The 113,792-nt window shown below is 71.1% G+C and carries 112 protein-coding genes, 1 pseudogene and 1 riboswitch (2 of these 114 cut by a window edge); of the genes and pseudogenes, 47 read left to right on the top strand and 66 right to left on the bottom strand.

Annotation, left to right across the window (positions count from 1 at the left end):
- Positions 1-924: the 3' portion of a DNA polymerase IV gene (dinB, locus tag O7621_RS14305; RefSeq protein ID WP_282234405.1), read on the top strand. It extends 303 nt beyond the left edge of the window; 924 of the gene's 1,227 nt are visible here — the last part of the coding sequence; its start codon lies beyond the left edge, outside the window; its stop codon occupies positions 922-924.
- Positions 925-960: 36 nt separating this feature from the next.
- Here the strand turns inward: dinB and O7621_RS14300 are convergent, their stop codons facing one another.
- The 4 genes from O7621_RS14300 to O7621_RS14285 all read right to left on the bottom strand — a co-directional run bounded on the left by O7621_RS14300 (position 961) and on the right by O7621_RS14285 (position 4,768).
- On the bottom strand, positions 961-1,566 hold the full coding sequence (locus O7621_RS14300) for a hypothetical protein (RefSeq protein ID WP_282234404.1): 606 nt from the start codon (positions 1,564-1,566) through the stop codon (positions 961-963).
- 80 nt (positions 1,567-1,646) lie between these two features.
- On the bottom strand, positions 1,647-2,222 hold the full coding sequence (locus O7621_RS14295; RefSeq protein ID WP_282234403.1) for a GNAT family N-acetyltransferase: 576 nt from the start codon (positions 2,220-2,222) through the stop codon (positions 1,647-1,649).
- A 145-nt stretch (positions 2,223-2,367) separates the two neighbouring features.
- Entirely contained in the window at positions 2,368-3,909 is a 1,542-nt protein-coding gene (locus O7621_RS14290) for a sigma-70 family RNA polymerase sigma factor (protein ID WP_282234402.1), read from the bottom strand.
- 37 nt (positions 3,910-3,946) lie between these two features.
- Positions 3,947-4,768 carry a hypothetical protein gene (locus O7621_RS14285; RefSeq protein WP_282234401.1) on the bottom strand — a complete coding sequence of 274 codons (822 nt, stop codon included), beginning with the start codon at positions 4,766-4,768 and terminating at the stop codon, positions 3,947-3,949.
- Between the two features lie 312 nt (positions 4,769-5,080).
- Here O7621_RS14285 and O7621_RS14280 point away from each other — a divergent pair, with 312 nt between their 5' ends.
- Together O7621_RS14280 and O7621_RS14275 are read left to right on the top strand one after the other, a co-directional pair.
- Complete coding sequence (locus tag O7621_RS14280) at positions 5,081-6,001, top strand: helix-turn-helix transcriptional regulator (protein WP_282234400.1); 921 nt, start codon at positions 5,081-5,083, stop codon at positions 5,999-6,001.
- Positions 5,998-6,183, top strand: a complete 186-nt coding sequence (locus tag O7621_RS14275; protein WP_278167694.1) for a DUF397 domain-containing protein — start codon at positions 5,998-6,000, stop codon at positions 6,181-6,183. Before O7621_RS14280 ends, O7621_RS14275 begins: the two co-directional genes overlap by 4 nt.
- Before the next feature lie 92 nt (positions 6,184-6,275).
- Here O7621_RS14275 and O7621_RS14270 read toward each other — a convergent pair whose 3' ends face one another.
- From O7621_RS14270 to O7621_RS14245, 6 genes are read right to left on the bottom strand one after another with little or no spacing between them, the layout of a single operon-like run.
- Positions 6,276-8,297 (bottom strand): cellulase family glycosylhydrolase, encoded by a 2,022-nt coding sequence (locus O7621_RS14270; RefSeq protein ID WP_282234399.1) that lies wholly within the window; start codon positions 8,295-8,297, stop codon positions 6,276-6,278.
- 33 nt (positions 8,298-8,330) lie between these two features.
- Positions 8,331-9,290, bottom strand: a complete 960-nt coding sequence (locus O7621_RS14265) for an ROK family protein (protein WP_282234398.1) — start codon at positions 9,288-9,290, stop codon at positions 8,331-8,333.
- Positions 9,287-11,779, bottom strand: coding sequence for a glycoside hydrolase family 2 protein (locus tag O7621_RS14260; RefSeq protein WP_282234397.1), 2,493 nt, complete (start codon positions 11,777-11,779; stop codon positions 9,287-9,289). Before O7621_RS14260 ends, O7621_RS14265 begins: the two co-directional genes overlap by 4 nt.
- A gap of 56 nt (positions 11,780-11,835) precedes the next feature.
- Positions 11,836-12,693: a carbohydrate ABC transporter permease gene (locus O7621_RS14255; protein WP_282234396.1), complete on the bottom strand. Its 858-nt coding sequence runs from the start codon at positions 12,691-12,693 to the stop codon at positions 11,836-11,838.
- Positions 12,690-13,658: a sugar ABC transporter permease gene (locus O7621_RS14250; protein ID WP_282234395.1), complete on the bottom strand. Its 969-nt coding sequence runs from the start codon at positions 13,656-13,658 to the stop codon at positions 12,690-12,692. The genes O7621_RS14255 and O7621_RS14250 overlap by 4 nt, the downstream gene beginning before the upstream one ends.
- A 45-nt stretch (positions 13,659-13,703) precedes the next feature.
- On the bottom strand, positions 13,704-14,984 hold the full coding sequence (locus tag O7621_RS14245) for an extracellular solute-binding protein (protein ID WP_282234394.1): 1,281 nt from the start codon (positions 14,982-14,984) through the stop codon (positions 13,704-13,706).
- A 244-nt stretch (positions 14,985-15,228) separates the two neighbouring features.
- Here O7621_RS14245 and O7621_RS14240 point away from each other — a divergent pair, with 244 nt between their 5' ends.
- Complete coding sequence (locus O7621_RS14240) at positions 15,229-16,248, top strand: LacI family DNA-binding transcriptional regulator (RefSeq protein ID WP_282234393.1); 1,020 nt, start codon at positions 15,229-15,231, stop codon at positions 16,246-16,248.
- A 277-nt stretch (positions 16,249-16,525) separates the two neighbouring features.
- Entirely contained in the window at positions 16,526-17,791 is a 1,266-nt protein-coding gene (glyA, locus tag O7621_RS14235; RefSeq protein WP_282234392.1) for a serine hydroxymethyltransferase, read from the top strand.
- A gap of 51 nt (positions 17,792-17,842) precedes the next feature.
- On the opposite strand, the gene O7621_RS14230 is transcribed toward glyA, so the two are convergent.
- A complete protein-coding gene (locus O7621_RS14230; protein ID WP_282234391.1) occupies positions 17,843-20,515 on the bottom strand; it encodes a bifunctional diguanylate cyclase/phosphodiesterase in 2,673 nt (890 codons plus the stop codon).
- Between the two features lie 191 nt (positions 20,516-20,706).
- Between O7621_RS14230 and O7621_RS14225 the strand changes: the two genes are divergently transcribed.
- Positions 20,707-21,126: a PH domain-containing protein gene (locus tag O7621_RS14225; protein WP_282234390.1), complete on the top strand. Its 420-nt coding sequence runs from the start codon at positions 20,707-20,709 to the stop codon at positions 21,124-21,126.
- On the opposite strand, the gene O7621_RS14220 is transcribed toward O7621_RS14225, so the two are convergent.
- Both O7621_RS14220 and O7621_RS14215 read right to left on the bottom strand, forming a co-directional pair.
- Positions 21,120-22,046 (bottom strand): 2-hydroxyacid dehydrogenase, encoded by a 927-nt coding sequence (locus O7621_RS14220; RefSeq protein WP_282234389.1) that lies wholly within the window; start codon positions 22,044-22,046, stop codon positions 21,120-21,122. The two genes, O7621_RS14225 and O7621_RS14220, sit on opposite strands and share 7 nt — an antisense overlap.
- Positions 22,047-22,276: 230 nt before the next feature.
- A complete protein-coding gene (locus tag O7621_RS14215) occupies positions 22,277-22,576 on the bottom strand; it encodes a DUF1540 domain-containing protein (RefSeq protein WP_123600394.1) in 300 nt (99 codons plus the stop codon).
- 172 nt (positions 22,577-22,748) lie between these two features.
- Between O7621_RS14215 and O7621_RS14210 the strand changes: the two genes are divergently transcribed.
- Positions 22,749-23,981 carry a PQQ-dependent sugar dehydrogenase gene (locus O7621_RS14210; RefSeq protein WP_348775304.1) on the top strand — a complete coding sequence of 411 codons (1,233 nt, stop codon included), beginning with the start codon at positions 22,749-22,751 and terminating at the stop codon, positions 23,979-23,981.
- Positions 23,982-24,025: 44 nt separating this feature from the next.
- Positions 24,026-25,708: a metallophosphoesterase gene (locus tag O7621_RS14205; RefSeq protein WP_282234387.1), complete on the top strand. Its 1,683-nt coding sequence runs from the start codon at positions 24,026-24,028 to the stop codon at positions 25,706-25,708.
- Positions 25,709-25,776: 68 nt separating this feature from the next.
- On the opposite strand, the gene O7621_RS14200 is transcribed toward O7621_RS14205, so the two are convergent.
- Together O7621_RS14200 and O7621_RS14195 are read right to left on the bottom strand one after the other, a co-directional pair.
- The gene (locus O7621_RS14200) at positions 25,777-26,133 is read right to left on the bottom strand and encodes a hypothetical protein (RefSeq protein ID WP_282234386.1); all 357 of its coding nucleotides are present in this window, start codon (positions 26,131-26,133) and stop codon (positions 25,777-25,779) included.
- Positions 26,126-26,437, bottom strand: coding sequence for a hypothetical protein (locus tag O7621_RS14195; protein WP_281553786.1), 312 nt, complete (start codon positions 26,435-26,437; stop codon positions 26,126-26,128). Before O7621_RS14195 ends, O7621_RS14200 begins: the two co-directional genes overlap by 8 nt.
- A gap of 182 nt (positions 26,438-26,619) precedes the next feature.
- Between O7621_RS14195 and O7621_RS14190 the strand changes: the two genes are divergently transcribed.
- Both O7621_RS14190 and O7621_RS14185 read left to right on the top strand, forming a co-directional pair.
- Positions 26,620-27,411 carry a helix-turn-helix transcriptional regulator gene (locus O7621_RS14190; protein WP_282234385.1) on the top strand — a complete coding sequence of 264 codons (792 nt, stop codon included), beginning with the start codon at positions 26,620-26,622 and terminating at the stop codon, positions 27,409-27,411.
- Positions 27,402-27,596: a DUF397 domain-containing protein gene (locus O7621_RS14185; RefSeq protein WP_282234384.1), complete on the top strand. Its 195-nt coding sequence runs from the start codon at positions 27,402-27,404 to the stop codon at positions 27,594-27,596. Before O7621_RS14190 ends, O7621_RS14185 begins: the two co-directional genes overlap by 10 nt.
- A 66-nt stretch (positions 27,597-27,662) precedes the next feature.
- Here the strand turns inward: O7621_RS14185 and gatB are convergent, their stop codons facing one another.
- The 14 genes from gatB to O7621_RS14115 form a co-directional block, all read right to left on the bottom strand.
- Positions 27,663-29,168, bottom strand: a complete 1,506-nt coding sequence (gene gatB / locus O7621_RS14180; RefSeq protein ID WP_281553783.1) for an Asp-tRNA(Asn)/Glu-tRNA(Gln) amidotransferase subunit GatB — start codon at positions 29,166-29,168, stop codon at positions 27,663-27,665.
- 63 nt (positions 29,169-29,231) lie between these two features.
- Positions 29,232-29,864, bottom strand: coding sequence for a DUF4276 family protein (locus O7621_RS14175; RefSeq protein WP_282234383.1), 633 nt, complete (start codon positions 29,862-29,864; stop codon positions 29,232-29,234).
- Positions 29,864-31,252: an AAA family ATPase gene (locus O7621_RS14170; RefSeq protein WP_282234382.1), complete on the bottom strand. Its 1,389-nt coding sequence runs from the start codon at positions 31,250-31,252 to the stop codon at positions 29,864-29,866. Before O7621_RS14170 ends, O7621_RS14175 begins: the two co-directional genes overlap by 1 nt.
- Before the next feature lie 8 nt (positions 31,253-31,260).
- Positions 31,261-32,739 (bottom strand): Asp-tRNA(Asn)/Glu-tRNA(Gln) amidotransferase subunit GatA, encoded by a 1,479-nt coding sequence (gatA, locus tag O7621_RS14165; RefSeq protein WP_282234381.1) that lies wholly within the window; start codon positions 32,737-32,739, stop codon positions 31,261-31,263.
- Positions 32,740-32,742: 3 nt separating this feature from the next.
- Entirely contained in the window at positions 32,743-33,042 is a 300-nt protein-coding gene (gene gatC / locus O7621_RS14160) for an Asp-tRNA(Asn)/Glu-tRNA(Gln) amidotransferase subunit GatC (RefSeq protein ID WP_123600383.1), read from the bottom strand.
- Positions 33,043-33,123: 81 nt separating this feature from the next.
- Positions 33,124-35,307, bottom strand: a complete 2,184-nt coding sequence (locus O7621_RS14155) for an EAL domain-containing protein (RefSeq protein WP_282234380.1) — start codon at positions 35,305-35,307, stop codon at positions 33,124-33,126.
- Between the two features lie 238 nt (positions 35,308-35,545).
- Positions 35,546-37,732: an NAD-dependent DNA ligase LigA gene (ligA, locus tag O7621_RS14150; RefSeq protein ID WP_282234379.1), complete on the bottom strand. Its 2,187-nt coding sequence runs from the start codon at positions 37,730-37,732 to the stop codon at positions 35,546-35,548.
- A gap of 132 nt (positions 37,733-37,864) precedes the next feature.
- A complete protein-coding gene (locus O7621_RS14145) occupies positions 37,865-38,026 on the bottom strand; it encodes a hypothetical protein (RefSeq protein ID WP_282234378.1) in 162 nt (53 codons plus the stop codon).
- Between the two features lie 88 nt (positions 38,027-38,114).
- Positions 38,115-39,164: a methionine synthase gene (locus O7621_RS14140; RefSeq protein WP_282234377.1), complete on the bottom strand. Its 1,050-nt coding sequence runs from the start codon at positions 39,162-39,164 to the stop codon at positions 38,115-38,117.
- Between the two features lie 41 nt (positions 39,165-39,205).
- Positions 39,206-40,279, bottom strand: coding sequence for a tRNA 2-thiouridine(34) synthase MnmA (gene mnmA / locus O7621_RS14135; protein ID WP_282234376.1), 1,074 nt, complete (start codon positions 40,277-40,279; stop codon positions 39,206-39,208).
- A 62-nt stretch (positions 40,280-40,341) separates the two neighbouring features.
- Positions 40,342-41,538 carry a cysteine desulfurase family protein gene (locus O7621_RS14130; protein ID WP_282234375.1) on the bottom strand — a complete coding sequence of 399 codons (1,197 nt, stop codon included), beginning with the start codon at positions 41,536-41,538 and terminating at the stop codon, positions 40,342-40,344.
- 104 nt (positions 41,539-41,642) lie between these two features.
- Entirely contained in the window at positions 41,643-42,605 is a 963-nt protein-coding gene (locus O7621_RS14125) for an electron transfer flavoprotein subunit alpha/FixB family protein (RefSeq protein WP_282234374.1), read from the bottom strand.
- Between the two features lie 14 nt (positions 42,606-42,619).
- The gene (locus O7621_RS14120) at positions 42,620-43,399 is read right to left on the bottom strand and encodes an electron transfer flavoprotein subunit beta/FixA family protein (RefSeq protein ID WP_282234373.1); all 780 of its coding nucleotides are present in this window, start codon (positions 43,397-43,399) and stop codon (positions 42,620-42,622) included.
- A 221-nt stretch (positions 43,400-43,620) separates the two neighbouring features.
- Positions 43,621-44,025, bottom strand: coding sequence for a hypothetical protein (locus tag O7621_RS14115; protein ID WP_278167647.1), 405 nt, complete (start codon positions 44,023-44,025; stop codon positions 43,621-43,623).
- Positions 44,026-44,058: 33 nt separating this feature from the next.
- On the opposite strand from O7621_RS14115, the gene O7621_RS14110 reads away from it, so the two are divergent.
- Genes O7621_RS14110 through O7621_RS14100 form a run of 3 tightly spaced genes read left to right on the top strand, consistent with a single transcriptional unit; the run spans position 44,059 to position 45,238 of the window.
- Positions 44,059-44,448: a DUF202 domain-containing protein gene (locus O7621_RS14110; protein WP_282234594.1), complete on the top strand. Its 390-nt coding sequence runs from the start codon at positions 44,059-44,061 to the stop codon at positions 44,446-44,448.
- On the top strand, positions 44,441-44,776 hold the full coding sequence (locus tag O7621_RS14105; protein ID WP_282234372.1) for a DUF202 domain-containing protein: 336 nt from the start codon (positions 44,441-44,443) through the stop codon (positions 44,774-44,776). Before O7621_RS14110 ends, O7621_RS14105 begins: the two co-directional genes overlap by 8 nt.
- Positions 44,777-44,812: 36 nt before the next feature.
- Positions 44,813-45,238, top strand: coding sequence for a PLD nuclease N-terminal domain-containing protein (locus tag O7621_RS14100; RefSeq protein WP_123600376.1), 426 nt, complete (start codon positions 44,813-44,815; stop codon positions 45,236-45,238).
- A 39-nt stretch (positions 45,239-45,277) separates the two neighbouring features.
- On the opposite strand, the gene O7621_RS14095 is transcribed toward O7621_RS14100, so the two are convergent.
- From O7621_RS14095 to O7621_RS14080, 4 genes are all read right to left on the bottom strand, one after another.
- Positions 45,278-46,093, bottom strand: coding sequence for an ABC transporter permease (locus O7621_RS14095; protein ID WP_282234371.1), 816 nt, complete (start codon positions 46,091-46,093; stop codon positions 45,278-45,280).
- On the bottom strand, positions 46,090-47,130 hold the full coding sequence (locus O7621_RS14090; protein ID WP_282234370.1) for an ATP-binding cassette domain-containing protein: 1,041 nt from the start codon (positions 47,128-47,130) through the stop codon (positions 46,090-46,092). The genes O7621_RS14095 and O7621_RS14090 overlap by 4 nt, the downstream gene beginning before the upstream one ends.
- Positions 47,131-47,244: 114 nt before the next feature.
- Entirely contained in the window at positions 47,245-48,867 is a 1,623-nt protein-coding gene (locus tag O7621_RS14085) for an acetolactate synthase (protein ID WP_282234369.1), read from the bottom strand.
- A gap of 156 nt (positions 48,868-49,023) precedes the next feature.
- The gene (locus O7621_RS14080; RefSeq protein ID WP_282234368.1) at positions 49,024-49,797 is read right to left on the bottom strand and encodes an enoyl-CoA hydratase-related protein; all 774 of its coding nucleotides are present in this window, start codon (positions 49,795-49,797) and stop codon (positions 49,024-49,026) included.
- Between the two features lie 96 nt (positions 49,798-49,893).
- Here O7621_RS14080 and O7621_RS14075 point away from each other — a divergent pair, with 96 nt between their 5' ends.
- Both O7621_RS14075 and O7621_RS14070 read left to right on the top strand, forming a co-directional pair.
- On the top strand, positions 49,894-50,478 hold the full coding sequence (locus O7621_RS14075) for a DUF6232 family protein (protein ID WP_282234367.1): 585 nt from the start codon (positions 49,894-49,896) through the stop codon (positions 50,476-50,478).
- A gap of 4 nt (positions 50,479-50,482) precedes the next feature.
- Complete coding sequence (locus tag O7621_RS14070; protein ID WP_282234366.1) at positions 50,483-51,250, top strand: hypothetical protein; 768 nt, start codon at positions 50,483-50,485, stop codon at positions 51,248-51,250.
- A 3-nt stretch (positions 51,251-51,253) separates the two neighbouring features.
- Here O7621_RS14070 and O7621_RS14065 read toward each other — a convergent pair whose 3' ends face one another.
- Positions 51,254-51,520: a helix-turn-helix transcriptional regulator gene (locus tag O7621_RS14065; protein WP_282234365.1), complete on the bottom strand. Its 267-nt coding sequence runs from the start codon at positions 51,518-51,520 to the stop codon at positions 51,254-51,256.
- Positions 51,521-51,597: 77 nt separating this feature from the next.
- On the opposite strand from O7621_RS14065, the gene map reads away from it, so the two are divergent.
- Both map and O7621_RS14055 read left to right on the top strand, forming a co-directional pair.
- Entirely contained in the window at positions 51,598-52,371 is a 774-nt protein-coding gene (gene map, locus O7621_RS14060; protein WP_278167637.1) for a type I methionyl aminopeptidase, read from the top strand.
- A 100-nt stretch (positions 52,372-52,471) separates the two neighbouring features.
- Positions 52,472-53,107, top strand: coding sequence for an SRPBCC family protein (locus tag O7621_RS14055; RefSeq protein WP_278167635.1), 636 nt, complete (start codon positions 52,472-52,474; stop codon positions 53,105-53,107).
- A 104-nt stretch (positions 53,108-53,211) separates the two neighbouring features.
- Here the strand turns inward: O7621_RS14055 and O7621_RS14050 are convergent, their stop codons facing one another.
- From O7621_RS14050 to O7621_RS14035, 4 genes are all read right to left on the bottom strand, one after another.
- On the bottom strand, positions 53,212-53,619 hold the full coding sequence (locus O7621_RS14050) for a YccF domain-containing protein (protein ID WP_282234364.1): 408 nt from the start codon (positions 53,617-53,619) through the stop codon (positions 53,212-53,214).
- 71 nt (positions 53,620-53,690) lie between these two features.
- Positions 53,691-54,581: a ribokinase gene (locus tag O7621_RS14045; RefSeq protein WP_282234363.1), complete on the bottom strand. Its 891-nt coding sequence runs from the start codon at positions 54,579-54,581 to the stop codon at positions 53,691-53,693.
- 12 nt (positions 54,582-54,593) lie between these two features.
- The gene (locus O7621_RS14040) at positions 54,594-55,391 is read right to left on the bottom strand and encodes an ABC transporter ATP-binding protein (protein ID WP_282234362.1); all 798 of its coding nucleotides are present in this window, start codon (positions 55,389-55,391) and stop codon (positions 54,594-54,596) included.
- A gap of 129 nt (positions 55,392-55,520) precedes the next feature.
- Positions 55,521-56,696 (bottom strand): ROK family transcriptional regulator, encoded by a 1,176-nt coding sequence (locus O7621_RS14035; RefSeq protein ID WP_278167628.1) that lies wholly within the window; start codon positions 56,694-56,696, stop codon positions 55,521-55,523.
- A 179-nt stretch (positions 56,697-56,875) separates the two neighbouring features.
- Between O7621_RS14035 and O7621_RS14030 the strand changes: the two genes are divergently transcribed.
- A complete protein-coding gene (locus O7621_RS14030) occupies positions 56,876-58,327 on the top strand; it encodes a glycoside hydrolase family 3 N-terminal domain-containing protein (RefSeq protein WP_282234361.1) in 1,452 nt (483 codons plus the stop codon).
- 27 nt (positions 58,328-58,354) lie between these two features.
- Here the strand turns inward: O7621_RS14030 and ahcY are convergent, their stop codons facing one another.
- Positions 58,355-59,824: an adenosylhomocysteinase gene (gene ahcY / locus O7621_RS14025; protein ID WP_282234360.1), complete on the bottom strand. Its 1,470-nt coding sequence runs from the start codon at positions 59,822-59,824 to the stop codon at positions 58,355-58,357.
- A 112-nt stretch (positions 59,825-59,936) separates the two neighbouring features.
- Positions 59,937-60,656 carry an NADPH-dependent F420 reductase gene (locus O7621_RS14020; protein ID WP_282234359.1) on the bottom strand — a complete coding sequence of 240 codons (720 nt, stop codon included), beginning with the start codon at positions 60,654-60,656 and terminating at the stop codon, positions 59,937-59,939.
- A gap of 64 nt (positions 60,657-60,720) precedes the next feature.
- On the opposite strand from O7621_RS14020, the gene O7621_RS14015 reads away from it, so the two are divergent.
- From O7621_RS14015 to O7621_RS14005, 3 genes are read left to right on the top strand one after another with little or no spacing between them, the layout of a single operon-like run.
- Entirely contained in the window at positions 60,721-61,059 is a 339-nt protein-coding gene (locus tag O7621_RS14015; RefSeq protein ID WP_278167623.1) for a PadR family transcriptional regulator, read from the top strand.
- Complete coding sequence (locus tag O7621_RS14010) at positions 61,056-61,880, top strand: ATP-binding cassette domain-containing protein (RefSeq protein ID WP_282234358.1); 825 nt, start codon at positions 61,056-61,058, stop codon at positions 61,878-61,880. The genes O7621_RS14015 and O7621_RS14010 overlap by 4 nt, the downstream gene beginning before the upstream one ends.
- Positions 61,877-62,560, top strand: a complete 684-nt coding sequence (locus tag O7621_RS14005; RefSeq protein WP_282234357.1) for an ABC transporter permease — start codon at positions 61,877-61,879, stop codon at positions 62,558-62,560. Before O7621_RS14010 ends, O7621_RS14005 begins: the two co-directional genes overlap by 4 nt.
- A 15-nt stretch (positions 62,561-62,575) precedes the next feature.
- Here the strand turns inward: O7621_RS14005 and O7621_RS14000 are convergent, their stop codons facing one another.
- Together O7621_RS14000 and O7621_RS13995 are read right to left on the bottom strand one after the other, a co-directional pair.
- A complete protein-coding gene (locus tag O7621_RS14000; RefSeq protein ID WP_282234356.1) occupies positions 62,576-63,883 on the bottom strand; it encodes an NAD(P)/FAD-dependent oxidoreductase in 1,308 nt (435 codons plus the stop codon).
- Between the two features lie 157 nt (positions 63,884-64,040).
- Positions 64,041-64,457 (bottom strand): CBS domain-containing protein, encoded by a 417-nt coding sequence (locus O7621_RS13995; protein ID WP_278167615.1) that lies wholly within the window; start codon positions 64,455-64,457, stop codon positions 64,041-64,043.
- A 212-nt stretch (positions 64,458-64,669) separates the two neighbouring features.
- Between O7621_RS13995 and O7621_RS13990 the strand changes: the two genes are divergently transcribed.
- Entirely contained in the window at positions 64,670-65,755 is a 1,086-nt protein-coding gene (locus O7621_RS13990) for a PP2C family protein-serine/threonine phosphatase (protein WP_282234355.1), read from the top strand.
- 61 nt (positions 65,756-65,816) lie between these two features.
- On the opposite strand, the gene O7621_RS13985 is transcribed toward O7621_RS13990, so the two are convergent.
- Positions 65,817-66,842: an aspartate-semialdehyde dehydrogenase gene (locus tag O7621_RS13985; RefSeq protein WP_282234354.1), complete on the bottom strand. Its 1,026-nt coding sequence runs from the start codon at positions 66,840-66,842 to the stop codon at positions 65,817-65,819.
- Positions 66,843-66,987: 145 nt separating this feature from the next.
- Positions 66,988-67,614: a GNAT family N-acetyltransferase gene (locus O7621_RS13980; RefSeq protein WP_282234353.1), complete on the bottom strand. Its 627-nt coding sequence runs from the start codon at positions 67,612-67,614 to the stop codon at positions 66,988-66,990.
- Between the two features lie 150 nt (positions 67,615-67,764).
- On the opposite strand from O7621_RS13980, the gene O7621_RS13975 reads away from it, so the two are divergent.
- Complete coding sequence (locus tag O7621_RS13975) at positions 67,765-67,911, top strand: hypothetical protein (protein ID WP_282234352.1); 147 nt, start codon at positions 67,765-67,767, stop codon at positions 67,909-67,911.
- A gap of 195 nt (positions 67,912-68,106) precedes the next feature.
- Here O7621_RS13975 and O7621_RS13970 read toward each other — a convergent pair whose 3' ends face one another.
- The 4 genes from O7621_RS13970 to O7621_RS13955 form a co-directional block, all read right to left on the bottom strand.
- Entirely contained in the window at positions 68,107-69,450 is a 1,344-nt protein-coding gene (locus tag O7621_RS13970; RefSeq protein ID WP_282234351.1) for a pitrilysin family protein, read from the bottom strand.
- Positions 69,447-70,739 (bottom strand): pitrilysin family protein, encoded by a 1,293-nt coding sequence (locus O7621_RS13965; protein ID WP_282234350.1) that lies wholly within the window; start codon positions 70,737-70,739, stop codon positions 69,447-69,449. Before O7621_RS13965 ends, O7621_RS13970 begins: the two co-directional genes overlap by 4 nt.
- A gap of 126 nt (positions 70,740-70,865) precedes the next feature.
- A complete protein-coding gene (locus O7621_RS13960; protein WP_282234349.1) occupies positions 70,866-71,111 on the bottom strand; it encodes a hypothetical protein in 246 nt (81 codons plus the stop codon).
- Between the two features lie 56 nt (positions 71,112-71,167).
- Positions 71,168-72,322, bottom strand: coding sequence for an alkaline phosphatase PhoX (locus O7621_RS13955; protein ID WP_282234348.1), 1,155 nt, complete (start codon positions 72,320-72,322; stop codon positions 71,168-71,170).
- Positions 72,323-72,686: 364 nt separating this feature from the next.
- On the opposite strand from O7621_RS13955, the gene O7621_RS13950 reads away from it, so the two are divergent.
- Entirely contained in the window at positions 72,687-73,772 is a 1,086-nt protein-coding gene (locus O7621_RS13950) for a 3-deoxy-7-phosphoheptulonate synthase (RefSeq protein ID WP_282234347.1), read from the top strand.
- Between the two features lie 127 nt (positions 73,773-73,899).
- Here O7621_RS13950 and O7621_RS13945 read toward each other — a convergent pair whose 3' ends face one another.
- Positions 73,900-74,190, bottom strand: coding sequence for a GlsB/YeaQ/YmgE family stress response membrane protein (locus tag O7621_RS13945; protein ID WP_123600346.1), 291 nt, complete (start codon positions 74,188-74,190; stop codon positions 73,900-73,902).
- Between the two features lie 140 nt (positions 74,191-74,330).
- Between O7621_RS13945 and O7621_RS13940 the strand changes: the two genes are divergently transcribed.
- Entirely contained in the window at positions 74,331-74,543 is a 213-nt protein-coding gene (locus O7621_RS13940; protein WP_282234346.1) for a hypothetical protein, read from the top strand.
- 6 nt (positions 74,544-74,549) lie between these two features.
- Positions 74,550-74,753, top strand: a complete 204-nt coding sequence (locus O7621_RS13935; protein WP_282234345.1) for a hypothetical protein — start codon at positions 74,550-74,552, stop codon at positions 74,751-74,753.
- A 26-nt stretch (positions 74,754-74,779) separates the two neighbouring features.
- Here the strand turns inward: O7621_RS13935 and O7621_RS13930 are convergent, their stop codons facing one another.
- Both O7621_RS13930 and O7621_RS13925 read right to left on the bottom strand, forming a co-directional pair.
- The gene (locus O7621_RS13930; protein ID WP_282234344.1) at positions 74,780-75,109 is read right to left on the bottom strand and encodes a hypothetical protein; all 330 of its coding nucleotides are present in this window, start codon (positions 75,107-75,109) and stop codon (positions 74,780-74,782) included.
- Between the two features lie 3 nt (positions 75,110-75,112).
- Entirely contained in the window at positions 75,113-75,472 is a 360-nt protein-coding gene (locus O7621_RS13925; RefSeq protein WP_278167591.1) for a DUF6158 family protein, read from the bottom strand.
- A gap of 151 nt (positions 75,473-75,623) precedes the next feature.
- Between O7621_RS13925 and O7621_RS13920 the strand changes: the two genes are divergently transcribed.
- A complete protein-coding gene (locus O7621_RS13920; protein WP_282234343.1) occupies positions 75,624-76,058 on the top strand; it encodes a hypothetical protein in 435 nt (144 codons plus the stop codon).
- A gap of 26 nt (positions 76,059-76,084) precedes the next feature.
- Positions 76,085-76,414 carry a DUF3817 domain-containing protein gene (locus O7621_RS13915; RefSeq protein ID WP_282234342.1) on the top strand — a complete coding sequence of 110 codons (330 nt, stop codon included), beginning with the start codon at positions 76,085-76,087 and terminating at the stop codon, positions 76,412-76,414.
- 126 nt (positions 76,415-76,540) lie between these two features.
- Here O7621_RS13915 and O7621_RS13910 read toward each other — a convergent pair whose 3' ends face one another.
- Entirely contained in the window at positions 76,541-76,756 is a 216-nt protein-coding gene (locus O7621_RS13910; RefSeq protein WP_282234341.1) for a DUF397 domain-containing protein, read from the bottom strand.
- A gap of 246 nt (positions 76,757-77,002) precedes the next feature.
- Between O7621_RS13910 and O7621_RS13905 the strand changes: the two genes are divergently transcribed.
- A complete protein-coding gene (locus tag O7621_RS13905) occupies positions 77,003-77,884 on the top strand; it encodes a DUF5753 domain-containing protein (protein ID WP_282234340.1) in 882 nt (293 codons plus the stop codon).
- A gap of 47 nt (positions 77,885-77,931) precedes the next feature.
- Here the strand turns inward: O7621_RS13905 and O7621_RS13900 are convergent, their stop codons facing one another.
- Positions 77,932-78,468 (bottom strand): DUF6232 family protein, encoded by a 537-nt coding sequence (locus O7621_RS13900; protein ID WP_282234339.1) that lies wholly within the window; start codon positions 78,466-78,468, stop codon positions 77,932-77,934.
- A 471-nt stretch (positions 78,469-78,939) separates the two neighbouring features.
- A riboswitch (cyclic di-AMP (ydaO/yuaA leader) is annotated at positions 78,940-79,074 on the top strand.
- 43 nt (positions 79,075-79,117) lie between these two features.
- On the opposite strand from O7621_RS13900, the gene O7621_RS13895 reads away from it, so the two are divergent.
- Positions 79,118-80,044 carry an NlpC/P60 family protein gene (locus tag O7621_RS13895; protein ID WP_282234593.1) on the top strand — a complete coding sequence of 309 codons (927 nt, stop codon included), beginning with the start codon at positions 79,118-79,120 and terminating at the stop codon, positions 80,042-80,044.
- A 123-nt stretch (positions 80,045-80,167) separates the two neighbouring features.
- Here O7621_RS13895 and O7621_RS13890 read toward each other — a convergent pair whose 3' ends face one another.
- Positions 80,168-81,166 carry a sigma-70 family RNA polymerase sigma factor gene (locus O7621_RS13890; RefSeq protein WP_282234592.1) on the bottom strand — a complete coding sequence of 333 codons (999 nt, stop codon included), beginning with the start codon at positions 81,164-81,166 and terminating at the stop codon, positions 80,168-80,170.
- A 435-nt stretch (positions 81,167-81,601) separates the two neighbouring features.
- Positions 81,602-82,285: a dTMP kinase gene (locus O7621_RS13885; protein WP_282234338.1), complete on the bottom strand. Its 684-nt coding sequence runs from the start codon at positions 82,283-82,285 to the stop codon at positions 81,602-81,604.
- 261 nt (positions 82,286-82,546) lie between these two features.
- On the opposite strand from O7621_RS13885, the gene O7621_RS13880 reads away from it, so the two are divergent.
- From O7621_RS13880 to O7621_RS13840, 9 genes are all read left to right on the top strand, one after another.
- On the top strand, positions 82,547-82,837 hold the full coding sequence (locus O7621_RS13880; protein WP_282234337.1) for a hypothetical protein: 291 nt from the start codon (positions 82,547-82,549) through the stop codon (positions 82,835-82,837).
- Between the two features lie 29 nt (positions 82,838-82,866).
- Positions 82,867-83,556, top strand: a complete 690-nt coding sequence (locus O7621_RS13875) for a metallophosphoesterase (RefSeq protein ID WP_282234591.1) — start codon at positions 82,867-82,869, stop codon at positions 83,554-83,556.
- Positions 83,557-83,605: 49 nt separating this feature from the next.
- A complete protein-coding gene (locus tag O7621_RS13870) occupies positions 83,606-83,749 on the top strand; it encodes a GPGG-motif small membrane protein (RefSeq protein WP_199757467.1) in 144 nt (47 codons plus the stop codon).
- 169 nt (positions 83,750-83,918) lie between these two features.
- The gene (locus tag O7621_RS13865; RefSeq protein WP_282234336.1) at positions 83,919-84,377 is read left to right on the top strand and encodes a TspO/MBR family protein; all 459 of its coding nucleotides are present in this window, start codon (positions 83,919-83,921) and stop codon (positions 84,375-84,377) included.
- 163 nt (positions 84,378-84,540) lie between these two features.
- A complete protein-coding gene (locus O7621_RS13860) occupies positions 84,541-85,887 on the top strand; it encodes an ABC transporter substrate-binding protein (RefSeq protein ID WP_282234335.1) in 1,347 nt (448 codons plus the stop codon).
- 89 nt (positions 85,888-85,976) lie between these two features.
- Positions 85,977-87,041, top strand: coding sequence for a sugar ABC transporter permease (locus O7621_RS13855; RefSeq protein ID WP_282234334.1), 1,065 nt, complete (start codon positions 85,977-85,979; stop codon positions 87,039-87,041).
- 5 nt (positions 87,042-87,046) lie between these two features.
- Positions 87,047-88,015, top strand: coding sequence for a carbohydrate ABC transporter permease (locus O7621_RS13850; protein ID WP_281553732.1), 969 nt, complete (start codon positions 87,047-87,049; stop codon positions 88,013-88,015).
- Between the two features lie 49 nt (positions 88,016-88,064).
- Positions 88,065-89,129, top strand: a complete 1,065-nt coding sequence (locus O7621_RS13845) for a LacI family DNA-binding transcriptional regulator (protein WP_282234333.1) — start codon at positions 88,065-88,067, stop codon at positions 89,127-89,129.
- A 135-nt stretch (positions 89,130-89,264) separates the two neighbouring features.
- Positions 89,265-90,941, top strand: coding sequence for a glycoside hydrolase family 13 protein (locus tag O7621_RS13840; RefSeq protein ID WP_282234332.1), 1,677 nt, complete (start codon positions 89,265-89,267; stop codon positions 90,939-90,941).
- On the opposite strand, the gene O7621_RS13835 is transcribed toward O7621_RS13840, so the two are convergent.
- On the bottom strand, positions 90,910-92,313 hold the full coding sequence (locus O7621_RS13835; RefSeq protein ID WP_282234331.1) for an MFS transporter: 1,404 nt from the start codon (positions 92,311-92,313) through the stop codon (positions 90,910-90,912). The two genes, O7621_RS13840 and O7621_RS13835, sit on opposite strands and share 32 nt — an antisense overlap.
- A 100-nt stretch (positions 92,314-92,413) precedes the next feature.
- Here O7621_RS13835 and O7621_RS13830 point away from each other — a divergent pair, with 100 nt between their 5' ends.
- Entirely contained in the window at positions 92,414-92,980 is a 567-nt protein-coding gene (locus O7621_RS13830; protein WP_282234330.1) for a hypothetical protein, read from the top strand.
- 2 nt (positions 92,981-92,982) lie between these two features.
- Positions 92,983-93,636, top strand: coding sequence for a nucleotidyl transferase AbiEii/AbiGii toxin family protein (locus O7621_RS13825; protein ID WP_282234329.1), 654 nt, complete (start codon positions 92,983-92,985; stop codon positions 93,634-93,636).
- On the opposite strand, the gene O7621_RS13820 is transcribed toward O7621_RS13825, so the two are convergent.
- Positions 93,631-94,395, bottom strand: a complete 765-nt coding sequence (locus O7621_RS13820; RefSeq protein WP_282234328.1) for a DUF2306 domain-containing protein — start codon at positions 94,393-94,395, stop codon at positions 93,631-93,633. The genes O7621_RS13825 and O7621_RS13820 overlap by 6 nt on opposite strands.
- A gap of 80 nt (positions 94,396-94,475) precedes the next feature.
- Between O7621_RS13820 and O7621_RS13815 the strand changes: the two genes are divergently transcribed.
- Positions 94,476-95,069 (top strand): TetR/AcrR family transcriptional regulator, encoded by a 594-nt coding sequence (locus O7621_RS13815; protein ID WP_282234327.1) that lies wholly within the window; start codon positions 94,476-94,478, stop codon positions 95,067-95,069.
- A gap of 167 nt (positions 95,070-95,236) precedes the next feature.
- On the opposite strand, the gene O7621_RS13810 is transcribed toward O7621_RS13815, so the two are convergent.
- A complete protein-coding gene (locus O7621_RS13810) occupies positions 95,237-95,422 on the bottom strand; it encodes a DUF397 domain-containing protein (RefSeq protein ID WP_282234326.1) in 186 nt (61 codons plus the stop codon).
- Positions 95,413-95,970: a Scr1 family TA system antitoxin-like transcriptional regulator gene (locus O7621_RS13805; RefSeq protein WP_282234325.1), complete on the bottom strand. Its 558-nt coding sequence runs from the start codon at positions 95,968-95,970 to the stop codon at positions 95,413-95,415. The genes O7621_RS13810 and O7621_RS13805 overlap by 10 nt, the downstream gene beginning before the upstream one ends.
- Between O7621_RS13805 and O7621_RS13800 the strand changes: the two genes are divergently transcribed.
- Positions 95,897-96,241, top strand: coding sequence for a hypothetical protein (locus tag O7621_RS13800; RefSeq protein WP_282234833.1), 345 nt, complete (start codon positions 95,897-95,899; stop codon positions 96,239-96,241). The two genes, O7621_RS13805 and O7621_RS13800, sit on opposite strands and share 74 nt — an antisense overlap.
- 7 nt (positions 96,242-96,248) lie before the next feature.
- On the opposite strand, the gene O7621_RS13795 is transcribed toward O7621_RS13800, so the two are convergent.
- The 4 genes and pseudogenes from O7621_RS13795 to xylA form a co-directional block, all read right to left on the bottom strand.
- Positions 96,249-100,385 (bottom strand): glycoside hydrolase family 9 protein, encoded by a 4,137-nt coding sequence (locus tag O7621_RS13795; protein ID WP_282234324.1) that lies wholly within the window; start codon positions 100,383-100,385, stop codon positions 96,249-96,251.
- A 402-nt stretch (positions 100,386-100,787) separates the two neighbouring features.
- Positions 100,788-101,745, bottom strand: a pseudogene (locus O7621_RS13790) (IS630 family transposase).
- A gap of 334 nt (positions 101,746-102,079) precedes the next feature.
- Positions 102,080-103,498: a xylulokinase gene (gene xylB, locus O7621_RS13785; protein WP_282234322.1), complete on the bottom strand. Its 1,419-nt coding sequence runs from the start codon at positions 103,496-103,498 to the stop codon at positions 102,080-102,082.
- Positions 103,499-103,546: 48 nt separating this feature from the next.
- Complete coding sequence (gene xylA / locus O7621_RS13780) at positions 103,547-104,737, bottom strand: xylose isomerase (protein ID WP_282234321.1); 1,191 nt, start codon at positions 104,735-104,737, stop codon at positions 103,547-103,549.
- Between the two features lie 74 nt (positions 104,738-104,811).
- Between xylA and O7621_RS13775 the strand changes: the two genes are divergently transcribed.
- Complete coding sequence (locus O7621_RS13775) at positions 104,812-106,026, top strand: ROK family protein (protein ID WP_282234320.1); 1,215 nt, start codon at positions 104,812-104,814, stop codon at positions 106,024-106,026.
- Positions 106,027-106,079: 53 nt separating this feature from the next.
- Here the strand turns inward: O7621_RS13775 and O7621_RS13770 are convergent, their stop codons facing one another.
- The 3 genes from O7621_RS13770 to O7621_RS13760 form a co-directional block, all read right to left on the bottom strand.
- Positions 106,080-107,534 carry a sugar transferase gene (locus tag O7621_RS13770; protein WP_282234590.1) on the bottom strand — a complete coding sequence of 485 codons (1,455 nt, stop codon included), beginning with the start codon at positions 107,532-107,534 and terminating at the stop codon, positions 106,080-106,082.
- Positions 107,535-107,806: 272 nt separating this feature from the next.
- Positions 107,807-109,510 (bottom strand): substrate-binding domain-containing protein, encoded by a 1,704-nt coding sequence (locus O7621_RS13765; RefSeq protein WP_282234319.1) that lies wholly within the window; start codon positions 109,508-109,510, stop codon positions 107,807-107,809.
- A gap of 256 nt (positions 109,511-109,766) precedes the next feature.
- Positions 109,767-110,837 carry a lactonase family protein gene (locus tag O7621_RS13760; protein WP_282234318.1) on the bottom strand — a complete coding sequence of 357 codons (1,071 nt, stop codon included), beginning with the start codon at positions 110,835-110,837 and terminating at the stop codon, positions 109,767-109,769.
- 167 nt (positions 110,838-111,004) lie between these two features.
- Between O7621_RS13760 and O7621_RS13755 the strand changes: the two genes are divergently transcribed.
- The 3 genes from O7621_RS13755 to O7621_RS13745 all read left to right on the top strand — a co-directional run.
- The gene (locus O7621_RS13755) at positions 111,005-111,673 is read left to right on the top strand and encodes a GntR family transcriptional regulator (protein ID WP_282234317.1); all 669 of its coding nucleotides are present in this window, start codon (positions 111,005-111,007) and stop codon (positions 111,671-111,673) included.
- A 4-nt stretch (positions 111,674-111,677) separates the two neighbouring features.
- On the top strand, positions 111,678-112,412 hold the full coding sequence (locus O7621_RS13750) for a (Fe-S)-binding protein (protein WP_282234316.1): 735 nt from the start codon (positions 111,678-111,680) through the stop codon (positions 112,410-112,412).
- A 68-nt stretch (positions 112,413-112,480) separates the two neighbouring features.
- Positions 112,481-113,792, top strand: the 5' portion of a protein-coding gene (locus O7621_RS13745) for a lactate utilization protein B (RefSeq protein WP_282234589.1). The gene runs 179 nt beyond the window's last position; 1,312 of the gene's 1,491 nt are visible here — the first part of the coding sequence; the start codon lies at positions 112,481-112,483; its stop codon lies off the right edge, out of view.

Genomic DNA, 113,792 nt, shown 5'->3' with positions numbered 1-113,792 from the left:
GAGGCGTTCCTCGACGTCAGCGGGCTGCGCCGGCTCGTCGGCGCACCCGCCGACATCGCCGCCCGGCTGCGGGCCGCGGTCCGCGACCAGGTCGGGTTGCCGATCACCGTCGGGGTCGCCCGGACCAAGTTCCTGGCCAAGGTGGCCAGCGGCGTCGCCAAACCGGACGGGCTGCTGGTGGTGCCGCCCGACGAGGAGTTGGCGTTCCTGCACCCGCTGCCGGTCGAACGGCTCTGGGGCGTCGGCCCGGTCACCGCCGGCAGGCTGCGCGAACGCGGCATCACCACGGTCGGCCGGGTCGCCGGCCTCGGAGAGGCGGCGCTGGTCAGCATCGTCGGCGCCGCCGCCGGCCGGCATCTGCACGCCCTCGCCCACAACCAGGACCCGCGCCGGGTCCAGGTCGGCGGCCGACGCGGCTCGATCGGCTCCCAGCAGGCGCTGGGCCGGGCCAGCCGGGACCCGGCCGACGTCGACGCCGTCCTCGCCGGGCTGGTCGACCGGGTCGGCCGCCGGATGCGGGCCGCCGGGCGCACCGGCCGGACGGTCACCCTGCGGCTGCGGTTCGGCGACTTCACCCGGGCCACCCGCGCCCACACCCTGCCCCGGGCCACCGCCCAGACGTCGACCATCCTGGACGCCGCCCGCGACCTGCTGGCCGCCGCCGGTCCGATGATCCGCGAACGCGGGCTGACCCTGGTCGGCGTCTCGGTCGGCAACCTCGACGACGGACACGCCACCCAGTTGGCGCTGCCCCTCGATCCGGCCGACGCGCCGCCGCAGGCAGCGCCACACCCCGTCGGCCGGCAGGAGAGCCTGGACGCCGCGCTCGACGCCGTCCGGGACCGGTTCGGGTCCAGCGCGGTCAACCGCGCGGTGCTACTCGGCCGCGATCTCGGCCCCGCCGCCCCGCTGCTGCCGGACTGACCCGGCCACCGACGATGGCCAGCGTCAGGCCTCCGGTCAGCCGGCCGACACCGCCGGGTCGGCCGGCGGTGCCGCCGGCCACAGCTCGACGGCACCGGCCGCCGCCTGCCGGATCAACTCACCGGAGACCTCCACCCGGCTGTGCGGGATGTCCCGCGCCGGCCAGGCACACTCCACCGTCACCGGGCCGTCCGGCGGCAGCGGCCACACCCAGAAGCGGGCGTCGTGCCGCTGCTGGTCGGTGCTGGCCGCCACGGGCGACAGCAGCGGGCCGGCGGGTTCGCGGTCGGCCCGCGACGTGCTGCGGTGCAGGCTGCTCAGCACCGTACCGTCGGCGAACCGGACCATCACCTGCAGGCCGCCGACCCCGTCGACCGGGGTACGCGGCCGGGGCGGCCCCGACGCGCCGGCCGGCGGCCGCGCCAGGTCGGTGGCGGTCGCCGGCTCCGGGGCCCGCAGGATCGCGCTGATGTCGAACTCGAAACCCGTCGGGTACGCCAGCACGCTGGTCAGAATCACCGCGGCCTGGTCACTGCGGGCCAGCAGCAGTTGCCCGGCGACCACGCCACCGAGCGCGGCCACCGGGCGGGCCAGCCACGGCCGGGAAGCATCAGACGCCGGTACGGGATCTGCCGTTTCCATCGGTAAACCATGCCATGGATCGACCCTGGCCCACGTCACCGCACCGCCCGGTCCGGCGACCCCACCGGCTGAGGTCGGGGTCAGCGGATCCGCTGGCTGAGGATCTGGCCTGGCCACGGGCCGGTCGGCCGGTCGACGGTGAACGGCTCGGCGGCGGTGAACCCGGCCCGCTCGTAGTAGCGCACCAGCGCCCGGTCACCACCGGCGTAGCAGTCGACCCGCAGCAGGGTCGCACCGCGCTCGGCGGCGATCTCCCGGGCCCGGTCCAGCAACGCCCGCCCCACTCCTCTGCCGGCCCACGACCGGTCGGTGACCAGCAGGTTCACGTACAGCTCGGGTTCGTTGACCGGCGGCGCGTAGGACCGGGCGGCGCCGACGGCGAGCGCCCCGACGACCCGCTCACCACCGTCGCCGGTCGGCACACAGGCCAGCACCAGGCCGCTCTCCTTCGCCCAGCCGGTGACCATCGCGATCCGGCGCGGGTCGGTCGACAGCGGTTCGGTCCCCCACTGCCCGGTACGGCCGTGTTCGGCCAGCCAGCGGACCGCGTCGTCAAGCAGCGCGAGAACCGCCGGAACGTCCGCCTGTGTGCCGGTCCGGTGATAGATCCGGGCCCGGTCGTCGAAGCGGTCGCCGCCGTCGGTGTCACGTTGCATGCCGGACATCCTGCCGCCTCGGCGGAGGTGACGTCGACCGGTCAGGACGTCGGTCACAGACCCTTGCCCGCCGGGCGCATCGACGCCGGTCTTCCCTGGTCAGCGCGGTACCTCTCGCCTGGTCAGCGCAGGACCCCTCCCCTGGTCAGCCCGGCACCGGGCACGGGTTGGCAGCCGGGTACGGGCCGGCACCGGCCCGCCGCCCGTCGACTGCGACGACGGCGACCTGCCAGCTGACCGACGCCACGGCCATCCGCCAGACCTGCCCGGTGGCGGTGTCCCCGGAAACCGTCATCGCCACCTCGCCGCCTTGCGCCGGCACCGTGCCCGGCGCGGCGATGCCACCCGGGCCGCCGGCACCGGGTCCGGACGTCGGATCCGGGTCGGTTCCCGGCCCTTGCGTGGGAGCCGTGGTCGGCGGCTGCGTCGGACCGGCCGCGCCGCTGGTCCAAGTGAGGACCGCCGACTCAAGGGTGCCGCCGGTGACGGTGGCGACCACGGTCAGCTGGTAGCGGCTGGATCCGGTGCAGGAGACCCGCGCCTCGGCCTGGACGGTCAGCGGCGGCGCCGGCTCGGCGGGGCCACTCGGCTCGGGAGCTCCGCCGGCCGACGCGGTCGGTGTCGGCGGTGCCGGTGCCGGTTCGCCCGGGGTGCCCGTCGGCGCACCGCTGGCCGACGGCACGGGCGGGGGCGCGGCCAGGCCCGGCGAACCGGCCGGCACCGACCGGGCGGTGTCGTCGACCGAGCCCAGCCGGGGCACCACCACGGCACCGCCGATCAGCAGGGCCAGCACCGCGGCCGCCGCCAGGCCGGCCAGCAGCCGACCTCGACGGGGCTCGCCCCGGCGAGGAAAACCGGTGACCGGGTCGAACCGGCCGGCCCGCTGCTCGATCCGCGCCCGGGCCGACGCCTGGCCAGCGTCGGCGCTGGTCAACTCCAGCCGGGGCCAGAGTTCCGCCGGTACGACGAGCATCGGCAGGGTCGCGTACGCGGAGAACAACGCGGCCGGGCTGACCTGCCGGCGGCGACGGTCGGCGCAGGTCGGGCAGGATTCGATGTGCCGGCTGACCCGCTTGCGCAGCAACACGGTGAGGGTGCCGTCCCAGCCGCGCAGCAGCTCACCGAGCGTCGGGCAGTCGTCGGCACCGGTGCGGGCCACCAGCAGCGCGCCGATGGCCCGTTCGAGTTGGGCCCGGGCCCGGGACAGCCGGGCGTGCGCGTGGCTGTCGGAGACCCCCAGTACGGCACCGACGTCGGCGGCGGACAGGTCGTGCCGGATGGCGAGCTCGATCACCTGCCGGTCACCGGGGTTCAGCCCGGCGGCGGCCGACCGGACCAGCTCCCGCAGCTGTTCGGCACCGAGCCCGGTGACCGGGTCGACCGGCGTGGCGGGCAGTTCGCCCACGTCGTCCAGCGGCAACTGCCGTCGCTGACCACGGATGACCCGCAGGCACTCGTTGCGGGCGATGGCGTACAGCCACGGGCGCAGCCGCTCCGGGTCGCGCAGCTGCGCCGCCCGCTGACCGGCCAGGACGAACGTGTCGTGGACGGCGTCGGCCGCGCCGTCCGCGTCGCGCAGCACGAACCGGCAGTACGTGTACAGCCGGTCGGCGTACATGCGGTAGGCACGGTCGAGGCCGCGCGGGTCACCGGCGACCAGCGCGGCCACGATGGCGCGATCGTCCACCCGGGGAATGCTAGGCGGCGCGGTCGAGGACGGACCGTCACTGTCGCCAATACTCCAGTTGATAGCGCGACGGGTCGGGCTGCCCGTTGCCGTGGCCGATGAGGCAGAGCCGGGTGTTGCCGGCCGCGACCAGCCGGGCCCGTTCGGCGTCGGCCGCGCTGGCCAGGAAGAGCAGCGGGGTGGCCGCGGCCCGCAGCCCCCAGCCGTCGCCGTCGGGTCCGTGCACCGCCAGCTCCGCCGGGTCGTACGTGATGCAGTCGAATTGCGGAGCGGGGCCGAACGGCAGCCCGGACGGGCCCTGGAAGTGGGTGATGATGTAGCGGTGCCGGTCGGCGCGGTCGTTGCCCCGGCCGATGAAGCAGAGCCGGGTCCAGTTGCGGGCCACCTTGACGCCGTCCTCGGCGTCGGTCTTGGTGGCGAAGAGCTTGATGGCGTGGTCGCCGTCGCGCATCCGCCACGCGTCGCCGCTCTGCTCGATCGTCAGGTTTGCCGGGTCGTACGTCACACAGTCCTCGGCGGCCGGCTGCACGGTCGGCACCGGCTCGCCGTCGTCACCATCGTCGCCGGAACCCCCACCGTCGGGGTGGTCAGGATCGTCGCCGGTGCCGCCGGTCTGCGGCTCGCCGCTACCGGCCGACCCGCTGTCGCCGCCCCCGGTCGGCGCGCCACCGAGCCCCGCTGCCCCGGACGCCTGGCCACCGTCTGACGCCGCGCCGACTCGCCCGGCCCCGGACGGGCCGCAGGCCGCCAACACCACCGCGAGCAGCACGCCCAGGACGGCGGCGGCGACAAAGGTGACGGTGCCCCACCGCCAGGTCGACCGCCGCGCCAGCACCCCGAACTTGGTCGTGTAGATCATCTGGTCCTCCAGCCTCTCCGTGCCGGGTGGGTCGACGCCCAACCGGGTCCCGGCCCGCCCGGGGCGCGGGACGTCCGGCGACGTCGCCGGACACGGGTGAGAGGCGGCGGCCGGCCGAGGACCAACAACTATTCGCCGGCCCGTCAGCCGGGTGTGCCGCCGGCGGGTCAGCCAGATGTGCGGCTGACCTGCTGGTGAAGTGCCCGTGCCAGCTCCCCGGACCCAAGGTGTCTCCGCGAGCTTGATGCCACAGGTGCATCATGATTCACCTCTGGCATCAAGCTCGACGAGCATCTCCGATCCGGAACGGAATTGGACGAAGATGATCAATACAAGTTTCGTCTCCACCCTGGACTATGTGGGCACGACGGGAGAAGATACCGGCACGCAAGGCAGTCGATTCCTGGCAGGAAGCTGCCCCGATACGGGCCGGAAGGACAAGCAGCAGTGAGCAGCAACGGCATTCCGCAGGTGCTCAGGTTTCTTCGTTCACTCAATGGCGGCATGACACAGGAGCAGTTGGCGCAGCGACTAAGCGTCTCGACGTCGTTGATCGCCAAGTTCGAAACCGGTCGACAGATACCGATGCCCGACACGGCAGACCACATCGATCAGGTGTTCAGCAGCGCCCCGCTGATCAAGGAACTCTCCGAGAACGCCCGCAAGAGCATCCCGCCAGAGTGGTTCCGGGCGCTACCGGAGTTGGAGCAGGAGGCCTCCGCGATTCGGCGTTACGAGTGCCAGATCATCCCTGGACTGCTCCAGACGGAAGCGTACGCCCGGGCCATCCTGCACAGCGGCCTGCTAACTCCCGCTAAGGCCGACGAGTACCTCGCTCTCAGGATGACGCGACAGGCCGCCGTGTTCGAGCGGGAGGAGCCGCCGGTGTGTCAGTTCATCATCGACGAGGACGGACTTCGCCGGGGAGACCCCGTGATCATGCGGGAGCAATTGGAGCACATCGCCGAGATGAGCACCCGGTCGCGGGTGCTGGTGCAGGTGGCCCCGGTTTCCGCCGGCTTGCATCCCGGGCAGAACGGGCCGTTCATGCTCGCCAGCATGGCCGAGACCGGCGGCACCGTCGGCTATGTCGACGACCAGTTGGAGGGCCGCCTGGTGACCGATCCGAAGCGGGTTGCCACCCTCGAACAGGCCTGGCAGGCTCTGAGTGGTGTTGCGTTGCCGCGCGACCAGTCGCGAGACATGATCTTGAAGTTGGTGAAGGAACTATGACCGAGCCGGCGTGGCGCAAGTCCAGCCGAAGCAACAGCAACGGAAGCGACTGTGTCGAGGTGGCGGACAACCTTCCCGGTCGCATCCTGGTCCGCGACAGCAAGGACCAGGGTGGTCCGACGCTCGCCTTCGGCCCGACCGCCTGGCGGTCGTTCGTCGCTGAGGCACCCACGCTCCGCTGAGCCGCTGGGCAAGCAGTTAGCAACGACGTGTCGAGCCCCGGCCCCACGCCGACGGGGGCCGGGGCTCGACGCGTACCGGTGACCGCGCCGTCCTACTCGACCCGGACGTTGTCGATGTGGACGGTGCCCGGGTTGACGTAGACGTAGAACTCCCGCACGTCGGCCAGCGCCTCGGCGTCACACGACATCTCGGTCAGCAGGTCGATCTCGGCGGTGCCGGTCCAGTCCTGGTTCAGCCAGGTGAACGTTGACTGGCACCAGGTGTAGGACGGACCGGTCTGCACCGCGATCGCCGCATTGGTCCCCACCGACGGGTCGGTACGCAGGTCGTACTTGAGGGTGACCCGGCCGGACAGGTCGACCGGCTCGGGGAACGAGGTGCCGAACCAGCCGCCGGTGACCGAGTCGACCCGCAGCCCGTACGCCCCGTCGGTGGCGAACGCGTCCGACTGGGCGACGCTGCCGACGCCCGGCTCCCACGACGGCGGCCCCCACCCGTCGGTGCCGGCCTCGAACGAGAACAGCGTCTGCACCCCGGCCGGGTCGGGTTTCACCGTGACGACCAGTTCGGCGACGTTGGAGGCTCGCCAGGCCCGGTCCCACACCTGGTAGTGGGCGGTGGCCCGACCGGCGAAGCCGTCCGCCGGGGTGAAGGTGACCGCCCCGTCGCCGCCGAGCGAGAACTCGCCGCCGGCGACGGTCACCTGCTTCTGCTGGCCGGGCACCGTCGGGTCCAGGTCGATCGTGGCGGCGCGGACCGTACCCCGGTGGGCGATGTCGTTGGCCGCCGGCCGCAGCGTCGCGACCTGGCCGAACTCGACGGTGGTGGTGTCGTGGTCGGCGACCGGCGGCCACGGCCGGCGGTCGCCGCGCACCGCCGCCCCGGCGTTGGACAGCGTGGTGCAGACCGGGCTCGGGCAGTAGACGGTGTAACCGTCGTAGTCCGGGTAGAGGCTGCCGTCGTCCTGCACGCCGGAGAGGATCCAGTAGAGGAAACCGCTGGTGCCGCCGGCGATCGCCGCGTCGGTCCACTCGCGGTAGACGACGTTGCGGGTCGACTTGTCGTGGATGCCGAACTCGCCGAGCATCACCGGCTTGCGGACCTTCTTCGCCTCGTGGGCGTGCCGGGTGATCCACTCGGCGCCCCAGGCGGCGTCCTTGCCCCAGTGGTCCGGGTAGAGGTGGTAGGAGACGACGTCGACGGCGGGCAACCTGCTCAGCGCGACGCTGTCGACGCCTTCACCACAGTTGATGGTCCAGTCAGCGCTGGTCGGATCGTCACAGAAGAAGCCTTCGTCGCCGACGCTGACCAGCTGCCGGGGAGCGATCGACTTGACGTGCCGGGTCATCTCGTCAGCCCAGGCGGTCAGCGTGTCGGTGGCGCAGTCCGGTGACTGCGGGTAGACCCCGGAGCCCTTGCAGCGCGGCTCGTTGCCCAGCTCCCAGGTCATCACCGTCGGGTCGTCCTTGTATCTCACCCCGGTGATGGTGTTGGTGCGGTTCAGCACATGGCTGATCCAGTCTTTGTACCAGCCGCGGATCACCGGGTCGGTGTAGAAGTCGTCGTGGTACTGCCCGCCGCGCCAGCGCACGTACTGGTCCATGCCGCCGAAGTCACGCCAGTTGTTGGTCAGCGGGACCACCAGTTTGATGCCGGCTTCGCGGGCGGCGGCGAGGACGTAGTCGAGGCGTTGCAGGCCGTCCGGGCCGTCGTTGTACGCCGGCCGTTCGCCGTCGAAGTACTGGAAGTAGACTCCGTCGGCCGGGCCGGCGACCGAGTCGGAGCCGTCGGCGTTGCCGATGTCGAGGAACCCCCAGGTACGCAGCACGGTGAACCCGGCTGCCTTCGCGTCGGCGAACACGTCGTCGACCATCGTCGGCGACTTGTACATCAGGTAGTAGTTGTTGCTGCCGGCGAACCGGAACTTCCGGCCGTCGAGTTTGAGGTCGTCGCCGTGCCGGGTGACGAACCCGGCGGTCGGCGTACCAGGCGTACCGGGGTGGCCGGGATGGCCGGGATGGTGGGCCGGCGGTGCGGCCTGGGCCGGGACTGCCGCTGCGGTGAGCAGCAGCCCGGCCAGTGCGAGCAGCAGGCCGGCGGAGCGTGGGCGCATTACGGGGTTCTCCTGACCGTGGAGCGGTGGAGGTCACTGACGCGCTGCGGCCTCCAGGGCGAGTGCGGCGGCACCGAGCAGTCCCGCGTCGTTGCCGAGGCTGCTGGTGTGGATCCGGACCCGGCGGACGAAGTCGAGTCCGGCAAGCTCCGCTACGGCCGCGCGCAGCGGAGCGAAGAGCAGGTCACCGGCGGCGGCCACCCCGCCGCCGATGACGACGTCGTCGAGGTCGACCAACGCGGTGGCGGAGACCACCGCGGCGGCCAGCGCGGTCGCGCCACGCCCGAACGCGGCGACGGCGAGCGGTACGCCGGCCCGGGCGTCCTCGGCGAGGGTACGGGCGTCGCCCGGCCGCTCCCCCGGCGTCCAGCCCTGGTTGACGGCCCAGCGGACCATCGCCGGACCGCTGGCGATCGCCTCGACGCAGCCGCGCCCGCCACACGGGCAGGGCGGTCCGGTCATGTCCACCACAATGTGTCCGATGTGGCCGGCGTTGCCGCTGCCGCCCGGCTGGACCCGGCCGTCGATGACCAGCCCGCCGCCGACGCCGGTGGAGACCACCATGCCGAGCAGGGCGCGGCCGGGGTAGCCGCCGCGCCAGTGTTCGCCGAGCGCCATGCAGTGCCCGTCGCCGGCGAGCACCGCCGGCCGGCCGGGCAGCAACGGCCGCAGCGAGTCGAGGATGCCGAAGTCGCGCCAGGCGTGGATGTTGACCGGGCTGACGGTGCCGGCGGCGGGGTCGAGCGGGCCTGCCGAGCCGACGCCGAGCCCGGTCAGCGTGGCCGGATCCCGGTCGCCGACGACCTGGCGTACCACCCGGTGCAGGGCGGCGGTGACGGTCGCGGTGTCCCCGCCGGCCGGGGTCGGCACCGCGCCCTGCACGGCGATGGTGCCGTCGGGTTCGACGACGGCGGCGGCCAGCTTGGTGCCGCCGACGTCGATCGCGAGAACCGGGCCGGGGGCGCGGTCGGCCGCTGCCGGGCCGGTGCTCACGCGCCGCCCGCCGGGGTGTCGCTGACGATGTCGTTGACGCAGCGCAGCACCGGCCGGCTGGTCAGCGCCGCCGGATCCAGCTCGACCCCGGTGCGCACCACGAACTCCGTCGACTCGCCGGGCAACAGGGTGACCAGTGCCCGGTCCACGTCGGCGGCCTGGTCGAGCCGGTCGGGGTAGAGGGTCAGGTCACGCAGGACGGTCCGGGCGGTGACGGTGACCCGCAGCCCACCGTCGACCGGTGCGGCCGTCGCGTCGTACCCGGCCGCCGGGTAGTCGATCTCGTTGTCCTCGGCGAAGAACCACCAGGCCCGCTGCCCGGCCGCGTCGGCGAGCAGCAGCTCGCGGCGCGGGTCGCCGGTGGTGGCCAGGTCTGGGTAGAGCGGCACGGTGACCGCGGAATGGGCCGGTACGGCCAGCTGGTAGCCGATCTTGGCCAGTGGCTCGCCGGCCAGGGTGAGCCGGGTGACGTCGGTCTGCGGGTGCCAGTCGGCCCCGGTGTCGTTGACCGCCACCAGGGCGAGCCCACCGTCGCGGGGTTCGATGGTGAGCAGCCGGTCGGCGTAGGCGTCGCGCAGCGCGTACCACAGGGGTTTGCGGCGGCCGTCGCCGTCGACGGCGGCCCACGAGGTGACCGGCCAGCAGTCGTTGAGCTGCCACAGGATGGTGCCCATGCAGACGCCCCGGTGGGAGCGGAAGTGCCGCACCCCGACGGCGATCGCGCGGGCCTGGTTGACCTGGGTCAGGTAGTGCCAGTCGTCGAAGTCACGCGGAGCGGGCAGGTGTGCGTCGAGGCCGCGTTGAAGTTTCAGGTCGCCGTCGGCGGCTTTCTGGTGGTGGGCCATGCCGGGTGAGTCGGGGGCGAGCGGGTCATCACTGATCGCCCGGCGCAGGGTGGCGTACACGGGTGGCCCCTGGTAGCCGAACTCGGCGAGGAACCGGGGCACGTACTGCCGGTACTTAAGGTAGTCGTCAGTGTTCCACACGTCCCAGATGTGCATGGTGCCGTGCGCCGGGTCGTTGGGGTGCAGGTCGTCGCGGCCGGAGTACGGGCTGCCCGGCCAGTACGGACGGGTCGGGTCGAGTTCGGCGACGATGCCGGGCAGCACATCGAGGTAGTAGCCGAGCCCCCAGGTGCGTCCGTCGAGGATCTCCTGCCAGCCCCAGTCGTGCCAGCCCCAGATGTTCTCGTTGTTGCCGGTCCACAGCACCAGGCTGGGGTGCGGGGTGAGCCGGGCGACCTGGTAGCGGGCCTCGGCGGCGACTTCACCCGCGATCGGCTCCTCCTCCGGGTACGCGGCGCAGGCGAACAGGAAGTCCTGCCCGACGAGCAGGCCCAGCTCGTCGGCGAGGTCGTAGAAGTCCTCGGATTCGTAGCGGCCGCCGCCCCAGATCCGCAGGAAGTTGACGCCGGCGTCGGCCGCCTGGCCGAACCGGTGGGCGTAGCGGGCCCGGTCGACCCGGGTGGGGAACGCGTCGTCGGGGATCCAGTTGACGCCCCGGACGAAGACCGGCATCTCGTTGACGACCAGGGTGAACGCGCTGCCGGCGGGGTCGGCGGTGGTGTCGAGGCGGACCGACCGGAAGCCGATCAGTCGCTGCCAGGTGTCGAGTGTGCTGCCGTCGGCCCGGTGCAGGGTGACGTCGAGGGCATGGCGGGCGGGTTCGCCGTACCCTCGGGGCCACCACAGCTCGGGCTCGGCGACGGTGAGGGTTACGACGGCGCTGCGCTGCCCGGCGGGGACGGCCGCTTCGGCGCGGGCCCCGGCGACGGCGGCGACCACGGTCAGCGGGGCGTCGGCACCGTCGGCGCGGTCGACGTCGACGTGCACCTCGACCCGGCCCTGCGCCTCGCCGGTCGGGCCGCCGGTGTGGTCGACGGTGACCAGGGGGCGGACGGTGGCCAGCCGGGCGACGCTCCAGGCGTGCAGGCCGATTTCCTGCCAGATGCCGGCGGTGACCAGGTTCGGGCCCCAGTCCCAGCCGAAGTTGCAGGCCATCTTGCGGATGAAGTTGAACGGTTCCGGGTAGGCGTTGGGCCGGTCGCCGAGCCGGTCGCGGACCGCTTCGGCGTGCCGGTACGCGGAGTCGAACCGTACCCGCAGGGTGTTGCGCCCGGGGCGCAGTGCCGTACGGACATCGAACCGGTAGCCGCGATGCATGTTGGCGGTGCGGCCAAGCTCGACGCCGTTGAGGGTGACGGTGGCGACGGTGTCGAGGCCGGCGCAGACCAGGTCGACCCGGGGATCGCCCGGGTCGACCCAGTCGAACGTGGTCTCGTAGACCCAGTCGGTCCGGCCGATCCACGACAGCCGGGTCTCGTTGTCGTCGAGGTAGGGGTCGGGGATCAGGCCGGCGGCGAGCAGGTCGGTGTGGACGCAGCCCGGTACGGCCGCGGGGACACTGTGGTCGCCGACGCCGTCGGGTACGTCGGACCCGTCGGCGGGTCGTACGGTCCAGCCCTCGTGGAGCGGTCGTACGGAGTTCATGCCATACCTCACTAGTGCTGGAGCGGGACTGGGCCACGGTACGGGTCCGCGCCGGGTCAGTTTTTGACGGCGCCTTCCATGATTCCCCGGACGATCTGCCGACCGCCGATGAAGAGCATGATCAACAGCGGGATGGTCGCCACGAACGCACCGGCGAGCACCCGCCGGTACAGCACGTAGTTGCCGCTGGCCAGGTCGGACAGGGCCACCATCGACGTCGGGTAGTAGGTGCCGCCGAGGGTGATCAGCGGCCACTGGAAGTCGTTCCAGGTGGCCACGAAGGTGAGCAGGCCGAGCACCGCCATCGCCGGGCGGACCGCCGGCAGCACCACGCTCCAGTAGATTCGCAGCGTGGTGGCACCGTCGATCCGGCCGGCCTCGATCAGCTCGTCGGGCACTGCTTCGAGGATGAACTGCCGCATGTAGAACACGCCGAACGCGGTGACCAGGCCGGGCACGATGACCGCGACCAGGGTGCCGTTCCAGCCGAGTTCGCCCATCAGGATGTAGAGGGCGACGACGCCGAGCTGGTTGGGCACGGTGAGGGTGAGCACCACGACGACCATCAGCGCGTTGCGGCCGGCGAACCGCAGCTTGGCGAAGGCGAAGCCGGCCAGCGAGCAGAAGAACAGCACCGAGAACGTCACGATCGACGAGACGATGAAACTGTTGCCCAGCGACTGCGCGAAGTAGACGTTCTTGAGAGTGAAGACCTCGTTCAGGTTGGTGAGCAGCTGACCGCCGGGCAGCAGCTGCGGCGGGATCTTCGCCAGGTCGGCGTCGGTGCCGCTGGCGATCACCACCATCCAGTAGAGCGGGAACGCGGAGAACAGGATGACCAGGCTGAGGAACAGGTAGTTCCAGAAGCTGCCCGGCGTGCTGGCCGGGGCACGGCCGACGGTTCTACTGCTCATTTGCGGCCTCCGCCCAGCCGGTTGGCGACCAGCGCGTTGACGACCGCGATGATCACGATGATCAGGAACAGTGCCCAGGACATCGCGGCGGCGTACCCGAGGTTGAGGTCCTTCCAGCCGACCTTGTAGATCAGCTGGGCGATGGTCTGGAACTGGCCGTTGGACCCGCCGGTGGCGGCCTGCGAGTTCTGCTCGAACAGCATCGGCTCGGTGAACAGTTGCAGCCCGCCGATGGTGGACAGGATCACGGTGAAGACCACCACCGGTCGGATCATCGGTACGGTGATTCGCCAGAGCTGCCGCCACGGGCCGGCGCCGTCGACCGCGGCCGCCTCGTAGATGTCGCGCGGGATCGACTGCATCGCGGCGAGGTAGATCAGCGCGTTGTAGCCGATCCACTTCCAGTTGACCATGGTGGCGATGGCGACCCACGACGCGGCCTTGCTGGACCGCCAGTCGATCGGCGCCTCGCCGCGCAGGTTCAGTACGTCGAGCACCCAGTTGGCGATGCCGAAGTCGCGGGCGAAGAAGACCGCGAACAGCAGCGTCGACGCGGTGATCGGGGTGATGTACGGCAGCAGGATGCCGACCCTGAACCAGGTCTGCGCCCGCAGCTTGCGGTTCAGCAGCGACGCGATGACCAGGGCCAGGAACAGCTGCGGCACGGTGGATAGCAGGAAGATCCCGAACGTGTTGTACAGCGCGTTCAAGAAGCTGTCGTCGGTGAACAGCCGCCGGAAGTTCGCCAGCCCGGCCCAGCCGGTCAGGTCGGCGTTGTCCAGCCGCCAGTGCCGCAGCGCCACCACGCCGTTGAAGATGATCGGGAAGAGTCCGAAGGCGATGAAGAGGAGGAAGAACGGGGAGATCAGAAGGTACGGCGTGTACCGTATGTCGAAGCGGTGCAGCCGGTTACGCCAGGTCGGGTCGGGTGGCGGAGCTGGTGGTGCGGCCCGGGTTGCGGACATGGATTGCCTCCAGGTTCGACCGCGCGGCTCGCGGCCCGCGAGCGGTTACGCGTTCGCCGCCTTCTCGGCTTCCGCGATGGCTTCCGTCCACGCCTCGTCGGGCTTGCCTTCCAGGTCACCGCTCTGCAGCCGGTTGAGGACGTTCTCCACCGCGACCCGGACGGGGCCGTTCTTGCGGCCGAGGTACTGCGGGGTGAGGTTGGCGGCGGTCGCGGAGAAGATCTGGCCGACCGGAGCGTCGTTGAAGAACGGGTTGGAGAACTCGACGATCGCCGGGTCCTCGTAGAGCGCCGGCTGCGACGGCAGGTTGCCGACCTTCTTGAAGATCTCGATCTGCTGCTCGGGCTGGATCAGCCACTCCAGGAACTTGTACGCCTCGTCGACGTTTTCGCCCTGTGCCGGCACGGTCAGGAACGAGCCGCCCCAGTTGCCGCCGCCACCGGGAATGGCCGCCACGTCCCACTTGCCGGCGGTGTCGGGAGCGGTGTTCTGGATGTGGCCCATCATCCACGCCGGGCAGGCCAGCACGGCGAAGTCGCCGTTGACGAAGCCGTTGTTCCACTCCGGGGAGAAGGCGGCGAGGTTGGCTGACAGTCCGGCGCCGACGACGGCGGCGGCGGTGTCGAAGGCGACCTTCGGACCGCCTTCCATGGCCAGGTTCTCGCTGGTGTCGAAGAGGCCGACCGGCTGCTGGCCGAGCACCGGGTTGAAGATGTTGGTGGCCGAGTCGACGAACTTCTTGCCGCTGGCCGCGACGTACTCCTCGCCGGTGGCGACGAACGACTCCCAGTCGGGCCAGAGGGCGGAGACCTCGTCCCGGTCGGTCGGCAGCCCGGCCGCCTCGAACAGGTCGGTGCGGTAGCACATGGCCAAGCCGCCGACGTCGGTGCCGAGGCCGATCTGGGTGGCCCCGTCGGCGGACAGGGTCTGCTGCCACTTCCAGTCGAGATAACGCTCCTCGTACTGGCCGGCACCCTTGTCCAGCAGGTTGACGAACTTGTCGGCCTGTTCGCGGAACTGGACGACGAAACCCTCGTCGATGGCGGCGATGTCGGCGGCACCGGACCCGGCGATCAGCTTCTTCTGCAGGTCCTCGTGCTGGGCGTTGTACTCACCGGAGTTGAGGTTGATCCGCACGCCCGGGTTCTCCGCCTCGTACGCGGCCTTGAGGTCGTCGAGGCCGAAGTCGCCCCAGTACGCGATGGTGAGGGTGGTGCCGTCGTCGTCGCTGCCGCCGCCGGGTTCGCCACTGCAGCCGGCGATCAGCAATGCGCTGGCGGCGCCGACCGCCGCCGTACGTGTCCAAGGGGTCCAACGCCGCTTCATCCCATCCTCCGAACACAATTGGAAACGCTCCCAACATCGAGGAGCGTCGACTGAACCGGATAAGTGAAGCCACGGTACGAGTGGGTCCGGCACGTGTCAATGGCTGGTTAACGCCGTAGCCAACCCGTAACCTCGGTGTCCTCGGGCGGGGTGGCCGCTGGGCCCGGCCGACACCGGATATCGTTTCGGGCAGCAGACTTAACCGGGCAAGGCCAGCCGAAACGAACCCGAAGGAGCGCCGCCGGTGAAACGGCCGACCATCGCCGACATCGCCCGCCGAGCAGGCGTTTCCAAGGGTGCGGTCTCGTACGCGCTCAATGGCCAGCCCGGAGTCTCCGAGGCGACCCGGCAGCGGATCCTCGCCATCGCCGCCGAGATCGGGTTCAACCCCAACAGCGCCGCCCGCGCCCTGTCCGGGGCGACCGCCAACGCCGTCGGCCTGGCGCTGAGCCGCCCGGCCCGGATCCTCGGCATCGAGCCGTTCTTCATGGAGCTGATCAGCGGCGTCGAGGCCGAGCTGTCCGCCCGGTCGTACGCGCTGACCCTGCAGGTGGTGGCCGACACCGAGGCCGAGATCGCGGTCTACCGGCGCTGGTGGGGTGAGCGCCGGGTGGACGGCGTGTTCCTGTGCGACCTGCGGCTCGACGACGACCGGGTGCCGGCGCTGGAGTCGCTGCAACTGCCGGCGGTGGTGATCGGTGGCCCCGGGCACACCGGCTCGCTGCCGAGCATCTGGTCCGACGACGCGTCGGCCCTGGTCGAGACGGTCGAGTACCTGGTCGCGATGGGGCACCGCCGGATCGCCCGCATCGGTGGCCTGCCCGGCCTGCTGCACACCGAGATCCGCGCGGGCGCGTTCACCGACGTCTGCCGCCGGCTGGGTCTGGACCAGTGCGTCACCGTGCCGTCCGACTACACCGGCGAGGAGGGCGCGCGGGCGACCCGGCGGCTGGTCAGCACCGCGGCCCGCCCCACCGCGGTGATCTACGACAACGACGTGATGGCGATCGCCGGCCTGGCGGTGGCCCAGGAGATGGGGCTGACCGTGCCGGGCGACCTGTCGATCGTTGCCTGGGACGACTCGCCGCTGTGCCGCCTGGTGCATCCGCCATTGACCGCGCTGGGCCGCGACATCCCGGCGTACGGTGCGCACGCCGCGCGGCAGCTGCTGGCGACGATCGCCGGTGAGCCGACGCAGGCGTACCAGGACGAGACGCCGCACCTGACCCCGCGCGGCAGCACCGCGCCGCCGCGCGCCAGCTGACCTGCCACGGCCGATCCGGTGAACCGATTAAGTTGCTTAACCGTTGAACGGTACAAGACGTGCCAAATACCACAGGGTACCGTCGGGTGCACCCCGACCCGCCGATCACCGCGGGTTATGCTCGGACCGGTCACGTGACTGGCGCGGCGAAGGTGGAACCGACCACCGGGGAGCGACCAAACGACGTGCGCCGCGCGCCTGGGTGCACCGTCGACGGCACCGTCATGTCCGGGGGGTCCCCGGCCGACGGAGCCGCCCGACCCCAGGAGGGCACGTCGTGCACGTACCGCAGATCCCGCAACTGACCGCCACCGATCCCGAGCTCGCCGCCCTCGTCGAGGGCGAGGCCCGCCGCCAGCACGACAAGCTGCGCATGATCGCCTCGGAGAACTACGTCTCCGCCGCCGTGCTGGAGGCCAGCGGCTCGGTGCTGACCAACAAGTACTCCGAGGGCTACCCGGGCCGGCGTTACTACGAGGGCCAGCAGTTTGTCGACCCGATCGAGACGCTCGCCGTCGATCGGGCCAGGACGCTGTTCGGCGCGGCCCACGCCAACGTCCAGCCGTACTCGGGCTCCCCCGCCAACCTCGCCGTCTACCTCGCCTTCCTCTCGCCCGGCGACACCGTGCTGGGGATGTCGCTGCCGATGGGCGGGCACCTCACCCACGGCTGGTCGGTGTCGGCCACCGGCAAGTGGTTCAACTCGGTCCGCTACACCGTCGCCCGGTCCACCGGCCGGATCGACTTCGACGAGGTACGTGACCTCGCCCGCCGCGAACGACCAAAGGTGATCTTCTGCGGCGGTACGGCGGTGCCGCGGACCATCGACTTCCCGGCCTTCGCCGAGATCGCCCGGGAGATCGGCGCGGTGCTCGTCGCGGACATCGCGCACATCGCCGGCCTGGTCGCCGGCGGCGCGCACCCCACGCCGATCGGCCACGCCGACGTGGTCACCACCACCACCCACAAGACACTGCGCGGCCCGCGCGGCGCGATGATCCTCACCACCGAACAGCACGCCGCCGCGATCGACAAGGCGGTCTTCCCCGGCCTGCAGGGCGGCCCGCACAACCACACCACCGCTGGCATCGCCGTCGCGTTGCGCGAGGCCGGCACCGACGACTTCCGCCGGTACGCCCACCAGGTGGTCGCCAACGCGAAGGCGCTCGCCGCCGCGCTGGTCGACCGGGGCTTCGAGCTGATCTCCGGCGGCACCGACAACCATCTGATCCTGGCCGACCTGACCGGCAAGGGCGTCGGTGGCAAGCCGGCCGCGCAGGCGCTGGACCGGGCCGGGATCGAGCTGAACTACAACACGGTGCCGTACGACCCGCGCAAGCCGTTCGACCCGTCCGGCATCCGGCTGGGCACTGCCGCGCTGACCACCCGCGGCCTGACGGAGGCGCAGATGCCGCAGGTCGCTGCCTGGCTGGACGACGCGGTGACCGCGGCGGTCAAGGACGACGGTGCCGCCCTCGACCGGATCGCCGGAGAGGTAGCCGACCTGCTGGCCGGCTACCCGATGCCCGGCTACGCCGCCTGACCTGCGCTGAGCTCCGCCCGCCCGCGCCGCGCCTTGGCTGCGCCGATCGGGTCAGTGCGACGGGGTGGGAAAGTCGGCGATGTACGCCTCGGTCCGCTCCGCAGGTGCGGGGCGGGCCAGGGCGTACCCCTGACCGAACCGGCAGCCGGCAGCCTGCGCCTGGCTCACCTGACCGTCCGTCTCCAGCCCTTCGGCGACGATTTCCAGCCCGAACCGCCGACCCAGCCCAGCCACCGCTTCCAGCATCGGGTGGACACTGTCCGGGCCGGCACCGGCGTCGGCGACCAGCGACCGGTCGATCTTGACGACGTCCAGCGGCAGCCGCCGAAGCTGGGCGATCGACGCCTGACCGGCGCCGAAGTCGTCCAACGCGATCCGCACCCCGTGCGCCCGCAGGTTCGCCAACTGCGCGAGGATCTGCGGAGTCTCGGCAGCCGCCAGCTCCTCGGCGACCAGCGACTCGGCGACCTCGACGACGAGCCGCTCCGGCCCGATACCCTGTGCGGCCAGCATGGCCATCAGGTCGGCCACGAAGGTGGTCGCGGCCAACTCGGCCGGGGCGACGTTGACCGACAGCCACAGCCCGTGCCCCTCCCGTGACCAGGACGCCAACTGTCGGCAGGCGGTGGCCCGCGCCCACCGGCCGATGTGGCCCAGCAGCGACAGTTCCCGGGCCACGGCGAGCAGCTCGGCCGGCAGCACCGTGCCGAGCACCGGGCTGCGCCAGCGCAGCAGCGCCTCGACCCCCACCGGTTTGCCGTCGACCAGGTCCACCACCGGCTGGTACACCACGTCCAACTCGCCCCGCTCGGCCGCGCCCGGCAGCTCCCGCTCCAGATCCAGCCGCCGAACGAGCTGTTGCTCCAGGTAGGAGTCGTACCACTCGACCCGGTTGCGACCGAGCTGGCGGGCCCGGCGGCGGGCCAGGTCCGCCCGGCGCAGCACATCGTCCGCCCCGGCGCCGCCGGCCACCTCGGCCATGCCGATGCTGGTCTGCAGCTGAACCACCGCGCCGGGCAGCTGGCACGGCTCGCGCAGCGCCGCGACCAGCCGCGCCCCGGTTCCGTACGCCAGCATCGGGCCGGCGACGGTGATCACCGCGAACTCGTCGCCGCTGAGCCGGGCGACCACGTCGTCCGGCTCCACCGTGTCCCGCAGCCGCCGCCCCACCTCGACCAGCACCGCGTCGCTGACCTCCCGCCCGTACTGCTCGTTGACGCCGACCAGCCCGTGCAGGTCGATGATCAGCAACGCACCGGGGTGGCCGGGCAGGTCCCGCTGGTTGGCGATCTGGCGCATCAGCTCCCGGCGGTTCGCCAACCCGGTCAGCTGGTCGGTGAAGCCGAGCTTGTACAGCCGCCGCTCCAGGTGCACCCGCTCCCCCACGTCGCGTACATGCACCACGAGCGCTCCGACCTCGGGCACCGTCCGCTGGTCGGACACGGTGGACTCGGTGTCCCGCCAGCGACCATGGCCGTCCCGCAGCCGGGCGGTGACCAGCGGGGTCCGACTGGTCGGTACCAGCCGGCCAGTCACCACGCCGGTCAGCACCGTGACCACCTCAGGGATGTCCTCCGGATGCATCAGCTCGATGAACGGTCGGCCGAGCACCTGTGCGTCGGCCAGCCCGAACAGTCGCGCGGCGGCCGGTGACTGCCACCGCACCCGCAGGTCGTCGCCGAGGGTCAGGGTGAGATCGTTGCCGCCGGAGACCAACGACCGGAAATGCGCCTCCTGGATGCTCAGCCGCCGGGCGTAGGACCGCACGTCGGCCGCGGCCATCATCTCCCGGACAACCAGCGTCGGGATCACCGCCAGGCCGAGCAGGACCGACGTACGGTCGAACGATCCCTGGGTCGCCACGTGGTACGCGGCGGCCAGCGCGGCCACCACCGCCGGCACCGTCAACAGTGGGTACGCGGTGAGCCGGCCACGCGCCGAGGTGACCGGCCGCGAGCCCGCGCGCTGCGCCCGCTGCGCCCCGATGACCAGCAACAGCATGCCGCCGACCGCCGGGGCCGTCGCCAGGCACCAGAGCCAGCCGGCGGTGCCGTACGCGAAGCAGACAGTTGGAGCGGCCAGCCCGACGAGGAGCGCGATGGAGCCGCCACCGCAGTACAGCACCGCTGGGCGCTGCCTCCGCATCGCCAGGGCGGTGACCACGATGATCGACCCGGCCCCGATCACGCTCAGTTCGACGAAGAGCACGGCCGACGGCACGGTGTCGACCGGCGACAGCAGCCAGCCGGCGAAGATCAGACTGATCCCCAGGCTCAGCCCGTCGACCACCCGCCGCAGCCGCAGCCGCCAGGTCTCGGCGACGCCCGGCAGCAGCAGAATCGCCGCGAGGTGGCCGGCCAGCGCGAGGATGAGCCCGCTGAGCGCCAGGCCGGTCCGGGCCGCCGGCGGGGTGAAGGCGGCGACGCAGACCGCGGTGGCGCCGCCGACGCTGGTCACGGCGAGCAGACCAGCTCCGCGGCAGTTCCGGAGATCGCCGGTACGGGCGTGCGCGGTGACGGCCATCCGCGACAGCCGCAGACCGGGCAGGCCGACGCCGAACAGCACCGCGCCGAGCACCGCGACCGGGGCGGTCAGCAGGCCGGCCGCGCCGGCGGTCAGCAGCAGCGCGGCGGCGCCGGCCTGTGCGGGCAGGGTCCAGCCGGGGGGTTGGGCCCGATGGGGGCGGGGACGGGTACGGGGTGGTTCGGGGAACGCCTCAGGCACGGTGGCCGTCGCCTCCACGGAAGGGGTCGGGGCACAAGCCGGGCCGGGTCGGCCCTCTGTGCCGGTCACAACGAACCAGTCCGGCGCCGGGTTACGGGGCGGTCACCGGAGATTTCCGTCGGGTTTCCGCACCGATGCCACCCGACCTACCCGGCAGCCGACACCCACCGGCCGGATGCCAGGATTGTCGGATGAGTCGCAGGGTAACTGTCCGGTTCCGGCCGCACCAGGCGATCATGCTGGCGGCGGTGATCGCGTTCGTCGGGTCACTGCCGCTGGCCAGTGCCCGCTGGTATCTGCTGCCGGTCCTGCTGCTGCCGCTGGCCATCGCGATCTGGGCGGTCCGCTCCGGAACCGATGCCGACCCGGCCGGGCTCCGGGTGCGGGCGCTGATCGGCCAGCGCCGGATCGGCTGGTCGCGGGTTGCCGAGCTGGCGGCCGACCCGCAGGGCCGGGCGGTGGCGCTGCTCACCGACGGCGAGCGGGTACGGCTGCCCGCGGTACGGGCCGACGACCTGCCCCGGCTGATCGCCGCCAGCGGACAACCGCTCGACCCGGCGGGTCCGGCGACCGACGCGACCGACGAACCGGCCACGCCGCCGACTCAATAGCCGTCCACCACCACGTTGTCCAGCGGCTCGCCCGCGGCCAGCCGGGTGACCTGCCGACCCGCCAAGGCGTACGCGCGGGGCAGCAGACCGCGTACCGACCCGGCGATGTGTGGACTGATCACCACGTTCGGCAACCTCCATAGCGGATGGTCTGCGGGCAGCGGCTCCGGGTCGGTCACGTCGAGTACGGCGCAGACCCGGCCGGTGGACAGCTCCGCGGTGAGCGCCGTGGTGTCGACCACTGGACCGCGGGCGGCGTTGACCAGCAGCGCGCCGTCGCGCATCGCGGCCAGCATGGCCGCGTCGACCATCCCCCGGGTCCGGTCGGTAAGCGGCACGATCAGCACCACGATGTCGGCGTACGGCAACAGGGCGGGCAGCTCGTCGACGCCGTGCACCTGTTCGGCCGGCCGGGCGGTCCGGGCCACCAGCGTGAACTCCACCTCGAACGGGGTCAGCCGGGCACGCAGTGCGGCACCGATCGATCCGGCACCGACGATGAGGACCCGTTTGCCGGCCAGCTCGTCGGTCGGGGCGAACTGCTCGTACGACCATTCTCGACGGGCCTGTGCCCGGATGAAGCCGGCGAAGTCTCGGACGTGGGTCAGGATCGCAGCGGCGATCCACTCCGCCGTCGACGAGTCGTGCACCCCGCGCGCGTCGCAGAGCGTCAGGTGCTCCGGCAGCCGCCCCACCCATGCGTCGGCACCGGCGGACAGCAACTGCACCACCTGAAGGTCCGGCATCTTGCCGGCCAGCTCCGCCGCTCCGGGGCGGGCCAGGAACGGCGGCACCCAGAACCGCACGCCGGCGGGGTCGGACGGCAGCTGAGTGATGTCGGCGGCGACCTCGACGGTCACGTCGTCGGGCAGCCGGCCGAGCAGTTGTCGGCCGTGTGCGTGGGGGATCCAGACTTTCACCGGTCCGACGATAGCGGGCCATCCGGGTCCGGTCCGCCCAGGCCGGGCATCCCATGATCATCCGATACGAGGTCGGTCAAGGCAGGAACACCCACCAACTTGTGAGTGCGCTACTTGTTCGACGCCACCTTATCGATCAGGCCACATCGTTCGATATTCTTGTTCGGATCCTGGCACCCGGATGCGTGCCACGACGGCACGAGCGAACGGGCAGGGAAGCAGCACGGTGGTCAGGCCGGTTCGTAGGTCATGCAGTCAGCTGTTTCCCGGCTCGGCCCCACCCGGATCGCCGGCGCCCGGCACTCCAACTCGGCGTTGAACCGGCAGTCGGCGCGCTTGCAGGCACCAACCTGGGCGATCACCGCGTCGAGGCCGCCCTTGGACGAGATGTCGAAAAAGGTGGTACAGCTGGCGCTGTCCGCCTCGGTGCCGATGGTGATGGCGAAGGCGTGGCAGCCCTCGTGCTGGTTGTACGCGCACTCCACAGCGGTGCACTCCTGCACCCGGGGCATCTCCATCATCGCGGTCATGGTGGTCCTCCTAGCTCGGCATCACACGGCAGTGACAGCGTCGTCATCACTGAGGAAAACAGTAGTTCATTACGACGGAATATATGGCATGTATTCAATTCTCGCAATTTTGGGAACCCTTACCTAACACCATCCATTGCCGTTTGGATACCCTTACCTAAGTGCTCCGGGGATGCCGTTGGATGCGGATGTCCGGCAGCGGGCTAGTCTGGTGCGGGTGAACGCTCGCCCGCCGTACCGCCGCTCGTCGCGCCGCCCTGCCGCCGCGACCGCAGCGACCGCTGCCGCCAGCCTGACCGCCCTGCTGCTCGCCGGCGGCTGCGCGTTCGGCGAGCCGGAGCCGGACCAGGCAGGCGCGCCCCCCACCTTCCCCGCCCCCACCGAGACGCCGACCGGCGGCGGCGTCGACCAGCAGGTGGCTGTCACCGTGCTGGCCAGCGGACTGGCGGTGCCGTGGGGGGTGGCGTTCCTGCCGGACGGCGCCGCGCTGGTCACCGAGCGGGACAGCGCCAAGATCCTGCAGGTCGGGCCTGGGTCGAGCCCGGACGGGCTGGACGTCTCCGAGGTGCAAACCATCGACCAGGTCGACGGCGGCGGCGAAGGCGGCCTGCTCGGCATCGCCGTCTCCCCCGAGTACGCCACCGACGAGACGGTGTTCATCTACTACTCCACCGCCGAGGACAACCGGATCGCCCGACTGACCCTGGGCGACGAACCGGAACCGATCGTCACCGGCATTCCGCTCTCCGGCATCCACAACGGCGGCCGGCTCGCCTTCGGGCCCGACGGTTTCCTCTACGCCACCACCGGCGACGCCTCGGACACCGGCCTGTCCCAGGACCAGGAGAGCCTCGGCGGCAAGATCCTGCGGATGACGCCGGACGGCGAGCCGGCCCCCGGCAACCCGTTCCCCGACTCGCTGGTCTGGTCGCTGGGCCACCGCAACGTGCAGGGCATCGCCTGGGACGCCCAGGACCGGCTGTACGCCACCGAGTTCGGCCAGAACCTGTGGGACGAGATCAACCTGATCGAGCCGGGCGAGAACTACGGCTGGCCACAGGTCGAGGGCGAAGGCGACGACGGGCGATTCGTCGACCCGCTGGTCGTCTGGCCGACCGAGGAGTCCTCCTGCTCCGGGGCGGCCGTGGTGGACCGGATCCTGGCCGCCGCGTGCCTGCGCGGCGAACGGCTATGGCTGGTTGAGCTGACCGAGTCCGGTACGGTCTTCGGCCAGCCCCGCGCGTTGCTCACCGGAGAGTACGGTCGACTACGCACCGTCGTGCAGGCACCGGACGGCTCGGTCTGGGTGACCACCTCGAACCAGGACGGCCGGGGCGAACCGGCCCCGGAGGATGACCGTATCCTTCGGCTGGTCTTCGCCGACGGCGGAGCCGGGCGCAGCTGACTTACCCGCCTCCCCACCCTCGATCAGACAGGCATCATCTCACCATGAGCGACGAGCAGACGGCCGACCGGAGCCGTCCCGGCCAGCAGCCGGGCCGTCCGGATCAGCAGCCGGGCCGCCCCGGGCGACGGCTGGCGCGCGCCGGGCGGCGGCTCGGCTCGGTCAGCCGTACCGCTGGTCGCGGATTCGGGCGGGCCGCGCGGTCCCGGGCGACCCGGCGGATCGGCGTGGCGCTCGCGGTCGTCGCGGTCAGTCTGGCCGGGGTCGTCATCGGCGTCCTGCTCGGGGCCCGCGCCGACGTCGACATCGGCCCGTTCCGGGCCGAGATGTCGGTGACCCCGGCGTTGGACGGCGGCACCACCATGGCCATCCCGCCGCTCGGCGCGCTGCACGTGGACAGCCACGAAGGGCCGGTCCAGCTCTCCATCCGGCTCGGTTCCCTCGACCAGGTCCGCACCCTCGCCCTGCTCGACGACCCGAACGCGATCACCCGGGCCAGTCAGACCGTGGTCGGCGACGTCACCGAGGGGGTGCTGCGGCTCGGTATCCGTACCATCGCGGTCGCCGTGCTCACCACCTTGATCCTCGCCGCGCTGGTCTTCCGCGACACCCGCCGGGTCGCCTGGTCCGGCACTCTGGCGCTGCTGATCACCGGCGGCAGCATCGGCGTCGCGGCGGCGACCATCCGGCCGGAGTCGATCGAGGAGCCTCGGTACGAGGGTCTGCTGGTCAACGCCCCGGCGGTGGTCGGTGACGTGCAGCGGATCGCCACCAACTACAGCCAGTACGCCGAACAGCTGCAGCACATCGTCAGCAACGTCAGCCGGATCTACACCACCGTGTCGACGCTGCCCGTCTACCAGGCGGCCGAGGGCACCACCCGGGTGCTGCACGTGTCGGACATGCACCTCAACCCGACCGGCTGGTCGGTGATCCGTACCGTGGTCGAGCAGTTCGACATCGACGTGGTGATCGACACCGGGGACATCACCGACTGGGGCAGCGAGCCGGAGGCGAACTACGTCGCCTCGATCGGGCTGCTGGAGGTGCCGTACGTGTTCATCCGCGGCAACCACGACTCAGTCCGCACCCAGGAGGCGGTGGCCAGCCAGCCGAACGCGGTCGTGCTGGACAACGAGGTCACCGAGGTCGCCGGGCTGACCATCGCCGGTATCGGCGACCCCCGGTTCACCCCGGACAAGCAGACCAGCCCGGCCGAGGGCGGCCTGTCCAAGCCGGCCACCGACCAGGTCATCGGGGTCGGCGAGCAACTTGCCGCGACGATCCGGGGCACCGACGAGCCGGTCGACATCGCCCTGGTGCACGACCCGGTGTCCGCCGGGCCGCTGTCCGGCACCACGCCGCTGGTGCTGGCCGGGCACACCCACAACCGGGAGGTCCGGATGCTCGCCGAGATTCCCGGGGAGCAGCCGACCCGCCTGATGGTGGAGGGTTCGACCGGCGGAGCCGGACTGCGCGGCCTGGAGGGCGAGGAGCCGACGCCACTGGCGATGACGGTGCTGTACTTCGACGCCGAACACCAGTTGCAGGCGCACGACGACATCCGGATCGGGGGCACCGGCCAGGCCCAGGTCACCCTGGAACGGCACGTCATCGCCGGCCCGGAACCGGAGCCAGACCCGTCGCCATCGCCGACTCCTACCGCCGGTCCGTCCGCGACCCCGACTACCACTCAGTCCGCGACCCCGGCACCCAGCCCGTCCTGAGCCCGCGCCCACCCCCGGCAGAGCCTCACCGGCACCCCGGCCCGCGCCGCCAGCCAGGATCGCGCGGCCTATTCGTTTGGGCCTGAGGTACCAGTGGAGCTTGATGCCGGAGGTGCATATTGATGCACCTGTGGCATCAGGTCGTGAAAGGGCACCTTGGTCCCGGGAGCCGGCCCTGGCCGGATGACCGCGCCGGGGCGGCGCAGCGCCGCCGCGCGGACCATCACCATCATCATCTGGCCGTCCCGGTTGCCGTGCAGTCGGATGCCGAGCAGGTGAATCCATTCGATGTTCGGGTGGGCGGCCTCGGCGCGGACGTGGATGACCCGCAGCCGCAGCGCTCCGTCTCCGTTGAGATAGTCGGACCCGCCGATCTCGATGACGTCCCACGGCTGCACCAGCGGCGATCTTGTCGACTCAGTCATCGCCACCTGCCCCGGTGGTCGGGTCAGCGGTGAGCCAGATGCCGACCGAGGCGAGCAGCCGACGAATGGTCCGGGCGGCGTCACCGTCGTACCGGTCCAGGTAGGCCACCGCGAGCCGCAGCCCCGGACAGACGATCGTGCCGCAGCGCGGACACCCGGTCACCGGGTCGGGCAGGTGCATCGCGGCCAGGTGCCGGGCGCGGGCGATCACCGGGTGGTTGACGTAGCCGGGCACGGCGCTGCCGGTCGGCACCGACATCCAGCCGAGTACGCCGTGCCGGCGCAATTGATCTTTGTCATTCATTTTTGCGCCATGCGTCCCCCATCGGGACAACAATGGACGCCTTCTCGAATCTCCCACTCCTCCACCCTGGACTTGCCCGCCTCCCATATGGAAGATGGGCTTTGTCCTCGTAGCAACAACATCCGTCACGGGGCAACCTCTGCCCACCACAAAGCAATTCTGTAGAGAGCTGGAGGAAACGAATGTCTGGAGCAGCGAGCGCATATCTGATAGCGGAGCTCCGCCGCCGCCGTGAGTTGGCCGGGCTCACCCAGGAGCAGTGGGGCGCCGCCCTGCACTGGTCGGCCCAGCACGTCAGCGCGGTCGAGCGCGGTGCCCGGCCGATCCGGCTCGACTACCTGGCCACCATCGACCGGGTCTTCAACTGCGACTACTCGACCCTCTGGGAGCTGCTGCTGCGCACCGAGCGGGCCCCGGTCTGGCTGCGCCCGTGGCTGGAGCACGAGCGGGAGGCGATCATGCTGCGCTGCTACGAGCCGCTGCTGGTGCCCGGCCTGCTGCAGACCGAGGCGTACGCCCGCGTCATCCTCACCCATGCCGGGGTGGCGATCGACGACGTCGACACCACCGTCGGCGACCGGCTCGGCCGGCAGGAGATCCTGCACCGGGCCGAGCGGCCGTGCCGCTTCGTCGGGGTGATCGACGAGGCGGTGCTGACCCGGGCGGTCGGCGGCCCGGCGGTGATGCGTGAGCAGGTCCTGGCCCTGATCGCCGCCTGCGACCGGCCCAACGTCTCGATCCAGGTGGTGCCGGCCGGGGTCGGTGCCTACCCGGGGCTGAACGGCCCGTTCACCCTGGCCAGCCTGGACGGCCGGGCGGCGGGCTTCGTCGACGGGCCGTTGGAGGGCCAGACCATCGAGTTGGAGGCCGATCTGACCAGACTGGAGCATGCCTGGGAGTCGCTGCGGGAGTACGCTCTGCCCAGCGAGCAGTCCGTGGCGTTGATGCAGGAGGCAGCCGACAGATGGGCATGACGACCGATCCTCGACCGGCCTGGCGGACCAGCAGCCGCAGCAACGGCACCGGCGGCAACTGCGTCGAAGTCGCCGACAACCTGCCCGGCCGGGTCCTGGTCCGCGACAGCAAGGACCGCGCCGGCGGCACCCTCACCTTCTCCCCCACCGCCTGGCGGACCTTCGTCGACCACCATCAGCGGTAGATGACGCGAGCCGCGTCGGGCAGTGCCCGACGCGGCTCGTCCGCTGTGGTTGGCCGCGCACCTGCCTCAGCCCTGTGCGCCGAGGCGGGACAGGATCAGCTCCCGGACGGTACGCGCGTCCGCCTGGCCCCGGGTCGTCTTCATCACCGCGCCGACCAGCGCACCGGCCGCCGCGACCTTGCCGTCGCGGACCTTCGCCGCGATGTCCGGGTTGGCGGCGATCGCCTCGTCGACGGCGGCGGTCAACGCACCGGTGTCGGAGACCACCTCCAGGCCGCGCGCGGTCATCACCTCGGTCGGCGTGCCTTCCCCGGCGGCCACCGCCTCCAGGACGGTACGGGCCAGCTTGTCGTTGAGCTTGCCCGAGTCGACCAGCCCCTGCAGTTCGGCCACGTGCGCCGGGGTGACCCCGAGCGCGGCCAGCTCCACACCGGACTCGTTGGCCCGGCGGGCCAGCTCACCCAGCCACCACTTGCGGGCGCCGGCCGGGGTGGTGCCGGCGGCGATGGTCTGCTCGATCAGCTCGACCGCCCCGGCGTTGACCACCGACTGCATGTCGTGGTCGGTCAGCCCCCACTGCTCCTGCAGCCGCTTGCGGTGCACCCGGGGCAGCTCCGGCAGGGCCGCCTTCAGCTCGGCCACCCAGGCGGCGTCCGGGGCGAGCGGCACCAGGTCCGGCTCCGGGAAGTAGCGGTAGTCGGTGGCGGTCTCCTTGGACCGGCCCGACGTGGTGTCGCCGCTGTCCTCGTGGAAGTGCCGGGTCTCCTGCACGATCCGGCCACCGGCGTCGAGCACCGACGCCTGGCGCAGCATCTCCGCGCGTACCGCCCGCTCCACCGACCGCAGCGAGTTGACGTTCTTGGTCTCGGTGCGGGTGCCCCACTCGGTCTGCCCGACCGGGGTCAGCGAGGTGTTCACGTCGCAGCGCAGCGAACCCTGCTCCATCCGTACGTCGGACACGCCCAACGAGCGGATCACGTCCCGCAGCTCGGTGACGTACGCGCGGGCCACTTGCGGTGCCCGGTCCCCGGTGCCGGGGATCGGCTTGGTGACGATCTCCACCAGCGGGATACCCGCCCGGTTGTAGTCGACAAGCGACTCGGTCGCACCGTGAATGCGCCCGGTCGCGCCGCCGACGTGCAGCGTCTTGCCGGTGTCCTCCTCCAGATGCACCCGCTCGATGCCGATCCGCACCAGCTCGCCGTCGACCTCGACGTCGAGCCAGCCGTCCACGCACAGCGGCTCGTCGTACTGGCTGATCTGGTAGTTCTTCGGCATGTCCGGGTAGAAGTAGTTTTTCCGGGCGAACCGGCACCAGTCGGCGATCGAGCAGTTCAGTGCCAGCCCGATGCGGATCGTCGCCTCGATCGCCGCCTTGTTCGCCACCGGCAACGAGCCGGGCAGGCCCAGGCAGACCGGGCAGACCTGGGTGTTCGGCTCGGCGCCGAACCCGGTCGGGCAGCCGCAGAACATCTTCGTGTTGGTGCCCAGCTCGACGTGCGTCTCCAGGCCGATCACCGGCTCGTAGCGGGCGACGACATCCTCGTACGTGGGCAACGCGGTCGTGCTCATCTCACAGCTCCAACTCTCGGCGCGGCACCGACCGCACCAGCCTAGTGTCCACCTGGGTTCCGCTCATCGACCCGGCCGGTAACCGAGTGCCACGAGAGCCTGCCGGGTGTCGTCCCACCACCGCCGGTACGCCGGCACCTGCTGCAGCCTGTCCAGATCTACCAGCTCACCAAGCTGGCCGAGGTGGTCCCCGACTGACCGGCTGACCCGGCGCGTCACGTCGTTGAGCACTTTCTTCGGGTCGGCGATCTGCTCCACCTGACGTGGACTGCCCGGCAGCCCCATCTCGACATCAGACCACCGGACACCGAGGGCGTTGCGCAGTGCCTGCCCGTCGGCGAGCAGCCAGGCCTCGGTCTCCCGGACCGGGACCACCGCGACGAGTTGCTCCTTACGGTCGGCCCAGCGCTTCCGCAGCGGCTCCAGCCACTCGTTGCGTACCCGGTCGGCGTTCGCCCCCTGGTCGCGGTGGAAGAAGACAATGGTGAACCCACCGTCGCTGCGGTCGACCATGCTGACCACATCATCGATACCTGCTGGCCCGGTCCGGTCCCGTACCGGTTGTACGTCGGCGACGTACACCGTCTCATCGAACTCGTTCAGGCACAGTTCTTCCAACGAGCGCGCCAAGAGGCGGGGCAGGAAGCGGTCATCGCTGAGACCTTCGGATATCAGTGCGGTCGAGAGGTAACGCATCAGCGATCCAGCGTCTCCAGGACCCCGAATTCGGCAATCTCTGCCTTGGTGACCACGCCGCTGGGATCTTCGAGATCCAACGCAAGCTGATCACCACCGATCAGGCGGCTACGGGTGATCCGGCTGCGCGGTTCGCCCCTGCGCACCCGGGTCACCACGTCCAGGTAGACCGCATGGAGCCGTCCCCCGTCCTCGCCGCGTTCCAACGCCCGCAAGATCGCAGGCGAGTGGCTGCTCAGGATCAACTGGGTCAATCGATTGCCGTCTGCTTCGTCGCGCGACTCCAACGACCGTTCGACCAGGGCCCGCAGGTACCGCACGAACTGGGCGAGCCGTTGCGGGAAGATGCCGTTCTCCGGCTCCTCGAAGCAGATCAGCCCGGCACCACGGGGGTCGTAGAGTGCTGCGAGCAACGCGATCGCGCGCAGCGTCCCGTCGGACGCGACCCGGGCCGAGAACGGTGCCTCGTCGCGGGTGACGACCTCGACCTGCCGCTGCCGGCGTGCCTCGTCCTCGGCGAGCCGGACCCGGACCACTCCCGGTATCACTTCGGATACGTCGGCGGAAAGGTCGTTCAACGCGCCCTCCGGCCGGTCCTCGGTGCCCGTCGCCACCGCCAGATAGCGCAACGTGTTCGCCAGATGGGCGCCGTTGGGTGCCAGGCTGTCCGGATCGTCGTACGAGTCCGGGGTACGCAACGCACTGGGATCGAGGTGCAGCAATCGCCACGACCGCAGCTCCCGCTTGAGCGCGTACAGCAGTGGAAAGTCGGTGGCGGTGGTCAGGCTGGACAGCACGGTCGCCGTTGCTGCCGTCGCCGGCAACCTTCGTTCACGGCCCTTCACCGCTGGAAAAAGGCTGAAGACAGCGCGCCCCTGCTCGTCCCGCTCGGTCTCCAACAGCTCCCGACCACCGCTGCGGTAACTGGCCACCTGCTTCCATCGCGGGATCAAGGCCCGCAACGCGTCGTCGTCGGACTTGGAGATCCGGTATGCCGCCTCCCGCAGCACGTACGGTCGACGCGACCCGCCCGGCCCGGCCGACCGCAACTCGATCGCCAGCTCGTAGCGCAGCCGGGAGTGGTTGACCTCGGCGGTGTCGCCGAACGCGTCGGTCACCGACGCTCCCAGCAGCACCTCGACCGCGAAGGTCATCACCGGCATCTGGCTGCCGTCGCTGTGCCGATGGAACAGGTCGGGGACTTCCCCGCGCATCTGCTGGGCTGCCTCCAGCAGCGGACCATCGGCCAGCCGGGACAGGAACTGGATCGCGTCGAACAGGTTCGACTTGCCGGCCGCGTTCCGCCCGATGATCACGAGAAACGGCGGCACGTCCAGCGTGAAGTCGCGGAACGACTTGAAGCCGTCGATCTCGATCCGGGTCAGCACGTCGCCGCTCAGAGCTCCGGCGGGGTGAGGGTGCCGACCGCCGACTCCAGGGCCGCCGCGACCCGGTACATCCGGTCGTCGGCCATCGTCGGCGCCATCACCTGCAATCCGACCGGCAGCCCGTCGGCCAGCCCGCACGGCACCGAGATGGCCGGGCCGCCGTACAGGTTGGTCGGGATGGTGAACAGGTCGGCCAGATACATCTGGTACGGGTCGGCGGTGCGCGCCCCGAGTGGGAACGCCACGAACGGCGTGGTCGGCGAGATCAGCACGTCGACCTGCTCGAACGCGGCGGTGAAGTCGCGGGTGATCAGGGTACGGACCTTCTGCGCCTGCCCGTAGTAGGCGTCGTAGTAGCCGCTGGACAGCGCGTACGTGCCGAGCATGATCCGCCGCTTGACCTCCGGGCCGAAGCCCTGGTCACGGGTCAGCGACATGACCTCTTCCAGCGACCGATTGCCGTCGTCGCCGCTGCGCAGCCCGTACCGGACGCCGTCGTAGCGGGCCAGGTTGGACGAGCATTCGCTCGGCGCGATCAGGTAGTACGCCGGCAGCGCGTAGTCGAAGTGCGGGCAGGAGACCTCGACGACCTCGGCACCGAGCTTGGTCAGCGCGTCGACGGCGTCGCGGAACGCGGCCAGGACGCCCGGCTCGACGCCCTCGCCGGTGGCGAACTGGGTGACCAGGCCGAGGCGCACCCCGGTCAGGTCGCCGGAGGCACCGGCACGGGCCGCCTCGACGACCGGCGGCACGGCGGCCGGGATCGAGGTGGAGTCACGCGGGTCGTGGCCGGCGATCGCCTCGTGCAGCAGCGCCGCGTCGAGCACCGTCCGGGCGCACGGTCCGGGGGTGTCCAGCGAGGAAGAGAAGGCGATCAGCCCGTACCGGGAGGTGCCGCCGTAGGTCGGCTTGGCCCCGACCGTGCCGGTGACCGCGCCCGGCTGGCGGATCGAGCCGCCGGTGTCGGTGCCGATCGCCAGTGGAGCTTCGTACCCGGCGACCGCCGCCGCGCTGCCGCCGCCGGATCCGCCGGGGATCCGGGTCAGGTCCCACGGGTTGTACGTCGGCCCGTACGCCGAGTACTCGGTTGACGAACCCATCGCGAACTCGTCCATGTTGGTCTTGCCGAGGATCGGCATGCCGGCGGCGCGCAGCCGGGCGACGATCGTCGCGTCGTACGGTGGCCGCCAGCCGTCGAGGATCTTCGACCCGGCGGTGGTCGGCACACCCTTGGTGGTGACGACGTCCTTGACCGCGATCGGCACCCCGGCCAGCGGGCCGAGCGGCTGCCCGGCGGCGCGGGCGGTGTCGACGGCCTGCGCGGCGGCGAGCGCCCCGTCGGCGTCGACGTGCAGGTAGGCGTGCACCCGCTCATCGACGCCGGCGATCCGGTCCAGGTGGGCGCGGGTCACCTCGACGGCGCTGGTGTCGCCGGCGGCGATCAGCCCGGCCAGCTGAGCGGCGGTCATCCCGGTGAGTTCGGACATGGCTCAGACCTCCTCGTCCAGGATGCGCGGCACCCGGAACCGGCCGTCCTCGGCGTCCGGGGCGGCGGCGAGCGCGGCGTCGCGGTCCAGACCGGGGACGACGACATCGTCGCGCAGCACGTTGGTCAGCGGCACCGAGTGCGAGGTGGGCGGGATGTCGTCGGCGGCGACCTCGCCGATCCGGGCGACGGACTGCAGGATGACGTCGAGCTGGCCGGCGAACGTCGCCAGTTCGTCCTCGGTCACGGCCAGCCGCGACAGTCGCGCCAGGTGCGCGACCTCCTCGCGGGAGATGGCGGCCATCTGCGCCCCCTTCGTACGGTGATCGAACGGTTGGCCCGGATCCTCGCCGCAGCGTGGCACGCGGGGCCGGACCCGACGAGTCTATTTCTCCGGCGCGCCGGCCGAGTCATCGGGCAGGCCGGTCGGTGCCGCCGGCGCGTCTGCCGAGTCATCCAGCAGGCTGGGCGGAACGCCACGTGGGCCGGGGACCAGTGGACGGTACCGGGCCAGCCAGTTGACCAGTTCGTCGGCGGGCATCGGCCGGGCGTAGAACCAGCCCTGGGCGACGTGGCAGCCGAGCGCGTACAGCCGCCGCCAGGAGGCGTCGTCCTCGACGCCTTCGGCGACCACCCGCAGCCCGAGCGCCCGGGCAAGCTCGATCACCGAGCGGACGATGGCCGCGTCGTCGGTGTCGGCGGCCATGCCGAGTACGAACGAGCGGTCGATCTTGACTTCGGACAGTGGGAGCCGGCGCAGGTGCTGCATGGACGAGTAGCCGGTGCCGAAGTCGTCCAGGGCGATCGCCACCCCGATCGCGTCCAGCCGGGAGATGGTGGCCAGCACCCGCCGGGGGTCGGCCATCAGCGCCCCCTCGGTGATCTCCAACTGGAGTTGCTCCGGTGCCAGGTTGTAGCGGGTGAGCCGGTCGGAGATCTGGTCGGCGATCTCGCCGGTGTGCAGGTCCCGGACGCTGACGTTGACCGCTGCCCGCAGCGTGATCCCGGCGGCGGCCCACTTGGCGATCTGCTCGACGACGTCGTCGACGACCCGGCGGGTGAGCAGGCGCATCACGGCGCTCTGCTCGGCGACCTTGATCAACTCTTCCGGGTCGACCATGCCGCGACGCGGATGCCGCCAGCGCAGCAGCGCCTCCACCCCGACCACCTCGCCGGTCGCGATCTCCACCTGCGGCTGGTAGTACATGGTGATCTCGCCGACGTCGTCGACCTCCCGACCGGAGTCGGCCGCGTGCGCACCGTTGACGTCGAGCACCCGACGCAGGTCGGCGAGGAGGCTGAGCCGTTCGGGCGTGTTGTGGTCCGACTCGGCGGCGTAGACGGCGGTGCCGTCACCGGTGTCCTTGGCGTCGTACATCGCGACGTCGGCGTGTTGCAGCAGGGTGGCGAAGTCCCCACCGTGCTCGGGATAGAGGGCGATGCCCACCGATCCGCCGACGTCCAGCGGCAGACCGTCCAGGGCGACCGGCTCGGCGAGCGCGGTCACCACCTGATCGGCGATCTCCCGCGCCTCGTCCGCGCCGGTGAGCCGGGTGGCCAGGATGGCGAACTCGTCACCGCCGAGCCGGACCACCAGGTCCTGCGGCCGGACCACCATGGCCAGCCGCAGCCCCACCTCGACCAGCAGCCGGTCGCCGACCAGATGCCCGAGCGCGTCGTTGACCCGCTTGAACCGGTCCAGGTCGAGCAGCAGCAGCGCCATCCGGGAGTCCGGCGCTCCGTGCCGCAGCGCGTCGGCGTGTGCCGGCACCTGATCGGCGATCTCGACGATCAGTGCCTTGCGGTTGGCCAGCCCGGTCAACGGGTCGAGCCGGGCCGACCGCTCCTGCTCGCTGGCCAGCGCGGCCATCCGGTAGACCGCGTACAGCGGCACCAGCACCAGTGGGATCAGCGCCGGGTCGACCTGTGCGGCGACGACCAGCACCGGTCCGAGCAGCAGCAGCGATCCGGTGGAGGACAACTCGAAGCCGATGCCACGGCGGGCCGACCGCCACCACCGGCCGCCGAAGCGCAGCCGGATCGCCAGGGTGACCGTGCTGTAGTTGACCGCCGACCAGGCCGCCGCCGCGCCGACCGCCACTGCGACGTCGCTCCAGGCCAGCTCCGCAGTGCCGGCGAAGGCGCCCGGCCCGGCCAGCCCGGCCACCGCTGCTGCGGCGGCGAGCGCCAGCGCGTACTGCGAGCTGTTGAACAGGGCCCGCCACGGCACGTGCCGGGCCCGCCAGGCGAAGACCGCAACCGCGACGGCCTGCACCGCGACCGCCGGGCCGAGGCCCCAGGCGAGCAGGATGGCGAAGGTGAAACAGACCGACGGGAAGACCTCGGATCGGCGTCGCCGGCCCGGTGGGGTGAACGGTCGAGCGTCGCCGACCACCGCGAGCAGGGCCATCAGCCAGAATGCCGCCGGCAGGTCGGAAATCTGGGCGGGCAGGTTCAGCAACGGTGCGGCGCAGACGGCGAGCGCCGCAGCGGTCACGCCGCCGACAAAGCCGAAGAACCCAGGCGCGCGTTCCGGAGGAACGGAGTTCCGCAATGCCGCGGCCTCCATCTGCCCTCCCGTCGCGCTCCCGTGGCCCGCTTCGCCGACTCAGCACGAGCCGGGCGTCCCGCCGACGTCCTACACCTTAAGGATGGACGGCCGGCGGGTCAGGGGCGAAGCGCGGTCGTGACTGATTTGAGACGCGGTCGGCGAATGCCCGATGCGGGATTCCCGGCCGTCGAGAAATGGCGTCCGCCAATTGTCGGAGCTCCGGCGATGGTCCGGACCGGTCGGCGCCGCAGCGCCGCTAGCTGGCGGCGGCGGGCTCGGCCGTACCGGCCGGATCGGCAGGCTGGGCGGACTCGGCCGGCTGGTCCGGTTCGTTGACGGCGACCACTCGGGCCGCGTCCGGCCCTTCCTCGAGGAGAACCCCGAAGCCTGCCTCGTCAAGCACCGGGACACGCAGCGATACGGCCTTGTCGTACTTCGATCCCGGGCTGTCGCCGACCACCACGAATCCGGTCTTCTTCGACACCGAGCCGCTCACCTTGCCGCCTCGGGACTGCACCGCCTCGGCCGCCTCGTCACGGGAGTAGCCGGCGAGCGAACCGGTGATCACGACGGTGACGCCGGCCAACGGGCGCGGTGCCTGGTCGTCGCCGGCTTCCTCGACCATCCGTACGCCCGCCGCCCGCCAGCGCCGGACCACCTCCTGAGCGTGCGGGGCGACGAACCAGTCGGCGGCGGCCGCGGCGATCACCGGACCGACCCCGTCGACGTCGACCAGTTGCTCCTGGCTCGCGGCGGCGATCGCGTCGATCGAACGGAACTCGCGGGCCAGCGCCTGGGCGGCGACCGGGCCGACATGCCGGATGGAGAACGCGACGATGATCCGCCACAGCGGCCGTTGTTTGGCCTCGGCGAGGTTGGCCAGCAGTTTCTTCGCGTTCTCGGTCAGCTCCCCGCTCTGGTTGCAGAAGAACTCGACTCCGGACAAGCGGTCCGCATCAAGATCGAACAGGTCGCCGATGCTCTGCACGGCACCGGAATCGACCAGGGCGATCGCCGACCGCTCCCCCAGCGCCTCGATGTCGAGAACACCGCGACCGGCAATGTACTCCAGCTTACGGGTCAACTGCGCCGGGCAGTCAAGATTCGGACACCGGATATCGGCGTCACCTTCTTTTTCGTAGCGCAGCTCGGTGCCACACTCCGGGCACTCGGTCGGCATCACGAACTCGCGCTCGGCTCCGGTCCGCAGATCGACGACCGGGCTGACCACTTCGGGAATGACGTCGCCCGCTTTCCGCAGGACCACCATGTCGCCGATCAGTACCCCTTTGCGGGCCACCTCTCCGGCGTTGTGCAGGGTGGCGAAGCCGACCGTCGAACCGGCCACCTTGACCGGGTCGAGCACCGCGTACGGGGTGACCCGCCCGGTCCGTCCGACGTTGACCTTGATGTCGAGCAGCCGGGTGTTGACCTCCTCCGGCGGGTACTTGTAGGCGATCGCCCAACGCGGGGCGCGACTGGTGGAGCCGAGACGGCGCTGGACCGACACCTCGTCGATCTTGACCACCACGCCGTCGATCTCGTGCTCCACCTCATGGCGGTGCGAGGCGAAGTGGGCGATGAAGTCACGCACCCCGTCGCGGTCGCCGACCACCTGCCAGCGTTGGCTGATCGGCAGCCCCCAGTCGGCCAGCTGCCGGTACGCGTCGGACTGGCGTACCGGCTCGAAACCCTTGCGCGCCCCCAGACCGTGCACCACCATGCGCAGCCCGCGTCCGGCGGTGATCCGAGGATCCTTCTGCCGCAGCGAGCCGGCGGCGGCGTTGCGCGGGTTCGCGAACGGCGCCTTCTCCTGGGCGACCAGGCTGGCGTTGAGCTCGTCGAACGCGGCCACCGGGAAGTAGATCTCGCCACGCACCTCCAGCAACTCGGGTGCCTCACCGGCCAGCCGCTCCGGGATCTGCCGGATGGTCCGCACGTTGGGGGTGATGTCCTCGCCGACCCGACCGTCACCCCGGGTCGCCGCCCGGGTCAGCACGCCCCGCTCGTAGGTGAGGTTGACCGCGAGGCCGTCGACCTTCAGCTCGCACAGGTAGTTGACCGGACCACCAGCGTCGCGCTCGACCCGGTCGGCCCAGGTGGTGAGCTCATCGTCGTCGAAGGCGTTGTCCAGGCTCATCATCCGCTCGGCGTGGTTCACCGGGGCGAACTGGGTGGCGTAGGCGTAGCCCACCCGCTGGCTGGGCGAATCCGGCGTGCGCAGCGACGGGTGCCGCTCCTCCAGCTGGTTCAGCTCCCGGATCAGCAGGTCGTACTGCCCGTCGGAGATCTCCGGCGCGTCGAGGACGTGGTAGCGGAACTGGTGGCGATCAATCTCCTCGGCGAGCGTGGCGTGCCGCTCCCGGGCGGCCGCGTCGGGCTCCTCACCGGCCTGCGCCTGCCCGGCGGCGCTGACCTGCTGCGGAACGACTTCCTCGGACACCGGCTGACCTCCGTGTTCGGATCTACCTGCGCACCGTATCGGTCGGCACCGACATTCGCGGATACCGGCCGGCGAACCGACCGCGGTCACCCGTGTGGCGGCCCGACTGCGGTCACTCGCGGACCGGCCCGGTCACTCGCCCTGGACGAGGTTGAACACGGCCACCCCGGCGCACCACAGGAAGCACAGCACGAAGACCACCACCAGCACGGCGATGATCAGCCCGCGGTACATCCGCCACCAGCCGCGCCGACCGGCGGCCGGGTCACCGTCGCTGTCACCGTGGTAGCTCATCGCCACTAACGGTAACCGTAGGCGCACCCGGGTGGCAGTGTTCCACGGCCGAGACCCCACCGCACTCCACCGCCGGCCGCCGGCCGGGTCAGCCCTCGGACAGCCGCCGGCCAGCGTCGCGGCAGGCGGCGAGCGCCGCCCGGGCGTACGGCACGGTCGCCCCGGCCAGCCCGCACGCCGGGGTCACCACCACCTGGGCGGCGGCCTGCTCCGCCGGGAACCCCAGCATCGACCAGAGGGTACGGACCTGTCCCGCCGCCCGCGCCGAGGTCGGTGCCGCCGTGCCGGACGCTTCCCCGGTTGCCGGCACCACCCCGGCGAACAGCCCCATCCCGGCGTCGATCGCCGCACCGACCGAGTCCAGATCGGTGAGCAGCGCCAGGTCGGCGGCGATCGCGACGGCTCCGGCTGCCTGCAGCAGACCCACCGGCACCCCAGGGGCGCAGCAGTGCACCACCACCGGCACACCGACGCCGGAGATCACCTCGGCGAGCAGGTCCCGGACGGTGCCGGCGGCGACCGCCCGATAGGTGTGCAGACCGCTGTCGGTGCGCAGCGTCCCGGCCAGCACCGCGGGCAGCGAGGGTTCGTCGAGTTGGAGCAGCAGCCGGGCACCCGGCACCCGGCGGGACACCTCCGCGACGTGCTCGCGCAGGCCCTCGGTGAGCGAGGCGGCGAGGTCACGTACGGCGCCGTGGTCGCGGACCAGCCGCCCGCCGAGGCCGACGTCGAGGCTGGCGGCCAACGTCCACACCCCGGCGGCCTGCAGTTTGACCGGCCCGGTGTAGCCGTCGGCCTGCTCGGTCAACTGGTCGAGGTCCCGTTCCCGCAGGTCGAGTGCGCGGCGCAGGTCCCGGCCGGGTCGGGCGGCGACCCGCCAGCGACCGGCGTACAGCTCGACCGGCAGGTCCACCAGGAAGGTGGCACCGCGCCCGGTCATCTCCGCGCCCGGCCCCCGGGCCGGTAGCTCGGGCAGGTGCGGCAGGCCCGGCAGTTCACCGAGGACGATCCGTTGCGCTTCGGCGACGTCGGTGCCGGGCAGCGATCCGATCCCACTGGCGGCACCCGGCGGCCAGGGCCACGGTGTGTCCGCCGCCGCGGCCGGCTCCGGTCCCGGCAGGTCACTCGCGTGGGTCACGGCAGGTCATTCGCGTCGGTCACGTCCGCCGACTCTACCGGTCAGCCGGCGATGGTCGCCGAGCCGAGCACCACGTCGCCGGCCGGATCGGGTCGGTAGGCGACCATCGCCTGGCCGGCGGCCACCCCCCGGACCGGCCGGTGCAGCTGGGCGTGCATGCCGGCGTCGGTCAGCTCGACCACCGCCGGGGTGGTCGAGCCGTGCGCGCGCACCTGGAGCATCGCCTCGACCGGGCCGGTCGGCTGGTCCCCGCCGATCCACACCGGGCGGACACCGGTCACCGTGTCGACGTCCAGCGCCTCGGCCGGGCCGACGGTCACCGTGTTGCTCTTCGGTGTGATCGACAGCACGTAGCGGGGTCGACCGTCCGGCGCGGGCACCCCGATGCCCAGGCCACGCCGCTGGCCGACGGTGAACGCGTACGCCCCGTCGTGGCGGCCGACGACCGCGCCGGTCGTCGCGTCGACCACGTCGCCCGGGGCGTTGCCGAGCCGGTCGGCGAGGAATCCGCGGGTGTCGCCGTCGGCGATGAAGCAGATGTCGTGCGAGTCGGGCTTGTCGGCCACCGCCAGCCCGCGCCGCGCCGCCTCGGCCCGGACCTGCGCCTTGGTGGAGTCACCGAGCGGGAACATCGCCCGGTCCAGTTGGGCCCGGTTGAGCACGGCGAGCACGTACGACTGGTCCTTGGCCAGGTCGACGCTGCGCCGCAGCAGACCGTCGGGGCCGAGCCGGGCGTGATGGCCGGTGACCACCGCGTCGAACCCCAACGCGACCGCGCGATCCAGCACCGCCGCAAACTTGATCTTCTCGTTGCAGCGCAGGCACGGATTGGGGGTACGGCCGGCGGCGTACTCGGCGACGAAGTCGTCCACCACGTCGCTGTGGAACTGCTCGGCCATGTCCCAGACGTAGAACGGGATGCCGATCACGTCGGCGGCCCGCCGGGCGTCCCGGGCGTCCTCGACGGTGCAGCAGCCACGGGCCCCGGTACGGTACGTCTGCGGATTGCGCGACAGCGCCAGGTGCACACCGGTCACGTCGTGCCCGGCGGCCACCGCCCGGGCGGCCGCCACCGCCGAATCGACCCCGCCGGACATCGCCGCCAGTACTCGCACCGTACCCATCTCCTGCCTGATCGTCGCCGCATGCTCGAGGGTAGTCCCGCAGCGGTGCCGGGTCAGCCGGCGGCGGGCGGCACCGGCTTCGTGCCGCGCACCGCGCCGGCCCGACGGGCCCGCTCGACCGCACCGGGCAGGGCTGCCACCAGCGCGTCGACCTCGGCCCCAGTGGAGTCGTGGCCCAGGCTGAACCGCAGCGACGAGCGGGCCCGCTCGTCGTCGTCGGCCATCGCCAGCAGCACGTGCGACGGCTGCGCCACCCCGGCCGAACACGCCGAGCCGGTCGAGCAGGCGATGCCCTGGGCATCGAGCAGCAGCAACAGCGCGTCGCCTTCGCAGCCGGGGAATGAAAAGTGCGCGTTGCCGGGGAGTCGGTCGCTCGGGTCCCCGTTGTAGATCACATCCGGTACCACCAGGCGTACCCGTCGGACCAGGTCGTCGCGGAGCGCGCCGACCCGCGCCGCGTGCTCGGTCTGGCGTTTCACCGCCACCTCGACGGCGACCGCGAACGCGGCGATCCCGGCGGTGTCGAGCGTGCCGGAGCGGACGTCGCGCTCCTGGCCACCACCGTGCAGCAGCGGGGTGCAGGCGACGTCCCGGCCGAGCAGCAGGGCACCCACGCCGGCCGGGCCGCCGAGCTTGTGACCGCTGACGCTCAACGCGGCGGCGCCACTGGCGGCGAAGTCGACCGGGACCTGGCCGACCGCCTGGACCGCGTCGGTGTGCAGCGGTACGCCGGCCCGCGCGGCCATTGCCGCGACGGCGGTGACCGGTTGCACGGTGCCCACCTCGTTGTTCGCCCACATGACTGTGACCAGGGTCAGCTCGTCGGCGACCTGGTCCAGCTCGGCCTGCACGGTGGGGGCGTCGACCCGACCGGTGGCGTCCACCGGGAGCCAGGTCACCTGGGCCTGCCCGTGCCCGGCGAGCCACTGCACGGCGTCGAGCACGGCGTGGTGCTCGACGGTGCTGGCCAGGATCCGCCGCCGGGCAGGATCCGCCGCCGACCGTGCCCAGAAGATTCCCTTGACCGCGAGGTTGTCGCTCTCCGTGCCGCCGGCGGTGAAGATCACCTCGGACGGCCGGGCGCCGAGGGCGGCGGCGACCCGCTCCCGGGCCTCCTCGACCGTACGCCGGGCCGCCCGTCCGGCGGCGTGCAGTGACGACGCGTTACCGACCCGACGGGCGGTGGCGACGTAGGTCTCCACCGCCTCGTCGAGCATCGGCGTGGTCGCGGCGTGGTCGAGATAAGCCATCACCAGCAAGCCTATCCGCCGGGTCGGGTCCGGCGGATAGGCGGCCGGACCCGATCGGTGAGGTCGCTACGGCGGTGGCCACGACGCCCTGCGGGACGGTCACCTCACTTGCGCTTGCGGATCTCCTCGGCCGCCTGCGGGACCACCTTGTTCAGGTCACCCACCACACCGAAGTCGGCGAGCTCGAAGATCGGCGCCTCGCCGTCCTTGTTGACCGCCACGATGGTCTTCGCGGTCTGCATGCCGGCCCGGTGCTGGATCGCCCCGGAGATGCCCAGCGCCACGTACAGCTGCGGGGAGACGGTCTTGCCGGTCTGCCCCACCTGGAACTGGTGCGGGTAGAACCCGGAGTCGACGGCGGCCCGGGAGGCGCCCACCGCACCGCCGAGCAGGTCGGCGAGCTCCTCGACCAGTTTGAAGTTGTCGCCGCTGCCGACACCGCGCCCGCCGGAGACGACCACCGACGCCTCGGTCAGCTCCGGCCGGGAGCCGGACTGCTCGGCGACCCGTTCGACCACCTTGGCCAACTTGTCCGAGTCGGTGACCCGCACCTGCAACTGCTCCACCTGCGGGGCCGCCGGGGCCGGCTCGGGCGCCACCGAGTTGGGCCGCAGCGTCACCAGCGGCAGGCCCCGGGTGACCCGGGAGGTGACGATGGTGGCGCCGGCGAACGCGACCTGGGTCGCGGTGCCGTCGGCGGCCAGGTCGACCACGTCGGTCAGCAAACCGTTGTCCAGCCGTACGGCGAGCCGCCCGGCGATCTCCTTGCCTTCCTGGGAGGAGGCGAGCAGCACCGCGCCGGGCTGCACCCGGCCGATCAGCTCGGCCAGCACGGTCACCTTCGGAGCAACGAGGTAACCGTCGATTTCCTCGCTCTCGGCGGCGTACACCTTGCTGGCGCCGTACTCACCGAGCTTGTCGGTCATCGCGGCGGCCGCGCCGGGCCCGCCGAGCACCACCGCGGACACCTCGCCGCCCAGCTTGCGGGCCAGGGTCAGCAGTTCCAGGGTGACCTTCTTGACGCCGAACTCACCGGTGGCCTCGACGACAACGAGAACCTCAGCCATGTCAACCTCCCCGCTCACACGAACTTCTCGGACGCCAGGAACTCGACCAGCCGTACGCCGGCCTCGCCGTCGTCGACGACCTTCTGCCCCGCCGACCGTGGCGGGCGCTTGCGGTGCTCGACGACCTCACTGGTCGCCCCGTCGAAGCCGACCTCGCTGGCGGCGACGCCCAGATCGGCCAGGGACAGGCTCTGTACCGGCTTCTTCTTGGCCGCCATGATCCCCTTGAACGAGGGGTAGCGTGGCTCGTTGATGGTGTCCCACACCGAGACCACCGCCGGGGTGGTGGCGCTGACCACCTCGTAGCCCTCCTCGTTCTGCCGTTCGACGGTGAGCGTGTCGCCGTCGACGGTCAGCTTGCGGGCGCCGGTCAGGGCGGCGATGCCGAGCCGCTCGGCGAGCATGTGCGGCATCACCTGTACCCGCCCATCGGTGGACTCGGCGCCGCAGAGGATCAGATCCGCCCCAAGGGTGCCGAGGGCTGCGGCGAGAACCTTGGAGGTGGCGACCGCGCAGGAGCCGTGCAGGGCGTCGTCCACGACGTGCACCGCCTTGTCCGGCCCCATCGACAGCGCCTTGCGGATCGACTCGGCCGCGCGGTCCGGGCCCATGGTGAGGATGGTCACCTCACCGCCGTTGGCCTCCCGCAGCCGCAGCGCCTCCTCGATCGCGTACTCGTCCATCTCATTGATCACGTTGTTGGCCGACCCGCGGTCGACGGTGTTGTCGTCACCGCGCAGGGCGCGTTCCGCGCCGGAATCGGGCACCTGCTTGACGAGTACGACGATGTTCATCGCGCTTCGACACCCCTCCTGTAGGTGGTGCTGCTCTACCACTCTCGGCGCAGCCTGCCGCTTTCCTTAACGATCGGTCAACCGAGCACCGCTGTGGAATGCCCCACCCACTATGTTACCCGCAAGTAGCCAATGGCCAAACGGCCCCGCCGACCGGCCGGCCGGACCGAACAACCGCCCTGTTCAGCAGAGGTGGCGAATCGGCCAGGAGGACGGATCGGTCAGGACGGAGTGGCCAGCGCCTGCCTGATCTTGGAGATCATCGCCGTCTCCGCCGGGTCGACCCCGGACGCGGCCCGCGCCACCCGGTCGACCGCCTCGGTCACCGCCGACCGGTAGTGCTCCAGATCGTGCGGGGCCTTCGCGGTGAGCACCGCCACCGACTGCCGCAGCGCCGGCAGCACCAGTTGCTCCACCGCCTCCGGGGTGTCCCGGGCCAACTTGGGCAACTCGCCGCTGGTCAGCACGTCGTTCACCAGACCCGATGTCCCGGCGAACACGTCCGAGGCGGCGAAGCTCTCCCGGACCATCGACACCAGCCCCGGGTCCGCAGCCGACACCAGGTAGACAGCGCCGAAAGCGCCGGTCTTCAGCGTGCTTCGCTCGTCATCGGTCAGCTCGGCCACAGACAGTGAGTCTAGCCGGCGATAATGATCCAGGTGTGGAGTGCGCTGCGCCGGTGGTTCGATCCCCAGGAGCTGCGCCGGGTCGGCACCGCGCCCGACTACCGGTTCTCGCTGGCGAACGAGCGGACCTTCCTCGCCTGGATCCGGACCGCCCTGGCGTTGGTCGCCGGCGGGCTGGCCATCGCGCAGTTCCTGCCTGAGCTGTCCGTGACCCACCTTCGGGAAGGGCTGGCGGTGACCCTGCTGCTGCTCGGCGGGACCGTCGCGCTGCGGGCGGTCGACCACTGGGCCCGTACCGAGCGGGCCATGCGACTGGGCACCGACCTACCGGCGTCCCGGTTTCCGGCGTTCCTCGCCATCTGTGTCGGTGCCGGTGCCACCGCGTTGACCATCGTCGTACTGGTCGAGGCGGCCAGTGGCTGATCCCGAGCCGCCGGCCGACGAACACAGCCCAGCTGCCCGCGATCCGGGGCTGCAGCCCGAACGGACCCGGCTGGCCTGGCGGCGGTCGGCTCTGGCCCTCACCCTGGTGGTGGCGCTGACCATGCGGTTGGCAGTAGAGCGGGGTGGCGCCGCCATGCTCCTCGGGCTGTTCGCGGTGGTCGGTTGGGCCGCGCTGATCAGCTACGCCTACCGGCACGCCAGTGGCCCACGACGTCCGGCAGCCGGACAGATCAGCGCGGAGGTGCCCCTGCTGGGGCTGGTCACCGCCGGTTACGCGGTGCTCGGCGCCATCCTGATCCTCAGCTGACTAGGCTGAGCCCGCCGGGCGGGGCATCATAGCGGGATGGCCCGCGTGTTCATCCTGCTCTTCATGCTCCACGTCGTGCTCATGGCGGTGGCGCTGATCAGCTGCCTCTCAGCGGAGAAAGGTGACGTCCGCGCCCTGCCGCGCCTGCTCTGGGTGCCGGTCATCATCGTCATCCCCCTCCTCGGGCCGGCCGCCTGGTTCCTCAGCCGCCGGCCCGGCTTCGGCAGCCCGTCACCGCTCGGCGGCGTCCCCCGACCGACCGGCACCCCGCCACCGCGCAACCGCCCGGCGGCCCCCGACGACGATCCCGAGTTCCTGCGCGCGCTCGACGCCGAGAAGTCGAAGCAGGATCGCGAGCTCTTCGAACGGTGGGAGGAGGATCTGCGCCGCCGGGAGGACGACCTGCGGCGCCGGGACGCCGCAGACCCCCGGGAGGACCGCCGGCCCGAGTCAGGTGCCTGACTCGGGCGACCCGAGCGGCCCGCCCGGAGGATGGTCAGGTCAGACCCGACGCTTGAACCGGGCGAGTGCCAGCGGCGCGAACACCGCCGCGATGCCGGCTGCCCAGAGCAGCGAATAGCCGACCGGGCCGGCGACGGGCACGCCACTGAGCAGACCACGCAGGCCGTCGGCGAGGATCGTCACCGGGTTGACCTCGACCCAGGCCTGAAGCCAGCCCGGCATGGTCTCGGTCGGCACGAATGCGTTACTGGTGAAGGTCAGCGGAAAGATCACCATGAAGCCGAAGATCTGCACCTTCTCCGGCTCGCTGACCATCACCCCGACCAGCACCGAGATCCACGACGCGGCCAGCGTGAAGGCCAAGATCAGCGCGAACGCGCCGAGCAGGCCGACCGGACCACCCTCGACCCGGTAGCCGAGGATCATCCCGACACCCAGCAGCAGCAGCACCGACCAAGCCTGCTTGACGGTGTCGGCCAGAATTCGCCCGGCCAGCGGCGCCCACCGGGCGATCGGCAACGACCGCAACCGGTCGAACACCCCCTTGGTGAGGTCGGTGTTCAGCCCGAACCCCGTGGTCATCGTCGCGAAAAGGGCGTTCTGCACGATGATTCCCGGCAACGCGAAGGTCAGATACTCCCCCGGCGTGCCGGCGATCGCACCGCCGAACACATAGGTGAACAGCAGCAGGAACATCAGCGGTTGGACGCTGAGATCGAGCAGTTCCAACGGGTTGTGCTTGATCTGCACCAGGCTCCGCCAGGCCAGGGTGCCGGTGTGCCGCAGCCCGGCCACCGGACTGACCCACTGGTGCCGGCCGGGCAGTTCGGGCGGGGTGACGGTGGTGGCGGTCAACGGATTCCCTCCATGGTGGCGGTGGTCGGCTGTGCCCCCGTACCGGCCGGCCCGGTCGCCGGCGTCGGTCGCTCGCCGGTGCCGGCCGCCGAGCCGCCGGAGCCCGGATCGGCCCGGTGGCCGGTGAGCGACAGGAAGACCTCATCCAGACTGGAGCTGCGCAACGCCAGCTCACCAACCTTCACCCCGGACTCGTCAAGCCGGCGGACCACCGCCGGCAGCAGGTCCGCATCGGCGGTGCTCACCGTCACCGTCGTCTGGGCCAACGACGGCTCGTTGCCGGACAGGTCCCGCAGCGCGGTCAGCACCGTCGGCAACTGTTTCGGATCGGTCGGGCGCACCACGAGGACCTGGGCACCGGTCTTGGCCTTCAGCTCCTCCGGCGTACCGCCAGCGATCACCCGCCCGTGGTCGACCACGGCCAACTCGTCGGCCAGCTGGTCGGCCTCCTCCAGGTACTGGGTGGTGAGCAGCACCGTCACTCCACCGGCGACCAGCCCACGGACCAACTCCCACAGTTCGTTGCGGCTGCGCGGGTCCAGCCCGGTGGTGGGTTCGTCGAGGAACAGCACCTGGGGCCGTCCCACCAGGCTGGCGGCCAGGTCGAGGCGGCGGCGCATACCGCCCGAGTAGGTCTTCGCCGCGCGATCGGCGGCATCGGTGAGCTGGAACTCGGCCAGCAGTTGCCGGGCACGGGAACGCGCGTCACGCCGCGACGACCCCAGCAACCGACCGATCATGATCAGGTTCTCCACGCCGGTCAGCGTCTCGTCGACCGAGGCGTACTGCCCGGTCAGGCCGATCGACCGGCGGACCTGGTGAGCCTGGCCGACCACGTCGAAGCCCTGCACCCGGGCGTGCCCGGCGTCCGGCCGTAACAGGGTGGCGAGCACCCGGACCGCGGTGGTCTTGCCGGCCCCGTTCGGCCCGAGCAGCCCGAACACGGTGCCGGTACGGACCGCGAGATCCACCCCGGCCAACGCGGTCGTCGAGCCGAATCGCTTGACCAGGCCCTCGGCCCAGATCGCGTGCGACATCCTCACTCCTGTCGTTTGTCTGCAGACCCACAATGAACGACAGGACCGACATTCCGCCAAGCATTTGCCGACCAGATCGGGTCGACGATCCGTCAGGCCGGGTCCGACCAGCACTCAGGCCAGGTTCGACGAGCGGGGATAGGCGTCGTCCGGGTCGGTCAACACATTGACCAGGTACGGCACCCCGGCGTCGAAGGCCCGACGCAGCGCCGGACCGATGTCGCCGGCCTTGGTGACCGTCTCCCCCGCGCCGCCCAGCGCCCCGACGATCTCGTCGTAGCGCAGCCCCGGCTGCAGGTCGGCGGCGACGTCGTAGCCGTACATGGCGCGCATCGGATGCTTCTCCAACCCCCAGATGCCGTTGTTGCCGACCACGATCACGACCGGCAGCTTCTGCCGGGCCAGCGACTCGACGTCCATCAGCGAGAAGCCGGCCGCGCCGTCGCCCATCAGCACGCAGACCTGCCGGTCCGGGTAGGTGAGCCGGGCACCCATCGCGTAGCCCATGCCGGTGCCGAGGCAGCCGTACGGGCCGGGATCGAGCCAACTGCCGGGCACCGACGGCTCCAGGTAGCGGCCGGCGTACGAGACGAAGTCACCGCCGTCGCCGATGGTGACCGCATCCGGGTCGAGCACCGCCCGCAGTTCGCCGTAGATCCGCGACGGGCGGATCGGGTCGGACTCGGCGGCGAGCTCCACCGCGTCCCGCGCCCTGGCCTGTTCCTCGGCGGCGCGCAGGTCGGCCAGCCAGCCGGTGTGGTCGGCGCGGTCGCCGGAGTGGTCAGCGAACGCGGACAGGATCAGCCGCAGGTCACCGGCGGGCGAAACGGCCGGCTGTACGTGGGTCGCCCGCTGGCTCGGCGCATCGACGACGTGCACCACCTGGGCGGCGCCGAAGTCACCGAAGCTGAGCCGGAAGTCCAGCGGGGTGCCGACCACCACCACCACGTCGGCCCGACCGAACGCGACCCGCCGCGCCTTCGCGAAGGCCAGTGGGTGCCCCGGCGGCAGCGACCCACGCCCCATGCCGTTGGTGAAGACCGGCACCTGCAGCGCCTCGGCGGCCTCCCGCAACGCGGCGACGGCGTCCCCGGCGTACACGTCGGAACCCGCGACGATCACCGGACGGTCGGCGGCGGCGATCAGCCGGGCCGCGCGGGCGACCTCGTCCGGGTCCGGCTCGACCACCGGCACCGCGTCGGCGGTCGGCGCGGTCACCTCGGCGGTCGAGAAGATCACCTCCAGCGGCAGGTCGAGAAAGGCCGGGCCGCGGTGCGGGGTGAGCGCGGCGGACAGCGCGGCACCGACCGCGGCCGGTACGTCGTCGGTCGCGGCGACCGTGGCGGCGTGCTTGGTGACCGGGGCGACCAGCGGTACGTGGTCGATCTCCTGCAGGCTGCCCGACCCCCAGCGGAACGCCGGTGCCCGGCCGCCGAGCACCAGCACCGGCGCGGCGTTGAAGAAGGCGCTGGTCAGACCGGAGATGCCGTTGGTGACGCCGGGGCCGGCGGTGAGTGCGGCCAGCCCGGGACGACGCTGCAGTTTCGCCACCGCCTCGGCGGCGAAGACGGCGGTCTGCTCGTGCCGTACGTCGTAGATCGGGAAGTCGGCGGCGTGTGCGGCGTCGTAGAGCGGGAAGATGTGGCCGCCGGAGAGGGTGAACAGCTCGCGTACGCCGTACGCCTGGGCGGCGGCCAGCGCCAACGTCCCGCCGTGTCCCTCGATCCGCTCCGCCATCGCCGATGCCTCCCGTCGCCCCGGGCCCGCCCGGCCGGCGCGCCCCCGAGCAGGTTACCGCCCAGTCACTTCGTTCGGCATCCACGTGCGACCGGCACCGCCGGCACCGAGCCGGTTCAAGGGCCGGCCGAAGGGCCGGCCGAGGGCCGATACGGACTAGCGACCGGTGAAGTCGGGCTTACGCTTGGCGACGAACGCCGCCATCCCCTCGGTGCGGTCGTCGGTGGCGAACAGGCCGGCGAACAGTTGACTCTCCCAGGCCAGGCCGGAGGCGAGATCCATCTCCAACCCTCCGTCGATGGCCAACTTGGCCGCCTTGACCGCCTGTGCCGGGCCGGTGACGAACGGCCGGACCATGTCGAGTGCCACCGCGTACACCTGGTCGGCCGGGACGACGCGGTCGGCCAGGCCGATCCGCTCGGCCTCGGCGGCGTCGACCATCCGTCCGGTAAGGACGATGTCCTTGGCGCGGGCCGGGCCGACCAGCCGGGCCAGCCGCTGGGTGCCGCCGGCACCAGGGATGACCCCCAGTTTGATCTCCGGCTGGCCGAGTTTGGCGTCCTCGGCGACCACCCGCCAGTCGCAGGCCAGAGCCAGCTCGCAGCCGCCGCCGAGGGCGTAGCCGGTGATCGCGGCGACCACCGGTTTCGGGATCCGGGCGACCGCGTCGAAGGCGCTGGACAGCTGCGCCGCGCGGGCCGCCATGTCCACGTACGACATGTCGGCCATCTCTTTGATGTCGGCGCCGGCGGCGAAGACCTTCTCACCGCCGTAGACCACGACGGCGCGCACCCGCTCGTCGTCGGCGACGGTACGCGCGGCGTCGCGCAACTCCTCCTGCACCGCCGCGTTCAGCGCGTTCATCGGCGGCCGGGCCAGCCGAATCGTGGCCACCCCCTGCTCGACCTCGACCAGCACCAACTCCGGCACGGCGGACCTCCCCATCGACGTCGCGTTCCGGGACAGCCTACGGGGAGCGCCGGAGAGTGGGTAACGTGATCCACAACGTGAGGGAGGGGTAGTCGGATGATCACCTACTACGATGACAAATCCGTACGGATCACCTCCACCGAAGTTCGGGTGGACCAGCACCGGCATCCGCTCACCCAGGTGCACCGGATCTGGCAGCGACGGGGTGCCCGCTCGTGGAGTGCCCTGGCCGGCCGGGGCATGGTCGGCGTCGCTTTCCTGGCCCCGGTGGCGACCGCGATCATCGGGCTGGTAACCGCGCTGACCATCGACGCCTCGCCGACCGTCACCATCGCGCTGATCGGTGGATCGATCCTGGTCGGGCTGGTCATCATCCCGATCGCGGACCTGCTGCTCGGGCTGCTCGACGACTCCTACGACCGGGGCGCGCACCTGCTCGAACTCTGGGTCGAGGTACGGGGCACCCCGGTGCTGCTGGTGTCCGACCGGGATGCGCTTCGGGTGGGCCGAATCCACCGCGCGCTACGGCGTGCGGTCGAGGCCGCGCTGGCATCGCAGGCGTCTGTCCCGGGCCGAGCCATGACGGCCCGAGCCACCCCGGGCCGACCGGCGCTGCCCCGGCCCGCGCCGGGTTCCGCCGATCGCCGTGCCAGCGGTGGTGGCCGGCGCGCCGCACAATAGGGAGATGCCACTCCCGCTGCCGTCCCCGGCGAGTCTTGTCGCACTTACCAGATCCACCGTCGGGCAGGTCGCCGGTGCGGTGACCGGCGCGGCCGGGCGGGCCACCGGCCAGGCCGGTGAGGTGGCGACCCGGATGGGCCGACTCACCTCCGAGTACGCCGCCGTGCCGTCGCGCGCGTTCGCCGTGCTGGATGAGATCGAGGCTCTGGTGCAACGGGTCGGCACGGTGGTCGACCGGGTCGAGGTGCTGCTCGACCGCAGCGAACGGGTGGTCGCGGAGGCGGAGGAGGCGACCCTGCGGGTGGAGACGATCGCCACGGCGGCGACCGACGCGGTGGCGGCCGCGACCCGGGTGGCGGCCGCCGCGCAGACGCTGCTCACCGACGCCGACCGGGTGGCGGTGGGGGCCAGTCGGGTGGTGGGGCGCAGCGAGGAGATCGCCGAGCGGTCGGTCGAGCTGATCGGCGAGTACGAGCCGGCGCTGCGCCGTGGCGCTCCGATGGCCCGGCACTTCGTCGAGCAGTTGAGCGAGGACGAGGTGGACGCGGCCGTCCGGCTCGTGGACGAACTGCCCCGGCTGACCCAGCATCTCAAGGCCGACGTGCTACCGATCCTGGCCACCCTGGACCGGGTCGGGCCGGACATCCACGACCTGCTGGAGGTGACCCGGGACCTGAAGTTGGCAGTGGCCGGCATCCCGGGTCTGCGGATGCTGCGCCGTCGGGGCGCGGACCGGCTCGGGGAGAACGAAACCCTGCCGTCGGGCGAGTGAGCGCTAGGACGCCTGGCGGACGGGCGTCTCGGCCAACCAGACGTCGGCCAGGTCACCGAGGGGGACGTCGAGGGCCTGGCTGAGCCGGACCACGGTGCCGAACGCCGGCGCCGGAAGCCGGCCCGCTTCGATCTTGCGCAGGGTCTCGGGGGAGATACCGGCCACCAGCGCCACCTCGACGAGGCTGCGGCCGGCCCGGGCGACCCGCAGGGCGGCACCGAGTCGCTGGCCTGCGGCGATCTGTTCGGCGGTGAGCGGTTGGCGGACCATGTCCAGCAGGATAGCTCTCCGGAGCGCCCTCGGACCGGCGTGGTATAAAAATACCGCAGAGGGAGAGGGAGGCTGTCGTGATCGAGCTCAAGTCCGCCCAGGAGATCGACCGGATGGCGGTGACCGGGCAGTTCGTCGGCGAACTGCTCGCCGAGTTGAGCGGTGTCGCCGCGGTCGGCGTCAACCTGATGGACATCGAGCACCACGCCCGGCGGCGGATCGCCGAACGTGGCGCCGAGTCCTGCTACTGGGACTATGCCCCGTCGTTCGGCCGCGGCCCGTTCCGCAACGTACTGTGCCTGTCGGTCAACGACGCGGTGCTGCACGGCCTCCCGCACGACTACGTACTGCGCGACGGCGACCTGCTCAGCATCGACATGGCGGTCGGCATCGACGGCTGGGTGGCCGACTCCGCGGTCTCCGTCATCGTCGGCACCCCCGATCCGGCCGATCTGCGGCTGATCGAGGCCACCGAGGTCGCCCTCGCGGCGGCGATCGCCGCCGCCCAGCCCGGCGGGCGCCTCGGCGACGTCTGCGCCGCGATCGGCGAGGTCGCCGGTTCGTACGGCTACAGCGTCAACGGCGAGTTCGGCGGTCACGGCATCGGCCGCACGATGCACGAGGACCCGCACGTCGCCAACACCGGCCGTGCCGGCCGTGGGATGCGGCTCGATCCCGGCCTGACCATCGCGATCGAACCCTGGTTCTGTCACTCCACCAACAAGATCAGGTACGACGAGGACGGCTGGACGATCCGTTCCGCCGACGGCTCCCGTACCGCCCACTCCGAACACACGGTCGCCATCACACCGTCCGGGCCCCGAGTCCTGACCGGCCGCCCGACACCCTGAACCCGGAAAGCAACACGAGTAGCTTATATAAGATATTGCTGATACTGTGCCCACCGGTCGGACCTCCCGGCCGGTGGACACACACGTCTATGGAGCGACGATGATCGACATTGACGAGCAGATCAGCACCGTCGAACGACGGATCGGCAGTCGGGTCCTCGATGCGGGCACCGCCCGGGTGCAGACCATCTCCCGCACCTACGCGGCAAGCGTCGACGAACTCTGGGACGCCTGCACCAGCGCCGAACGCCTCCCCCGCTGGTTCCTGCCGGTCTCCGGCGAGCTCCGACTGCACGGCCGCTACCAGCTCGAAGGCAACGCCGGGGGTGTGGTGCAGCGCTGCGACCCGCCGAAGAGCTTCGCCGCCACCTGGGAGTTCGGCGGCGAGGTGAGCTGGATCGAGGTACGGCTGAGCCCGCTGTCCGACGGAACGACCCGGTTCGAGCTGGAGCACGTGGCGCACGTCGACGACGAACGGTGGGCACAGTTCGGGCCCGGCGCCACCGGTGTGGGCTGGGACCTGGCCCTGATCGGGCTCACCCTGCACCTGGCGGCCCCGCAACAGCCGGTCGACCCCCAGGCGGTCGAGGCGTGGAGCACGTCGGCCGAGGGGCGAGAGTTCATCACCCGCAGCAGCGACCAGTGGCGTGCGGCGAGCGTCGCCGCCGGCACCGATCCGACCGAGGCGGGCGAGGCCGCGGAGCGGACGACCGCCTTCTACACCGGCACGGCCTGACCGCCCCGGCGCCGCCACCGACACGGACTCGGGCAAGTACGGGCGCCAGCAGTTGCCGTCGACCACCCGCCCGGCACCCGGACGGGACCGTCGGCCACCCCTCGTCAAGCGTGGACCAGCCCCGGTCGACGCAGGTCCTCGACGTCGACGACCTCCCGGCCCAGCGGCCAGAACGCCGCCGGCACCAACTTGAAGTTGGCGATGCCGAACGGGATGCCGATGATCGTGAGGCAGAGCGTCACGCCGGTGACGATGTGGGTGAGCGCCAGCCACCAGCCGGCCAGCACCACCCAGAGGATGTTCGCCAGCCCGGAGCCGATCCCCGCCCCCGGCTTCGCGACCAGCGTCCGGCCGAACGGCCAGAGGGAGTAGTAGGCCAACCGCAGCGACGCCACCCCGAACGGGATCGTGACGATCAGCACGAAGCAGACGAGCGCTGCCACCGCGTACCCGAAGCCGAGCACGATGCCGCCGCCGAAGATGAGCCAGAGGAGGTTGAGAATGACTCGCATGTCTCGATGATCCCGCACCCGCGCCACCCGGCACCGGCGTTTCGCGGGTAGCCAGCCGGCCAGGGCGTCGATCAGCCGGCCAGGGCGTCGATCTCGGCGCGCTGCGGCAACGACACCGATGCCCCCAGGCGGCGTACGCAGGCCGCACCGGCCGCCGACGCCCATCGGACCGCGGACACCAGGTCCCGTCCCTCGCCCCAGGCGACCGCGAGTGCGCCGGTGAACGCGTCACCGGCGGCGGTGGAGTCCACCGTCTCGACCGGAAAGGCCGGCACGTGGTGCACCGTACCGTCGCGGTCGACGAACCAGGCGCCTTCGGCCCCCAGGGTCAGCACCGCCCGACGGACCACCATCAGCAGCGCCGCCGGATCCTCCCGCCCGGCGCCGACGATCGCCCGCGCCTCGGCATCGTTGACCACCAGCAGATCCACCGCGTCGAGCAGTTCGGCCGGCAGCTCGCGCGCCGGGGCGGCGTTGAGGATCACCCGGGTGCCCGCATCGCGGGCCGCCGCCGCGGCGGCCAGCACCGTCTCCAGCGGGATCTCCAACTGCGCCACCAGCACGTCGGCGTCGCGTACCGCCGCCAGCTCCGGCTCGGTGAGCCCACGGAACGCCGCGTTGGCGCCCGGGGTGACGACGATCGCGTTCTCACCGGCCGCGTTGACCATCACGATCGCGACGCCGGACGACCCGTACACCACCCGCAGCTGGCTTGTGTCCACCCCGGACCGGGCGATCCGGCCGGTCAGGGTGACACCGAAGGCGTCCGAGCCGACCGCGCCGAGGAACACGCAGTCGCCACCGGCGCGGGCCGCCGCGATCGCCTGGTTGGCGCCCTTGCCGCCGGGCACCGTGACGAAGTCGGTGCCGAGCAGGGTCTCCCCCGGCGACGGCAGTCTCGGCGCGGTCGCGACCAGGTCCATGTTCGCGCTGCCGACCACCGCGATCCGCGGCGCTGTCACGACGTCCTCCGCTCAGGCGGCCCGGGCGGTGTACCGCTGACCCGCCCGCTCGACGACCAGCGGTACGCCGAACGTCTCCGACAGATGCTCACCGGTGATCGTCGCGGCCAGTTCGCCAGCGGCGACGACGGTGCCGCCGCGCAGCAGCAGGGCGTGGGTGAAGCCCGGCGGGATCTCCTCCACATGGTGGGTGACCAGCATCAACGCCGGGGAGTCCGGGTCCTGGGCGAGGACCCCGAGCCGGCCGACCAGCTCCTCGCGGGCACCGAGGTCGAGCCCGGCCGCCGGCTCGTCGAGCAGCAGCAGCTCCGGGTCGGTCATCAGCGCCCGGGCGATCTGCACCCGCTTGCGTTCACCTTCGGAGAGGGTCCCGTACTCGCGCTGCGCCAGCCCGGCCACGCCGAACTGGCCGAGCAGCTCCTGCGCCCGGCCCACGTCGAGCTCGTCGTAGCGCTCCCGCCACCGGCCGACCACCGACCAGGCGGCGGTCAGCACCACGTCGAGCACCCGCTCGGTGCCGGGGATCCGCTCGGCGAGCGCGGCGGTGGTCAGCCCGATCCGGGTCCGCAGCTCCGCCAGGTCGGTGCGCCCCAACTGCTCGTCGAGGACCCGGACGGTGCCGGTCGTCGGGTGCAGCCGGCCGGCGGCGAGGCTGAGCAGGGTGGTCTTGCCGGCACCGTTCGGGCCGAGCACCACCCACCGCTGGTCGGGCTGCACCCGCAGGGTGATGTCCTGTAGCAGGGCCGTGCCGGAGCGGGTCACGCCCACTGAGTCGAGCTCGATCACCAGGTCGTCAGCAACGGTAGGCACCGGACCATCCAATCACGCCGCGGGTGGTGCCGCCCCACCTGGCCGCGCCGGGGTGGCCGGCACCACCCGACGGACTGCTCAGGTCTGCGGCTGGACCGCCGTGGCGGCGCGGCGGTGCCGGCGCCGGGGTCAGGCCACGGTGGATCCGAAGACCTCGTCGCGGGCGGCGTCGAGGGCGGTCCGCAGGGCGCCCTGCAGCACCGGCTCCTCAGTCAGCTCGGTGACCACGACCCTTGGTGCGACCAGGGTGATCGCGGCCACCTCATGCTGCACCCGTTCGGCCAGGGCGCTCCCGCCGGCCTGGCCGACCTCACCGGTCAGCACGACCAGCGGCGGGTCGAGCACCACGCAGCTGCTGGCGACGCCGAGCGCGAGCCGGCGGGCCAGCTCGTCGAGCAGCGGCCCGCCCCGGGTGCCGGCGGCGATCGCGGCCCGCACCGCGTCACCCGCGCTGGCCGCCCGGAACCCGTGTTCGCGGGCCACCGCGCGGACCGCGTCGGCGCCGGCGAGCTGCTGGAACGCCGGCTTGGCGCGGCGGGAGACGTCGCGCGGGATCGGCGCGCCGGGCACCGGCAGGTAGCCGATCTCGCCGGCCGCGCCGGTGCTGCCGTGGTGCAGCCGGCCGCCGAGCATGATCGCCAGGCCGACCCCGACGCCGGCCCAGACCAGCACGAAGTCGGGCACGTCGCGGGCGGCACCGGCGTGCGCCTCGGCGACCGCGGCGAGGTTGACGTCGTTTTCGAACACGACGGTGGTGTCCAGGTCCTCGCGCAGCGCGGCGAGCAGGCCGCGGTGCCAGCGCGGCAGGTTGTACGCGAAGGTGATGTCGCCGTTGGCCGGGTCGACCAGGCCGGGGGTGCCCAGCACCACCCGCCGTACGCTGGCCAGCTGGGTCTCGGCGCTGCTGGCGGCCTGCACGACCGCGTTGTGCACCACACCGACCGGGTCGTCGGTGTCCCTGGTGGACTGCTCGACCCGGCCGATCACCGATCCGGTGATGTCGGCGCAGGCGGCCACTACCCGGTCCGGTCCGACATCGACTCCGACGACGTGCGCGCTGGCCGGCTGTACGGCGTACAGCTGGGCGTTGGGGCCCCGGCCACCGGCCTGCTCGCCGACCCGGGTGACCAGCCCGCGTCCTTCCAGCCGCTCGACCAGCTGCGATGCCGTCACTTTGGACAGTCCGGTCAGCTCGCCGAGCTGTGCCCGGGTGAGTGGTCCGCGGGCGATGAGCAGCTCCAGCGCCGCCCGGTCGTTGAGCGCTCGCAGCAGCCGGGGCGTGCCGGGCAGGCGCGGGGAACCCATGTGGTCGTCCTCTAGTATTTAGGAAAGTTAACTATTATCTTGGCATCCGCAACGGAAGTAGCCGTAGCGTAGTCGCCGGTGACACCCTCGGCGGTCGGACGACCCGGCACTCACCGGCAACGAACAGCGCCTCCCCGGTGCGCCACTCGGACCGCGGAGACGCCACGGAGGGGGAGAACATGCCGAACGACCCGGCGCTGCGGCGACTGGCGCTGCGCACCCTGCTCGCCGCCTACCCCGGCGCCACCGTCCCGCAGTGGGCGGTGGACCTGGTCGGCGACGGGCTCGCCGGGCACACCCTGTTCGGCGGCAACGTGGACCGGCCCGAACAGCTGCGGGCCGCCACCGACGCGCTGCGGGCCGCCCGGGCCGACGTGCTGATCGCCATCGACGAGGAGGGCGGCGACGTGACCCGGCTGGCGCACGCCACCGGCAGCCCGTACCCCGGCAACGCCGCGCTCGGTGCGGTCGACGACCCGGCGCTGACCCGGCAGGTCTACCGGGCGATCGGCGACGAGCTCGCCACCTGCGGCGCCAACCTCGACCTGGCCCCGACCGTCGACGTGAACACCGCCGACGACAACCCGATCATCGGCACCCGGTCGTTCGGGGCCGACCCGGCGCTGGTCGCCACGCACGCGGCGGCGGCCGTCGCCGGGCTGGCCGACGCCGGAGTCGCCGCCTGCGCCAAGCACTTCCCCGGCCACGGCGCCACGGTCACCGACTCACACCTCGAACTGCCCACTGTCGACGTACCGACGGCGGTGCTGCGTCGGCGGGACCTGCCGCCGTTCGCCGCCGTGGTCGAAGCCGGCACCCCGGCGATCATGACCGCGCACATCCGGGTCCCGGCGTTGACCGGCGACGCACCGGCCACCTTCAGCCGGGCCGCGCTGACCGGCCTGCTCCGCGACGAGTACGGCTTCACCGGGGTGATCGTCACCGATGCGCTGGAGATGCGCGGCGCCACCCTGGCCGCCGGTGGGATCGTCCCGGCGGCGGTCGCCGCCCTGGCCGCCGGCGCCGACCTGCTCTGCATCGGCGCCCGGGTGGACCACGCGTTGGTCGAACGGGTCACGGCGGGCATCGTCGCCGCGATCGGCGACGGGACGCTGCCGGTCGGCCGGGTCGAGCAGGCGGCCGACCGGGTGACCACGCTGGCCGCCGCAGTGCGACCGGCAGCAGGTGGGACCGCCGGCCCGGCCGACCTGGGGTACGCCGCCGCCCGCCGCGCCGTCCGGGTGGAAGGCACCCTTGACGGGCTGGCCGACGCGCTGGTGGTGCAGTTGACCGTCGGCTCGACGATCGCCGAGGGTCGGGTGCCGTGGGGTCTCGGACCGCACCTCGGCAACGCCCGGCAACTGCGGGTGGCACCGGCGGAGGTGACCGCCGAGCAGGTCTCGGCGGCCGCCGCCGGCCGGCCGCTGGTGCTCGTCGGACGGCACCTGCACCGGGTGCCCGGCGCCGGTGACCTGATCGGACGGCTGGCCGCCCGGCACCCGGTCACGGTGGTGGAGATGGGCTGGCCGTCGGCCTGGCGCCCGGCCGGAGTACGCGCCTTCGTCACCACCTACGGTGCGAGTCACGCCAACGGCCGGGCCGCCGCCGAGGCCCTCGGCCTGGCCGCCTGAGCGGCCAGACCGGACGCGCTGGGCGGGTCAGTAGCGGTAGTGCTCCGGCTTGTACGGGCCGGCCACGTCGACGCCGATGTAGTCCGCCTGGGCCTTGGTCAGCACGGTCAGCTTGGCGCCGAACGCGTCCAGGTGCAGCCGGGCCACCTTCTCGTCGAGATGCTTGGGCAGCACGTACACCTGCTTGCCGTACTCGCCGATCTTGGCGTACAGCTCGACCTGGGCGATCACCTGGTTGGAGAAGGACGTCGACATCACGAAGCTCGGGTGACCGGTCGCGTTGCCGAGGTTCAGCAGCCGCCCTTCGGAGAGCACGATCACCGAGTGTCCGTCCGGGAACCGCCACTCGTCGACCTGCGGCTTGACGTTGATCCTCTCGATCCCCGGCACCTTCGCCAGACCGGCCATGTCGATCTCGTTGTCGAAGTGCCCGACGTTGCCGACGATCGCGTTGTGCTTCATCCTCGCCATGTGGTCGGCCAGGATGATGTCCTTGTTGCCGGTGGTGGTGATGAAGATGTCGCCGCGGTCGACGACGTCGTCCAGGGTCACCACGTCGAGGCCGTCCATCGCCGCCTGCAGCGCGCAGATCGGGTCGATCTCGGTCACCACGATCCTGGCCCCCTGGCCGCGCAGCGACTCCACGGCGCCCTTGCCGACGTCGCCGTAGCCGCAGATCACCGCGAGCTTGCCGGCGATCATCACATCGGTGGCCCGGTTGATCCCGTCGACCAGCGAGTGGCGGATGCCGTACTTGTTGTCGAACTTGCTCTTGGTGACCGAGTCGTTGACGTTGATCGCCGGGAAGAGCAGGTTGCCCTCGCGGGCCAGCTCGTACAGACGGTTGACCCCGGTGGTGGTCTCCTCGGAGACCCCGATGATCGGCTTGGCCATCTCGGTGTACTTGGTCGGGTTCGCGGCCAGCGAACGGCGCAGGGTCTCCAGGATGATGCCGTACTCGACCGAGTCGGTCTCCGAGGTGGAGGGCACCGCGCCGGCCTCCTCGAACTGCTTGCCGAGGTGGATCAGCAGGGTAACGTCGCCGCCGTCGTCGACGATCGAGTCCGGCCCGCTGCCGTCCGGCCAGGTGAGCATCTGCTCGGTGCACCACCAGTACTCGTCGAGCGTCTCACCCTTCCAGGCGTACACCGCGACACCCTGCGGGTTGTCGACCGTGCCCTGCGGGCCCACGACGACCGCCGCGGCGGCCTGGTCCTGGGTGGAGAAGATATTGCAGGATACCCAGCGCACGTCGGCCCCGAGCGCGGTCAACGTCTCGATCAGCACCGCCGTCTGCACGGTCATGTGCAGCGATCCGGCGATCTTGCGGCCCTTGAACGGCTGCTGGGCGGCGTACTCACGGCGCAGTGCCATCAGCCCGGGCATCTCGTGCTCGGCGAGCTCGATCTCCTTGCGACCGAAGGTCGCCAGGGACAGGTCGGCGACCTTGAAGTCGCTGACCGACCCGGCGCTGTCGGCGGTCAGAGTGACGGTCACTAGAACTCCTCGGGTCTCAACGGATGCGTCCGTCCTGCCGGACACGGCACGCACGACACCCGTCCACCATACGGCCAGGATGACGTGTTCCGACCCAAGGGCTCGACCGCCGTCAGTCGCGGGCGAGGGCGAACCCGACCGTCGGTCCGGCGCCGCCGCCGTAGGCCACCTGGATGAGCAGCGCGGCGACCGGCTCCAGGTAGCGGGCACTGGACAGCGGGCCGGCGTCGACGGTGTCGAAGCCCAACTGCGTGCCGAGTTCCTGGACGGTCTTCTTGGCGACCAGGTCGTCGCCGGCGACCGGCACCGACTGCCGTACGCCGCCGAGCACCGGCCGGGCGTGGTTCGGGGCGAGCACGGTGTTGAACGCCTTCACCACGTTGGCCGCCGGGACCATGGCGGCGACCTGCTCGGCGGCGGAGGTGTCATGGCCGATCCGCAGCGACATGTGGTCCGGACCGAGCGGGTTGGTCACGTCGATCACGGTGCTGCCGGCCAGTGCGTCGGCGACCGGACCGGTGAGCGTGTCACCGATCCCGGTGTACGGCACCGCCAGCACGACCAGCTCGGCGTCCGCCGCCTGGGCGGCGTCGCCGGCGGTCACCCCGGTGCCGGTGGTCGCCTCGGCCAGCCGCGGCGAATCCGGGCTGGACGCGGAGATCGTCACCTGGTGACCGACCTCGGTCAGCCGCCGGGCCAGGGCCGAGCCGACGTTGCCGGCGCCGATGATGCCGATGTCCATCATTCTCTCCCTCTCCGACGGGTCGTCACTGTCGATCGGGTACCCGCCGGCCCGGTACGGAAACGGGGCCGTACGGAAACAGCGCCGCACGGAGAATCAGCGAACGCGGGGTAGGTTGTGGCGCCACCTAGATAGCGCTGCTATCTTTCTGGCCGTGGATCAGGAACGGCGGGGCCAGTGGCTGCGCGGGGTGCTCGACCTCTGTGTGCTCGCGGCGCTGCACCGGCACGAGTCGTACGGTTACGAGCTGGCTCAGTCGCTGCAGGCGGCCGGGCTCGGGCCGATCAAGGGCGGCACCCTCTACCCCGTACTGCTCCGGCTGCAACGGACCGGCCTGGTCGACGCCCGATGGCGCGCCGGCACCAGCGGCCCGGCCCGCAAGTACTACCGGCTAACCGAGTCCGGTGCGCAGCGGCTGCGCCAAACCACCGCCGACTGGCGGTCCTTCGCCACCGGTGTCGACACGATCCTGCAGGAGGTGACCACCTCGTGAACCAGCAGACCTGGCTCGCCGCCCTGACCGGCGAGCTGCACCGACACGGCATCGACCGCGAGTTGGCCGGACACGTCGTCGCGGAGGCCGCGGCCCACCTGTACGACAGCGGCGAAGCACCGTTGGCGGTCTTCGGCGACCCGGCCGACTACGCCACCGACGTGGCGCGCAGCGTCGGTGGGCCGGCCCAGCTCCCGCGCCGCGTCCACCCGGGCCCGGTCCGGCTCGATGTGCAGGACGTCACCAAGCGGTACCGCCGACACACCGTACTGGACCGGGTGCGACTCACCGTCCGGGCCGGCGAGATCGCCGCCGTGGTCGGCGCCAACGGCAGCGGCAAGAGCACCCTGCTGCGCATCTGCGCCGGCCTGGCCAGCCCGGACAGCGGCCGGGTCCGGGTGTACGGCACCCTCGGCTACTGCCCGCAGTCCGGCGGCACCGGCGACTTCCTGCACCCGGACGAGCACTTCGCGCTGGTCGGTGCCGGCCGTCGGCTCAGCCGGACACAGTCGCGTACCGCCGGACGGATGCAGGCCGCGGTCCTGGACTGGGACGCATCCGCCGCTGTCCAGGCCCGGCACCTGTCCGGCGGCACCCGGCAGAAGCTCAACCTGGTGCTGGCCGGGCTCGGCGACCCGGACCTGCTGCTGCTCGACGAGCCGTACCAGGGCTTCGACCGCGGCGCCTACCTGGACTTCTGGCACCAGGTGTGGCGCTGGCGCGATGCCGGCAAGGCGGTCGTGGTCGTCACCCACCTGCTGAACCAACTCGACCGGGTCGATTTGGTGCTCGACCTGACCCGAACGGAGGCCGGTCGATGAACCGGGTGCTCACCGTGGCGGAGATGACGCTGCGCGAGACGTCCCGGCGACGCGGCGTACTGGCGATCCTGCTGGTCTTTCCGCTCTGCTTCTATCTGGCCCGCCGGGGCGATTTCGCCGGGCAGTCGATCCGGTTCGTCTGCCTCGGGCTCGGCTGGGCGCTGAGCACGGCGGCGCTGTTCGCCGGCAACGCCAACCGTGATCTGGAGACCCGGCTGCGGCTGACCGGCTACCGGCCAGCGCAGCTGTGGACCGGCCGACTGCTGGCGCTGTGGGCGGTCGGTGTGCTGCTGTCCGTGCCGTACTTCCTGCTGGTGCTCTTCGACCAGCCGGGCGTACGGCACGGGGCGATCGGCCTGATCATGCTGGTCATGGTCGCCGTGGCGGTGCCGTTCGGGCTGGCGATCAGCGCGGTGCTGCCCCGCGAGCTGGAAGGCACCCTGATCCTGCTGACCATCGTCGGGCTGCAGATGGTGATGGACCCGGCCAGCCCGGCCGCGCGGGCGCTGCCGTTCTGGTTCAGCCGGGAGATCGCCACCTACGCGATCGACCACACCGACAGCGGCTACCTCGACCGAGGGCTGCTGCACGGCGCGGTCGTCGCGGTCACGATGGTCGCCCTGGTCGCGATCGCCACCGGGGTACGGCTGCGCCGCCGACCCCACCTACGGTTCGGGTGACGGCTCCTTACCAGGTCAGCGGCCGACCGGGTGCACCAGCTCCGGCGACGCGGTGTCCAGCGGCACCGCCGCCGGCGGCACCAGACCGAGCTGCACGCCCTGCCGCGACAGCAACGACTCCAACGTCCAGTCAGCCGCTATCCGGATCCGGTTGCCCGGGATCGACGCCAGGTGGTAGCCCCGGGTCACCGCCTTGGCCAGCGGGCCGGAGATCGGCACGTGCAGCGGGTTCGCCGCCGCCTGCGCGCCGCCGAGGTCGACCACGAACCCCAGGTCCTTGTGCCGGTACGGGCGGAACGAGCCGTGCCCGTACGACGCGGCGACGTTCTGCGCGGCCAGCTTGCCCTGCCGGACGGCGTGCTGGGCGGTCATCGGGGTGACCTCGCCCGGCCGGTTCGGGTCGGGCACCGCGGCGGCGTCACCGCACGCGTACACCTCCGGATGCTGCGGTACGGCAAGGAACTCGTCGACCACCAGCCGGCCCTTCAGGGTGGTCAGTCCCAATTCGTCCACCACCGGGTCGGGTCGCACCCCGACGCACCAGATCAGCGACCGGGTCGGGATGAACTCCCCGTCGGACAGATGCACCCCGTCGCGGGTCGCCTCGCGGACCGAGGTGCCGAACCTGGTCTCGACGCCCCGCGCGTCGAGGACCTTCTGCGCGGTGACCGACATCCGCTCGTCAAGCTCGGGCAGCACCCGGTCGGCCAGGTCGAGCAGCAGCCAGCGCACCTGCTGGCCGGCGAGCCGGGGATGCCGGCGGACCAGCAGGTCGGTGGCGGACACACAGTGCGCCGCGACCTCCGTACCGGTGTATCCGGCACCGACCACGACGAAGGTGCACCGGGCAGCCCGCTCGGCCGGATCGTCACTGAAGTCGGCGAGTTCGATCTGCCGGGTGAGGTGGTCGCGCAGGTAGAGCGCCTCCGGCAGGGTCCGGAAGCCGTGCGCGTGCTCGTTGACGCCGGGGATCGGCAGCAGCTTGTTGACGCTGCCGATGGAGACGATCAACCGGTCGTAGCTCAACTCGGCCCGGTCGCCCTCGCCGTCGACGTAGCAGATCCGCCGGTCCGGCAGGTTGATCTGGTCAATTTCGCCGAGCACCACCCGCACGCCGGGCAGGGTGTCCGGCAGCGAGACGGTGACCCGGCGCGGCTCCAGCACACCCGAGGCGACCTCGGGCAGCAACGGCACGTACAGGAAGTAGTCGGTCGGGTTGATCAGGACGATCTCGGCGGACCCCCGGGCCAGCCGGGACAGGGTACGGGCAGCCTGGTAGCCGGCGAAGCCGGCACCCGCGATGACTATGCGTGGTCGCTTCATACTGACCTCCGATCGGGTGGGTGGGAGCGCAGGCAGGTGTCCCCGTGTCTGCCGGACCCGGGCGCCGGGGAGACCGGGCAGACCTGTCGGGGACACCCACCAGAGGGTTCCCGGTGCCGCCCACCGGGCCGGGTTGGGCGCGGCGGCGGTCCGGTGCTCAGTTGTTCGGGTCGTCGGTGCTGATATCGGCCAGCACCGAATCCGGTTCCCACTCGACGGCGAGGTCACCCATGGAGACCACGCCGACCAGCCGGCCGTCGTCGACCACCGGCAGGCGCCGTACCGAGTAGGTCCGCATCAGCTCGGCGGCCGCGACCGCGTCGTCGTACGGCGACACGACCACCACGTCCTCGGTGATGATCTGGCTGAGCTGGGTCATCGACGGATCCATCTCGGATGCCACCGCCCGGACCGTGATGTCCCGGTCGGTCACGATTCCTTGGATATCGCTGCCGTTGGTGACGATGATGTCGCCGATGTCGGCATCCCGCATCTGCCGCGCCGCCGCCGTCAACATGTCACTGGCGTCCATGGTGAACGGCCGGGCCGTCATGAACTCTCCGACGGTCGTCATCGCGCACTCCTCTCGGTGTCGGCGCCGTCTTCGGGGTACCCGGGGTCGGGAGCGGAAAACCAGCGCCCTCCCCCGGTCGGTGGGATCGGCTACGCTCGCAGGTCGAAACGGCCGCGCCGGCACGAGGTGCACGGGCGGGCAGGCCGGGTAGGGAGCACGTCGTGTGGGCACGCCGGGCCAGCTGGCGTAAGCCTCTTTTTCCGGATTCGCGGGTGCCGCATCCGGCCGACCGGTCGTTGCTGCACCGCACCGAACGCTGGCGCGGGATGCCGCTGGCGTTGGCGCTGATCGCGGTCATCACCGTCATCGACGTGCTGACCCAGACAAGCGCGGTCGTGCTCGGATTCCTGTCGCTGGCCCCGCTGCTCGCCGCCGCTGTCGAGAAGACCCGGCGGACCGCACTGGTCACCGCGATCGCCTGCGTCGTCGCGTTGGTCGCCGGACTACCCAGCGGCATGTTCGGCAGCCTGGACCATCTGCTGCGCAGCAGCGTCGTCTTCGCGGTCGGCATCGTGTCGATCTACGTGGCCCGGTCCCGGAACCTGCGGGAGGCCCGGCTGCGCCGGATGACCGAGATCGCCGAGGTCGCGCAGCGGGCGGTGCTACGCGCACCACCCCCGCAGCTGAATGATGTCGCCCTGGTCGCCCGGTATCTGTCCGCGTCCGAGGCAGCCAACGTCGGCGGTGACCTGTTCGCCGTCGTGGACAGCCCGTACGGGACCAGGATCATCATCGGGGACGCGTGCGGCAAAGGTCTGCAGGCGGTTCAGATGTCGGCCACCGTGATGGGTGCCTTCCGACAGTCCGCCTTCGTACAGCCGGAACTGTCCGCCGTCGCCGCCGATCTGGACCAGGCGGTGTACCGGGACGGGATAGGTACCGGGCAGCCGGCGCAGTTCGTCACCGCCGCCCTGGTGCAGCTCACCGACGACACGCTGACCGTGATCAACTGTGGCCATCCGGCACCGGCGCTGCGGTCCTCAGCCGGCACGCTGGAGATCCTGGAGCCTGGTGACCGGCACCCGCCGCTGGGGCTACGCCGCGACGCGCCGGAGCCGCTCCGGGTGACCCGGCCCTGGCAGGTCGGAGACCGGCTGCTGCTCTACACCGACGGGTTGGTGGAGGCCCGCAACGGCCGCGGTGAGTTCCTCGCCTCGGACCGGGTGACCGCGTGCCTGGAACTGCCGGACCGGCGGGAGGCGCTGGACCGTGTCGTCACTGAGCTGCAGCGGCACGCCGGCGGCCAGATCAGCGACGACGCCGCGATGCTGCTCGCCGAACGGGTCGCCGCCGACTGACGACGACCCGCCCGGCGTTGTGGCACGGACTGTTGCGGCACGGACTGTTGCGGCGCCGGGCTCAGGCCGCCGCAGCGATCAGCAGCTCGGCGATCTGCACCGCGTTGAGGGCGGCGCCCTTGCGCAGGTTGTCGTTGGCACAGAACAGCGCCAGGCCGTGCTCGACGGTCTCGTCGACCCGGATCCGACCGACGTACGTCGGATCCTGGCCGGCCGCCTGCAGCGGCGTCGGCACGTCGGACAGCGCCACCCCGGGCGCGTCGGCCAGCAGCTCGGCCGCCCGCCGCGGGTCGATCCGCCGGGCGAACCGGGCGTTGATCTGCAGCGAGTGGCCGGTGAACACCGGCACCCGAACGCAGGTCCCGCTCACCCGCAGCTCGGGGATGCCGAGAATCTTGCGACTCTCGTTACGCAGCTTCTGTTCCTCGTCGGTCTCGTCGGAGCCGTCGTCGACGAGCGAGCCGGCCAGCGGCAGCACGTTGAACGCGATCGGCGCGGCGAACGACCGGGGCGCCGGGAAGTCCACCGCGCCGCCGTCGAAGGTCAGCGCCGCCGCGCCCTCGGCGACCTTGCCGACCTGCTCGTCCAGCTCGGCGACACCGGCCAGGCCCGCGCCGGAGACCGCCTGGTAGGTCGAGACGACCAGGCTGACCAGGCCGGCCTCGTCGTGCAGCGGGCGCAGCACCGGCATCGCCGCCATCGTGGTGCAGTTCGGATTGGCGATGATGCCCTTCGGGCGGTCGGCGGCGGCCTGCGGGTTGACCTCGGCGACCACCAGCGGTACGTCCGGATCCATCCGCCAGGCCGACGAGTTGTCGATCACCACGGCACCAGCCGCCGCTACCCGGGGTGCCAGCTCCTTCGAGCTGGCCTTGCCAGCCGAGAAGAGCGCGATGTCCAACCCTCGGTAGTCGGCGGTGGCGGCGTCCTCGACGACGATCTCGCCGCCGCGCCACGGCAGGGTCCGGCCGGCCGACCGAGCCGAGGCGAACAACCGCAACTCGTCGACGGGCACCGCCCGCTGCTCCAGTACCTGCCGCATGACGCCACCGACCTGCCCGGTCGCGCCGACAATCCCGATCCTCATGTCGCAATCCTGATCCTCATGTCGCAATCCTGATCCTCATGCTGCGAAGGTTACCGACGGGCCGGGCCGGGACGGAACCGAGTTGTCCGGCGTCACCTTCCGGCCCGTCGGCGTACCCCCGCGCAGTCAGATCAGGTACGCGTGATCAGTTCAGGTAACGGCGGGCCAGCTGCGGCTGCCGCCACATCGGCCAGAGCAGCGGGCCGCCGTCGGGCAGGTGGAACGGGGCGGTGGCAGTGAGCCGGTAGCCGAGCCGGGCGTACAGGTCGCGGGCTCCGGGGCTGCTGGCCACCACGTAGGCGGCGCTGCCGGCGGTGTCGAAGATGGCGTGCCGGTGGTTCAGCAACGCCGTACCGAGGCCGTAGCCCTGCCGGTCCGGGGCGACCCCGAGGTACGCCAGGTAGTGGTGCTCGCCCACCGGGTGTCGTTCGGCGAGGGCGTTGTCCAGCAACCGGAACCGGTACGCGTACTCACCACAGGTGTCGTCGAGCAGCTGCTCGTACTCGACCGGGTTGGGCAGGATCAGGCTGCACGGACGCCACACCGCCACCGCGCTGTAGTCCTCGGTGAGGTAGATACTGCCCTGGCGCAGCCCGTAGTCGATCAGCGCCGGGCAGAACCGCTGGTAAACCCGACGACGGGCGACCGGGTCCGGGATGAGCCAGGACGACTCCTGGGTGTCCAGAAATGCCTCCACCAGTGTCTTGGCCACTTGCGGGGTGTCGGTGTAGGTCGCGTACCGGATCATCACCGACGTGTGGAGCTGGGGCATCAGCGCTCGCCTCTCTGCGGCACATTGCGGACACCCGGGTACAACGGACGACACACCGTTGCGGGTTCGAATGTATTTGCCCGCCTACCGACCGCGAGGCGGTAGGCGGGCAAGTCACGCTCAGCGCGTGCAGGGTACGCAGTACCGCGCGTGCGGCAGGATCTCCAGCCGTTCCCGGAGGATGTCGCCGCCGCACCGGTCGCAGCGGCCGCAACGACCCTCGGCGATCCGGTTCAACGCCTCGACGGTCTGGTCGTGGCCGCGCCGGGCGGCGACGACCAGCGCGGCCCTCGATAGAAAAGGGCCGAAGCTGGTCCGCTTCGCCCCTGGTGGCCGTCGTCGTGGTGGTGCGACGGCCGTCCGGAGGACCCCGGTCGGCGGCGCCGGGCACGCCGACGCCCGGCACCACGACGCCCGGCACCACGACGCCCGGCACGCCGATCGGAGCCGTGACAGTCACGGCTGCTGCGCAGGCGCTGAGCCAGGTGCGGATCAGTCGGCGTCGCGTAGCTCCCCCAGGCCGGAGGCGGTCAGTTCGTCGCGAATCTTGGCCGCGTCGCCCTCCACCACCAGAGTCAGCCCTTCGGCCCGCAGGTGGGTGGCGGCGGCGGCGGAAACCTGCTCGACCGTCGCCGACAGCAGCTCGTCGCGCAGCCGGGCGTGGTAGTCGTCGGGCAGCCCGTGCACGACCAGCGTCGCCAGGGCGCTGGCGATCGCCGGCGGGGTCTGCAGCTCGACCGAGAGCTGGCCGGCCCGCCAGGACCGGGCCACCGCCAGCTCCTCCTCGGTCACCCCGTCGGCCTGGGTACGGGACACCTCACCGACCGAGTCGATCAGGGCGGGCGCGGTGACCCCGGTCTGCACACTGGAACTGACCGCGAAACGACCGAACCGACGGGACATCCCGAAGTCCGACCGGATGCCGTACGTGTAGCCACGTACCTCGCGGATCAGATGGTTGAGCCGCGACGTAAAAGCTCCACCGAGGACGGTGCTGGCCAGGGTCATCGGCACGTAGTCGGGGTGGGCCCGGTGCGGGGCCGGATGGCCGAGCCGCAGCGTGGACTGCACCGCGCCGGGCCGGTCGACCAGGATGATCCGCCGGTGGTCCCGCAGACTGACCGGCAGCGGTGGTCCGGGCTGTGACGGTGAGCCGGTCGCCCCGGCGAAGGCGGCCACGCCGAGCGCGTCCAGGTCGATCAGGTCCAGATCGCCGGCGACCAGCAGGGTGCCGGGCCGGGTGAACCAGGCACGGTGGAAGTCGACGACGTCCGCCACGGTCACCGCCGCGACCGAGTCGGGGTCGCCGCCCATCGGCCGGCCGTGCCGCTGGTCGGCACCGAACAGGTCGGCGCGCAACGCGGCTTCGGCCCGCGGCCCCGGGTTGGCCCAGTACATCCGCAGCGCGGTCGCCTCGTCGTCGCGGACCCGCTCGACATCGGACGGATCCAGGCGGGGGGTGCGGACCGCCTCGGTGAGCAGTTCGACGGCCGCGCCGAGTCGGTCGGTGCTGACCTGCACGCCGACCCGGAACGAATCCCAGTCGGCGGAGAGGGACAACTCGGTGCCGAGACCCTCCAGGACCAGGGCGTACGCGGCCGAGTCCCGGGTCTCGGTGCCCTCTTCGAGAGCCTTGGCGAGCACTCCGGCCAGCCCTTCCCGGCCGGCCGGTTCCCGGCCGGCGCCGGCGTCCAGCAGCAGACTCGCCACCGCCAGCCGGTGGCCGGGCAGGTGGGCGGCGACGATCTCGCCACCGGCCACGCTGCGCCGGACCACGTCCGGGAAACGGTACGGCCGGGCGGCGCCCGGTCCGGGACGCTGCGCGATGATCGTCACTGGTCGCCCTCCGGCAGATAGCTGAGCTGGACCCGATTGTCCGGCCGCAACAGGCGTGCGGCCTCGTCGTTGACCGCCTCGGTGGTGACCGCCTGCCAGCCCGGCAGCCGGTCCCCGGCGCGGGCCGGGTCACCGAACTGGGTGGCGTAGCGGCCGAGGGTGTCGGCCCGGCCCTCGAAGCTGGCGACCTGACGCCACCAGCCCGTGGTGAGCAGCGCCTTGGCCCGGTCGACCTCCGCGTCGGTGACGCCGTCGCGGGCCACCTCGTCGAGCACCTCGATCAGGCCGTCGGCGAGCCGCTCGGCGGTCACCGTCGGCTGGGCGGTCGCGGTGATGATCAGCGGTGCGGGCGCGTGCGCCAGGTCGACGCCGTACGCACCCAGGTAGTCGGGCTGCGCGATCCGGGCGCCGTCGGCCAGCCGTTGGTAGAGCCGGCTGCCCCGGCCGCTGCCCAGCACGGTGCCGAGCACGGTCGCCACGTCGTACGCCGGGGTTCCGAACGGGTGGGTGCGGTAGGTGAGGTAGTGCCGGGCGGCCGGTACGTCGGCGGTGACCGTCTCGGTCACCGGGCCGGCCAGTGGCGCCGGCGTACGCCCGTCCGGTGCCGGCGGGATGTCGACCCGCGCGGCGATCCCACCGAAGTACTTGTCGGCCAGGCTGAACACCTCGTCGGCGTCGGTGTCGCCGACCACGGTCAGCACCGCGTTGTTCGGCGCGTAGTACATCTCGTGGAACGCCTGGAAGGTGGCCAGATCGGCGGCGTTGAGGTCGTCCATCGAGCCGATCGTGGCGTGGTGGTACGGGTGCCCCGGCGGGTAGAGCAGCGGCAGCAGCCGTAGCCAGGCGTCGCCGTACGGCACGTTGTCGTAGCGCTGCCGCCGCTCGTTCTTGACCACCTCGCGCTGGTTGTCCAGGGTCTCCTGGGTCAACGCCGGCACCAGGCCGCCCATCCGGTCGGCTTCCAGCCACAACGCGAGGGCCAGATGCTCGGCGGGGACGGTTTCGAAGTAGTTGGTCCGGTCCGGGTTGGTGGTGGCGTTGAGCGAGCCGCCCGCGCCCTGCACCAACTTCATGTGCTCGGTCTTGGCGACGTTGACCGATCCCTCGAACATCAGGTGCTCGAAAAGATGGGCGAATCCGGTCCGGCCGGCGGGCTCGTGACGCGAGCCCACGTCGTACCAGAGATTGACCGCGACCACCGGCGCGCTGGAGTCGGGGCTGACGACGACCCGCAGGCCGTTGTCCAGCCGGGTGGTCTCGATCGGCCAGGGGTACCCGTTGGGCGACATGCGCCCGACGTTATCCGATCGGGGCCCCGGCCGGCCGCACCGGGCCGGCCGGGTGGCCGTCGAAGGTTGGCCGTTGCCGTCAATGGCTTGACCGTTGCCGGCGAAGGTCGGCCGACGCCGTCGGGGTCAGCCGGGCGGCTCGCTGCCCGACTGCGGACGCGGCTGCTCGCGCCGGTCGGAGTCGTCCAGGATGGCTGCGGCCTGGCGCACCGGGTCGTCGCTGCCGGCCGCCTCCTCCTCCGGCAGCAGGTGACCGGCGCGCGACTCGATCCGCTCCGCCTCGGCTTCGCCGTCGGCTGCCGCCTGACCTGCGGTGGCGGCGCCCGGTGGTGGTGGGCCGGTGAACGGTTCGTCGTCGGTGTCAGTGTTCATGGGCCGGGGGGTTACCCGGGCGACGGCCGGGTCATGCATGTCGCCCTCCACGTAGGTCAGGAGCGGAACGGGCCGCGTACATCGTAGGTGATGCCGCCGGAGGACGCGCCCGAGGTGCCGCGCTGCGACGAGAAGTACAGCCGGCCGCCGGCCGGGGAGAACGCCGGTCCGCAGATCTCCGACGACGACTGGCCGCTGATCCGCAGGAACGGCGCGATCCGCCCGTCCGGGGTGATCAGGCAGATCTCCATGTTGCCGCCGTCCTCGGCGACGTACAGGTCACCGCCCGGCGTACCGACGATGTTGTCGACGCCGGTCAGCGGCGGGGTGCCGGAGACCAGCGAGTCGTCGTAGGCCAGATCGAGCCGCTGGCCGACCGCGTCGTACGCCCAGACCCGGTTGTCGCCCTTGGTGGTGAACCAGCAGACGCCGTCGGCGTAGTGGCAGCCTTCGCCGCCGTTGAACCGTTTCGCGCCGGAGACCTGGAAGCGGGTGGCGATCGGGCCGCCGTCCGGGTCCGGCACCCGGGCCCAGCTGACCGGCCCGCTGGTGCCGCTGCCGGCCACCAGCACCTCCAGGGTGCCGGTGGACAGGTCGCCCCAGGTGTCCGGCCGGAACCGGTAGAAGCAGCCGTTGCTCTCATCCTCGGTCAGGTAGATCACGCCGCGGACCGGGTCGGCGGCGGCGGCCTCGTGGCAGAACCGGCCCATCGCCGGGCGCCGGACCGCGCCGGTGCCGCCGAGCGGGTACGTCTCGTAGACGTACCCGCGGGCCACCTCCTCGCAGGAGAGCCAGGTGCCCCAGGGCATGGCGCCACCGGCGCAGTTGCGGTTGGTGTCCGCCAGGATCCGGTACGCCGAGACGACGTCGCCGCTGGCGTCGAACCGGATCGCCGAGGCACCGCCGGTACGGGAGATCTCCGAGTTGGAGACGTACACCCAGCCGGTTCCGGCGGCGAAGCAGGCGCCGCCGTCCGGCGCGTCGTGCCAGACGTACGAGGTGTCGCCGACCCGCTGCCGGGACCGGGCCACGATTCGGCTGGTGAAGCCGGCGGGTAGCGCGATGCCGTTGGCGTCGGGGCTGCCGAGTGGCCCGTACGGGCTGGTGCCGGGTTGCGCGGGTGCGGCGAAGGCGCCGGTCCAGAGACTGCCGGAGAAGGCGGCGGCACCAGCGCCGACCACCGTGGCACGCAGTACGCTACGACGATCCATCTTGACCTCCATCGATACTTGTGGCAATCGATGAAGCTAGGCGTCGCTGGTGGCCACGGATGCCGGTCGTAGTTAACAGACGGCGAGAACCGGCCGAAGTCCGGTGGTGGCACCCGACTGCCGGGCCCCGGCCGGGGTGGCGCTCAGCGGCTGATCCGGTACAGTGTGCGTCGTGACGCGCACGTATCGATGGTTTAGGCAGCCGGCCCTGGTGCCGGTGGCTCAGCCTTGACCTGACGTCACCCCACCAGAGCCGGCCAAGGGCAGCGGGCATCGAGCCCCTGCCCTTTCGTATGCCAACGAGCAGCCGGCTCGGCTGGGGCGCCGGCTCCCCAGGGAGACTGGCGGAAGGAACAGACACCACATGAGCACCTCCATCGGGCGCGTCGCCGATCAGCGCATCGATCGGGTCGTCCCGCTCACCACTCCGGCCCTGCTGCACCACGAGCTGCCCCTCGACGACCAGCTCACCGCGCGGGTGCTGGACGGCCGACGAGCCGTCGCCGGCGTGCTCGACGGACAGGACGACCGGCTGCTGGTCGTGGTCGGCCCATGCTCGGTGCACGACCCGGCCGCCGCCCTTGAGTACGCGCACCTGCTCGCCGACGCCGCCCAACGGCACGCCGACGACCTGTTGATCGTGATGCGGGTGTACTTCGAGAAGCCGCGGTCGACGGTCGGCTGGAAAGGTCTGATCAACGACCCGGGCCTGGACGGATCCGGGGATGTCAACTCCGGGCTGCGGATCGCCCGCTCGCTGCTGCTCGAGGTGCTGCGGGCCGGGCTGCCGGTGGGCTGCGAGTTCCTCGACCCGATCACCCCGCAGTACATCGCCGACGCGGTGGCCTGGGGGGCGATCGGCGCCCGCACCGTCGAGAGTCAGGTGCACCGGCAGCTGTCCTCCGGGCTGTCCATGCCGATCGGCATGAAAAACCGCCCGGACGGCAGCGTCGCCACCGCGGTGGACGCCATCCGGGCCGCTGCCGTGCCGCACGTCTTCCCCGGCATCGACATGTCCGGGACACCGGCGATCCTGCACACCCGGGGCAACGCCGACTGCCATCTGGTGTTGCGCGGCGGTGCCGGTGAGCCCAACTACGACGCCGAGTCGGTGGCCGCCGCGCTGGGCCTGCTGCGGGCCGCCGGACTGCCGCAGCGGCTGGTCATCGATGCCAGCCACGGCAACAGCGGCAAGGACCACCGCCGGCAGCCGCTGGTCGTTGAGGACGTCGCCGGGCAGCTCGGCGCCGGGCAACGGGGCATCGTCGGGGTGATGCTGGAGTCGTTCCTGGTCGCCGGCCGGCAGGATCTGGACCCGACCAGGGAACTGGTGCACGGACAGTCGATCACCGACGCCTGCCTGGGTTGGGACCAGACCGCCCAGGTCCTTGGACGGCTTGCGACGGCGGTCGGGGACCGCCGGGCGGCGCTGGCTGCCGCGCAGCGGTAGCCAGCAGCGCTCGGCTGCGGCCAGGCTGCGGAGCCTGGCCGCAGCCGGCGCACCGGCCGGCCCCGGGCGGACTCAGCGGCCGCCCCGGGCGGAGTCAGCGGGTGGCCCGGGCACCGGGGGCGTCGGGTCAGCGGGTCGCGCGACCCGGGGCGTCGGTCGGCCGGTGGCCGGCCACCCGCGCGGCGATCCAGACGAAGAACACCGCCAGCGCGACCTGGATCGCGTGTCGCAGCCAGTCGATCCCGGCGGTCTCGCCGATGCCCAGCCAGGCGGCGATCACTCCGCCGAGCAGGGCGGCGGCGATTCCGACGCCGATGGTCAGCCAGACTGAGATGTTCTGCCGGCCGGGTAGCAGCAGACGTCCCAGAGCGCCAATGATCGCGCCAGCGACGAGCGCCCACAAGATGGTGCCGATCATGAGTCCACCTCCTGGCCCGAGCGTAGGTGCCCGGATCGGACCGAGAGGGCGGAACGCCGACGGTCGGCAGGATGAACCCGGCGGTCCGGTCGGTACGTGGAGCGTCGTTTGCCGTGCCGCGTGCGGGGTAGCAGGCGGAGGTGACCGATGAGACGTCCAAGGCCGAGCTGTACGCACTGCTCGACGACATCTACCTCGGCAAGGAACGGGTGAGCCGGGCCGAGATCGCCCGCCGGGCGGTCGCCGCCGAGCTACCCGCTCACCTGCTGACCAGGATCAATGCCCTGCCGGAAGGCGAATACGCCCAGGACGAGGCGGAAGAGGTCCTGCATTCATCTACGGAAGGTGCCTGATCACCAATGGAAGAGCACCAGAACCGGCCAACCGCCGCACTCGGCCAGGCCCCGGACGGCCAGCCACCCGAGGACGACCCGGACTTCGCCGGCGAGCACGACGACACGGCGGTCTCCCACGACATCATCGAAGGGACCGACCGGGACCGGGAGCCTGAGACACCCCGCGGCTGGTCCGGGATGGAGAAGCCCGGGTTCACCGCCGACTGACAGGCAACCGCGTCACGGGCTGACCGTCAACCGGCGTTGAGGTTGTCGGTGACCGCCCGGACCAGGCTGGTCAGCGTCTCGTCGGCGAGCCGAGTCAGTTGCTCGTGCGGCAGGTCGGAGTCCAGCTCCAGGCGCAGCATTGCACCGCCCGCCTGCACCGGGTACACCTGCACGACGACCGTCCACGGGCCGCCGGCCGTCGACCACCGGGCCTGCAGGTGGTCGCCGTGGGCTGGTTCCGCCGGCACCTGGCGCAGCGGCCCCGGCAACCAGGCAGCCCTGCGGTCGGGGTCGGTCGCGGTGCCGAACGCCACCTCAGGGGGCGCGGAGACACCGCGTTCGGCGTACGCGGGCACGACTCACTCCCCGTGCCGCAACCGGGCGGCATCGACCTCTCGGCCCGGGTGCCGGGTCAGGTACTCGGTCTCCAGATCGGCGGTGCGGTGCAGATGGTTGGCCAGCGCTGCGTCGGTGCCGTGCCGCAGCGTGTCCAGCCGGGTCCGGTGCAGGCTGCCGATCTCGCGGAGCAGTTCGTCGTCGGCCAGCTCGACCGGGTCGATCCCGGTTTCGTCAACCGTGTCGACCCACGTCTCGGCTCCCGGTTCGGGCGGGTCCGACCAGGTTCGGGTGGCACCACCGGGCGGGTGGTCCGGGCGGGGCTCGAAGGGCCGACCGGCCGCCGCCGGGGAGTAGCTGCCGTACCGCGCTGAATCCGTCATCTCCGGCCTCCGGGGAGTCGACGAGGCATTACCGTCGTAGGGTTCCCCGGCCGGTCGGCGGCAAACACCGGGCGCCGGCCTCCGGGCAACCTCGCACCTGACTACGACGGCTCGTCGGAGAAGCCGACGGGCGGCCGGTACGCTTCCCTGCATGCGGCAGCTGTGGACCCCGGTGTGGATCCTGCGGCACCTGGCGGCGGTGGCGCTGGTGGTGGGCTTCCTCGCGCTCGGCTGGTGGCAGATCAGCCGGGCCACCGCCGGCAACACGCTGAGCTGGGCGTATGCGGTGGAATGGCCGATTTTCGCGGCGTTCGTGGTGTTCATCTGGATCCGTGAGATACGGCAGGCACACCGGGCGGTACCCGGCCCGGACAACGGCACACCGGACGACGACTCACCGAGGAGCGGCACACCGGAGAACGGGCCATCGCGGGAGGAGTCGTTCGGCCGACCGGTACGGGTCCGGTCTGCCCCTGGCGTGACCGCCACCCCCGGCCCGGACGACCCGGAGTTGGCCGCGTACAACAACTACCTGGCCTGGCTGAACGCGAACCCGCACGCCAGGGCCGGCGACTACCCGGGCTGACCGGAAAGAGAGAAGGACGGACGACAGTGTCAGGTGCACTCACCCGGTACCGGCTGATCGCGTACGTGGTCGGCGTGGTGCTGATCCTGCTGATGGTGATCGGCATGCCGTTGAAGTACCTGTTCGACCGGGCCGTCGTGGTCGAGACGGTCGGGCCGGCGCACGGGTTCCTCTACATGGTCTATCTGGTCGCCGCGTTCGACCTGGCCCGGCGGGCCAACTGGTCACTCGGCCGGATCCTGGCGATCATGCTGGCCGGGACGGTGCCGTTCGTGTCGTTCTACGCCGAGCGGGTGGTCAGCCGCTGGGCGAGCGAGCAACCGCGTACCGAGCCGGACAAGGTGTTCACCGGCTGACACCGGGCGGGCGGTGACCGGTTGACGGCACCCCGGCCGGGCCGGCACCGGCGTCGGGCCGACCCGGCCGGGGCGTACGGCCGACGTTGTCGGCGGCCGTGGAGCCGAGCCTCGTGCGGCGTCGGATCAACCCTTCGTGTGGCCGCCGGAGCTGGACGGCGCAGCGGACAGCCCGGCGACGAATGCCGACCAGGCGGCTGGCGAGAATTCCAGGTGCACTCCGGGGTCGGTGGAGTTGCGCACCCCGACCGCCGGCCCGATCTCGGCTACCTCGACGCAGGTCGTCGCCTCGCAGCGGCGGCTCTTACGCCACGCCGGACCGGCAGTGCTGATCACAGTCACCTAAACTCCTTAATAAGGATAAATCGGTAAATTTGCCATCAGAGCACGCAGGCAATCGGGCGGACTGTACCAGTTCTCGATCTTGCCGACGCGACTGGGCGACACCGCGAAACCCGGTGAAACCGCCGTCCGGACCATGCGGAGGGGCCGGCCGTCCTTAGCAGACCTGACGACGGCGGTGTAGCGTGCAACAGGGTGGCAACCAGCCAGGTAGCACTCTGCAAGGCACTCTCCCGGAGCGTTTCCATGCCTGCCCGACACCAGGGCCCGACCATCGGGCGTCGCCGGCTGCGTGCGGCGCTACGCCGGGCACGCGATGCCGCGGCGCTGACCCAGGACTACGTCGCCGCTCAAATGGACTGGTCGCTGTCGAAGCTGATCCGGATCGAGTCGGGGTCGGTCAGCATCTCGACCAACGACGTCAAGGCTTTGCTGGACCTGTACGGCGTACGCGACCAGCAGCAGGTGCAGGAGCTCGTCGAGTTGGCCCGGGCGGCACGACGGCGCGCCTGGTGGAGCGGCTATAAGGACCGGGTGCCGGCCGCCTACGCGGCCTACATCGGGCTGGAGGCGGAAGCGTCGGCACTGCGCTACTTCCAGCCGATCAGCTTCCCCGGTCTGCTGCAGACCGAGGAGTACGCCCGCGCGGTGATCCCGGCCGACGGCCCGCACCATGTACCGGCGGCCGAGATCGAAGGGCGGGTGCAGATCCGGCTGGCCCGCCAGCACGAGGTGCTCTTCGGCGCCGATCCGCCGCAGATCGAGGTGATCATCGACGAGGCTGCACTGCGCCGGATGACCGGCGGCCCGCGGGTACTGCGCGAGCAGCTCCAGCACGTGGCGAAGATGTCGGCGGCACCTCATGTCACGGTCCGGGTGCTGCCGTTCGCCGCCGGAAGCAACACGGTGCTCGGGCCGTTCGTCATCCTGCACTTCGCCGACCAGGCCGACGCTGACGTGGTGTACGTGGAGAGCGCTCTGGTCGAGGAGGTCATCGACCGGGCCGACGAGGTCCGGCCGTACCAGCATGTCTTCGACCGACTACGGGCAGAATCCCTGTCACCGGCCGACTCGGTGGCGATGCTGCACGACCTCGCCCGTCGACTGGACGGGCGAGACGCGGGCTGATCGACGTCGACCAGCCCGCTGGCGACCGCAGCGGCGGTCGGACCCGCTCACCGCTGGTCGGGCACCCACGGTTCGATGGTGACCGGCTCGGACAGACCGGCCAGCCGGGACATTTCCCGGGCCCGCATCAACGCCCGGCTCACCTGGCCGTACTGGCGTTCGTCGTCGGTGCTGAACAGCAGCAACAGCAGTCCCTGGTGACGGCCCCAGAGTTCGTACGCCCGCGGCCGCAACCGGTCGCCGAGCCAGGCCACCGTCACCGGCACGAACGCGGCCGCCAGCATGGCGAGGTAGGCCCCAGCACTGACCTCGTCCAGCCCCCGGGTGTAGCCGACGGTCACCGCGACCGCCGCCAGGGTCAGGGCGGTCACCGCGATCACCCGGCCGGTGAGCCGGTCGCGGGCGCCTCGTGCGGTCCGGAGTTCGGTGAGGTCGCGGACGGCGAACCGCCGGCCGGCCACGACGAACCAGTCACCGGTCACGCAGATGCCGGGCTGCCGGTAGAAGGTCCGTCCGACACTGGAGCCGGACTGTGCGGGTACCGGGGAACCGCGTCGGGGTGGGGTCTGGCGAGTAGCACGCATAGCTGCCTCCGAAGGGCTCGTGCGGCGCTGACCTTGCGGGTCCATTGTGCGAACAGCAAGCTACTCGATGGAAGGTAGTCATTCTGCCACCTAGCAGAATGACGTACGGCAGGCCGCGTCCTGGATGGCGAACCAGACCTTTTGCGCCCATTTATCCCGATAGCTTACTGACGACAACCGCGTAGACCGACTAATGACGCATTATTCGCAATTGATCAGGCGCTGTCCAAGGACAACGCGCCGGAGTCAACCAGTCACCCGAGGGCAATAGGAATGTTGCCCAGAGCAGCCAACCGTCACATCAAGTAACTGTCAACGGCCTCCGGCCAGTTCCATGCCACGGATCACGATCGCAGCACTTTCCTGGTCGCAACCCTTGCGGCTAAGTTGGATCGGCTGGTCCGGTCGCCAGTCGCCGGGAAGCGGTGACGCCGGTCCAGTGCCGCCGAATCGCCGTCCCGAGATTATCTGACATTACAAACAGTAATCTCACGGTTGCGATCCGGGGACCCATCGGCAACTGGGGTGAATCCGCGGTTCACCGCGGTAGGGCGAACTTCCCGCCCGAATCCGTCAGCTAACCCGGTAGGCGGCTAGGAAGAAGGGTTCTGCGTTCTTGTCAACAGCGCGGATTCTGCTGCGCACCCTGATGCTGGCCGGCGTAAGCCTCGGCCTGGTGGTACCGGCGACCGCCGCGACCGCCCAGCCGACGGTCAGCGAACTCACGCAGCAGATCGACAAGGAATCCGAAGAGCTGGCCAAGGTCGTCGAGTCGTACAACCGGCTCAGGGAGGAGGCCAAGGCCACCCGGGCGGCGGCCGAGGAGATCGACGCCAAGCTCGGCCCGCTGCAAGCCGAACTCGCGGCAGCGCAGACCGAGGTCGGTCAGATCGCGGTCAACGCGTACAAGACCGGCGGGTTGAGCACCGCGACCGCCCTGCTCGACGGCACCTCCGGCAGCTTCATCCACCGGCTCGGCACCCTGGACCACCTGGCCCGGGACCGGCAGCAGCGACTCAGCGAGTTCACCAGCACCCAACTGACCTACCTGGCCGAGCAGGAGAAGCTGCAGGCGGCCCTGAAGAAGCAGGACGCCCAGGTCAAGGAGCTCGCTGACCGCAAGAAGAGCATCGAAGCGGACATCGACGAGCTGATGGACAAGCGGGAACGGGCCTACGGTGCCGCGAGCGAGACCGGCTCGTCGTACACCGGAACCGTCCCGTCGGTGTCCGGTGCCGCCGGCTCGGTCGTCGAGTTTGCGTACGGAGCCATCGGCAAGCCGTACGTCTGGGCTGCCAGCGGCCCGAACGGTTACGACTGCTCGGGCCTGACGCTTGCCGCGTGGCGTACCGCCGGCAAGAGCCTGCCGCACAACGCGGCGATGCAGTGGGACGTGGTCGCGAAGATCAACCGTGGCGCACTGCAGCCCGGTGACCTGGTGTTCTACAACGGTCTCGCCCACGTCGGCCTGTACGTGGGCGGCGGCCAGGTGATCCACGCACCCACCTTCGGCCGCACCGTCGAGCTGGCCAGCGTGGACATGATGCCGCCGTACGGCTACGGCCGGGTCCGCTGACCCGGTCGCTCGCCCGACGAACTGACGACGGCCCGGCATCCGCGCTTGCGGATGCCGGGCCGTCGTCAGTTCGTCGGTGGGTTGTCAGTTCATCGGCGGATCAGGTCGCCTGCCGCCGATTCGTCAGGCCGCCTGCAGCCCTTCCGCCCGGGCCAGCTCCCGCAGCCGGCCCAGTGCCTGGATCTCCAGCTGCCGGATGCGCTCCCGGGACAGCGAGAAGCGCGAAGCGACCTCGGTCAGCGAGTGCTCTCGCCCGTCCTCCAAGCCGTACCGGGCCCGCATGATGCCGGCGGACCGGTCGTCCAGGTGGTTGAGCAGGCCCTCGATCCGCTGCCGCTCCAACCCGGTGAGCACGATGTCCTCCGGCGACGGTGCGTCACTGTCGGCCACCAGGTCGCCCAGGTTGGTATCGCCGTCGTCGCCGACCGGGGTGTCCAGCGACACCGTGTCCTGCGACCACCGCACCAGCTCGTGCACCCGCTCGACCGGCACGCCGAGCGAGGCGGCGATCTGCTCCGGCTCCGGGTCCGAACCGAGCTCGCGGGTCAACTGGCGGGCTACGTTGCGCATCCGGTTGACGTCCTCGACCAGGTGCACCGGAAGCCGTACGGTCCGCTCCTGCTGGGCGATCGCCCGGCTGATGGCCTGCCGGATCCACCAGGTCGCGTAGGTGGAGAACTTGAAACCACGCTCGTAGTCGAACTTCTCCACCGCGCGGACCAGACCGGTGTTGCCCTCCTGGATCAGGTCCAGCATCGGCATCCCGGACCGGACGTAGCGGCGGGCGATCGACACCACCAGACGCAGGTTGGCCCGGATGAACAGGTCCTTGGCCCGTTCACCCTCGACGACCAGCCGCTCCAGCTCCTCGCGGCTCACCCCGGCCCGCGGCATGCCCTGCTCCAGCAGGTGCTCCGCGTACAGACCGGCCTCGATCGCCTTGGAGAGGTCGACTTCCCGGGCCGCGTCGAGCAGCGGCGTGCGGGAGATCTCATGCAGGTAGACGCCAACGAGGTCCCGCTCCTCGGCTACCTCGTCGGTCCGCAAAGCCATCGTCTTCTCCACGTTGCTCACGGTCCCCTCGTTAACCCCACGTCGTGCCCTGTCACCTGCGATGCGCATCTCCATCAGCCTCTCCCCCGTCACGTCCGCCTCCGATCCGGCGAACCTGATGTGGCAGGCCCCGCCGTATGGCGCCGACACCTGCACAACAGATGAGACGCGTCAGGGATTCCGTCTCGTGAGTCGAAGCTGACACGATTGCCTGAATAATTGCTGTGAACAGGATTGGCGTTTCCTGCCAGGCTCCTCGATCGCCGCGCTGCGTCGGGCCGGCCGACTGCCCGATTCACTGAGGTCGGTGGGGTGTGGCAGGCTCCCAGCACACCACGACACCGGGCAGGGCGCAGCGATTCCCGTCACTACCCCTCCTGCGATCCTCGTCACTGCCCGCCGGTTGGTTGGTCCTGGCCGACGCCGGTTGGTTGGTCCTGGCCAGGAGTACGGCCCGAGCGGGGTGCACGGTTCAGCAGCTCCCGACAGACACCGGCCTGCGGGTCACGACGCACGCGAATCGTCTGGACCCGGCCGCCACGAGGCGCCGGCCGGACGGCCGTCGTCCGGCTGCCATTCGGTCAGCCGCTGCCGGATCACTGCGGCGACCTGGGCGGCCGTGCCCCGGGCGTCGATGGCCACGAACCCGGCGGCCTCCGGCAGTGACCCGTATGCGGCCGCGCTGGTCGCCAGGAACTCCAGCGACTCGTGGTCGGTGCCCCGGGCGTCGATCCGCCGGGCCGCTTCGACGGGCGGCAGCAAGAGTAGGAACGTCACGTCCGGTTGGGGAAACACCCGGTAGGCCAGCCGGGCGAGCCGCTCCCAGCGGCCGGCGCCATGGGTGCGGATGCTGGCGTACTGGCAGACCGCGTACCGGTCCATCACCGCGATCGACCGGCGGGAGCCGAGCACCGACCGGGCGATCGCGAGCCAGCGCAGCAACGCCTCGAGGAACATCAGCCCACCACGGCCGACCATCCGCCGGGCGTCCGGGCGTCCGAGTCGGACCGCGAACCGGTCGAGCCAGCGTCGGCCGCCAGCGTTGCGCCAGTACCGGGCGGGCCGGCCGGCAGTGGTCAGCGCCTCGGCCAGCAGGTGCGCCTGAGTGGTCTTGCCGACCCCGTCGATGCCCACCAAGGCGATCCGTCGCAGCCCGGCCGGCGGCGACCAGGCCGGATCGGCGTCCACTGTGCTCCCTGCGGTGTCCGGTGGCGGGCATGGCGGCACGGCTGACGACGTGGACTGTACGGGCGACGGCTGGCGAGGCGCGGGCCGGGACGGTGACGGTGGTGGCGCATGGGTCGCTGTGACGAGCACCTTCCCAACGGTAGCGAGCACGTGCACGCCGCCACCCGTTCACCGCTGTGACGCGCTGTGCCTGCAGGCACGAACCGGCCGGGAACGGGTAGGTCACCGACGGGCACCGGACGACAGCCAGGAGGTGGGCAGATGACCCGGACATCGGGGCAGTCAACGCGAAAGACCGGGCCGGACCGGTTGGACGGATACACCGAGGCTGCGGTGCAGCGGCTGCTCAGCGAGCACGCCGACATCGCCGAGCAGGGGGTGGGCGTCTCCCGCCGGGACCACAGCCTGGTGTTGTGCGGGGAGGTCGAGAGCGCCCACCGGCGGGCGGAGATCGTCCGGCTGGTGGCTGAGCGCTTCCCCGGCGTACGCCTGATCGTCGACATCGTCGTCAGCCGGACCACCGCGCCGACCGAGACGGAGGAGCTGTCGTGATCCGCGTCGCGGCCGTCGGAGACGTGCACATGGACAGCGACGTGCTGGGCCGGTTCCGCCCGGCGTTGGTGCAGCTCGGCGACCGGGCCGACGTCCTGCTGCTGGCCGGCGACCTGACCCGGCACGGCACGGAGTCGGAGGCGCGGTGCGTGGCCGACGAGTTCGGCGGTCTGGCGGTCCCGGTGGTGGCGGTGCTCGGCAACCACGACCACCACTGTGACCAGGTGCCGCAGCTGGTCGGGATACTCAGCGACGCCGGGGTCACGGTGCTCGACGGCGACGGCGTGGTGGTGGACTGCCCCGGCGGCCGGCTCGGGATAGCCGGGGTCAAAGGGTTCGGTGGCGGGTTCGCCGGGCGCTGCGCGAGCCGGTTCGGCGAGCCGGAGATGAAGGCGTTCGTCGCCACCACGGCGGACGCTGCGGATCGGCTAGGGGCGGCGCTGGCCGGGCTGGATTGCGACGTACGGGTGGCGCTGACCCACTATTCGCCGGTGCCGGAGACGCTAGCCGGCGAGCCGCCCGAGATCTACCCGTTCCTCGGCTCCTACCTGCTTGCCGAGGCGATCGACGCGGCACCGACCGACCTCGCGGTGCACGGTCACGCCCACTTCGGCACGGAGCGGGGCACCACACCCGGTGGGGTACGGGTCCGGAACGTCGCCCATCCGGTGATCAAACAGGCGTACAGCGTGTATTCGCTCGCCGGGTCGGTCCCTTGACCAGACCGGTGCAGGTTTCCGTCGCCGGCCGCAAGGGTATTCAGCGGCCATGGAGCTACTTCTCTGGATTCTCGCAGTCGTCCTGGTCGTCGCCGGCGTTCTCGCGCTGTTCCGCCGGCAACTGCTCTGGGGCATCGTGCTGATCGTCGTCGGGCTGCTGGTCGGCCCCGGTGGCGTGAGCCTGTTCGCTTGACGGTGCCGGGCGTAACCCCGGCCCCCTCAACCGACATCGACCTGACCACATCGACCCCGAGCCTGCCGGGGCCGCCGGAACCGGCCCGGTCCTCCCCACCGCGGACCGGCGCCGGCGGCCCCGGCCCTACCTGTTTCCTGGAGTCGCCATGCATTCCCCTGGAGTTGCCATGCGCTCGTGGTGGGGTCTACCGGTGTTCCTCGGCCTGGTGGCGGCGGCCGCAGCGGTCGGGGCGTTCGCCGCCCGCGACGCCGGTTCCCGTTACGCCGAACTGGTCCAGCCGTCCTGGGCACCGCCGTCCTGGCTGTTCAGCCCGGTTTGGACCATCCTGTACGTGCTGATCGCCGTCGCCGGGTTCACCGTCTGGCGGCGGGCCGGTGCCGGCCTGGCGATCGCCAGTTGGCTGGCCCAACTGGTGCTCAACGCCGCCTGGACACCGCTGTTCTTCGCCGCCGGCCGGTACGGTCTGGCGTTCGCCGAGATCGTGCTCCTCTGGCTGCTTGTCGGCCTCACCGTGGTGCTGTTCTGGCGGGTCTGGCGACCGGCTGCTCTGCTGATGGTCCCGTACTGGGGCTGGGTCACCTTCGCCGCCGCGCTGAACCTGTCCATCTGGCAGCTCAACAGCTGAGTAGCGGGTCAAGGTTTCCGAATCGTTACTGGCTCGTAGCTGGTCAGGACTGGACGCGCTTCCATTGCAAGCGCTTACATGTGAAGACGCCCAGACAGCAACCGACCGGCGCAGCCAGACCGCAGGGACGCGGGGCCCGCCGGCTAGGAAGGGAGAACGCTCCATGGCGGTCTTCACCAGACCACGCCAGGCCTTCGCGCTCGCCAGCGTGCTCGGGCTGGCCCTCGCCTCGACGGCGTGTGTTTCCGACAGCGGCACCAGCGCGGACCCGGATTCCGAGGAATGCGCCCCATACAGTGACTACCAGGGCAACGACGGCACCGAGGTGACGATCTACGCCTCGATCCGTGACGCCGAGGCGGACCTGCTCGAGCAGTCCTGGAGCGAGTTCGTCGACTGCACCGGCATCGACATCCGCTACGAGGGCAGTGGCGAGTTCGAAGCCCAGCTGCAGGTGCGGGTGGACGGCGGCAACCCGCCGGACATCGCCTTCATCCCGCAGCCCGGCCTGCTCGGGCGGTTCGCCGAGGCCGGCCAGCTGCAGGCCGCCTCCGACGAGACCAAGGCGATGGCCGAGGCCAACTACAGCGAGGACTGGCTGGCGTACGGCACGGTCGACGGCACCTTCTACGGCGCCCCGCTCGGCTCCAACGTCAAGTCCTTCGTCTGGTACTCGCCGAGCATGTTCGCCGACAACGGCTGGACCGTGCCGGAGACCTGGGACGACCTGATCACGCTCAGCGACGAGGTCGCCGCCACCGGCACCAAGCCGTGGTGCGTCGGGGTCGAGTCCGGTGACGCCACCGGCTGGCCGGCCACCGACTGGATCGAGGACATCATGCTCCGGACCCAGACGCCGGAGGTCTACGACCAGTGGACCACCCACGACATCCCGTTCAACGACCCGCGGGTCGCCGAGGCCGTCGACCAGGCCGGCTCGATCCTCAAGAACGAGGAGTACGTCAACGGCGGCTTCGGTGGCGTGGACAGCATCACCGCGACCGCGTTCCAGGAGGCGGGCGTGCCGATCCTCGACGGTGACTGCGCGCTGCACCGGCAGGCCAGCTTCTACGCCAACCAGTGGCCCGAGGGCACCGAGGTGGCCGAGGACGGCGACGTCTTCGCGTTCTACTTCCCGACCAACGACCCGAGCGCCGGCCAGCCGGTCCTCGGCGGTGGCGAGTTCACCGTGGCCTTCGCCGACCGGCCCGAGGTCCAGGCGGTGCAGACCTACCTGGCCTCGCCGGAGTACGCCAACAGCCGGGCCTCGCTCGGCAACTGGGTGTCGGCCAACAGCGGGCTGGACATCGCCAACGTGGAGAACCCGATCGACCGGCTCTCCGTGGAGATCCTGCAGGACGAGAACACCACGTTCCGCTTCGACGGTTCGGACCTGATGCCGGCCGCGGTCGGCGCGGGCACCTTCTGGCGCGGCATGGTGGACTGGCTCAGCGGCCAGAGCACCGAAGAGACCCTCGACTACATCGAAGGCTCCTGGCCGACCAGCTGACACCACGCGGCCGGCCCACCCACGAGCACACCGGGGGTGGGCCGGCCGCACCATAGCTGGCTCCGGTCGACGATCCGTTGGGAGGGCGGATGTACTTCGACTTCGCTGAGCAGTACCCGAAGCTGTTGATGCTGCTGTACGGCCTGATCGCGTTCGTGGTGATCGTCGGCGGCATGCTGCTGTTGCTCGACGCGGTGCCAAGCTGGTTCGCCCGCCGACGGGAGCAGCGGCTGATCGCGGCCAGCGCCGGTGGTGGCGGCGGATCGATGCCGATCGGCCGACCCCGGCGCGGCGGCGAAGGCATGTTCGGCCTGTTCTTTCTGCTGCCAGCCCTGCTACTGCTCGGGATCGGGCTGGTCATCCCGGCGCTGCGCACCACCGTCCTGTCGTTCATGGACGGACGCAGCGAGAACTGGGTCGGCCTGGAGAACTACCGCTGGATGTTCTCCCAGGACGAGATCATCCAGGTGCTGACCAACACCCTGATCTGGGTGATCCTGGTGCCGACGGTGGCGACCGCGATCGGCCTGCTCTACGCGATCATGGTGGACAAGGCCCGGTTCGAGGCGTTGGCCAAGTCGTTGGTCTTCATGCCGATGGCGATCTCCTTCGTCGGCGCCAGCATCATCTGGCGGTTCGTCTACGCGTACCGGGGCGGCGAACAGGAGCAGTACGGCCTGCTCAACTACCTGGTCACGCTGTTCGGTTGGGAACCGCAGCGCTGGCTGCAACTCAACGCGCCACTGAACACGCTGCTGCTGATCGTGGTGATGATCTGGATCCAGGCCGGATTCGCGATGGTGGTGCTCTCCGCCGCGATCAAGGCGATCCCGGCCGACATCATCGAAGCCGCCCGCCTCGACGGGGTGAACGCCTGGCAGATGTTCTGGCGGGTCACCATGCCGAGCATCCGCCCGGCGCTGATCGTCGTGGTGGTGACCATCTCGATCGCCACCCTGAAGGTCTTCGACATCGTCCGGACGATGACCAACGGCAACTACGACACCGGTGTGATCGCCAACGAGATGTACAACCAGGCGTTCCGTTACGGCCAGAACGGCTACGGCTCGGCCCTGGCGGTGTTCCTGTTCGTGCTGGTCATCCCGATCGTCATCTACCAGATCCGTAACCTGCGCAAGCAGCGGGAGGTGTGACACCCGTGACCACCACCACGCCCCCCGTGGCCGCTCCGGCCAGCAGCGGGGAGGAACGGCCCCGTACCCGGGTCGGCCGGGTCCGCAAGCGGCTCAACACTCCGACGGCGACGATCGTCGCGATCGTCATCGCGGTGATCTGGACCATTCCGACCTTCGGTCTGTTCGTCTCCTCGTTCCGACCGGCTGAGGAGATCCGGACCACCGGTTGGTGGACCTTCTTCACCAACCCGCAGGTCACCCTGCAGAACTACCAGGACGTACTGTTCGGCCGGTCCTCGTCGTCCGGGCAGTTGTCCAGCTACTTCATCAACTCACTGGTGATCACCATCCCGTCGGTGCTGTTCCCGCTGGCCTTCGCGGCACTGGCCGCGTATGCGCTGGCCTGGATCAACTTCCGCGGCCGGGACCTGATCTACATCTGCATCTTCGCGCTTCAGATCGTGCCGCTGCAGATGGCGCTGGTGCCGTTGCTGCGGTTCTTCTCGCAGGGCACCACCATCGGCGGCGTCACCATCACCCCACCCTGGGGGCTGGACAGCTACGAACGCTATGTCCAGGTCTGGTTCGCGCACACCTGCTTCGCCCTGCCGCTGGGGGTGTTCCTGCTGCACAACTTCGTGTCGCAGCTGCCCAAGGACCTGATGGAGGCGGCCCGGGTCGACGGGGCCAGCCACCCGAAGATATTCCGGACCATCGTGCTGCCGCTGATCGCCCCGGCGCTGGCCGCGTTCGGCATCTTCCAGTTCCTCTGGGTCTGGAACGACCTGCTCGTCGCGTTGATCTTCGCGGGCGGCGAGAGTCGGGTGGCACCACTGACGGTCCGGCTGGCCGAACTCGCCGGCACCCGAGGTGACCAGTGGCAACGCCTGACGTCCGGTGCCTTCGTCTCGATCATCGTGCCATTGATCGTCTTCCTCTCCCTGCAGCGGTACTTCGTCCGAGGGCTGCTGGCCGGCAGCGTCAAGGGCTGACCAAGGGCTGACGCCGGCCGCGACCGCGCGGATGGCGAGGTGATGATCCATGACCAGAATCGACGACGTCGCCCGGCTGGCCGGGGTCTCCACGGCGACCGTCTCGCGGGCCCTGCGGGGCCTGCCGACCGTCACCGAGGCGACCCGGCTGCGGGTCCTCGACGCCGCCGCGCAACTCGGGTACATCGCCTCACCCAGCGCGTCGCGGCTGGCCGGCGGCAAGACCCGCGCGGTCGCCGTCGTGGTGCCCCGGATCACCCGCTGGTTTTTCAGCACCGTCGTCGAAGCCGCCGAGGACACGCTGCAGGAAGCCGGCTACGACCTGCTGCTGTACAACCTCGGTGGGCGGGAGAACGCCCGACAGCGGATGCTGCACACCGCCAGCCTGCGCCACCGGGTGGACGCGCTGATGCTGGTCGCCACCCCACTGCGCCGGACCGATTTCGCCGCCATCTCCGCGTTGGGCATGCCGGGGGTGACGGTCAGCTCCGGCACCGGCGTACCCGGCTGGCCCAGCATCCGGATCGACGACGTGGCCGCCGCCCGGACCGCCACCGGCCACCTGATCGGGCTCGGGCACCGGCGGATCGCCCACATCTCCGGCAACTCCGGTGAAGAACTGGCCTTCACCGCTCACCTGGACCGCCGCAGCGGCTACCGGGAAGCACTGGTCACGGCCGGCCTCACCCCGGACCCGACGCTGGACGTGGAGGGCGATTTCACCATCGCCGGCGGCGGACTGGCCACCGCCGAACTGCTGCGCCGTGGCCCGGTGCCGACTGCGATCTTCGCCGCCTGCGACGAGATGGCACTCGGCGCCATCGCCGTACTGCGGCAGGCCGGACTGCGGGTGCCGGCCGACGTCAGCGTGATCGGCATCGACGACCACGACGTGGCCCGGGTGGTCGGGCTGACCACCGTCGCCCAACCCGCCGCCGAGCAGGGCCGACTGGCCGCCGGCACGCTGCTCGGCCCACTGGCCGCCGGCACGCCGCCCGGCCCGCTCGCAGCCGGCCCGCTGGCCGACACCGCCGCCGCGCCGACCGAGACGGTGACCCTGCCCACCCGACTGGTGGTCCGCGAGTCGACCGCGCCACCCCGAGAAACGGGATGACCGCCACCGCGGGAAACCGGGTGACCGCACCGGCCGACCTGGTAAACCCACGTACGAGGCACCGCCGACCCCGCCGCCAGGGCGTTCCTGGCAGCGGGGCAGCCCGCCAACCGAGCTGAGTTGAGGAGCACACTGGTGAACACGCCATCGACCCGTACCCGTGACGGTGCCGGCACCGAATGGTGGCGGGAGGCGGTCATCTACCAGATCTACCCGCGGTCGTTCGCCGACTCCGACGGCGACGGCATCGGTGACCTGCCCGGCGTCGTCGCCCGACTGGACGACCTCGTCGCCCTCGGCGTCGACGCGATCTGGCTGTCACCGTTCTACCCGTCGCCGCAGGCCGACGCCGGCTACGACGTGGCCGACTACCGCGACGTCGACCCGATCTTCGGCCGGCTGGCCGACGCCGACCGGCTGATCGCCGAGGCCCACGACCGGGGGCTGCGGGTGATCGTCGACCTGGTGCCGAATCACACGTCGTCGGCGCACCCCTGGTTCGTCGAGGCGCTCGGCGCCGAGCCGGGCAGCCCGGCCCGGGACCGGTACATCTTCCGCGACGGCCGCGGCCCAGATGGGGACCAGCCGCCGAACAGCTGGCGGTCCGTCTTCGGCGGCCCGGCCTGGACCAGGACCGACAACCCGGACGGTACGCCGGGCCAGTGGTATCTGCACCTGTTCGACGCCGGCCAGCCCGACCTCAACTGGGACTCGACGCAGGTCCGCGACGAGTTCGTGGCCATCCTGCGGTTCTGGCTGGACCGGGGCGTCGACGGCTTCCGGGTCGACGTGGCGCACGGCCTGGTCAAACAGGCCGACCTGGCCGACTGGCACTACCCGGAGGAAACCACCTCCGGCAATCACGTCGACCAGCCCCGGCCGCCGATGTGGGACCAGGACGGCGTACACGAGATCTACCGGCAGTGGCGGTCGGTGCTGGACGCGCACCCCGGTCAGCAGATCCTGGTCGCCGAGGCGTGGGTGCAGCCGGCGGAGCGGCTCGCCGCGTACGTCCGGCCGGACGAGATGCACCAGGCGTTCAACTTCGAGTACCTGGAGGCGGCGTGGACCTCCGAGGCGCAGCGTACGGTGATCGAACGGTCGTTGGCCGCCACCGAGGCCGTCGGCGCGCCCACCACCTGGGTGTTGTCCAACCATGACGTGCTGCGCCACGCCACCCGGCTGGCGCTGCCGATCGGCGCGGCCCGGCCGCGCGGCATCGGCGCGAACGACCCGCAGCCGGACACCGCGCTCGGGCTGCGCCGGGCCCGCGCCGCCACCCTGCTGATGCTGGCGCTGCCCGGCTCGGCATACCTCTACCAGGGTGAGGAGCTGGGTCTGCCGGAGCACACCACGCTGCCGGACGAGGTCCGGCAGGACCCGACCTGGCGGCGCACCGACCACACCGAGCGCGGCCGGGACGGCTGCCGGGTGCCGATCCCGTGGGAGGCGGACAGCCCGTCCTACGGGTTCGGGCCGACCGACGCCAGCTGGCTGCCGCAGCCACCGGTGTGGGCCGAGTACGCCCTCGACCGGCAGCGCGACGTGCCGGGGTCGACCTACGAGCTGTACCGGACGGCGCTGCGGCTGCGCCGCGAGCTGGGGCTCGGCGCCGGCCGGCTGCGGTGGCTGGAGTCGCCGGAGGACGTGCTCGCCTGCTGCGTCGACGAGGTGACCGTGGTGACGAACTTCGGTGTCGAGCCGGTGTCGCTGCCGCCGGGCACCGAACCCCTGATCGCCAGCGGTCCGCTGACCGGCAGCGGGCAGGTGCCGACCGACGTCACCGTCTGGGCCCGGCAGCGCGTTCGCTGAGCAGGGTGTGCACGTCGTCGATGTCACGCGGGGCGGTCCGCGACGCCAGCCAGTACATGATCCCGGTCGGGATGAAGAACAGCTGGAACACGGCCAGGCCGACGGCGTAGTTCAACGGCGGTGGGACCACACCGCCGACCGCCCGCAGGGCGACCGGCAGCAATGCGTTGCCGGTCGCCCGCCCGACCCCGTTGACCAGGTTGCCGAGGCTGTAGACGGTGCCCCGGTGCTCCGGCGGGTTCACGTCGGCGATCAACGCGAACCAGTTCGGCGAGTTCGCCGAGGTCAACGCCAGGGCGAGCAGCGCGGTGAGGAAACTCAGCCCGATCGTCGGCTCGGTGAACACCCCGCCCAGCACGGCGGCGGTCACCGCGCCGGCACCCGCGCCGTCCGGCACGTCGATGCGCATCGGCACGAAGAACAACACCAGGTAGAACGGCACCGCCGCGAGGATGCCGACCGCCGCGACCAGGGCCCGACCCCGGGGGGTACGCCGTTGCAGCCGGTCGCCGACCAGCCCACCGACGATCGACAACGCCCCGCCGAGCTGGAACAGGGTGGCGAAGACGCTGCCGACGATGATCGCCGTACCGGCGGTGTAGCCCTGCTCCTCGGCGCGGGCCCGGAACAGCGCCGGCAGCCAGACCAGCGAGCCGAACGCGACCTGCGCGGTGAGGCCCTGCGCCACCAGCCAGATGTTGGTCCGCCGCCGGGCGATCGTCGGCAGGTCGGCCCGGCTGATCCGGTGCTCGTACTCGCCGCCGGCGGCGAACCGGTCGGCCAGCTCCGGCTGGCTCTGCCCGCGCCGCACGTCGACGGTGAACAGGTACGCGACCGTGGCGGCCAGCCCGGCGGCGGCGAGCACCAGGAACGGCCGCCGCCAGTCGGCGTGCCCGAGCAGCCCGCCGAGCAGGGTGCCGGCCAGCGTGCCGACGCCCTGCGACAGCCCCCAGAAGCTCATCACCAGGCCCCGCCGGCCGGGGGTGATCAGGTCGCTGACCACGGAGAAGCCGACCGAGGCGACCGCGCCGAGGCCGACGGCGGCGACCAGCTGCGCGGCGAAGAACCCCGGGTAGCTGCCCGCGAGGGCGGTACCGGCCGCGCCGAGGCCCCAGATCACCGTACCGGCCATCAGCAGCGGTTTGCGGTTGCCGTGGTCGCCGACGTACGCCCAGCCGACCGCGGCGACCGCACTGACCAGGAAGGTCGCGGCGGTGACCGCGCCGATCGCCCCTTCCGGTACGGCGTACGTGTCGGCGATGCTGCCGTACAGCGGCGGGACCAGACCGATCGCCACGTTGTCCAGCGAGGCGAGCACGATGAACACGACGACGCTGTAGATGCGGTGCGCCCGCCCACCGGTCAGCGTCATGCCGCCGAGTATGGATCAGCGCGCCGTCGATCGGTGCGCCGGCCACCGTCAGTCGAGGAGAATGCCCAGCACGCTTGGCCCAGCCTGATAGGCTTTCCGCATGGGCCAGCACTCCGAGGACGATCTGCGGGCGGTCATCGCCAGATACGAGGCGACCAGGTCAGCCGCTCTGACCTCACGAGACGAGCAGTTGCGGGCGTTCCACGCGGCCGGCTGGCGGCCGGTGGACCTGCAGCGGGTGACCGGATACAGCCGGGAGACGATCCGCCAGGCCCTGCGACCGGAGGTCCGGCAGGCGGCCAACCGCAGCCGACGCAAGACCGCACCGCAGCCGCCAGCGGACTACCGCCCCTACGGGGACCGCAAGCCCTACATCGTGGCCGACAACCTCACCGCGCTGACCGGCCCGACCGCAGGCGTGGTCACCCTTCCCCGGCATATGGACTGGTCCGGCAACGCGGAGTACGACCTGAGCCGGCCCGCTCGCCTCGCCAGTATGTACAAGGTAGTGCTCGCCGAGGCCGCCACGGTCGACGACCTGAACACCTGGATCAACGCCGACCTGCTCCGGCGGCTGTGGCCCACGCTATGGCTGCCGCCCCAACTGCGGCGACTCTGGGAGGAGACCTTCCCCGAACTTGTCGCCATCGACACGAACGCCGCATAGCAGTGGACGCCTTCCACGAACGACTCGCCCGCACCGGGCTTGCCGCCGCCCGCCGGTACGGTTTCGCACTCGCCGGCGGCTACGCCGTCCAAGCCGCCGGCCTGCTCGAACGCCCCAGTGAGGACGTCGACCTGTTCACGGCCTGGGACCGCCGCGACGAATTCAGCACCGCAGTCACCGCCGTCGTGGATGCCTACCGCGACGAGGGCCTGACCGTCGACATCGAGCGACAGTACGACACGTTCGCCCGGCTGACGGTCTCCAACGGCACCCGTGTCTCGAAGGTGGAGCTGGGTGTGGACTGGCGCGCCAACGAACCCATCCTCATGGCGATTGGACCGGTGCTCCACCCCGACGACGCGGTCGCGAACAAGATGAGCGCGCTCTACGGGCGAGCGTTCGCCCGTGACTTCATCGACATCGCCGCCACGCTCAGATCCGGCCGCTACACCCAGGAAGCCCTCCTCGATCTCGCACAGCACGCCGACCGCGGCTTCGACCGACGCATCTTCGCCGACGCGCTGGGACAAGCCGGTCGGCTCGATCCCGACGAATTCGCTCCGTACGGCGTCACCGGCCAGTCGCTGGACGACCTCCGCGACCAGTTCGCCGCCTGGCGCCGCAAGCTACTCGACGGGCAGCACCGCAGGTCATGATCCGCGAGACGTTCCTGGGCCCGGCACCCGATCGACGAGGCGGTACGAGGGCAGCCCGCGTCGGCGGATCAGCCACTCGGCGACGATCACGTTGGGCAACCAGGACAGGAACGGCACGGCGGCGTAGGCGGTCTCGAACAGCAGGTCCGGATCCGCGTCCGGCCCGGCGAACGGCAGTTGCACGACGATGAGGACACCGACCCACGAGCGCAGGGTGACAGCGGCGAACGTCAACGCGTAGTTGCGGATCATCCAGGCCTGGTGCTGGCGCAGGTCCCGCCGCCGCGCGGTGTCGAAGCCGCGCCACGCCGTGAACGCCCAGAGCAGCGCGACTGCGCCGAACCCGAAGAAGCCGACCATCCGGGCCTGGTTGAACGGCAGCATCACCAGTGCGCTCACCGCCGCGACACCGACGGTGAGCAGGTACGCCACGCCGACCGAGCGGTGGGCCATCGGCCAGCGGCGGCGCAGTCGCTGGGAAAACTGCCACGGCCCGAGCAGCAGCGCGAGCGACCCGAGGGCGACGTGGACGTAGAAGGCCCACCGGACCGGCAGCGGCGCGTCCACGTAGGTGCTGGCCAACCCGGCACCGTCGTTGGCGAGGGCACGCAGGTCTGCGCTGGCGTAGGTGTACAACGAAAACCCGCCGATCGCGAGCGAGGTGAGCAGCACCGCCGTCCAGCCGATGCGGGACCGCCGCACCGGCCTGCCGCTGGTCGTCCGCACCGGTGGTGACGCCACCACTGCCGTGTCGCTCATGACCGCCCCCTGGCGAGTATGTAAGTGCCGTTCACAATGTAAGTGACGTCAACATACGGCTTGATGTTAATGTCGTCAACATGGCAGCTGGGGCCACCCGCCGGACGTACCACCACGGAGCGCTACGCGATGCGCTGCTCGCCGGCGCCCGGGAGCTACTGGCCGAACGCGGCGCGGAGGGCTTCAGCCTCAACGAGCTGGCCCGGCGGGTCGGCGTCAGCTCCGCAGCGCCGTACCGGCACTTCACCGACCGCGAGGCGCTGCTGTCCGCGCTGCGTGACGAGGGGTACGACGCGTTCGGTGCTGCCCAGCGCGCCGCCGCCGCGCAGGCAACCGACCCCGCCGACCGCATCATCCGCCTGGTCGCCGCGTACCTGCGCTTCGCCGAGGAGAACAGCGCAATCTTCGGCATGATGTTCCGGTACTGGTCGTGGGCCGAGGTAAGGCCTGACACCTTCGCGCCCCTGGTGGGGGCGGTGACCGAGGCGCAGGAGGCGAGTTTCCTGCCCGCCGGTCAGTCCGCCACCACGCTGGCCCGCACCATCTGGTGCACCGTTCATGGCCTGACCACCCTGCGTCTCACCGGTGGCCTGACGAAACTCGGCCTGGACGCCCCGACGGACCAGCTGATCCGCGACACGTTCGCGGCGATCCTGCGCGACCCGGCCGGCTGAGATTGAAGTCGTCGAGATGAGGCTGACGCACGTTATTCCCGTGTTTTAACGTGCGTCAGCCTCATCTCGACGAACGCAGAGAAAGCCCCGGGACCGTGGCGACTGGCGCGGGGTCCTGGGGCTCTGTGTGCTCCGGCTACGGATGGCCGGAGTGGGTTCACGGAAGCTCAGACGGACGTCTTCGCCATCTCGACGAAGCTCGACCAGGACGACGGGGCGAAGGCCAACGTCGCGCCGTCACGGTTCTTGGTGTCCCGGACGTAGACGCGGACCGGCAGGTTGTTGGCCACCTCGACACAGTTGCCGCTGTCGGACTTGGTGCTCTTGCGCCAACGCGCCTCGGTCAGCTCCATGTCTCGATCGCCTCCATGACCATCTCTTGGGACAGTCGTGCGGGCAGAGCGTACCCCGGATAGCTTCCCGATCCTCTTCCAGCGCCTCGGTGCCATCCTTGGCTTCGATCAACCGCCCCTCCTGGTGGCCTTCGAGGAAGCCGACCGGCCGGCCGGCCGGCCACGGTCGCCAGCACCATCGGCCCGAGCACCCCGGGATAGCCCTTGGTGGTGAACGGGACGATGTGCACCTGCACGTTCTGCCGTTGGTTGGCGTCGGCGATCGCCGTCAACTGGTCGCGCATCACCTCCGGCCCGCCCACGGAGCGGCGTAGCACGATTTCGTCGAGCACCACCACCAGTCGGCAGGCGTTGGTGGCCCGGGTGACGATTTCCTGCCGGTCCAGTCGGGCGGCCTGGGTCGGCTCAAGCTCCTCCGGCCTGGTGTTTGGCTGATGATCTGCGCTTCCGCCGAATCGTACGTAGCGTCGGACGATGCCTGACGACGGAGCTCTGGTGTGCCCCGGTGATCTGATGGCGCTGCGGCAGTGCGACCACGTGGACGGCAAGCGCCGGTCCGACTCCGGGTCCAGGAGGGTCTGGCCCTCCCCCGAGTGGCGCTCGTGGGTGCTGCTCCACGGCCGGGAAATCAACGCTGAGGAGCCTGACCGCAACGGCAAGGCGGTCGGCGTCCAGGCGTACAAGGACGCGCTCAACCGGCCGGGCGCGGTCCTCAGCAGGGGCCGTCGGACCCGGCTGAACGGCCGGCCCGCCCGGATCTCTCCCGGGCGGGCCGGCCGGCTTTCAGCGATAGATCAGCGACGAATCACCGATGGGTGACGGTGGATCACCGGCGCGGTGCCTCGTCGGCGGCGAAGGCGCTGACCCACGCCAGCGCCGAGTTCCAGTTGATGGTGATCTCGTTCGTCGACCAGGCCTCCAGGTTGTCCACGTAGCACAACTGGGGGGCGCAGCCGTGCAGCCAGGACGCCGACAGCGGGTCCTGCAGGCTGGAGTTCGGCCCACCGGACACCGATCCGACCGGCGGATTCGGCAGCGTCGAGTCGAACGACCTCGCGTACCAGCGGCTGTGCTGGTTCTTCGCGTCGTTGGCGCCGTACCCGGTGACGTAGGACTGACCGAGGGCGTTGCGGCCCAACAGGTAGTCGAACGCCTCGAACACCGCGTCGACGTACATCGTGTTGCCAGTCAGGTCGTACGCCGTGGCGATCACCACCTGATTGTTCAGGATCGACGCGTTCGATCCCCAGTCGTACAGACCGCTGGTCGGGGTGTACGTTTGCCCGAACCGTTCGGCCTGCTGGAACGAGATCAGCCGGTTCGCCGCGGTCGTCACCCAATGGCGGATCTGCGCCTGCTCGGACAGCCCGCTACCGAAGCGGGCCAGATCCAGCTGGGCGAGAGCGGCGACCTGCCCCCAGTAGAAACCGTTCTGGTTGAACGCCGCCCCCGCAGTGTGGTACGGGTTGGCCCGCACCGCGTCGAGGTACGTCCCGCTGCCGGTGGTCAGGTACAGCTGCGTCGCCGCCCAGTAGTACTCGTCGGTGACGTCGCTGTCGGCGTACGGGCCACCGCCGGAGCGGTCCGCCCTGGGCGCGTAGAGCGTCGGGTTGGCCAGCGCCGCGGCGTAGGCCCGCTGCGACGCCGACCGCAGCCGGGAGGCGAACGCCGCATCGTACGAAGCGAAGATCCGCGCCCCCTGGGCCGCGACCGCGGCCAGGTTCAACGTCGCCGCCGTCGACGGCCGGTGCAGCTCGCGCTGCTTCGTGTCCTGGTGCGGCAGCATCGGCGGCCCGGTCCACGACTCGTCGTGGACCTTGTGGTGCACCATCCCGGCCAGTGGCAGCCCGTCCGGTACCTGCATCTTCAACATGAACTCGAGGTTCCAGCGGGCCTCGTCGAGGATGTCGGGCACCCCGTTGCCGCGCTCCGGGATCGCCAGGGTGGAGTCGCCCAGCGGCCCGGACCGACCCACCGCCACGGCCCGTTCCCACGCCGAGAGCAGCTGGTAGGTGGCGATGCCGCCGTTGACCACGTACTTGCCATGGTCGCCCGCGTCGTACCAACCGCCGGTGACGTCCAGCGTGTAGTCACATGTCCAGTTGTCCAAGAACGACTGCGGGAACTGGCACGGCACCGCAGTGTCGCCCCCGCCCGGCGAGGACGCCACATGCCCGGCCGGGCGGGCGTACTCCGCCCCGGCAATGCCGCCGTCGATTGCGATGCCGCTCCGGTTCGGGTAGAAGAACCGCATCGAGTCCGTTCGCAGTGACGCGTACAGGTCCGTCCGGATGTCGAACGGGTAGCTGGCCTGACCACCGACCACCAGTTCGAACCGGCCGGTCGCCGTCACCGGGCTGAAGTCGACCAGGTGGACCGAAGCGCCGGCCGAGCCGTCGAAGCCGGCCGGGATGGTTTGCCCGGTCGCCACGTCGCCGCCGCCGACCCGCCGCAGCGTCCAGGACTGCGGGTTCGCCGCGTCCGTCACCACCGTCGCCCGTTTCGGCCCCTGCGGCAGGTAGCCGTGCTGGTTGACCTTCACCGCCGGACCCCGCTGCGCTTGGTACACGTAGCTGGCACCGTTGAGCGTCACGTCGTCCATGCAGAACTCGTATGCCTGGTCCGACCCGCCGAGGCGGAACTGTACCTGCGACAGCACGTACTCCTGGCTGAAGCTGGTGTTGAAGGTGTACTCGTAGGTCCGCCACGCCCCGCCGGTGACGGTCGGATACTTGGCCAGGTACGTCGTGTGGTTCGGGTTGTCGAACGGAGCGATCTGCACCACCAACGGCACCGTCTCGCTGGTCCGCACCCGAAACCGGAACGTGTAGGAGTTCCCTCGTGGCAGGTAAATGCTGTTGTGCCCGACAAGCACATCCCATGGCTTCTTCGATGCCGGGGCGGTCACGCAGAACACCCCACCGTCCACCTTCGGCGTCATCCCCGCGTTCACCCACCAGGGTTTGAAGCTGCCGGTGAAGTTGCCGTTCTGAATCAGCCGGCCAGTCACCTGCGGACGCGGATCGCCACCGCTGTACGCCGGCAGCGTCCCCGGCGGAAGCTGCTCCGGGGAGGTCGGTACGCCTGGCTGGCCCGGCCCCTGTTCGCCTGACCCGTAGCGCGGCAGCCGCCAACCGTCGACGCCGCCCTCGACACTGTCAAGCAGCAGCAGGTCCGCGACCTGGTCGCCATCGAGGTCGCTGAAGATCGCACCGGAGCCACCAGCCAGCGGCGCACCCATCCGGATGGTGCCCAGTGACCGCCAGCCGGTCGAACTGGTCCACGGGCTGCCGACGTTCTCCCATGCCTGGACCCCGCCAGTAACGTAGTCGACCAGGAGCAGATCCGCGCGGCCGTCCCCGGTGACGTCGGCGAAGTGGACCTTCCCGCCGCCCTGTCCCTGGCCCGGATACCCGAAGCCGTCAATCCGGCTCCAATCAGCCGGCGCGGGCAGGCCCCACGCGGTGTTCTCCCAGGCGCTCACGGTGTTGTCCGCGGTGACCGTCAGGTAGTCGCTGTCACCGTCACCGTCGATGTCGAGGAAGAAGCGCCGGTCGGCAGCAGCGAACCCGAGGTTGTCCGCGACCCTGCTGCCCGCCGCCCACCGGATGTCACTGATCGACGACTCACTGCGCCAGGCTTGGATCATCGGGACACCGGTCGGTGACTGGCTGGCCTCGAGGACCGCGATAAGGTCTGCTCGGTCATCGCCGTCGAGGTCGCCGAAGTGGACCTGGTCGGCGTTGAACTGCTCCAGTATGTCCTCGATCGGTCCGGCGTCACTACGCTGCGCCCAGAGCCGCTGGCCGTCCTCGCCGCACCCGACGTTCTGCGACAGTTCGGCGCGTCCGGCCGCCGCGACCAGGATCCGGTCCGACAGACCGTCTCCGTCGACGTCCGCGTACTGCAGTTTGGTCCTCGATACCGTTTCGCCCGAGCTGTTGTCGTTATCGAGCCGATCGAGGAGCCGCTTGAGGCCGTCCTGCATCCGGCCGAGTTCCTGCCACCCGAGCCCAGTGCCGTTGTCGGAGCTGGGGTCGTAGCCGGGGCACTTGCCGGTCGCGAACGTTCCGATCCCGTGCCGGGCTGCGAGCTCCACTGCCTTGCGCAGGACGTCCGCGGCCTCGGCCGTGAACATGTCGGCTGCGTGGCTGACGAAGCTCTTGAGCGAGTTCCACACCTTGAGGCTGGTTTCCCTCAGGAACTTCCCCAGCGCGGCGTACATGGGCCGGACAGTCGACTCGACCAGCTGAATGGCACCGTGCAGGGTCGCGCCGACGAACGCACCGCCGAGCGCGGTCCCGAGTACGTCCGACCACACGTCGCTATTGATCTCCTTGCCGGCGAAGACAGCCGACAGCAACTCCCGTACACCGCCTGCGATGAATCCCGCGAAGGCTCCGCACAGCACCGCGGCCACCGGCGCCTCTGGCGCGAAGAAGGCAACGCAGGTGCCTTCGACGAGCGCCCAGACACCGAAGAAGATCAACGCCAGCGCGATCTTCTTCAGGACGCCGATCCAACTCCACGCGGCCTCGACCTCCGCCTGCGGGATCACTATCACCAGGTGGTTGGCCATCCGGTGAATCTCGCCGTCGAAGTCGATATCCTCGTCCTGCTCCGCGTAGTACCCAATCCCGAACTCGTCCGCCTTTGCGAGGAGGTACGTGCTCAGGCTGACTCCCGCGTCGCGCGCCTGGTTGGCGTCGTCAACCTGACGTTGCAGGATCTCGCGGAGCTCAGCCTCGTCGCGGGCGGGGGTGAACTCCAGGATCGCGACGATGTCGTCGTCGCGCTCTGCGAATACGCCGAAACTCCCGATGTCCCGCGCGCAACCAATACGTAGCGTGACCTCACCCGGTCCGGTCGCTCCAGCTTCGAGAGCCGATTCACCGAACTCGCAGCCTGACGCGCTCTGCGCCGCGACGGGTCGTGCGTGGCCGGTCACCACCAGCACGACCACCAGCGCGAGCGCAACGCAGTAGGTCCATAGTGGTCGACGTCTAGCTCGCAGCCAAACCAAGGTTCGCATAAACTGCAGCACCCAACTCTTCATCGCCGATGTGGCGAACCTGGACAGTAGACGGGGGTGTGACCCGGACGGGCAGCGGACTGCCGCCGGCGGCGATGTGGAGGTGATCCTACGCATCTGTGATCAACCAGGAAAGCGCAGGTCCCGGCACCAGCCCCAGCCACCGCAATGGATGGACTGACGCCTGGACTCACGAGATCCGGCCCCGAACAACAGCCCCTACCGCTCGGATCCCGAGTGTTCACCAACAGTCAGCATTCACTAGGGATACACCTGGACGTGGCCCAGAGAGTGATCACCATACAGCCCTAGTGCCTCGTGATCCTGATGGGTTTACTTGGTGTTGTTCGCGACGAGTTTCTTGATGTTGGTCTGGACGAGTTGGACCTTGACGAGGATCTCGTCGGCGGTGGCGGTCCAGGTGAAGGGGCGGGGGTTGGCGTTCCAGGTGGTGATGTAGTCACGGATGGACCGGGTCAGGACCTGGACGGAGGCGAAGGTGCCGCGTCGGATGGCCTGGCGGGTGATGATCCCGAACCAGATCTCGATCTGGTCGATCCAACTCGATCCGGTCGGGGTGACGTGGAAGTGCACGTGCGGGTTGGCGTCCAGCCAGGCGAGCACGTCGGGGGTGGTGTGGGTGGACAGGTTGTCCAGCACCACGTGGACCTGGCCTCCCCGGTGCGGGGCCACGGCCCTGCGGAGGAAGGCCAGGAACGCCGCCCCGTCGCGGGAGGGCCGGCACTCGCCGAAGACCTCGCCGGTGGCGACGGTGAGCGCGGCGGACAGGTTGGTGGTGCCGTGTCGGACGTAGTCGTGGGTGCGGTGTTCGGTGGCGTCGAACTCGATGGGCGGCAGCGGCTGGGTGCGGTCGAGTGTCTGGATCTGGGTCTTCTCGTCGAGGCTGAGGACCACCGCGCCGCCGGGTGGGTCGAGGTAGAGGCCGACGATGTCGGCGACCTTGTCGGCGAACCGCGGATCCTTGGACAGCTTGTACCTGCCGGAGCGGTGGGGTTTGAGTCCGTGTTCGCGCCAGAGTCTGGCCACCCAGTGGTGGGAGACGGACACGCCCTCGGTGCGGGTGACGTACGCGGCCATCTCGCGGCTGGACCAGTGCGACAGGCCGGTGTCCGTCGGCGGGGTCATCCGGGTCAGCGCGAGGACTCAGGCCCACCGTCGGCCTCGATACCCCGGCCAGCACCGCGATGTCCTTCTTCATCCGCCCGTCGGCGTGCCACAACACGATCCGCGCCCGCGTGCCGACCGCAGCCGACACCTCAGCGCTGTCGATGAGAGGTCGACGCCCCCACGGCCACTGACCGCGACGGCAAGGCGGTCAGCGCCCGCCCAGACGAGGACGCACCGCGCCGAGGCGACGTGGTCACCACGGTAGACCGGGGGTAGCCAGCCGGCTCACCTTCCCCGCAATACCTCAGCAGTGCCACTCAATCCGCCACAGGTCGGATATCAGATGGCGCAAGAATGGCAGCTGCTCATCGATCCGCAATCCAGCATTCCCCGAAGCAGCAAGGCGCTGATCGACCGGATGGCCCCGCAACTGTGAAGACTCCGAGATCCGCCACCGCATGTCACCCACAACAGGCAGCGCGGTACTGCCGCCAACGTCAGCCGGAGGTGACCCGGTTCAGGACGTGGTCGCGGGCGTCGGCGTACCGGGCGCGGATGGCGGGCACCGCGTCGGCGGCGTACTCCTCGGTGTCGGCCGGGGTCCAGTCCGGCGCGTCCGGGATGCCCAGCGCCAGCCAGGCGGCCTGCCGGGCGGCACCGTCGGCGACGTACTCCCCCGGCGGCGGGACCAGCACCGGGCAGCCGAACACCTCGGGCGCGATTCGGCGTACCGCTGCAGATCGCGCCCCGCCGCCGACCAGGATGACCCGGTTGACGGCCGCGCCCTGGGCGATGAGGGCGTCCAGGCCGTCGGCGAGCGCGCAGAGCATGCCCTCGACGGCGGCCCGCGCCAGGTGCGCGGGGGTGCTACTGGCCAGGGTGAGCCCGTGCAGTGAGCCGCTGGCCGTCGGCCGGTCCGGGGTGCGTTCCCCTTCGAGGTACGGCACCAGCACCAGCCCGTCGGCGCCGGCCGGCGCGCTCAGCGCCAACTCGGCGAGCCGGTCGTGGTCGACGCCGAGCAGCTTCGCGGCGGCGTCGAGCACCCGGGCGGCGTTGAGGGTGGCGACCAGTGGCAGGAACCGGCCGGTGGTGTCGGCGAAGCCGGCGACCGTGCCGCTGGGGTCGGCGGCCGGGGTGTCGGCGACGCTGAACACGGTGCCGGAGGTGCCGATCGAGACGATCACGTCGCCGGGACGGGCACCGACGCCGAGCGCGGCGGCGGCGTTGTCACCGGCGCCGGGGCCGAGCGGAGCGCCGGAGCGCAGCGCGCCGGCCGGGTCGGTGGGGCCGAGCACCGTCGGCACCAGCGGCGTCCGGCCGAAGGCGTGTTCGAGCAGGTCGGGGCGGTACTGGCCGGTGGCTGCCGACCAGTAGCCGGTGCCGCTGGCGTCGCTGCGGTCGGTGCGCAGCGCGGCCAGGTCGCCGGTGCCGGCCAGCCGCCAGGTCAGCCAGTCGTGCGGCAGGCACACCGCAGCCGTACGGTCGGCCGACGCCGGCTCGGTGCGGGCCAGCCAGCGCAGTTTGGTGATGGTGAAGCTGGCCACCGGCACCAGGCCGACCGCGTCGGCCCAGGCCTGCCGCCCGGCGGTGCCGCCACCGAACTCGTCGATCAGTTCGGCGGCGGCACCGGCCGAGCGGGTGTCGTTCCACAGCAGGGCGGGGCGGACCACGTCGCCGCCCTCGTCCAGGCAGACCATGCCGTGCTGTTGGCCGGCGACGGCGGCGGCGGACACGTCGTCCAGCCCGCCGGCGGAGTCGACGGCCTGTTGCAGCGCCGCCCACCAGGCGTCCGGGTGCACCTCGGTGCCGTCCGGATGCGCCGCCCGGCCCTCCCGGACCAGCTTGCCGGTGTCCGCGTCGCGGATCACCACCTTGCACGACTGGGTCGACGAGTCGACGCCGGCGACGAGGGTCACGGCTGGGCCTCCATGAGGGGTCGGGCGGGTGTCAGGGTCAGCTGGTGGTCAGGAACGGGCGCCGAGCAGGTGCTCGACCGCGAGCTGGTTGAGCCGGATGAAGTGGAAGCCCTGCTCGGCGACGGCCTCCGGGTCGAAGTCCTCGAAGCTGGACCGGTCGGCGAGCAGGTCGGTGTACGTCTCGCCGGGGTTGAGGGTGGGTACGGCCAGGTCCGGAACCTTGCTGGCGGCTAGCGCCTCCTGCACCTCCGGGTCGGCCCGGAACGCCGCCGCCCGCTCCTTGAGCAGCAGGTACATGCGCATGTTGGCGGCAGCGGACGCCCACACACCGGTGTAGTCCTCGGTGCGCGACGGCTTGTAGTCGAAGTGCCGGGGGCCGTCGTAGGCCGGGCCACCGTCGGGGCCGCCGTTTTCCAGCAGGTCGACGAGGGAGAACGCGTTGAGCAGGTCGCCGTGGCCGAGGACCAGGTCCTGGTCGAACTTGACGCCGCGCTGGCCGTTGAGGTCGATGTGGAACAGTTTGCCGTGCCACAGGGCCTGGGCGATGCCGTGGGTGAAGTTGAGCCCGGCCATCTGTTCGTGGCCGACCTCGGGGTTCAGGCCGACCAGCTCCGGGTGGGCCAGGCTGGAGATGAACGCCAGGGCGTGGCCGACGGTGGGCAGCAGGATGTCGCCGCGCGGCTCGTTGGGCTTGGGCTCGATGGCGAAGCGCAGGTCGTAGCCGCGGTCGAGGACATACTGGCCGAGCAGGTCGACGGCCTCCCGGTAGCGGTCGAGCGCGGCCCGGATGTCCTTGGCGTGGTCGTACTCGGAGCCTTCCCGGCCGCCCCACATGACGAAGGTCTTCGCGCCGAGCTCGGCGGCGAGGTCGATGTTGCGCAGCACCTTGCGCAGCGCGAACCGCCGGATGGAGCGGTCGTTGCTGGTGAAGCCGCCGTCCTTGAAGATCGGGTGGCCGAAGAGGTTGGTGGTGACCATCGGCACAACCAGGCCGGTCTCGTCGAGCGCCTTGCGGAACCGGGCGATGTGCTGGTCGCGGCTGGCCGAGTCGGCGCCGAACGGGATCAGGTCGTCGTCGTGGAAGGTGATGCCGTACGCGCCGAGGTTGGCGAGCTGGTGCACCGCCTCGACAGCGTCGAGCGGGCCTCGGCTGGCGTCGCCGAACTGGTCGCGGGCCTGCCATCCAACGGTCCAGAGCCCGAAGGAGAATTTGTCGGCCGGCGTGGGCTGGACTGTCATGGTGACCTCCGCGTAACACGACAGATTTGTTTAGTGATTGAATTATTTTCCCGGCGTGTGGCATTGTCAAGGCCATGCGCACGCCAGAATCCCCGCTCCGCCAGGCTGGTCTGCGCGAGCACCATCTCGGCCTGGTGGTCCGCCAGGTCGCCGCCGCCCAGCGCCCACCATCCCGCGCCGAGATCGCCGCGACGACCGGGCTGACCCGGGCCACCGTCTCGGCGCTCGTCGACGAGCTGATCGGCGGCAACCTGCTCACCGAGGTCGCGCCGGTGCCCCGGACCGGTGCCGGCCGGCCGGCGACCGGGCTGGCACTCGCCGCCGACGGCCCGGCCGGTCTCGGCCTGGAGATCAACGTCGACTACCTGGCCGCCTGCCTGGTGGATCTGTCCGGAACGGTACGCCATCGAGCGGTGCTACCGGCAGATCAACGGCCGCACCCGCCGGAGCTGGTGCTGGCCCGGCTCGCCGCGCTGGCCGGCGAGGTGCTCACCGCGCCGCAGGCGCGCGAGCTTCCGCTGGCCGGCGCCGCGCTGGCCGTACCCGGGCTGGTGACCGGGGACGGGCTGGTCCGGCTCGCGCCGAACCTGGGCTGGCACGACGTGGACGTTGCGGCCGTGCTGGCCACCGACGGCAGCCCGCTCGCCGGCGTACCGCTGACCGTGGACAACGAGGCCAACCTCGCCGCCCTGGGTGAGCTGCACGCCCGCCACGGTGCGCCGGCCGACTTCGTCTACGTCTCCGGCGAGATCGGCATCGGTGCCGGGATCGTGCTGGACGGTCGCCTGTTCCGGGGCACCCGGGGGTGGAGCGGCGAGCTCGGCCACCTCGCGGTCCGGCCGGACGGACCGAGCTGCCGATGCGGGGCACGCGGCTGTCTCGAGCAGTACGCCGGTCAGGAGGCGATCCTGCGCTCGGCCGGCCTGGCCGGGCAGGGGCTGACCGCCACCGAGGCGCTGCGCCAGGTCGCCGAGCGGGCGGCAGGCTCCGAGCCACAGGTGCGCCGCGCGTTGACGGCGGCGGCCGCCGCGCTCGGTGTGGTGCTCGCCGGGGTGGTCAACCTGCTGGATGTGCAGACCATCGTGCTCGGTGGCATCTACGCACCGCTGGCCCCATGGCTGTCGCCGGCCGTCGAGGCGGAGATAGGTCGACGGGTGCTGACCGTCGGCTGGTCACCGGTGACCGTCCGGGCCTCGCTGCTCGGCGCCGAGGCGGCGGCGACCGGCGCGGCCGGCGCGGTCGTCCGGGCGGTACGCGACCACCCGGCCCCCTGGCTGGCCGCTGGCTGACGCCAACGGCCAGCAGAGCCCGCCCGTAGCCGAAGTGAGTACCGCGCCCCAGGTCAGTACGCGCCGCGGCCGTTGACGACCGCGCCGAAGGTCTTCCACAGGATGGTCAGATCGCTGGCCAGCGACCAGTTCTCCACGTAGTAGAGGTCGAGCCGGATGCCGTCCTCCCAGGACAGGTCGGACCGGCCGCTGACCTGCCACAGGCCGGTCATTCCAGGCTTGACCAGCAGCCGGCGGGCGACGTCTCCGTCATAGCGGGCCACCTCCGACGGCAGCGGCGGTCGCGGACCGACCAGGCTCATGTGGCCGAACAGCACGTTTGCCAGCTGTGGCAGCTCGTCGAGCGAGTACTTGCGCAGGAACCTGCCGACCCGGGTGATGCGCGGGTCGTCGCGCATCTTGAACATCAGCCCGTCGGTCTCGTTCTTGGCCGCCAGCTCGGCGAGCAGCTTGTCGGCGTCGACCACCATCGTGCGGAACTTGTAGACGTGGAACTCCCGCCCGCCCTGGCCGACCCGGACCTGCTTGAAGATGACCGGGCCCCGGCTGTCGATCTTGATCGCCAGGGCGAGCAGGGTCAGGACCGGCAGCAGCAGGGTCACCGCCAGCAGCGACACCGACCGGTCGACGAAGCCCTTGACCAGCTTGCGGGTGCCTCGGAACTCGGGTGCCTCGACGTGGATCAGCGGCAGCCCGGCGACCGGCCGGGTGTGGATCCGCGGACCGGCCACGTCGGTCAGCGCCGGGGCCAGCACCAGGTCGATGCCGGTACCCTCCAGTTGCCAGCCGAGCCGGCGCAGCCGGGTGGCGGTCAGCTCCCCGGACGCGGTGACCGCGACGGTGTCGGCACCGGTGGCGGCAGCGGCGTCCGGGATGTTGCGGAACGAACCGGCGACCGGCACGTCACCGAGCCGCTGCGGCACCGGGGCCAGCAGCGCGTCCGGGATGCAGGCACCGACCACCCGGTAGCCCGCGTACGGCTCCCGCCGCAGCGTGTGCACCAGCTCCAGCACGTGCGGGGTGTCCCCGACCACCAGCACCTTGCGGAACCACCCCGTCCCGGTGGCCCGCTGGCGGTGCAGGTACTTGCGGGCGCCGAACCGGCCGGCGACCAGACCGACGGTGCCGACCGCGAAGGCCACCGCCAGGAAGCCTCGGCTGATCCCGACGTTGGCGACGTAGCCGATGATCGCCACGGTGCCGGCCAGCCGCAGGCTGGCAGTGATCACCCGCCGGTACTCGTCGGCGCCGTAGCCGAGCACCCGGTCGTCGTAGCAGCGCAGCAACTTCAGCGAGGCCAGCCACGCGATCATCAGGCAGGGGGTCGTCAGGACGTAGGGTAGATCCGCTCCGGTGGCTTCCTCGGCACCGAAACGCACCAGGTAGCCGGCCAGCACGGCGGCGCAGAGCACGCCGATGTCAAGGGCGGCGATCGCCCGAATGTAGGCACGCTGTCGCGCGTGCAGCACTGCGGTGGGCGCTCCCGGTGTGGAGTCCGGTTGCACCACCGCAGCGTTGACCAAAGTCGCCGACGTCACTAGCCCTCCCCAGCTTGCTCGAGTCGACGCAGACCCCGGGCACCTCGCTGGCCCGTCGTTGGTACCGGTGGTGCCACGGCACCCCGATATCTTGGCCCACCGTCCGGCACGGCCGAAGCTTGCGACAGATTACCGTCAGTCGGCCAGAGGGCTTCCACAATAGAGGTACAATATGGAGCCATTTCACAACCCTCAGTCACTCGGTGGCTCGACAAAACCCCTCGAACCGCCACATCACCGACTCAGCGCACGGTTGTCGGGCGGAGAGCGATCGCCTTGAGCAAGATGTCACCGATGTTGGCCGGATCCTCGGTTACGAACACCCCGCCGCCGGTGGTATTGGTGATCGACTCCAGTTCCTCCTGACTCACCCCGTCGCCGATGCCAACGTAGATCACCTGGATGGGCCGCTGTGGATCAGCCGCCTCGGCCAGCTCGGCCAACAGCTCATCCTGGGTCAACCCGCTGTCGTCCTCGTTCCTACCATCAGTGAAGATCACCACCGAGTTGACACGCCCGGCTGCCCATTCGTCCTGCACCGTCAGATAAGCGGCGAGCGTCGTGTCGTACAAACCGGTATTTCCGTTTCGCTTCGGCACGACCTCCGACAGCGACGCTTCCAGCTCCGCCCGACGGCTACTCAACGGGCTGATCGGTACGAGTTCCCGCCAGTCCTGCTCGCCGTCCAGCTGAGTGGAGAAGATCCACAGTCCGAGGGCCCACGAATCGTCGAACAGACTGAGCCCTCGGCGGGCCGCCTCCCGGGTGAGGTCGGCGCGGGTGACGTTGTTCGCGGTGGGCACCGGCTCCAGCATCGAACCGGAGACGTCGATCACCGCGAGCATCTGAGCGGGCAGGGTGACCGACGTCCAGGTCGCGAGGGTCCGGTCGATCACCACCGGGTCCAGGCCGCCGGCCGCCGTACCGCCGGAGTCCGGGGTGACGGTAGCCGGTGCGGTGCCGGCCGGACTGGGCGCTCCCTGAGGGGCGCTGAAGCCGGCACCCCAGGTGCCGTCCGGCGCCCGTAGCCCCTGATCACCGAGCCGGTTCCGGAACCCGGCACCGGTCAGCACCGAGTAGAAGTTGGCCGCCGCCGCGGCTGTCGCCGGGTCGGCACCCGGCAGCACCGCGTACGGGTAGTCGAGCGACATCGGCGCCGGTTCCAGGTACAGCGCTGCGAGCGCGATTGGCGGCTGCGCGGCGTTGTACTCGATCACGTCCTCCTCGGACAGGGCGGCGGCGCCGAGCGCGGAGGCGACCGACGCTGGGTCGGCCGAGCGGGGGAAGCGGGCGATCAGGTCCTCCCGCAGCGCGGACCGGCCGGTGGCCAGGGCGCGCAGCGCCGCCGTGGTCGCCTGCTGGGCGTTCGCTCCCGCCTCGCCGGCCGCCTCACCGAGGGCGAGCAGGCCGGACAGGCCGGCGGCGTCCCGGGTCGGTTCGACGATGCCGGTCCGCAGCTCGGTGCCGGTGGTGATCTGCTGCAGCAGGTCGGTCCAGGTCAGCTGCTGGTCGGGCCAGCCCAGGTTGGTCGCCACCGGCTCGGGCATCGCGACCACCACCGGGCTGCGGGCCACCGACTCGTTGTTGGCCGGGGTGAACCCGGGGGCCAGTGAACTCAGCCGGAGCAGCCAGGTGGACGAATCGGGCACCCACACGTCCGGCGCAATCGCCGTACCGCTGGCCTGGCCGACCCCGGCCAGCGCGACACCGTGCTGCCCGGCCACCACAGCGGCCACGTCGACCGGGTCGGATGCGGTGACCTCGACCGCGACGCAGGTGTCCCCGACCGCGCCGCCCTCGGCCCGCCACTGGTCCGCCGCCGCCTGCACGGCGGGCGCGATCTCCGGCGCGGCGGAGACGACCAACGGCAGCGCCCCGGAGCAGGACTCGGCGGTGAGACGTTGGGAGCCGAACCAGACCCCGGCGGTGACGACGACCAGCGCCATCGCCGCTGCGATGGCGCTGGCTCCGCGAACTCGACGTCGCATTCGATGGCGGCCTGGCACGGTCCCATACTCCGGATGCGCAGGCCGCTGTGCCAGGTACGTTCGGACGAAAGTTACGGAGGAGAAACACTTGAATGGAAATTGGTGACTTCAGGTAGCCGCGCCGCTTCCGTACGTTTCGAGAAGACCGGCAGGACCCTGTCTGCCTGGACAAACAGCCCGCGCCGGCATGGGACGGACATCAGCCGCACAGTCCTCAGAAACCCGGCAGTACGCAGGTCGGTGTCGGCACCGGGACCGGGTCACCGACCGGGGTCGGCATCCCGTCGGAGGAGTCGATCACGAACACGCCCACCGAGCCCGACCTCTCGTTGGCGACGTACAGATGATCGCCGACGATCGCGAAGTGACGCGGCCAGTGGCCGCCGGTGGGCACCTCGGCGAGGTACCTCGGCTGGTCGGGGACGGCCAGCGAGAAGACCGCGACGGTGTCCGGGCCGCGGTTGGCGACGTAGAGGAACCGGCCGCCCCGCCCGACCGCGATCTCGGCGGGCTGCGCACCGCCGGCCGCACCGCCGGACGACCTACTCGCCGGCACCCGGGCCCGCTCGGTCAGCCCGCCGGCCCCGTCGATCTCGTACGCCGTCACGCTGGCATCCAGCTCCCCCACCAGGTACGCCCACCGGCCGTCAGGGTGCCGGGCGAGATGCCGAGGCCCGCTGCCCGGCGTCGCCGCGACAGCCGGGTCCGGCTCGGTCAGCGTGCCGGTAGCCGGGTCGAGCAGGTAGCGGTGCACGGCGTCAGTACCCAGGTCGACGACGTAGAGCCCGGCACCGGCCGCGTCCGGGGAGACCATGTGGGCGTGCGGACCCTCCTGCCGGTCGGGTCGGGGCCCGGCGCCCGAATGCGTCTGCAGATCGGTACGCGGCAGTAGCGCCCCGTCGTCGTCGACCGGATGCACCGCGACGCTGCCGCTGACGTAGTTCGCGCTGACCAGATGCCCACCCGTCGCGGCGAACGCCAGGTGACACGGGCTCGACCCGCCGGTGGACCGACTACCCAGCGGACGCAGTCGGTCGCCGTGCACCGACCAGGCGCTGACGGTGCCCTCGTCCAGCTCGTTGACCGCGTACAGCACCGGACGGTGCGGGTGCCGGGCGAGGAACGACGGCGATGCGCACTCGGCGGCCAGAGTGGGCCCGCTGAGCTGGCCGGTCGCCGGATCCCGTCGGGCAACTACCACCCCGGCTCCGTTGCCACCGCCCTCGGCCGTGTAGCAGCCGAGGTAGATCGTGTCTGCCGCCGGATTCGGCTCCGCTACGCGCACCGGACTCCCTTCCGCCGTCCGCGTCGGCCCGGCTCGGCCGAAACCCGGGCCGCCGACGTCGGACGCTCGATTCAATCCGAACGATCCTATAGGATCTTTGATCTACCCGCTGCCGGGCCAGGCAACCAGGGTCGACGGCCCGCGGGTTGAGCACCGAGGAGGGTCCCGTGCGGCCAGCGCGTCGTCTCACCCTCACCGACGACGTGTACGAGACCGTCCGCGCCCAGGTGATGGACCACGTGGTCGCCCCGGGCGCCCGGATCAACATCGACGCTCTGGCCCGCGACCTGCAGGTCTCGCCCACCCCGGTGCGCGAGGCGCTCGCCCGGCTGGAAGCCGACGGGCTGGTCCGCAAGCGCCCACTGGTCGGATACACCGCCACGCCACTGCTTACCCGCGAGGAGTTCGACGAACTCGTCGAGATGCGGCTGGTCCTGGAAACCGCCGCCGCCCGACGGGCCGCCGGCCGGTCAGCGACCGCCGAACCGGCCGTCCTCGGTCTGCTCCGCGAGGCCGCCGACCTGCCCGGTCCGGTACCCGGCGCGCAGGGCTACGCGAGCATCGCCGCCTTCACCGCCCAGGACGCCCGGTTCCACAACCTGCTCGCCGAACAGTCCGGCAACCGGATGCTGCACGACGCGGTCGTCCGCCTCCGGCCGCACCTGCACCTGTTCCGGCTGCACTTCCCGCCGACCCACTACCGCACCAGCGGGGCCGAACACCACCGGATCGTCGACGCGGTGGCGTCCGGCGATCCGGACCGGGCAGAGACAGCGGTACGCGAGCATCTGCTCGCCGCCCGGCAACGCCACCTCCCCTTCTTCCGGCAGGGCTGACCCGATGCGTGTCGCGCTCTTCGTCACCTGCGTCAACGACGTGCTCTATCCGGGCACCGGACGGGCGGTCGTGCAGTTGCTGGAGCGGCTCGGGCACACTGTCGACTTTCCGCTCGACCAGAGCTGCTGCGGGCAACTGCACGGCAACAGCGGATACCGGGCCGAGGCGATACCCCTGGTCCGCCGGTTCGTCGAGACGTTCCGTGACCACTCGGTGGTGGTCGCGCCGTCCGGTTCGTGCGTGGCGATGGTCCGCGACGCGTACCCGCGACTGGCCGCCGACGACCCGGCGCTCGCCGCCGCGGTCGACGAGCTACGCCCCCGGGTGTACGAACTGTCCGAGATGCTGGTCGACGTGCTCGGCGTCACCGACGTCGGAGCCACCTTCCCGCACCCGGTCACCTACCACCCGACCTGCCACGGGCTACGGATGCTGCGGCTGGGCGACCGGCCGCTGCGGCTGCTGCGCGCGGTCCGCGGGATCGACCTGCGCGACCTGCCGGACGCCGAGGAGTGCTGCGGTTTCGGCGGCACCTTCGCGATGCGCAACGCCGCCGTCTCCAGCGCCATGCTGGCCGACAAGTGCCGGGCGGTACGCGGCACCGGCGCCCGCTACCTTGCGGCGGCCGACAACTCGTGCCTGGCCCATATCGGCGGCGGGCTGACCCGGTCCGGCAACCCGGTACGGGCGGTGCACTACGCGCAGATCCTGGCCGGCACGGCAGAGGAGCCGAATTGATCAGCACCAGCGACGACAGCGGCACCGGCGACGACAGCGGCACCGGCGACAACAGCGGCACCGGCAACGTGACCGCCCGGCTGCCGTTCCCCACCGCGGCGGCCCGCGAGCTGGGCAACGCCCAGCTGCGGGCCAACCTGCACCGGGCCACCCGCACCATCCGGGGCAAGCGGGAGCGGATGGTCGCCGAGCTGCCGGACTGGGAGGCGCTGCGGGTCGCCGGGGCGGCGGTCAAGGACGACGTGCTGGCCCGCCTGCCCGAGCTGCTCGAGGAGTTCGAGGCGGCGGCCACCGCCGCCGGGGCCCAGGTGCACTGGGCGCGGGACGGGGCCGAAGCGGGCCGGGTGGTGACCGACCTGGTCCGGCGGACCGGCGCCGACCAGGTCGTCAAGATCAAATCAATGGTCACCCAGGAGATCGGGCTCAACGAGACCCTCGCGGCGGCCGGCATCGAAGCGATCGAGACCGACCTCGCCGAGCTCATCGTCCAGCTGGCCGGCGACACGCCGTCGCACATCCTGGTCCCGGCGATCCACTACAACCGGACGCAGATCCGGGAGATCTTCGCCCGCCGGATGCCCGGTGTCGACCTGACCACCCTCACCGACGACCCGCCGGCGCTGGCCGAGGCGGCCCGCCGCCACCTGCGGGAACGGTTCCTCTCCGCGCGAGTGGCGATCTCCGGGGCGAACTTCGCCGTGGCACGCACCGGCACCCTCGTGGTGGTCGAGTCCGAGGGCAACGGACGGATGTGCCTGACTCTGCCGCAGACGATGATCTCGGTGGTCGGGGTGGAGAAGATCGTCCCGACCTTCCAGGACCTGGAGATCTTCCTGCAGCTGCTGCCGCGTTCGTCGACCGGCGAACGGATGAACCCGTACACCTCGATGTGGACCGGGGTGACCCCCGGCGACGGGCCGCAGCAGCTGCACATCGTGCTGCTCGACAACGGTCGGGCCGACACCCTGGCCGACCCGGTCGGCCGCCAGGCGCTGCGCTGCATCCGCTGCTCCGCCTGCCTGAACGTCTGCCCGGTCTACGAGCGGGTGGGTGGCCACGCGTACGGCTCGATATACCCGGGGCCGATCGGGGCGATCCTCTCCCCACAGCTGACCGGCCCCCGGGCCGGCGCCAACCGGACCCTGCCGTTCGCCTCGACCCTCTGCGGTGCCTGCTTCGACGCCTGCCCGGTACGCATCGACATCCCGCAGGTGCTGGTGCACCTGCGCCAGCGTGGGGTCGACGAGGTCCGCTGGCGCCCGTCCGCCGAGCGCGCCGCGATGGGCGCGATGTCCTGGGTGATGCGCGACCGCCGACGGTACGCCGCCGCGCTGCGCGCCGCCCGGCGGGCCGCCGCCCCGGTACGGCTGGTCGCCGGGC

Origin of the sequence: Solwaraspora sp. WMMD937 (assembly GCF_029581175.1) — a bacterium.
Classification (GTDB): domain Bacteria; phylum Actinomycetota; class Actinomycetes; order Mycobacteriales; family Micromonosporaceae; genus Micromonospora_E.
Note: the sequence above shows the minus strand (reverse complement) of the source record. Positions and strands in the feature narration are given on the sequence as shown.

Bases quoted from the DNA above. Each gene is read 5' to 3' on its own strand.
- O7621_RS13765 (WP_282234319.1), bottom strand. From the start codon at position 109,510: ATGGCGCTGGTCGTCGTCACCGCCGGGGTCTGGTTCGGCTCCCAACGT.
- O7621_RS13865 (WP_282234336.1), top strand. From the start codon at position 83,919: ATGCGCTCGTGGTGGGGTCTACCGGTGTTCCTCGGCCTGGTGGCGGCG.
- O7621_RS14260 (WP_282234397.1), bottom strand. From the start codon at position 11,779: ATGAACTCCGTACGACCGCTCCACGAGGGCTGGACCGTACGACCCGCC.
- O7621_RS13925 (WP_278167591.1), bottom strand. From the start codon at position 75,472: ATGACGGATTCAGCGCGGTACGGCAGCTACTCCCCGGCGGCGGCCGGT.
- O7621_RS13750 (WP_282234316.1), top strand. From the start codon at position 111,678: ATGCGTGTCGCGCTCTTCGTCACCTGCGTCAACGACGTGCTCTATCCG.
- O7621_RS14145 (WP_282234378.1), bottom strand. From the start codon at position 38,026: ATGAGCTACCACGGTGACAGCGACGGTGACCCGGCCGCCGGTCGGCGC.
- O7621_RS14195 (WP_281553786.1), bottom strand. From the start codon at position 26,437: ATGAATGACAAAGATCAATTGCGCCGGCACGGCGTACTCGGCTGGATG.
- O7621_RS13905 (WP_282234340.1), top strand. From the start codon at position 77,003: ATGCCTGCCCGACACCAGGGCCCGACCATCGGGCGTCGCCGGCTGCGT.
- O7621_RS13935 (WP_282234345.1), top strand. From the start codon at position 74,550: ATGGAAGAGCACCAGAACCGGCCAACCGCCGCACTCGGCCAGGCCCCG.
- O7621_RS13890 (WP_282234592.1), bottom strand. From the start codon at position 81,166: ATGCGCATCGCAGGTGACAGGGCACGACGTGGGGTTAACGAGGGGACC.
- O7621_RS14100 (WP_123600376.1), top strand. From the start codon at position 44,813: ATGGCCCGCGTGTTCATCCTGCTCTTCATGCTCCACGTCGTGCTCATG.
- O7621_RS14255 (WP_282234396.1), bottom strand. From the start codon at position 12,693: ATGAGCAGTAGAACCGTCGGCCGTGCCCCGGCCAGCACGCCGGGCAGC.
- O7621_RS14285 (WP_282234401.1), bottom strand. From the start codon at position 4,768: ATGATCTACACGACCAAGTTCGGGGTGCTGGCGCGGCGGTCGACCTGG.
- O7621_RS14055 (WP_278167635.1), top strand. From the start codon at position 52,472: ATGATCGACATTGACGAGCAGATCAGCACCGTCGAACGACGGATCGGC.
- O7621_RS14225 (WP_282234390.1), top strand. From the start codon at position 20,707: ATGAGTCGCAGGGTAACTGTCCGGTTCCGGCCGCACCAGGCGATCATG.
- O7621_RS14070 (WP_282234366.1), top strand. From the start codon at position 50,483: ATGCCACTCCCGCTGCCGTCCCCGGCGAGTCTTGTCGCACTTACCAGA.
- O7621_RS14185 (WP_282234384.1), top strand. From the start codon at position 27,402: ATGGGCATGACGACCGATCCTCGACCGGCCTGGCGGACCAGCAGCCGC.
- O7621_RS14075 (WP_282234367.1), top strand. From the start codon at position 49,894: ATGATCACCTACTACGATGACAAATCCGTACGGATCACCTCCACCGAA.
- O7621_RS14200 (WP_282234386.1), bottom strand. From the start codon at position 26,133: ATGACTGAGTCGACAAGATCGCCGCTGGTGCAGCCGTGGGACGTCATC.
- O7621_RS13855 (WP_282234334.1), top strand. From the start codon at position 85,977: ATGTACTTCGACTTCGCTGAGCAGTACCCGAAGCTGTTGATGCTGCTG.
- O7621_RS13880 (WP_282234337.1), top strand. From the start codon at position 82,547: ATGACCCGGACATCGGGGCAGTCAACGCGAAAGACCGGGCCGGACCGG.
- O7621_RS14205 (WP_282234387.1), top strand. From the start codon at position 24,026: ATGAGCGACGAGCAGACGGCCGACCGGAGCCGTCCCGGCCAGCAGCCG.
- O7621_RS14275 (WP_278167694.1), top strand. From the start codon at position 5,998: ATGACCGAGCCGGCGTGGCGCAAGTCCAGCCGAAGCAACAGCAACGGA.
- O7621_RS13900 (WP_282234339.1), bottom strand. From the start codon at position 78,468: ATGCGTGCTACTCGCCAGACCCCACCCCGACGCGGTTCCCCGGTACCC.
- O7621_RS14065 (WP_282234365.1), bottom strand. From the start codon at position 51,520: ATGGTCCGCCAACCGCTCACCGCCGAACAGATCGCCGCAGGCCAGCGA.
- gatB (WP_281553783.1), bottom strand. From the start codon at position 29,168: ATGAGCACGACCGCGTTGCCCACGTACGAGGATGTCGTCGCCCGCTAC.
- O7621_RS14130 (WP_282234375.1), bottom strand. From the start codon at position 41,538: ATGGCTTATCTCGACCACGCCGCGACCACGCCGATGCTCGACGAGGCG.
- O7621_RS14155 (WP_282234380.1), bottom strand. From the start codon at position 35,307: ATGGAGGCCGCGGCATTGCGGAACTCCGTTCCTCCGGAACGCGCGCCT.
- xylA (WP_282234321.1), bottom strand. From the start codon at position 104,737: ATGACAGTCCAGCCCACGCCGGCCGACAAATTCTCCTTCGGGCTCTGG.
- O7621_RS13875 (WP_282234591.1), top strand. From the start codon at position 82,867: ATGGACAGCGACGTGCTGGGCCGGTTCCGCCCGGCGTTGGTGCAGCTC.
- O7621_RS13950 (WP_282234347.1), top strand. From the start codon at position 72,687: ATGAGCACCTCCATCGGGCGCGTCGCCGATCAGCGCATCGATCGGGTC.
- O7621_RS14300 (WP_282234404.1), bottom strand. From the start codon at position 1,566: ATGGAAACGGCAGATCCCGTACCGGCGTCTGATGCTTCCCGGCCGTGG.
- O7621_RS14005 (WP_282234357.1), top strand. From the start codon at position 61,877: ATGAACCGGGTGCTCACCGTGGCGGAGATGACGCTGCGCGAGACGTCC.
- O7621_RS14035 (WP_278167628.1), bottom strand. From the start codon at position 56,696: ATGGGTTCCCCGCGCCTGCCCGGCACGCCCCGGCTGCTGCGAGCGCTC.
- O7621_RS13920 (WP_282234343.1), top strand. From the start codon at position 75,624: ATGCGGCAGCTGTGGACCCCGGTGTGGATCCTGCGGCACCTGGCGGCG.
- O7621_RS14250 (WP_282234395.1), bottom strand. From the start codon at position 13,658: ATGTCCGCAACCCGGGCCGCACCACCAGCTCCGCCACCCGACCCGACC.
- O7621_RS13810 (WP_282234326.1), bottom strand. From the start codon at position 95,422: ATGGAGCTGACCGAGGCGCGTTGGCGCAAGAGCACCAAGTCCGACAGC.
- O7621_RS13845 (WP_282234333.1), top strand. From the start codon at position 88,065: ATGACCAGAATCGACGACGTCGCCCGGCTGGCCGGGGTCTCCACGGCG.
- O7621_RS13965 (WP_282234350.1), bottom strand. From the start codon at position 70,739: ATGTCGCCCAACGGGTACCCCTGGCCGATCGAGACCACCCGGCTGGAC.
- O7621_RS13895 (WP_282234593.1), top strand. From the start codon at position 79,118: ATGCTGGCCGGCGTAAGCCTCGGCCTGGTGGTACCGGCGACCGCCGCG.
- O7621_RS14175 (WP_282234383.1), bottom strand. From the start codon at position 29,864: ATGCGTTACCTCTCGACCGCACTGATATCCGAAGGTCTCAGCGATGAC.
- O7621_RS14120 (WP_282234373.1), bottom strand. From the start codon at position 43,399: ATGAACATCGTCGTACTCGTCAAGCAGGTGCCCGATTCCGGCGCGGAA.
- O7621_RS14190 (WP_282234385.1), top strand. From the start codon at position 26,620: ATGTCTGGAGCAGCGAGCGCATATCTGATAGCGGAGCTCCGCCGCCGC.
- O7621_RS14295 (WP_282234403.1), bottom strand. From the start codon at position 2,222: ATGCAACGTGACACCGACGGCGGCGACCGCTTCGACGACCGGGCCCGG.
- O7621_RS13835 (WP_282234331.1), bottom strand. From the start codon at position 92,313: ATGACGCTGACCGGTGGGCGGGCGCACCGCATCTACAGCGTCGTCGTG.
- O7621_RS13995 (WP_278167615.1), bottom strand. From the start codon at position 64,457: ATGACGACCGTCGGAGAGTTCATGACGGCCCGGCCGTTCACCATGGAC.
- O7621_RS13945 (WP_123600346.1), bottom strand. From the start codon at position 74,190: ATGATCGGCACCATCTTGTGGGCGCTCGTCGCTGGCGCGATCATTGGC.
- O7621_RS13800 (WP_282234833.1), top strand. From the start codon at position 95,897: ATGCCTGACGACGGAGCTCTGGTGTGCCCCGGTGATCTGATGGCGCTG.
- O7621_RS14215 (WP_123600394.1), bottom strand. From the start codon at position 22,576: ATGACCGCGATGATGGAGATGCCCCGGGTGCAGGAGTGCACCGCTGTG.
- O7621_RS14125 (WP_282234374.1), bottom strand. From the start codon at position 42,605: ATGGCTGAGGTTCTCGTTGTCGTCGAGGCCACCGGTGAGTTCGGCGTC.
- O7621_RS14050 (WP_282234364.1), bottom strand. From the start codon at position 53,619: ATGCGAGTCATTCTCAACCTCCTCTGGCTCATCTTCGGCGGCGGCATC.
- O7621_RS14000 (WP_282234356.1), bottom strand. From the start codon at position 63,883: ATGAAGCGACCACGCATAGTCATCGCGGGTGCCGGCTTCGCCGGCTAC.
- O7621_RS13815 (WP_282234327.1), top strand. From the start codon at position 94,476: ATGGCAGCTGGGGCCACCCGCCGGACGTACCACCACGGAGCGCTACGC.
- O7621_RS13870 (WP_199757467.1), top strand. From the start codon at position 83,606: ATGGAGCTACTTCTCTGGATTCTCGCAGTCGTCCTGGTCGTCGCCGGC.
- O7621_RS13955 (WP_282234348.1), bottom strand. From the start codon at position 72,322: ATGGATCGTCGTAGCGTACTGCGTGCCACGGTGGTCGGCGCTGGTGCC.
- gatC (WP_123600383.1), bottom strand. From the start codon at position 33,042: ATGGCCGCCATCTCCCGCGAGGAGGTCGCGCACCTGGCGCGACTGTCG.
- O7621_RS14245 (WP_282234394.1), bottom strand. From the start codon at position 14,984: ATGAAGCGGCGTTGGACCCCTTGGACACGTACGGCGGCGGTCGGCGCC.
- O7621_RS13860 (WP_282234335.1), top strand. From the start codon at position 84,541: ATGGCGGTCTTCACCAGACCACGCCAGGCCTTCGCGCTCGCCAGCGTG.
- O7621_RS14030 (WP_282234361.1), top strand. From the start codon at position 56,876: ATGCCGAACGACCCGGCGCTGCGGCGACTGGCGCTGCGCACCCTGCTC.
- O7621_RS13980 (WP_282234353.1), bottom strand. From the start codon at position 67,614: ATGCCCCAGCTCCACACGTCGGTGATGATCCGGTACGCGACCTACACC.
- gatA (WP_282234381.1), bottom strand. From the start codon at position 32,739: ATGTCCGAACTCACCGGGATGACCGCCGCTCAGCTGGCCGGGCTGATC.
- O7621_RS13985 (WP_282234354.1), bottom strand. From the start codon at position 66,842: ATGAGGATCGGGATTGTCGGCGCGACCGGGCAGGTCGGTGGCGTCATG.
- O7621_RS13820 (WP_282234328.1), bottom strand. From the start codon at position 94,395: ATGAGCGACACGGCAGTGGTGGCGTCACCACCGGTGCGGACGACCAGC.
- O7621_RS14210 (WP_348775304.1), top strand. From the start codon at position 22,749: ATGCCGTTGGATGCGGATGTCCGGCAGCGGGCTAGTCTGGTGCGGGTG.
- O7621_RS14270 (WP_282234399.1), bottom strand. From the start codon at position 8,297: ATGCGCCCACGCTCCGCCGGCCTGCTGCTCGCACTGGCCGGGCTGCTG.
- O7621_RS13775 (WP_282234320.1), top strand. From the start codon at position 104,812: ATGCGCACGCCAGAATCCCCGCTCCGCCAGGCTGGTCTGCGCGAGCAC.
- O7621_RS14085 (WP_282234369.1), bottom strand. From the start codon at position 48,867: ATGGCGGAGCGGATCGAGGGACACGGCGGGACGTTGGCGCTGGCCGCC.
- O7621_RS14090 (WP_282234370.1), bottom strand. From the start codon at position 47,130: ATGTCGCACGCGATCTGGGCCGAGGGCCTGGTCAAGCGATTCGGCTCG.
- O7621_RS13960 (WP_282234349.1), bottom strand. From the start codon at position 71,111: ATGAACACTGACACCGACGACGAACCGTTCACCGGCCCACCACCACCG.
- O7621_RS13830 (WP_282234330.1), top strand. From the start codon at position 92,414: ATGGGCCAGCACTCCGAGGACGATCTGCGGGCGGTCATCGCCAGATAC.